Source organism: Neorhizobium phenanthreniclasticum, from assembly GCF_040066075.1.
GTDB lineage: Bacteria > Pseudomonadota > Alphaproteobacteria > Rhizobiales > Rhizobiaceae > Neorhizobium > Neorhizobium petrolearium.
The window spans coordinates 1-115,343 of record NZ_JBEAAL010000015.1 but is presented as its reverse complement, the minus strand read 5'-3'; the positions used below and the strand labels follow the sequence as shown (position 1 = coordinate 115,343).

The window sequence follows — 115,343 nt, the reverse complement described above, 5'->3', positions numbered from 1 at the left end:
CCCAGACCGGCAATGATCGCCCGCGCGTCGGGGTCAGCATGTGGCGACCGGTTACCCATGAACTCGGGCACGACGTGTATCGAGCCAGCAAGTTCCACGGAATGCGAAAGGTCCGGGCACAACCTCGTGACTTCTCGATCGAGCCAGGCAACCAGTGAAAGGCCGGCGGCCTCCGCCTTCACCCGCGCCTCCCCGGAGGCTGGATGCATTGTGGCAAGATGATCGAGGGCCGCGCCCGCTGCCGATTGGCCGCCTTCGGTCAGCCACAGCCCGGGGACCATTGACGAATGATAGGGACCCCAGACACCGTCGACGAATACCGGATCGTTGCTGGATACCATCGAGCATGCGGAGGTTCCGAAAATATAGGCCAGCCTGTTGCGAACATCTGTGCTGCCGCGCGCGTCCCTGCCGCCCAGCGTCCCGACGCCACCCGCATGTGCGTCGATGAGGCCTGCCCCGACAGGTATTCCTGCAGGCAGGCCAAGATCGACCGCTGCCTTTTCCGTCAGACCGTTTGCCAGGGGCGTTCCGGGATCGACGATATCTGTACCGATCCGCTTAAAGCCTTCATCTGTAAGCTCCTTAAGGCCGATGGCTTGAAAATACTGCGCATCCCATCGCTTCTCGTGCGCCAGATAAGTCCATTTGCAGGTGACCGTGCAGGCCGAGCGTGCAAGCGATCCCGTCGCGCGCCAGCTCAGATAGTCGGCGAGATCGAAAAAATGCCCTGCACCAGTGAACGAGCCGGGCAGGTTACGCTTCAGCCAGAGAAGCTTCGGTGTTTCCATTTCCGGCGAGATACGCCCGCCGACATACCGCAAAACCTCGTGTGCCCCGCTATTGATTTCCGAGGCTTCGCCAGCGGCGCGGTGATCCATCCAGACGATGACATTGCGTTGAGCATCACCCGACGGGCCGACCGCGACCGGTGCACCGTCAGGGGCTACGACAACCAGCGAGCAGGTTGCGTCGAAGCCGATTCCAGCAACGGCCGAGGGCGGGATTCCGGCCGCACTGACGGCTTCCCGAGCACTCTCACAGACCGCTTTCCATATCTGTTCGCTCGATTGTTCAACGATATTGCCGGCCTCATGCCAGATGGTGATCGGGCGCTTTGCCGACGCCTTCAGATTGCCATTCTCATCGAACAGGCCGGCGCGGGCGCTGCCTGTTCCCACATCGATGCCGACGAAAAACCGGGTCATGGTCAGAGATCCGTGCTGAGTGGGAGGATTACCAGATCGCGAATGGTGATGTTGCGGGGCCGGGTCAGCATGAACATGACTGCTTCGGCCACTTCGGTCGCCTCCATCAATCCGCCCGCGGCAATTGCCTCATCGAGCTTCGCCTGAGGCCAATCGCTGATCAACGCCGTGATGACCGGTCCAGGCGCCACGGCTCCAACGCGAATACCGTGCCTGGCCACCTGGCGTCGTACCGTGTGAACGAACGCCTGCACCGCGTGCTTGGATGCCGTATAAATCGGTTCCCAGACGACAGGCACCAGACCCGCGATCGAGCTGGTCATGATGATATCGCCGGTCTTCCGCTCCACCATATGGGGCAACACCGCCTGTACGGACCGGAAAGCGGCGTTGATGTTGAGATTGAGCATACGATCCCAGGCATCGGGATCGCCATTGACGACCTCACCGCCGATATAGGCGCCGGCATTGGCATGAAAGATATCGAGCTTTCCGAACCGTTCCAGGATTTGAGGCATCATCGTGGATACGCTGGACGGGTCGGTCAGATCGATCGTCAGAGGAAAGGCGTTCGGCCCCAATTCGGAGCTCAACTTTTCCAGCGTCTCCGCGGCCCTGTCGACGAGAACGACGCTTACGCCTTCGCGCAACAGGGAACGGGCGCATTCGAGGCCGATGCCCGAGGCAGCGCCGGTAACCGCTGCAACCTTTCCAGAAAGTTCCTGTCTCATGCTATTCCTTGCTTCGATTTACGTCAGGCAATGCCGGTCACAGATTGGATCGATCTTCGGGGCTGACGATGGTTGGCTTGATCAGTCCATCCGACGATCATGCAAACAGATGCGCGGCAGAGGGATTGAAGAGAAACTCGGCGTTGTCGTCGAACGCCAGTTCCATATCGATAGGGATCGAGGCGACCACCCGCTCGTTCGCGCGGGTCTCGATCGCAACGATCGTCTCTGTACCCAGACGCTCGATCAGCACGATCTTTCCACAGATGCCTCCCTCACCGTCAGCCGCCCTGCCGGGTTTCAGATACTGCGGCCTGATCCCGAGCCAGGCGCTGTCGCCGCTGTCGAATCCTTTGCCACGCACCGGAATGGGCGAGATCGCCTCGGACGCTACGGTTGCGGTGCCTCCGTGGGCAGCCTGCACCTTTACCGCAAGGAAATTCATCTTCGGCGCGCCGATGAAGCCTGCGACGAATTTGTTTGCGGGATTCTTGTAAATTTCCATCGGCGAACCGACCTGCTGGACCAGACCACCGTCGAGAACCACGATCTTGTCCGCGAGCGTCATCGCCTCGACCTGATCATGGGTGACGTAGATCATCGTGGCACCGAGATCGCGATGCAGCTTGGCAAGCTCCATGCGCATGTCCACCCGAAGCGCTGCGTCGAGATTCGAAAGCGGTTCATCGAAGAGAAAGACTGCGGGCTTGCGTACGATTGCCCGGCCGATTGCCACGCGCTGCCTCTGGCCGCCGGACAACTGGCTGGGTTTGCGGTCGAGGAGGTGCTCCATTTTCAGAATTCGGGCAGCTTCCTGCACTCGGGCATCCAGCTCGGCTTTCGGTGTCTTGTTCAATGAAAGGCCGAAACCCATGTTCTCGTGCACAGTCATATGCGGATAGAGTGCATATGACTGGAAGACCATGGCGATCCCGCGTTCACGCGGCGGAATGTCGTTGCAAAGCCGACCACCTATATAAAGATCACCGCCCGATATGTCCTCGAGTCCCGCTATCATCCGCAGAAGAGTGGATTTGCCGCAACCGGACGGTCCGACAAAAACCACGAATTCACCGTCCTCGATCTCAAGATCGACACCCTTGATGATGTTGACGGAACCAAAATTTTTCCTGAGCCCGGCCAGGCGCAAACTTGCCATGCTTCCTCACTTCCTTCGCATTCTGCGTCGAGCCACGACCTTAAGCGTCTTCCAGCTCGCGCGCCCGTTCGGCGCTGTCCTTGGTGCGCAGATAGGCACCTTTGGCGATCAACTGACGGCGGAGTTCCTTCACATCGATATCCGCCGGTGCGCGATTGCCGCGGACGGAAATCTTTGCCGCGCGGCCGGCCGCCTCGCCCATTGCCATGCAGGTGGCCATGACGCGGATCGCGCCCATTGCCTCGTGGGTGGTGGAGATTGCCCGGCCGGCAACGATCAGGTTGTTCACCTTCGTCGGGATCAATGAACGATAGGGGATGTCGTAGCAGTCACCGCACCAGATGAGCGTGCAGCCGTCATCGGCAGGGCGGTGAATGTCGATGGGGTAGCTTGCCACCGCAATCGCATCATCGAAGTGGCGGCAGGCGAGCACGTCTTCCTGCGTCATAACATATTCGCCGATGATGCGGCGTGTCTCGCGAATGCCGAGGAATGGTGCCGTCTTCGTGAAATAGGCATTCTCGAAGCCTGGTACGTAATTGATGAGGTAGGTGACGATGTCGTCGATCTGCCCGCGGGCCTCGATCTCCCCCATCGTCAGGCTCGCCGCCTCGGTTCCGTCGACGCCCTTGACACGGGTCATGTTGATCCAGACCTCGCCAGCTTTGAGGCCCGTGATGATGATCGTGCGTTCATTGGGGATCTTGAGTCCCATTTCCGTCTGCGCCCTGGCAATCAGCTCGCGCAGGCCGACGATGATGAACTGGTTGTTCTGGCCGAAATATTCTGCCGGGATGAAATCGGTCAGATAAGTGCGCGCCTGTGGCGGCTGGTTGGCAATGCTGAGGCGCAGCTTCTCGGTATCGACGCCGGCGAGGCAGAACATCAATGTAGGGGGTTGCATGCCGCCATGGGCATTGCCCTTTTCACAAGGCACGCCTGCGCGGTAGGCGACATCGGCGTCCCCCGTGCAATCGATGACCACCTTGCCGAGGATCGCGCCACGGCCGCTCTTGCTCTCGGTGATGACACCGCGGATCGTATCGCCGTCCATGATCACGCCAGCGCAGAAGGTGTAAAACAGCACTTCGACGCCGGCTTCCGTCAGCATTTCGAGCGCGACGGTCTTGACTGCCTCCGGCTCGACGAGGGTGATGCCCATATGCAACGGGCAGGGCCGGTGCTCGCTTGCGGCGTTACGAAGCTTCAGCCGGTCGATGAATTTCTGCGGCAGGCCTTCGATGATCTGGTTACCCTTTTGACCGAGGAAGCCGAGTACCGGCAGACCGATCGTCATGTTGCCGCCGACGAAGCTGCGGCTTTCGATCAATCCGACCCTCAGTCCGTCTTCGGCAGCAGCAAGCGCAGACGTCAGGCCGGACGGCCCGCCGCCCACGACGAGCACGTCATATTCGGCCATGACGGGTGTTGCCCGGGCCGGCTCCTGGATTGATCGAATGGTAGTGTTCGGCATTGTCCTGGTCTCTTTCGTGGGAGTGGACCCGAAGGTCCGTGTCATTCGTGCGGTTCCGGCGATATTGCCCGTCCGGGCGTAGAACGCCCGGACGGTGTTTAGAAACTTCAGGCCTGCATGAGCGGTTTCACGCGCGTGGCGATGGAGGCGACCGCTTCCTTGATCTCCTTGCGGCCGAGGACGGCGAGTTGCACCTCTTCGAGAAAGATCGACTGGGCGCGCGCCGCTTCCGGGAAAGGCGGGAAGGCGCCGCGGGCATTCTTCAGGACCTCGGCCTCGACGGCGGCAACCGGATTATTCACGAAGGACTGGTCCGCATAAGTCGAGACGCGTACCGGGCCGTTGCCGTTCCTGGCCATGCCGAGCGTCACGCGCTTGCTGGAGACTTCCTTGATGAACTTCCAGGATAGTTCTTTGTCCTTGGAGTTCGCCGGGATGACCATGCCCCAGGCCTCGACGATAGAAGACATCGGCACCTTGCCCTTGAGATCGCTCGAAATCGGGAACTCGATCGCCTTGATCTTGCCTGGGAACTTGCTCTGTTCCTTGTTGTTCAATTGCGCATTTCGGGCGAAGGGCAGCACCGTAAAGGCGGCCCGCCCCTGCTGCAGCCAGGTTACCTGGTCGTCGTTCTTGGTAGTCGCATAGCTGCGTGGCAGGGCACCACTCTCGAACATCTTTCGCAGAACCGTCAGGCCCTTTTCCATCGCTTCCGGGTTCGGCAGCAACTCGAATTTCGCGTTGATGAAATCACCGCCGAAAGCACGTGCGAACATGACCGGGAAGACGGCGAGATCGCTCGCGAGCACCATACCCGCAACCGGTGTGCCGGCCTTGGAGGTAAAGGTGAGCCTCTGGGCCTGTTCAACCAGTTCCTCCAGCGTGGTCGGCGGCGCGCTGATGCCCTGCTCTTCCAGAAGCGCCTCGTTGTAGAATAAGCCCTGGGTCGCGTGGCGGACCGGAATGCCGATCAGCTTGCCATCAACAGTCATGCCTTGGACGAGACCTGGAGCGATGTCGCCGAAGTCCTCGATCGCATCCTTCTCCAGGTAGCTGTCGAGAGGCTCGAACATGGCCGCGATCTGCTTGGTCGGCCGGTTGTCGACGATATAGCCGACATTGAAGTCGGTAGTATTGAGGCTCGCCTCGCGGAAGAGGCGATCCTGCAACGGGTTGGAGTCGAATGTCGTCCAGACGATGTCCGCATCATTGCCGGAACGCCAATCCTTAAGGAGATCGCCGTCGCCGGAGCCGAGCACGGTCTGGTGCACCTTGTGGCTCAGGACGTTGAGCGTCTTGCCGGCGGCAAAGGATGGCCCGGCGGCTAACATGGCCGCTCCGCCCAGCGCGGTTCCGAGAAACCCGCGACGTGTAATGTTCGTGAATACCTTGTCTGACATGATTTTCCTCCCTTTCAGACAGTGATCAGCCTTTGGTCGCGCCGGCAGTCAGGCCGGCCACCAGATAGCGGTTCATGAAGATGACGAAGAGCAGAACGGGGATGAGCTGAACGGTGGATGCGGCAAACAGCACGCCCCAGTCGACCCCGTCGATCGATCCGATCATTTCGGAGATTACCAGCGGTGCGGTCTTGGCTCGCGTCGCGGTGAAGATGAAGGCGAACAGGAATTCGTTCCAGGCGAACACGACGACGAAGACAGCCACCGCCAGGATGCCCGGTGCAGCAAGCGGCACAATGACCCGCCGAAGGATCGTGAGACGCCCCGCGCCATCGATCTGCGCCGCCTCGTCCAGTTCGCGCGGGATCTGGTCGATGAACGTGCGCATCAGCACCGTGCCGAGCGACACGAAGAAGGTCGCGTAGAGCACCATCAGGACGATATGCGTATCGTTCAAGCCGATTGCGTTGATGATCGGGAAGAGCGGCAATGTCACGACGATCGGTGGGATGAGGCGCACGATGATCAGGAACATCACGCTCGCATTCAGCATCCGGCTGCTGTAGCGCGAATAGACATACCCGGCCGCCGTGCTGGTGGTGATTGCGAGAACGGTAGCACCTGCCGTGATGATGGTGCTGTTTAGAAGTCCGCCGAAGAACACGCCCCAGCCGTTCCAGAGTTGGACATAGTGCTGGATGGTCGGAGAGAAGACAAATTTCGGCGGCACCGCGAAAATGTCCTGTCCCGGCTTGAAGGACGACATGAGGATGAAGGCGATCGGGAAGAGCGACCAAACGAGAATCACCGCGACTGCGACCGTTTTTCCGAGGCCGATGGCGAGCTTGTCAGTGCGCATTGCCGGCCACCTGCTTGCGAAGAAGGAACACATAACCGGTCGCAAGAAGCAGCGATGCGAGCACCATGATCCAGGCGGTGGCGGCTGCCGTACCGAAAGCGTTGAAGCTGAAAGCCTCCTGGTAGAGGTAGACCGCGACCACTTCGGTCGAACGGGCCGGTCCGCCCTGGGTCATCAGCCAGACTTCCGAAAAAATGCGGAAGGCGAAGATGTAGCGGAAGAGCAGCGCCACCACGATTGCCGGACCGAGAAGCGGCATCGTCACTCTGCGGAAGGCATCGAAGGCCGTGGCGCCATCGATGCGCGCAGCCTCGTAAAGATCCTTCGGGATCGCTAGACGCGCCGCATAAAGGATGATGAAGGTAAAGGGCAGGTGCAGCCAGATCGTCAGGAGACCGATCATAATGAGCGCATGCGACGGCTCGAAGGACCAGTCGAGCATCGGCAGACCGAGCCAGGTCAGCATGGCCGTGACCGGACCGACGTCGGGCTCGAAGAGGAAGCGCCACATGGCAACCGCGATGACTTCGCTCACGGCATAAGGCGCCAGCACAGCGACAAGCAGGACGCGCCGGAAGGGCAGGCCGCTTGCAAAAAGCAGTGCCATTCCAAGCCCGAGCGCCAGTTCCAGATGCACGGCGAAGATGACGATCAAGACCGTATTGCCAAGCGCCAGCAGAAAGGCCGGATCGGTGAGCACCCTGATGTAGTTATCGAGCCCTACGAAGGTCGCCGACTGCCCGAAGCTGGACGCGTTCAGGCTCAGCCACACGACATAGAGCGACGGAATGACGATGACGCTGAGGATCAGTATCTGTACCGGCGCGAGGAATGGCAGCGCTTCGGTAATCTTGTTCAGACGCAAAAAAGTCCCTCCCATGCGGACATTTCAGTGCGGCGCGCACTCTCCTCACGCGCCTAATGGATGCTGTTCGGCCGCTCCTTCGCGGCATTTCCGGCCGGCGGCTCGCCGGTCCCCTGAGCCGTTTCACCATCTGCCGGCTGCATCAGTCGGCGGGTCGAATCCCGAACCTGCAGGCTGGTGTGCAGAATACTCGGCGTCGGTTCGGAGACGTCTCCCTCCATGCGCAGCAGCAGCCGCTCCCATGCAACGCGGGCAATGTCGTCCACCGGCTGGCGGATCGCGGTCAGTGCCGTCTTGCGGGCGCTCATCCAGGTGTAGTCGTCGAAGCCGATGATCGAGACCTGATCGGGAATATCGATCTTCTGCCGGGCAAGTGCGGTCAGAACAGCAAGCGTCGTGACGTTCGTGAGCGCAAAGACCGCTGACGGCAGCGGATGTCGCTCGAGCCAATGGGCGAAGAGTTCGGCGCCGCGCTCGGCATTCGAACCCAGCGCGACCGCCTCCGGCTCCCTGCCGATCAGCTTCTGCACGATGGAAACGGCGCCACGGACGCGTTCGCGGATCGGCGCGACATCCAGATCTGATGCCGCCAGCACGATGTCGGAATGACCCATCTCGACCAGATAGCGACCGGCGATCTCGCCCGCCTCGAAATTGTCGATCGTCACCGTGTCGGCGACGGCTTCCTGCGCGATTACGCGGTCGACCAGCACGATCGGCAAATGCACTACTTCGCGGACGAGAATATCCGGCACCGTATCCGAGCACGGCACAGCAATAATGCCCGAAGGCCGCCAGCCGAGCAGTGTGTGCAGCCGTGACTCCTCCAGCTGTCGGTCGTCACGCGAGCTTGCAACAATGACATCGTAACCGTCCTTCAGCGCCATCACCTCGATGCGCGAGATGAGCGAGGTGAAGAACGTATCATCGAGATCCGGCACCAGCACGCCGACAACCCTGGCCTTTCCGGATTTCAGCTGCGAGGCCGCCCTGTCGATTTGGAAGGAAAGCTCCTTTGCTGCCTTTTCGACCCTCTCGCGCAAATCATCATTCACCGGCTTGCGGCCGCTGAAGACGTTCGAGACGGTGGCAATCGAGACCCCCGCCCGTTCCGCGACTTCCTTCAATGTTGCTCGTCTGCGTGTCACCGCATCCTCAATGTTAAACGTTTAACTGTGAAACGTTTAACAGGTTTTCAGTATTACGCAAGAGGGCATTGGCATTGCCTGAGCGGCGTTGGCCTATGGAGATGCATGGGCGTCGGCCGCACCCGCTTCATTCATCCGGGTGGAGAGGTTCGCTGACGTTGGCGGTGAGACAGGCTGATAATTTATTGACCAGCTTTCCGCAGCACATCTTCAAGGATTCGATGAACGCGCGGATCCAGTGTATGGGCGACGTTGAAGCGCATGAAACGGCCGGCACTTTGCGATACGCTGAACACGTTGCCGGGGGCCAGGATAACGTTCTCGGCAAGTGCGATTTGTGCGATCTGCGTAGAATCCAGGCCATCTGGAAGTTGACACCAAAGATAGAAACCGCCCCGCGGTGAAAGCCAGGGCTTGATGCCGAGCCGGTGCAGTTTATCCACGGCCTCACGGCGCGCCCGGACGAGCTTCTGCCGCAGCTCTTCCATATGCTTGCGATAGCTGCCGCCTCCCAGAACTTGGGTGATCAGTTCAGTGCAGATCGGACTGGGCCCCCCGAAGTTGGTGGCGACCTGCAGATCCAGGAGTCCCTCGATCCAATCGGGGCGAGATGCAATGTATCCGCAGCGTATCGAAGCCGACAACGTCTTGGAGAAACTGCCGATGCGGATGACGCGGTTCAATCCGTCCAGCGCCGCCAACCGTGATGACGGTTCCGGCTCGAAATCGGCGAAGATGTCGTCCTCTATGATCGTCGTTTCATGGCGCGCCGCAGCGTTCAGCAGACGATGGGCGATCTGGGGCGAAAGCGTCGCGCCCGTCGGGTTGTGAAGCGCGGAATTGGTGATATAGACCCGCGGCCGTTCGGCGCTTAGCAGAGTTTCGAATGCCGTAACGTCGGGACCCGATGGCGTGTAAGGCACGCCGATGATCTTCACCTGATGGGCTTTCAGCAGTGCCTGGAAATTGAAGTAGCAGGGATCGTCGATCATGACGGTGTCGCCTGGACGAAGCAGGAAGCGAGAGATCAGGTCAAGCGCCTGCGTTCCCGTACTTGTCAGCATCAATTGATCCGGCGTGGCTTGGATACCTTCCACTGCAAAACGGGCCAGCAGGAGATGCCGCAGCTGCAGGGAGCCACGTGTTCTGCCGTAATACGCAAGGAGATCGTCGTCGCTTCGCGCCAGGCTTCGGATGGCCCGTCTCAGCGCCTCATTCGGCATCCAGTCAGCAGGAAGCCAGCCGCAACCGGGTTTCAACACCGTGGCATCGGAATCAAGCGACTGCCGCGAAACCCAGAATGGATCGACAGTCCTTGTCTGCGGCGATTCCGTCTCGGCCAGCTTCAGGGGTGGCAGAGCATTGTTGGAGACATAAAAACCGGAGCCTCGTTGGGCCCGGATCAGTCCTACCGCAGCAAGACGATCATAGGCTTCGACCACAGTGGAAGGTGACACGCCCATGGCGGCTGCAAAACCTCGGATCGAAGGAAGGCGGTCCCCCGGCGCAAGAGTGCGGGCGGCAATCTTGGTTCGTATGGCTGTCATGACATGCGATGTCCGGTTTCCCGCGTGATTGCGCGGCATGGTCTGCCTCCAACAATTGTATTGTCTTACATGCTGATACAGTTATTCGAAATTGTACTGATCTGTATCTGTTTCCGCCAGTGTTTCGCGCGTATCAGACGGGGCCAAGGTGAGGTGCCATGAAAACGTCCATGGAAGGCTGGGGCAGCGGGCTCCTCGGTGTCATCATATTCAGCGGGTCACTCCCGGCGACGCGCGTCGCGGTGTCGGATTTTTCTCCGATGTTCCTGACATCGGCTCGAGCGGTAATTGCCGCAATGTTTGGAGCAGCGCTCCTTTTTTTACTTCGTCAGTCCCGGCCGGCCGTTGGCGATCTCCTGTCGCTCGCGGTGGTTGCGATTGGCGTCGTCATCGGTTTTCCGCTGCTGACGGCACTGGCGTTGCAATACATCACGTCAGCCCATTCGATCGTATTCATTGGCCTTCTGCCTCTTGCGACCGCCATCTTCGGAGTCCTGCGAGGCGGGGAGCATCCCAATCCGCTCTTCTGGCTGTTCTCAGGACTGGGCAGCGCCATAGTGACCGGTTTCGCCCTGACATTTGACGGAGAGGCATCGATCACAGGTGACCTGTTGATGTTCGCTGCGATTGTCGTCTGCGGGCTCGGCTATGCCGAGGGTGCGAAACTTTCGCGGACTTTGGGGGGATGGCAGGTAATTTCCTGGGCCTTGATCCTCGCGCTGCCGCTTATGGCGGCATTTGCCCTGACGACTCTTCCGAATACCTGGCAAGGCATCGGGATCGCTTCGTGGATTGGGCTTGCCTATGTGTCCATCTTCAGCATGCTCGTCGGCTTTGTGTTCTGGTATCGCGGTCTCGCACTGGGAGGCATTGCGGCTGTGGGGCAGTTGCAACTGCTTCAACCGTTCTTCGGCCTGCTGTTGGCCTTCGGTCTTCTGCATGAAGAGGTGAGCGCCATGATGGTCGTCGCCACGCTTGCCACTGTTTTATGCGTTGCCGGCGCTCGCAAATTCTCTCGCTGAGATCAACAGCTCCTCTCCCGTTCATGCGGAATGCACCAGAGCCGGACATCGTCCAAGATCGCACACACTTTCAGTATGTCTCACGGGCTGCTGTCCGGCCGAAGATTTCTCGTCAAACACGTCCTCCTGAGCCCCATTTCACATCACAATCCAGTGTTTCATCTTGCTTTTTGAAGGGGCTTGCTCAAATAAATTGCGACGATGGAGCAGGGTGGGGTTTCATGGCCGAGCATCTTCGAGGAATGTTGATCGCAGCATTGATGCTGATCACCTGCCTGGGTTTCCCGGCAGCCCAGGCTAAGGACTCGGCTTCGCGGATATTGCACGACGGGTTCGACTCCTCCGATTTTGCGGAGGAAGGCGGCCTCTACTATCGGGAAAACAGCGAACAGGCCGCTGGTACGGCTGAATTTCAAACCAAGGTCAGGCGCAGCGGCTCTGGCGCACTGAAGTTGAGCGTCCGTTCCCTGTGCCCGGCCAGCGATCCAGGCTGTAGCGAGCGGGCAGAGATTTGGGAAAGGACGCCGTTGCGCGTCCCTTATGAGATTCCCGTTTGGTATGGGTTTGCGGTCAAATTTGCAGACCCTATTCCAACAGATGACCACCGCTATCTTATCGCCCAATGGAAGAGGGAAATCGGACCGAAGGCACAGGGCGATTTCAGCCCGTATCTGGCGTTCCGCTTCAGTGGCGGCAAGATTTTCGTAACTGTTGAAACGAATTACCACCCGGACCTCGTGAGCTCACCGCAGAACGGGGTATGTCCCGATGGCGCGACGCCCGTGTGGCTTCGGCCCGAAACAAATCAAATGCGCGCACTTGTAGTACGGCCGCCGGATTGGCAGGCGGTCGATGCGGATCGGTTTACAAGTTGCACGGAGAAAATCTCAGTTACCGAGCGAGGCAACGTCATACCGGAGCCCGCTTCAGGCTGGATTTATTTCGCGGTGCTCTCCAAACCGGGACCCAAAGGCACCGGTCATCTTGAGGTTTTTGCAAACGGCAAATGGATCGTTTCGGTAAAAGGTGCGATTGGCCATTCCGATGGAGGCCTCGGAAATAACCAATATTTCAAATTCGGCCCGTATCGCGATGGCGCTCCTGACGTCTGGTCGCTTTACTATGACGATTTCATTCGCTCACCGAATTGCGAAGATGTTTTGAAGCAAGCGGAATACTGCCGGATAGTCAATCGTTAGCCGATTTCGGACCATGTTCATCGGGGCGGTGGGTGCGACCTGCCTATGGCCGTCGCCGCCTGACTTCAGGCAGAAGTGTGGTGCCTTTCTGATAAATCGGACAGTTCCTAGCCATATGGGGCTGGTGCTGATCCTTTCACCCGGCTGTGCCTGTCAATTGAATCTCCGATCCAGTCTTCGGATGCCGGGCCACGTCGATCGATGATCGCAGCAAGGTAGGCAGGGGGCCGAAGCGTTGAGGAAATCCAAAAAATGTCGCGTCTGTGAATCCAATTGATGGAACCCTGAGGCTCGCATACTATATTAGATTCGAGGAATTGACTGGGGGAGCCGCCACAAACACGTGAATGGGGTTTTCTTACGCAATTTGAACTTCATCTCTGCACCCCATCATTCGGCCTGCAGCGCGCATCCGCAAAGTTAGCCAGGGGATATACAACCCGGACCCGGTTTTAGCGTACCTGTGAAGAAATAATGGAAAAGAATCTGCTTCGCTACATTTGGAACCACACCCGGCCTCAGCAGATCTGGGTCCTGATTGTCGTATTGGTTTCAATGATACCCTATTTTTTGTCGCTCGATCTGCCAAAGCAGATCATCAATGGACCTATCCAGGGTGCTGGGTTCGAGACTCCGAACGCGACTCAGCCTTTTATGGAATTTGATATAGGTCTGCCGCTGCTCGGATCGATCTATACGTTCGAAGGCTTCCAGCTCGGGCGTATGCAGACACTGATTGCTTTGAGTGGCGGATTTCTGTCGCTCGTCATCATCAATAACTTCTTCAAATATTATATCAATACCTACAAGGGACGGCTTGGTGAGCGCTTGCTCCGCCGCATCCGCTTTGAACTCTTTGATCGGGTGCTGCGCTTTCCGCCGCGCCGCATCAAGAATATCCACGGCGCTGAAATCGCCAGCATGATCAAGGATGAAGTGGAACCCTTTGGCGGCTTCACCGGCGATGCCTTCGTTCAGCCAGCTATGCTGGGTGGACAGGCCGTGGCAGCCATGCTTTTCATTTTGCTCCAGAGTTTCTGGCTCGGACTGGTCGCTGCGGTCATGGTGCTTGTGCAGGTGATCATTATTCCACGGATGCGCCGGCGCTTGATCGAACTTGGCCGTCAGCGGCAGATTACCGCCAGGCATCTGGCCGGCAAGGTGGGCGAAGTCGTGGAAGGCATCGGTACGATCCATGCCTACGATACTTCGAACTATGAGCGTGCGGATGTCGCCAATCGACTTGGTCAGATCTTCAAGATCCGCTATGACATCTACCAGTGGAAGTTCCTCGTCAAATTTCTGAACAACTTCCTTGCGCAGCTGACGCCTTTCTTTTTCTATCTCATCGGCGGCTACTTCGCGTTGCGAGGATCGCTGGACGTCGGTCAGCTTGTCGCCGTTATCAATGCTTACAAGGATCTTCCAAGCCCGCTCAAGGAACTGATCGACTGGGATCAGGCGCGCCAGGATGTGCAGGTGAAGTACGAGCAGGTCCGAGACTATTTCGAGTTTGATGATCTGATCGACCCGGCGACCCATGCAATTGCCTCCGTAGGTCAACCATATAGCGGCGAACAACTGGCCGCGATAAATTTGGTCATAGAGGACGAAGGCGGCGTCAGGGTATTAAATGGTGCGTCGATCCGGCTGGCGCGAGGGGAGTCCGTGGCCATGGCCGATAATATCGGGCGTGGTGCGGAGGCATTGGCGGAAGCTTTTGGACGACAGGTCTGGCCGACGTCCGGCAAGATTTTCCTGGGTGACCATGATATTCTGGAACTTCCGGAATCGATCGCGGGAAGGCGCGTCTCCTACGTATCGGCGGACACCTACTTCTTCCACGGTAGCCTCAAGGACAATCTTCTCTACGGCTTGAAACATGCCCCCGTGGAGCCCGCCCAATATGAGGGAGATGCCGCGAACCAACGGCGCTGGGAAATTCGCGAAGCCCAAATGGCTTCCAATCCGGATTTCGACGTTCGAGCCAGTTGGGTTGATCACCGTACAACATCGATCAGCGATAATGGCGATAAGAGCGACATAAAGAATTCGCTCCTCGCCGCGCTCGACAAGGTGCAACTGACTGATGATATCTTACAGTTCGCACTTCATTCCACGCTGGATGCGCAATCAAATCCTCAGCTTGTGGCTGACGTTGTTGCGATGCGTCATGCGCTTCACAACGAGATCCGCAGCACGGGTCGCTCTGGCCTGATCGTGCCGTTCGAGCCTCAAGTCTACAATAAAGAGGCGACGGTGGGAGAGAATCTGCTGTTCGGCAAGACCTTGCAGCCGCTCGACAAGACGAGCGCCCTGCTCGACAGTGACCACTTCTATACTGCGCTGGCCAAGGTTGGTCTTCTCAGAGCTTTCGTCGACACCGGCCTCACCATTGCCGGCAACATGGTGGAAATCTTTTCCGGCCTGCCCCCCGATCACCCCTTCTTCAACCAGGTGCCGTTCCTGACCGCTGACGATATCGTCTATTATCAACAGGTCTTGCAGAAGCTGGGAACGCGCCGCTCCCACGCCCTATCGGCGGAGGAGGAGCGCGCCGTGGTGCGTTTGACGCTCGAGTATATCGAACCGCGATACCGCCTTGGCGTGCTGCATGATGATCTCAGAGAAAAGATCGTCGGCGCACGCGAGATTTTCTTCGCCGAACTGCCGGCCCATCTCAGAGGATTGATCGAGCACTACGATCCAGATGGGTATATGTCCTATGCGACCCTTCAGGAAAACATCCTGTTCGGCAAGATCGCCAACCGAAATGCCGATGCTCCGAGTGAAATCCGAAATATAGCAGCGCGAGTTTCACGGGAGCGTGGCTTTTATCATCAGCTCCTGCGCGTCGGCTTGGAGTTCGACATCGGTGCTGGTGGCCGGCGGTTGACGCTGGTTCAGCGGCAGAAGCTCAATTTGGCACGTGCCCTTATCCGTCGCTCGGATTTCTATATCTTCAACAAGCCCCTGCCTGGCCAGGAAAGGCGTCTGCAGGAGGAGATCGTGAACGATGTCCTGACCTATCTGCGCCAGCAGGAGAACAATCCGACAATCGTATGGGTCTTGTCGAACATTTCTCTTTCCAAATTGTTTGAAAGAGTGGTTATGTTTGACAACGGCGAAATTGTGGAGGATGGTTTGTACGAGACACTTCGGGAAGAAAGTGGTATATTCAAGGCACTGGTGGCCTAACGATCATCTGATAGCATCCGATTGGTGGCGGCGATGTTGCTATGTGAGGAAGTGCAGTTACTGAAGAAATTGCCCTATTTTGCAGACCTTGATGGTTGCAAACTGAAACTCTTGGCCTTTGCGTCCGAACGCGTGAGCTACGAGCCGGGGCAGAAACTTTTCAAGCAGGGCGATGGCGGCGATTCTGCTTATGTCATTCTCAGCGGTACGGTGGAAACCGTGCTCGAGACCCCCGCGGGCCAGACGAAAATTCGCGAGAATGGCGTTAATTCAGTGGTCGGCGAAATATGCCTCCTTTGCGAGGGCGAGCGCACCAATACCGCCAAGGCACTCACGCATGTAGAGGCTCTCAAGATCAACAAGGATTGTTTCTCGCGGATCATCCACGACAGCCCGAACATGACGATGCGGGTGACCCGCACGCTTGCGGAACGGCTTCGGCACACGGCCGACGAACTTGATACCGTCAAAGCTCACCAGTTTGTTTGAACACGTTACATCCAACGCCAACTGATGCGTTGGGGCGCCTTTAGGCGCGTTGATAGAAGAAATACCGCCCCTTTTCCACTGAAGGTAGCCGTGGAAGCGGACGGAGATGCGGATGATCGAGCGGAAGCCCACTGACCGCAATGCCGCCGGAAATCAGCATTCCGGCCATCAGTTCCGGCAGCCACGTGATGATGATCGCGTCCTTTTCCGGATATCCGGTGCCGATATCCGCATGCGCGAGTGCCGCATCGAAGCCGATAAAACCGGCCGCGGTTTCTCGAATTTCCCCCATGACGAAATCTTCCGGTTCCGGCAGAATTGTTCGATGTGCCCCGAGATGGCGGTCGAATGCGATGATCCGCCGGTTAGGAAACAGCTCTCGAAGATGGCTGTAGCTGCGGCCATTACCGAGACCGACCTCGAGCACTGCACCTGCCGCAGGCAATAGGCCGTTAGCCTGAATATAATTCAGGATATCGCGCTGCGCGATCATGCGGCTTATAAAAATATCCAAGCGGCTCATATTGTGATCTAGGCCTTTACAATTGCTTCTGACACAATTCCGCAGCGGGTGAAGATATTTCGGGTGTCGATGATCAGTGTCGACCATTCGGCAAGTGCCGCATAATCGACCGCATCGTGATCGGTCGCGACAACCACCGCATCGAAGGCGCGAACCGTCTGCTCATTCCACGTTACCGTTTTCCGACCACGAAGTGCTGCATGCTCCCGAGTCGAGGGAATCTCGGCTACGTGAGGATCGTAAAACGATGCTTTCCCGCCGCGTGCCTCAATCAGCTCAATCAGGCGAAGTGACGGGCTTTCCCGGATATCCGGGACGTTCTTCTTGTAGGCAAGCCCCATGATCAGCACATTTGACCGGCTGAGCGCCTTTCCTGACCGCATGTCGAGCGCTTCGGCAAGCCTGCTGACAACATGGCGGGGCATTGCGGTATTGATTTCGCCTGCGAGTTCGATGAAGCGCGTCGGCTGTTCGAACTGACGGGATCTCCAGGTCAGGTAAAAGGGGTCGATGGGAATGCAATGTCCTCCCAGACCGGGACCGGGATAGAAAGGCATAAAGCCGAAGGGCTTTGTTTTTGCTGCTTCGATCACCTCCCATATGTCGATTCCCATTGCTTCGTAAACGAGCTTCAATTCGTTCACGAGCGCGATGTTGACAGCCCGGAAGATATTCTCCGTGAGTTTGACGGCCTCGGCTGTGGCATTGCTGGAGACGGGCACGACGGAACTGACAATGCAGCCGTAGAAGGCCGACATCAATGCGCTGGCAATGTCGCCGTCGCCTGAAACCACTTTTGGGATGGTGGAAGTCTGGAAATTCCGGTTGCCCGGGTCTTCCCGCTCCGGCGAATAGCCGAGGTAGAAATCGATGCCGCTCGTCAGGCCCTTCGATTCCAGAATAGGTTTGACGATTTCGTCGGTCGTGCCCGGATAGGTGGTGGATTCCAAAACGATGAGCTGACCGGGGCGCAACGTAGCAGCGATGGAGCGTGCAGTCTTCTCCACGAAGGAGAGATCCGGATCGCGATTGGCAGTCAACGGCGTCGGCACGCAAATCGCAATGATGTCGTAGTCGCCGAGGAGGTCGAAATCGCATGTCGCGGCGAAGCGACCGGCCTCGCGCTCCACGGCGAGGACTTCACTTGGTACAGCCTCGATATAGCTGCGATTCTCCTCGATGGCGGTAATTTTGCCGGGATCGATATCGAAGCCCATGACCTTGAAGCCGGCACGGGAAAACGCCATGGCAAGCGGCAATCCCACGTAACCGAGCCCGATCACCCCCGCCTTTGCGGTCTTCGCGCGAATAGCGGCCATGAGCTTGGAAGAATGTGTGGTATCAAGCATTCAGGATTGGCTCCGCAGCATATGGGAAGTGCCGACAGTTGAGAGAGAAGTCCCAATGTGTCAAGTGTGATCGAAAGGTCGGACGGTGACTTAAGTTTGGCTATGCCTTGATACAAGTCTTTGCCTGATCCCTCACGCATTCGTCATTGTCCGCTTATGAAAATTGCCTTCTATTCACCCTTGAAGCCCCCCGGTCATCCTGTCCCTTCAGGTGATCGACTGATGGCGCGCCTGCTCATCCAAGCGCTCACTCTTGCCGGCTACGATATCGAGATCGCTTCAGAATTTCGTTCCTTCATGCCGACCGCAAGCAACTCCAGTTTTGCAGAGCGACGGCAGGCCGCTCAAGCCGAGATTGCGCGGCTGGAAGAAGGATGGACTTCCGGCGGACAGCCCGATCTGTGGTTCTGTTATCACCCCTATTACAAGGCCCCCGATCTGCTCGGTCCGGCGCTCTGTCAGCATTTTGGACTGCCTTATGTGACCGCAGAAGCCTCCTACTCGTTGCGGCGCAATGAAGGCGCTTGGGTGCTCAGCCAGGAGGCTGTATTGAGCGCGGTCCAAATGGCGGCCGTGAATCTTTGTTTCACCGGTCGGGATGAGCGAGGCCTTCGTGCCGTCGCTCCGCAAGGTCGGTTCGAACGCCTGCCGGCATTCATCGATCCAGCCCCATTTCTGGTTCATGAACCAAGGCCCGAGCCTTTTCGCCTGATCACTGTCGCCATGATGCGGCCGGGCGACAAGCTCGACAGTTACCGCACGCTCGCCGAAAGCCTTCGTCTTCTCCAGCATCTCCCGTGGACGCTGGATGTAATCGGCGACGGGCCAGCGCGAGCCGAGGTCGAAGTAGCTTTCGGATTCCTCACGCCGGAGCGAATCCGCTGGCATGGTGTCAAGACCGCCGACGAAATCGCCGAACTGCTGTCGGCTGCCTCGCTTTATGTCTGGCCCGGACACGGCGAGGCCTACGGCTTGGCCTATCTGGAGGCGCAGGCTGCCGGCCTGCCTGTGATTGCGGAAGAAACCGCCGGCGTCCCCGAAGTTGTCGTCAGCGGGCGCACGGGTCTGCTGATGAGCGCCGGTGATGTGAGCGCTTACGCGGCTGCGATCGAGCGCCTTTTAACTTCCGGAGCGGAGAGGCAGGCTATGGCGGTCGAGGCGCGCCGGTTCGCCAGCAACGAGCGTTCGGTTGATCGTGCAGCCATCAGGCTGCAGGACATTCTGGCAAGATATATCGGAGCCTCTTCATGACCAGGGATCTCCTAGTGCGGGCTCTCGACCGCGCCGCCGAAAACAACCGGCCTATTACGTTCTGGTTGCGGGACGACGATGCGACCGAGCCGACAAATCCGCTTGAGCAGTTGCTCGAGCTCACCGCCGAGAACGACGTTCCAGTCACGCTCGCCGTGATTCCGGCAGGTGCCGGACAATCCCTCTCTGCGAGGCTCGAGGATGAGCCTTTGGTGACCGTGGCCGTACACGGCTGGAGCCATCAAAATCATGCCCCGGAAGGGGAGAAGAAGCAGGAACTCGGATCGCACCGGGACCCTGCTGTCGTGCTGGCCGAAATCGACCAAGGTCGGAAGCGCTTGGAGGGTCTGTTCGGGGAGCGTGCGTTTCCCATGCTCGTGCCGCCATGGAACCGTATCGATCGGGGTTTGCTGCCAGCGCTGCCGCCTCTCGGCATTCAGGCGCTTTCGACATTCGGCAGGGAAAATGGAAACGGCCGCATTCCCCTTTTGAATACTCATATCGACATTATCGACTGGCACGGCACCAGAGGAGGGCGGTCGGAGGACTTGCTGTTTGGGGAGGTTCTGCGAAGGATCGGGGAGTTAAGCGGGCATCCGCTCGATACGATCGGCATCCTGAGCCATCACCTAGTGCATGATGCATCCGCCTGGCGCTTTCTTGAAACGCTGTTTGAGCTTACGCGCGGACACCCGGGGTGCCGCTGGATGCGTAGCGAGGCGATCGTCCGGACAGCACAGCACTGATCGGCCGCAAAAGTTCAGTCACCACGGTTTCCAGGCAATCAGCAGTCCGGACGTTGTGTTTTCGGCTCTAGCTGCCAATTGCCGAACCTCCTCCAAGGTCGCGGCGGCAGGGGCGCTGGCGGCAACAAAATCGGCGGGGGCGAGATTTATTGCGGTTGAGCGGGCTGCGACCGTGAAGAGCAGCGGTCCCGTCGTCCACCAGGCCGGTGCGCCAGGCAATTCGGCGCGGATACCCGTCAGAGCTTCGATCATCTTGGAGAAGACGGGATGGCTGGGCGGTGCTGCAATGAAGGAATTGGCCAGCAGCGCGACGCCTGCGCCAGTATTGCGCGGGATATCCTCGGCAAAAGCGCCGAGTCCGGTCAACTGCAGGTGATCGTGAAAAGTTGCGCCGCGCTGCGCCGGGTACCAGTCGCAGTCGAGATAAATTCCGCCGATTTGGTCGAGGATCAGGTAACGCGCGACATCGACGGCGCCTGGATAATCGCCAGCCTCCAGCATTCCCTTGAAGATCGCATTTTCATATGCGCCGACAGCGCGCAAGTCCTCCTCGCGCCAGAGGCGATGGCGGTAGCCGTGAAGGTCGGCATGTTCTCTCCAAGCCTCGACCGTCACCGGTACCGGCTTCTTTCCGATCCAGATCTGGTGGATGACGCGCGGCACCGGCAAAGTCATGGCCGCAGCCATTATGCGGCGCTCGTCCGCATCGTATTTCACATGTTTTGCGATGATTTCCGGCGGTGGCACCAAATGATATTGATAACTGATCTTCCGGATGGGATCTGCTTCGGATTTGGCGAGCTTTAGCAGGACGGATTGCAATTGCCTTGGCAGACCTAGCGAAGTTCTTGCTCCGAGGGCTTCTGCCATCGCGTCAGCCTCGCTAAGCAGTGTATCGAGGATTGATCGTGCTTCTTGGAAAAGTCCTTTCCTGATGAGATCCTGGGCGTCTCGCAGAAGGTCTTTATAATATTGTCTGGTTTTCATGAACGAGCCTGAAAAACACGAATTTGCAGCATAGACGATGCTAGCGCTTATGCGCTACGATGCTTGTTATAACCCAGTCAACCAATGCGCGACCCGTGCTTTCGTGAGACAATGTCCTTAGTCCAGTTTTCGTTCGATGAGCCACTCAGCCGAGGCGAGCGCACAGCATCAATGAAAGTGCTAGGCAATGGGCGAGCATCCCTGAAGCAACAGTCTCAGGTTTCAGATCACGCGGCAAGCGGGCGATCGGCATGACATATACGCCCGACCTCCTGAGAATAGAAAACCTGTCAGTCAGTTTTCCGATTTTTGGCGGTAGGATCAACGCAGTCAAGAATTTCAGCATGCGTATCCGCCCTGGCAAGGTGACCGCGCTCGTTGGCGAGTCCGGGTCTGGAAAGTCGGTCATCGGGCGCACTATCCTCGGGATAGAAAGCCCTATCGCCTCCATCGATGGACGTATTCTTTACAATGATCCCGCACTCGGCCAGTCGGTCGATCTCCTAAGCCTGCCGCGCGACGGACGACAGATCCGCCATATCCGAGGCAATCGCATCGGCATGATCTTCCAGGAGCCGATGACATCTTTCTCACCGCTCCATACCATCGGCAACCAGATCGAGGAAGCGCTACGCATCCATGATGCTTCCTCCGCCAAGGATCAGCTCGAGCGAATAGACGAGATGCTTTCCCTTGTAGGCTTTGGGGACCCGGCCAAGGTACGCCGGATGTACCCTTTCGAGCTCTCCGGCGGCATGCGCCAACGCGCCATGATAGCCGCCGCGCTGATCTGTCGGCCAGCTCTCCTGATTGCTGACGAGCCTACGACTGCTTTGGATGTAACGATCCAGGCGCAGATATTGAAACTGCTCCGCGATCTCCAGGATCGCTTCCAGATGGCGATGCTGCTGATCACCCACGATCTCGGTGTGGTCACCAATCTGGCCGACGAGGTCGTGGTCGCCTATCGCGGCGAAGTCATGGAGTCCGGTACCGTCGACGACATATTCCGCCGACCGGTTCATCCCTATCCGAAGGGATTGATGGCTGCCGTGCCGCATTTCGATATGCATCCCGGCGAGCGCTTGAAGCCGTTGCGGGAAATCGAAATCGACAGCTCGGAACTGCTTGGCAAGCGCAAGGGACTTAAGGGCCTCACGGATCAGAATGTCATCCTGTCGGTCCGTCACGTCAGCAAGTCCTTCAGCACGAAGAAGTCAGGCTTTTTCGGGGACGGCCAAGGGCGCACCTTAGCGGTGAACGACGTGAGCTTCGACATCCGCCGGGGCGAAAGTCTTGGCCTTGTGGGTGAGAGCGGCTGTGGCAAGACGACGCTGAGCAAAATCCTCATGCGCGGCCTCAGCGCCGATGGCGGTTCGGTGGCTTTCAATACGGAAGGTCGTTCCATCAACGTGCTGGAGGCAAGGGGCCGCGATCTCGAAATGCTGCGCCAGAAGATTCAGATGGTTTTTCAAGACCCGATCTCGTCACTCTCGCCGCGCATGACCGTTCGCAATATCGTCGGCGAAGGACTTGAGATTCACAACCGCGGCAACCGGAGCGATCGGCTGGCTTCGGTGCGTCGGCTCATCCGGACCATGGGGCTCGATGAGGGGGCGCTCACCCGCTATCCCCATAGCTTCTCCGGTGGGCAGCGCCAGCGCATCGGCATCGCGAGAGCTTTGGCGCTCGGCCCGGAACTGCTGATCTGCGACGAACCGGTATCGGCTTTGGACGTCTCGGTCCAGGCCCAGATTCTCAACCTGCTGAAGGATCTCAAGAAGGATCTTGGCCTCACTTATCTCTTCATCTCGCATAATCTTGCGGTGGTGAACTACATGGCCGATCGGGTGGCGGTCATGTATGCGGGTCGTATTGTCGAGATCGGCCCCTGCGAAGTCATTCTCAGAGATCCGGTTCATCCCTATACGCGCAAGCTCATTGCGGCCATTCCCGTGCCGGATCTCGATCGCCCGCTCGATTTCAATGCACTCGGCCAAAAGAAGACAAGCGGCTTTCATGGCTGGGGCAAACAGTTCGACGACGAGGCCGGCGGACAGGGGCTCGCCCATGCCGACCTCGGCAACGGCCATCTGGTCCTGGCGCGCCGCAATGTCGACGCACGCGAGCTGCGATCATGATAAACCGGCGGACTCTCCTTGGTCTATTGGCCTCCACTACCCTTTCCGTGCGGATTGCCGCGGCATCGAGTAAATCCTCGCCTGCTGCGGCCTCGGATACTCCGGGAGGTCTTCCGGACAAGCCGCGGCGCGTTGATCTGGCCGCCATGGGGCGCATGCCCGGCAAGCGCGGCGGCACCATTCGCATGCTCATCGGTGGGCAGCGCGATATCCGGCTGATGCCGATTTACGGCTATGCGCGGCTTATCGGCTATGACGAAGCGCTCAATCTGCAGCCGGATATTCTCGAAAGTTTTGAAACAACGGAAGATCGCATCTTCACCTTTCGCATTCGGCAGGGACATTGCTGGTCCGATGGCAGCGAATTCACCACGGAGGATTTCCGGTTCTGTTGGGAGGACATCTACAACAATCGCGAATTGCACCGTGGCGGCATTCCGACCGATTTACGGGTGGATGACCGGGCGCCGGTCTTCGAAATCCTCGACAAATGGACAGTGCGCTACAGCTGGCATGCTCCTAACCCGGATTTCCTTGCGCAGCTCGCCGCTCCGTCGCCGCTGAAGCTGGCGATGCCGGCGGCCTATCTTAAGCAGTTCCACGCCCGCTATCAGGATCCGGAGACCCTCGCCAAACTGTGCAAGAAATATCGCGTCGAAAACTGGAGCGATTTGCAGCTCAAGATGTCGCGCACCAATCGGCCTGAAAATCCGGACCTGCCGACCCACGACCCTTGGCGCAACACGACCGAGCCGCCTGCATCCCAGTTCGTATTCGTTCGCAACCCCTATTTCCATCGCCTCGACGAAAACGGCACTCAGCTTCCCTATATCGACCGTGTGCTGCTGAATGTCAGTTCGGCGGATATCATCGCCGCCAAGGCCGGCGCCGGTGAAAGCGACCTGCAGCTCATGAATATCGATTTTGCGGACTACACGTTCCTGAAAAGCGCCGAAGACCGCTTTCCCATCAAGGTAAACCTTTGGAAGCGTACCCAAGGTTCGCGCATCGCGCTACTGCCAAATCTAAACTGCAATGACGAGGTGTGGCGCTTGCTTCTGAGGGATGTCAGGGTACGGCGCGCTTTGTCCCTCGCGATCGACCGCACGGAAATCAACAAGGCGGTTTTTTACGGGTTGGCGCATGAAAGTGCCAATTCGATCCTCCCCGAAAGCCCGCTTTTCAAGCCCGAATATGCTCGGGCCTGGGCGGCTTACGATCCTGAAGAGGCAAACAGACTTCTCGATGAGGCGGGCTTGCCGAGGACGCATCCTCACGGAATACGATCCCTGCCGGATGGCCGACCCGCCACGATCATTGTGGAGAATGCCGGTGAAAACAATTTCGAGAGCGATGTGCTGGAACTCATCGCCGATCATTGGCGCGAAATCGGTATAAAGCTGTTCTCCCACAGTTCGCAGCGTGATCTCTTTCGCAAGCGGGTCATCGGCGGTGAAGCCATCATGTCGGTCTTCCAGGGCCTGGACAACGGCGTGCCGACGGCGGACATGCCGCCCAGGGAGCTGGCACCTACTGCCGATGATCAGTTGCAATGGCCGGTCTGGGGCCTTCATTATCTCTCCGGCGGCAGCGACGGCCACCCTCCCGACATGCCGGAGGCAATCGAACTCGTCGATCTCATGCGCGCCTGGCGTCGTGCATCGACCTTTGCAGAAAGGGAGGCGATCTGGCACAGGATGCTGCAACGCTTCACCGATCAGGTTTTCACGATCGGCATCGTCAATGCGGCCCTTCAACCTGTTATCCGCTCGTCCCGCCTGCGCAACATGCCCGATAAGGGGCTCTTCGGTTTCGATCCGACCTCCTATCTCGGGGTCTATCTGCCCGACACCTTCTGGCTGGAGGAGGAAGTCTGATGGTCCGCTACATTCTCTGGCGGATCGTGGTGATGATCCCAACATTGGTCCTCATCTCGATGTTCGTCTTTACGATCATCGAACTGCCGCCGGGTGACTATTTCGAAAGCTATGTCGCCGAAATGCGGGCGATCGGCGAGAAGGCCGACATGCAGGAGATCGAGGAATTGCGGGCGCGCTACGGCTTCGATAAGCCAGCGCCGATCCGCTACCTGCGCTGGGCAACCGGCATGCTGGTTGGCGATTTCGGCTATTCGTTCGAATACCGCATGCCGGTGAACGATGTGGTTGGGGATCGGCTATGGCTGACGATCCTGGTCTCGACGGTGACGATCGCTCTCACCTGGCTGATCGCTTTCCCGATCGGAATCTATTCGGCAACGCATCAATATAGCTGGGGCGACTACGGGCTTACTCTAGTGGGGCTTATCGGCCTCGCCATTCCGAATTTCGTGCTGGCGCTGGTCTTCATGTATTTCGCCAATATCTGGTTCGGCACGTCGATCGGCAACCTGATGGACCCGCAATATCTAGGGCAGTCGATGAGTTGGGATAAATTCAAGTCCATCCTCGAGCATCTTTGGATCCCGGTCATCATCATCGGCACGGCCGGCACGGCTGGCATGGTCCGGCGCCTGAGAGCCAACCTGCTGGACGAGTTGCAGAAGCAATATGTGATGACGGCCCGGGCGAGAGGCCTCCATCCGTTCCGCGTCCTCCTGAAATATCCGCTTCGCATGTCGCTTAACTTCTTCATCTCGGACATCGGCTCCATTCTGCCGACAATCATCTCCGGTGCCGAGATCACCGCCGTCGTCTTGTCGCTGGAGACGACCGGTCCGCTGCTGATCAGGGCGCTTCAGAGCCAGGACATGTATCTTGCCGGATCGTTTCTGATGTTCCTGGCCTTCCTGACGGTCATCGGCGTATTGATTTCCGATATCGCGCTCGCGCTCTTTGATCCGAGGATTCGACTCAAGGGCGGGAGCATGAAATGACCACCTCGCTGCCGCCGGATGGCGAGCCCCTTCCGCACTATGTTTCCGCAACACCGTTCGACCCATATGCAGACGAACAGGCAAAAGACGGGAAGAAGGTTTTCAAGCAGGCGTCGCAGTTCCAGTTGATGTTCTGGCGCTTTCGCCGCCATCGGCTGGCCGTCGCTTCGGCAGTCGTGCTGCTCATCGCCTACGTCTCCATCGTCTTTATCGAATTCCTGGCTCCCTACAATCTGCATACGCGTAACATGGACAACATCTATGCGCCGCCTCAGCGGGTACGATTGTTCCATGAAGGGAAATTCGTCGGGCCTTTCGTCTATGGGCACCATATGACACTCGATATTAAGACGCTGCGCCGGGTCTATACCGATGACCGGAACAACGTGCAGCCGCTGCGCTTCTTCTGCCGCGGCGATGCTTATCGTTTCTGGGGTGTCGTCGAAAGCGATCTCCATTTGGTCTGTCCGTCGCAGAAGGGGGATTTCTTCCTGCTTGGCACCGATCGGCTGGGGCGGGACGTCCTTTCGCGCATTCTCTACGGCGCGCGCATCTCACTGACGATCGGACTTCTGGGTATTATCACCAGTTTCCTGCTCGGGATCGTCATCGGCGGCCTCGCCGGCTATTACGGAGGTGTCGTCGATCTGTTTGTCCAGCGGGTGATCGAAGTCCTGCAGTCAATTCCGAGCATTCCGCTCTGGCTGGCGCTTGCAGCCATCATGCCGGCGGATTGGAGTCCGCTTGTCATCTATCTTGGCATCACTTTCATCCTCGGCCTGCTGGACTGGACGGGCCTTGCGCGCGCTGTTCGCTCGAAACTGCTGGCCCTGCGTGAAGAGGACTACGTTCTTGCGGCCCAACTGATGGGAGCGGGCCATTGGCGCATTATCGGCCGGCACCTGATTCCCGGGTTCATGTCGCACCTGATCGCTAGCGCGACCCTCACCATTCCCGGCATGATCCTTGGCGAAACCACGCTAAGCTTCCTCGGCCTCGGCTTGCGCCCGCCAATCACGAGCTGGGGTGTGCTTCTGACGGAAGCCCGCACCATCAACGTGCTCGCGCTCTACCCCTGGCTGCTGTTTCCGGTCGTTCCTGTGATCGTCGTTATCCTGGCGTTCAACTTCCTGGGAGATGGACTGCGCGATGCCGCAGACCCTTATCGGTAACTTGCAATGTGCCGTCTTGCGGACTACTGATCCTTGCACATGGCGTCGCTGCCACACGTCGTTCCATAGCCACATCGACATCGGAAAGTATCAACGTAGCAATGCAGCGAAAACTCGTCGTCCTGCTGAAGGGGTATCCCCGGCTTTCCGAAACATTCATCGCGCAGGAACTGCTTGGCCTCGAACGCGCCGGTTTCGAGCTTGTTCTCGTCTCCATGCGCCGCCCGACCGACAAGAAGCGTCATCCCATCCATGACGAAATCCGTGCACCGGTGCACTATCTGCCCGAGTATCTGCACGAGGAGCCGTTCCGCGTTCTGCGCTCTCTCATCCTCGCATGTGCGAAGCCGGGCTTCTTCGCCGCGTGCAAGGATTTCATACGTGATCTCGGTCGGGATTTCACGCGCAATCGCGTCCGCCGTTTCGGCCAGGCGGCCGTACTCGCCGTCGAATGGCCTGATGGAGCCGATTGGCTGCATGTCCATTTCATCCATACGCCGGCGGCAGTCGGGCGTTATGCGAGCCGTATGATCGGAATTCCCTGGAGCGTTTCGGCGCATGCCAAGGACATCTGGACGACCAAGGAATGGGAGTTGCGTGAGAAGCTCGCCGACGCGCGATGGACCGTCACCTGTACCCAGGCGGGTTTCGAGCGCCTTCGCGGTCTGTCTATGCGTGAAGAGATCGTGCATCTGAGTTATCACGGGCTCGATCTTGACCGTTTTCCGCCTTTCGAAGCGGAACGTCCATTGCGCGACGGTGCCGATGCGAGCCAGCCGATCACCATTCTCAGTGTCGGACGCGCTGTCGACAAGAAGGGCTTCGACATTCTGCTGAAAGCCCTTTCGTTGCTGCCTGACGATCTTCACTGGTGTTTCGAGCACATCGGAGGCGGCGAGGAACTGAGCAAGCTCAAGGCTTTGGCCGCCAGACTGGGCATCGATGATCGCATCCGTTGGCATGGCGCGATGGCCCAGCAGGAAATCCTCGCCTATTACCGCAGCTCCGACATCTTCGCGCTTGCCTGCCGGGTGACCGGCAATGGCGATCGCGACGGGCTTCCGAATGTTCTTGTCGAAGCTTCCAGCCAGAAGCTCGCCTGCGTCTCGACCTCGATCTCCGGTATTCCCGAGATGTTTTCAAACGGCGTGAACGGTTACCTTGTCGAACCAGAAGACCCGGTTGCTTTTGCGAAGATGCTCGAAAGTGCCATTCGGGACCCCGCGGGTCGTCGGGCGATAGGCATCGCCGCCGAAGTGAAGGTGCGCGCGGAATTCGACCATCGCGAAAGCATCCGGCAGCTCCAGGCTTTGTTTGCCGATCGGCCGATCGCTGTCCCGTTGAACCAGGTGCCGGCTCCATGACCTCTCCGAAGGTTTTTTTCTATGTCCAGCACCTTCTCGGCATCGGCCATCTTGCCCGTGCAAGTCGCATTGCCGCCGCGCTGCGCGAGGGGGACTTCTCGGTCACCATGGTAACGGGAGGCCTTCCCTTGGAAGGCTTTCCCGCTGCGGGGATCGACCATGTGCAGCTTGAGCCGGCCGTCACGGCCGGCGACGGTTTTTCAAAACTGAAGGACGCTGCGGGAAACCCGATAGACGAGGCAGCGGAGACACGGCGTCGCGAACAGCTTCTTGCCGTGTTCCGGGCACGGCAGCCGGATATCGTGATCATCGAGGCGTTTCCTTTCGGCCGCCGGCAGGTCCGTTTCGAGCTCCTTCCGCTGCTGGCTGAAATTGAACGTTGTGAAACGCGTCCCCTCGTCATTAGTTCGATACGTGATATCCTGCAGGAGAACCGCAAGGCCGGCCGCGACGAGGAAACGATAGCACTCGTCAGGGACCATTTTGACCGGGTGCTCGTCCATGGTGACCCCAATTTCGTACGGCTGGAGAAGACCTTCCCGCTTGCCGCGGAGATAGCCGACAAGGTCTCTTATACCGGTCTTGTCGCACCGCCTGTGCCGGAACCGCGTGAGGCCGAATTCGACGTTATCGTCTCCGCTGGTGGAGGTGCCGTTGGCGCAAAACTGATCGAAGCGGCGATGGAGGCCTATCCGAAACTACCGTCGCTTGGGCGCTGGTGCGTCATTGCCGGTCCCAACCTCGATCAAGCAGAAATGGACCGCCTGATAGCGATGGCATCGCCGGAACTCGAGATCGTGCGGTTTCGTAAGGATTTTCCAGGTCTGCTCGGGCAGGCGCGGCTTTCTATCTCACAGGCTGGATACAACACAGTCTGCGATATTCTACAGGCTCGCTGCCGGGCTGTGCTGATCCCGTTCGCTGCGGGCGGAGAAACCGAGCAAACGACCCGTGCCGAAAAACTCCAGGAACTTGGACTGGCGGTTTCGGTGGACGAGGCGACGCTTTCAGCGCAAGCGCTGATCGAAGCCATCCCTGCTGCCCTGACGCTCGACCTCGCAGCTGCGGTTCCATTGCGGCTTGATGGAGCCCAGCGGACTGCAGCTATCCTCCGGGAACTTCTTGCGGAGTGCGTCGGAAAGACACGACGATAACGCCTGGTCGACCAGGCCGTTCAAGACGGCAATCCTCCTTGGACCACTGAAAGGTGGTCGGAACTATCGCGGCCGAGCCAAGTGTTGACCATTTGGCAGATATTGGACAACCCATCCAGCTGCATATGCGGTGCGGTGACAGACGGCGGTGGGCGCTTCAGGAGATCTTTGAGCGCCTGAGACAGACGGGGCCCGTCTACCGATTCGTCGGGATGGAGCATGTCCACCAAGCCGAGTTCATGGGCTCGGAGTGCACGTATCAACTGCTCCTCTCGAGGCTGGATACGTGGGATGATCAGTGCCGGCTTGTCGAAGGAGAGGATTTCGCAATAGGTGTTGTAGCCGCCCATGGCGACGACAGCTTTGGCGCCGGCGATCAGGTCTTCCATCCGGTTGTCGAATTCGATGATTTCGAGCGCCGGGTTTCGAGCACCGGCCTGGGTCAGCTGTTGGCGTTGCTCGGCGGGCATATAAGGCCCAAGCACCAGGAGAGCCCGCTGTGTCAGCGTGGGATCACTGTCATAGGCGTTGATCACATCGCGAATGAGGTCGCTGCCGTCGCCGCCGCCGCCGGTCGTCACAAGGATATAGTCGTCTCGCTCTCGCGTTCCGTTGCGCGGTTTGGAAGAAGCTTGACGCTGCAGAAAGCCGACGAAGTTCATCTTCGCTCGCAGCGACTGTGGCACCTCAAGGCCGAGGAGGGGATCGTAGAAATCAGGAGGCCCATAGACCCATATATCGTCATAGAGCTGATCGACCTTGCGGAGAACGTCGTTTCGTTCCCACTCGGACTTCAAAAGATGTGGCGCGTCCATGACTTCACGCAGGCCGAGCACCAAGGCCGTGCCCCTGGTTTTCAGATAGACCAGGGTCTCCTCCACCTCGCGACGCAAGCCCATTGGCTCCTTGTCGACAATGAAGATGTCCGGCTCAAATGTCTCCGCTGTATGACGGATGATCGACTGCCGCATCTTCAGTGTATCGTGAAGATCTATGTGACGGTTCATCGACGTGTATTCGCCATTGCGCAGCTTGATGACACTGGGAATTTTGACGAAGTCCACGCGGGCCCGATAGTCAAATGCGCCGGCAATGGTGGCTCCTGAAATGATGAGCACACGAAGCCCGCTGAAGGCATCGACGAGTGAATGCGCGATCGTCCTGCATCGCCGAAGATGGCCGAGGCCGAACGTGTCGTGGCTGTACATCAAAATTCGCGCGTTTTGGGGAAAAGGCGACATTGGTAGGTTCCGATCAGCAACTTCAGCGCAGTGGAGTGTTCCATTCTCCACGGATTCGAGCAGGTTCTTATCTTGAGATGAATGTCGTCATCACTTTCCACCATGACCTAATATCGGGAAGTCCGGCATTCCAAGGTGTTCCGGTTCGAGCTAAACGCCGGCGGCTCAACTCTCCCCGTAGAGGTTCTTAAAATGCATTGCAGTCAATCAAATCGATCACAGGTTCCGGGCACATAAGCTTTTCGTTGGCTTATGCTGGCCAGCACACCGCTCGTAACGGCTTTTTCAGCGGTCGACGATATGGTGTCAACCGGAATCGTTTCCGTCAACTCCCGCATCACGAAGCTGTTTTCGATCAGTGATGGCTGAGCCGCCATGAATACTACCGCCAGATTTTCGCCAAGGTCGGCCGGTTCGATTCAATTTCCATCGCGACGCTGGATCGGTCAAGTCTGATGCCTTTGCCTGGTAGAGGCCGACGGGTAGAAAGGTTCCATGGTTTTGCTTTACTTGGCCGCAGCCTCTTTGCCTTCACGCCCACTCTGCGTTCGGCATGCTCCTGGTCCGGTAGCGACCCGCGAAACCAGTCGCCGCCGCCTGGGGATGTACGACTAACGGAGGATATACCAGCGGCAGAGGTTTGGTTACTTCTAAACACTGGTCTATTCCCCCGTAGGAGTTGAGTCGGAGAAATAGACTTGGAGGGTTAGGCGCCGACTGGCGCCTTTTGAAAAAGGGAGGAGCATTCATGGCGGACAAGTCTTCGTCCAATGCCTACTGGACCGCGAATGTGCGTGTCATCTGCATATGTCTGGCGATCTGGGCAGTCGTTTCCTACGGCTTCGGCATCCTGCTGCGTCCGGCGCTGTCCGGCATCAAGGTTGGCGGTACGGATATCGGTTTCTGGTTTGCGCAGCAGGGGTCGATCGTCATCTTCATCGCGTTGATCTTCTACTATGCAATATACATGAACAAGATCGATCGCGAATTCGGCGTCGACGAGCAGTAAGGCGGGCCCATATTATGGATCAATATACGCTTAATCTGCTGATCGTGGGGGCATCCTTCGCTATCTACATCGGCATAGCAATCTGGAGCCGGGCCGGCTCCACGGCTGAATTCTACGCCGCAAACCGCGGCGTTCACCCCGTCATGAACGGCATGGCGACTGCCGCAGACTGGATGTCGGCCGCTTCTTTCATCTCGATGGCTGGCCTCATCGCCGGCGTCGGCTACGCCAATTCCACCTATCTTATGGGCTGGACCGGCGGCTATGTACTGCTCGCGCTTCTGCTTGCGCCCTATCTGCGCAAGTTTGGCAAGTACACGGTGCCGCAGTTCATCGGTGACCGCTTCTACAGCCAGAGCGCACGTCTTGTGGCGGTCATCTGCCTCATTATCATCTCGGTGACCTATGTTATCGGTCAGATGACCGGTGCCGGTGTTGCCTTCTCGCGCTTCCTTGAAGTGGAATCCTCCACCGGCCTCTGGATCGCTGCCGCAGTTGTTTTCGTCTACGCGGTTCTAGGTGGCATGAAGGGCATTACCTATACCCAGGTTGCCCAGTATGTTGTCCTGATCATCGCCTACACGATTCCGGCGATCTTCATATCGATCCAGCTCACGGGCAATCCGGTTCCGCCGCTTGGCCTGTTCTCGACTCACATGGAATCGAGCCTGCCGCTGCTCCAGAAGCTCGACCAGGTCGTTACCGACCTCGGCTTCACGGCCTACACCGCGCAGGGGTCCATGCTGAACATGACCCTGTTCACCTTGTCGCTGATGATTGGCACCGCCGGTCTGCCGCATGTCATCATCCGCTTCTTCACCGTTCCGAAGGTGGCTGATGCGCGCTGGTCGGCAGGCTGGGCGCTGGTGTTTATCGCGCTTCTCTACCTGACTGCTCCGGCGGTCGGCGCTATGGCGCGCCTGAACATCATCAACACGATCTTCCCGAACGGTGCATCGCAACAAGCGGTTCTCTATGACGAGCGTCCCGACTGGATGCGTAACTGGGAAGTGACCGGGCTCCTGAAATTCCAGGACAAGAACGGCGACGGCCGCATGCAGTATTATAACGACAAGTCCGAGGGCTTCAAAGCTCAGGCAACAGAGCGCGGCTGGGCTGGCAATGAACTGGAAATCAACAATGATATTCTCGTTCTCGCCAATCCGGAAATTGCGCAGCTTCCGGGCTGGGTCATCGGCCTTATCGCGGCTGGCGGTCTTGCTGCAGCCTTGTCGACGGCCGCTGGTCTGCTGCTTGCCATCTCATCCGCGATCAGTCACGATCTGATCAAGGATTGGATGAAACCGGATATTTCCGAAAAGGGTGAGCTCATGGCTGCCCGCGTGGCCATGGGCGGTGCTATTGTGGTGGCGACTCTGCTGGGTCTCAACCCACCCGGATTTGCCGCTCAGACGGTGGCACTCGCCTTCGGTCTTGCCGCAGCAAGTATCTTCCCGGTTCTGATGATGGGCATTTTCTCGAAGCGCATCAACTCGGTCGGCGCGACGGTCGGCATGCTTGTCGGTCTTATCGTGACGTGCCTCTACCTGTTCACCTACCTCGGATGGTTCTTCATCAAGGGGACCAACATGCTGGCGGATGTTCCGGCCAACTACCTGTTCGGCATCCCGCCGACGGCGTTCGGCCCGATCGGCGCCCTGTTGAACTTCGCGACGGCCTATATCGTCTCGATGATGAGCCAGTCCCCGCCGCAGCATGTACAGGATCTCGTGGAATCCATACGGGTTCCGCGGGGTGCCGGGGCGGCTACAGGCCACTGATATCCATTTATGCGGCAGGAAGCGGGCGGTGATAGCCGCCCGCTTTCTTCTCTCAACCGGCCTCGCGCGCTTGCATGAGGGCTCTTATGGGATCTACCTCGCCTAATATCGCCAAGTTTCTCGAGACTGTTCATCCCTATGACAGCCTGCCAAGGCGTGAGTTTGATCATGTCGCGCAACGATTTATCCGCCAAAGCCTGTCGGCTGGCAGCGAAATCTACAGCCGTGGCGATCCCCTGCCCGGCCTCTATCTCGTCATGGAAGGCAGCGTCGAGATCCGTGATTCTTCCGGCACTGTCATCTCCCAGCTTTCTCCGCGGAATTCTTTCGGCGAACGCGGCCTGATGGCCGATGGCCGAGCCGTCACCAATGCCCGGGCCTTGACCGACGTCATCCTGCTTGTCCTGCCGACGGCCGAGTTCAAGCGGCTTTTAGCTGAGCATCCGGTCTACACCCGCTTTTTCTCACGTGGTCGTGGCAACGATATCCGTCGCGCCGACATGACCTTGCGGAAGGTCGGGGACTTGATGTCGAAGCCGCCGCTGGTCTGTTCATCGAAGGACAGTGTCAGGCATGCTGCGGAACTCATGCGCGATCGCAAGGTGTCGAGTCTCGGCGTCGTGGACAACGGAACCTTCGTCGGCATTGTCACCACGCGTGATCTTGCTGCGAGGGTGCTGGCTGAGGGCCTCGACCCTGTCAACACGTCCGTATCAACGGTGATGACGCGGGACCCCATCGGGCTTACAGAGCAGGATTTGGGTTCCGACGTCCTCAATCTGATGCTGGAGCGCGGCGTCGGGCATCTGCCGGTCGTCGAAGGTGATCGGATCGTGGGCATGATTACACAGACGGATCTGACACGATTTCAGGCCGTCTCCTCGGCGTTGCTAATCCACGAAGCTTCAACCGCCGAAAAGGTGGAGGATCTACGAAGCATCACGGCGCGCATCCCGCAGCTTCTCGCGCAACTGGTCGGCGGCAACAATCCTCACGAGGTCGCAACCAGGCTGATTACCGATATTGCCGATGCGGTAACACGGCGGCTTATCGTCCTTGCCGAGCGGGATCTGGGCCCTCCGCCCGTTCCCTATCTCTGGCTCGCATGCGGCAGCCAAGGCAGGCAGGAACAGGCCGGGGTGAGCGACCAGGATAACTGTATCTTCATCGATGACAGTTTCGTCGAAAGCCAACGTCCATGGTTCGAGAAACTCGCCCGTTTCGTTAGCCACAACCTCGATGCCTGCGGATATGTCTTCTGCCCAGGAGACATGATGGCGACCAATCCCCGTTGGTGTCAGCCGGTAAGTGTCTGGCGAGGATACTTCCACGGGTGGATAACCGCGCCGGAACCGATGGCGCAGATGCTTGCAAGCGTCATGTTCGATCTGCGCCCCATAGCCGGCACGGTATCGCTTTTCGGAAGTTTGCAGGCTCAGACCTTGGAGCAGGCGAGCAGGAATTCGATCTTCGTGGCCCATATGATCAGCAATTCGTTGAAACATGCGCCGCCGCTCGGTCTCTTGCGAGGCTTTGTCACCGTTCGCAATGGGGAACACCGCAACCAGATCGACATGAAGCACAATGGTGTCGTGCCTGTCGTCGATCTCGGGCGGGTCTACGCCTTGATGGCACGGCTGACACCGGTGAACACCCGGGCGCGGTTGCTCGCGGCGGAGGACGCGGGTGTCATTTCAGGGGCCGGCGCGCGCGATCTCATCGCAGCCTATGACCTTATCGCCGAGTTCAGACTGCGCAATCAGGCGACCCAGGTGAGGGCGGGATTGCGGCCGGACAATTATCTCGGCCCCTATGAATTCGGTGACTTCGAACGCTCCCATCTGCGTGACGCGTTCGTAGTCGTGCGTACGATGCAATCGGCGCTGGCCAATAGCGGCAGGGCGCCCATATAGAGGAATATTGAATGCTATTCGAGTTGATCGCAGCCGTTGTGGCAGGCGTGGCGCTGGCAGGCATCGCCATGGGCCTCCGGTGGATAAGCCGCGGTCACTTGCCGAAGTGGATTGTGCCGGCCGCGGCGGGGCTGGGCATGCTGTCTTATGCCGTGTGGAGCGAGTACACCTGGTTCTCGCGGGTTACCAACGCTATGCCGCCCACGATCGCGGTGACATGGCAGCATGAGGATCGCTCTTTCTGGCGGCCCTGGTCCTATTATCGGCCGGTGATTGACCGGTTCAGCGCAGTGGACACCGGCAGTGCCAAGCGTCATCCGGAACAGCCGGGCCAGGTCATGGTGGATTTGGTTCTGGCTGCACGCTGGCAACAGCCGGCGCGTGTGACAGTGGTATTCGACTGCAATGGCAAGCGACAGGCGAACCTTGTCGATCAGGATGTCACCGTTGCCCAGGACGGCGCCATCATCGGGGCGAAATGGTCGGATATTCCCGCGGATGATCCGACGCTCGCCGCCGCATGCAAGCAAGATTGAGGACGTCGTTAACGTGCGAATAGGATTGCGCGGCCGAATTCTTCTTTTCTTCATAGCCATCGCTGTCGGCTCGATGGTTGCGCTGGCACTCGGCCTCTGGTTCGGTTACCACCGCCAGGGAAATCCGGAGATGTTCAACGCCTTCATGCATGGCGCAGTTGCTGCCGGTTTCGGGATATTGGCGATCGTCACCTGGATCTGGTTTCTATTCGATACCTATGTGGCGCGCCCGATCGGGAATGTTGCTTCGGCGATGCGTGCGCATGCCCATGCCCATATCGACGAGGAAATGGAGACTGCCGATGCGCGCTACCTTGGCGACCTCGCCGCAGCGGCATCGGCCGCAGCAGCGACGCTTGCGCATACTCGCAATTCGCTGGCGCAGTCGGTGGCTCGGGAAACGGCTCGGCTGTCGTCGGACAAGAGCAAGCTTGAGCAATTGCTCGCTGATGTGCCGCCGGCGGTCTTGCTCTGCACCGGGCGCCATCATCTCGTCTTCTATAACGGCGTGGCGCAGCGATTTCTCGCGGGCGCGCAGCGACCGGTCTGCCTCGACCGGAACCTTTTCGATTATCTAAGTGACGGTGCCATCCGAGATGCACATCACCGGCTGATGGAGGCGGATGCTCCGGACGCAGTGGTGGAATTCATTTGCATGAGCCCGTGTGGATCGCGCCGCTTGGCAGGCCGCATGCGCCTCATCGGCGATAATGGCGGCGACAGCGGCGCCTATGTCATGACGCTGCGCGATGTGACAAGCGAGGTGGCGGCCTATGCGCGTCGCGATGTGTTGTTGAGCGATGTCTTCGAGAGATTTCGCCCGGTCGTGGCGACGCTCAGACAGTTTCTCGGTGAGCCCGATAAATCGAAAGCACGCGACACGTTGTTTGCGGTAGAGCGTGAGGTCGCGGCCCTGGACGCGTCCTTGGGTGATCTCGAGCAGCGCTTCGAAGCTTGCCGCTCCGATGGCTGGCCCATGGCCCCGGCCGATGCCCGCGAACTGGCGCACCAGCTGCAGAGGGAACTTGCGGATGAGGGGGTCAACCTTGCCGTCAACGTCGATCCGGTGGCAGCGCGATGCAACGCTTTCGATATCGTCTCGTTGTTCGCGTATCTGGCGCGGCTTGTGGCGGATCGCAACGGCGTCAAGGCTTTCCGGCTGGCGATCCGGGAAGAGAGGGAGGCCGCCACGCTTGCGCTTAGCTGGACGGGTTCCTCTGTCTCGGGCGGTGAACTCAAGGAATGGCTGGCCATGCCTGTGCTGGAGGGCGGGCCCGCGGCGGACGCTATCCTCGCGGCACATGCTACACAGATCACGCAATTGCGCACGGAAACCGAAAGTGGTTTCGGCGCAACATTGAAGCCGATCGAGCGTCTGCAACCGGTCTCGACCGATCTCTCGCGGACGGTCGTCTACGATTTCGACCTGCTTTCGCGTGTTCAGTACGAAAAGATTGCCGAAGCGCAGCTGGATGATCTTACCTATGTCGTTTTTGATACGGAGACGACGGGACTTCTGCCCGAGCAGGGCGACGAAATCGTGCAGATCGCGGCCGTACGCATCGTGAATGGCAAGCGCGTTAAAGGAGAGATGTTCGAGGCGCTGGTCAATCCCGGTCGAGCGATCCCCGCCAGCGCTTCGGCCGTCCACGGCGTCACGGATTCCATGGTGGCCAATGCGCCAGATGTGCGTGAAGTGGTCGAGCGATTCCATAAATTTGCGGAGGGGGCGGTGCTTGTGGCGCACAATGCGCCTTTCGATATGGAATTCCTCTATCGCAGGGAGAGGGAGCTAGGAATTCGTTTCGTCAATCCTGTCCTCGATACGGTTCTCCTATCCACCGTCGTCTTCGGACAGAGCGAGACGCATACACTCGATGCGCTGGCCCGCAGGCTCGCCATTCCCCTGACCGGAGCAGAGCGGCATACGGCGATGGGAGATGCCGTCGCGACGGCGGAAGCATTCATCAAACTGAAGGCGATGCTGATGGGGCGCGGGCTGCAGCGTTTTGGAGAAGTTCTTACGGAAATCCGGCGACGTCGGAGACTTGTGGCGGACCTCAATGAAAAGGTCGGCGGCATCTGAGGGAAGAGCTATGGAGGCGAATTTTCATATCCTCTCATCGCCGCCGAGTGTCACTTCGCACAAAATAAGAGTGCAGCCGCCGGAGCAGCATCTCCCCAAACCTGAGAACTCGCCGGACAGTTGCGGTGAACTTCAGTCCGTGATCGGCACGATCTGCGTCGGATCGATTTGCAGCCACGCGGGCGTGCCGACCGGGAAGACGTCCGCCGGCGGCGCCGCGACGCGAAACTGCAAGCCTCCCTCGCGCGACTGGAAGACGTAGTCCCAGGTTTCGCCCAGGAACGAAGACTGCTTCACCGAGCCTGGCAGGTTGATCGTCTTGTCCTTCGCCATTTCGGTCGCGGACAACTTCATCGCTTGCGGCCGGATCGATACGGTGATCGGCCCGCCTCCCGTCATCTCCTCACCGATCGCCGCAAACGGCACGCTGAAGCCGGCAAAATCGATCATGCTATTGCCACGGATGCCGGAGAGAAAATTGGTGCGCCCAATGAAGCTTGCGACGAAGCGTGTCTTGGGACGGCTATAGAGTGCGTAGGGTGTGTCGATCTGTTCGAGCCGGCCGTTGTTCATCACGGCGATACGATCGGAGGTCACCATCGCTTCGCCCTGATCATGCGTGACATAGACCGAGGTGATGCGGAATTCGTCGTGCATGCGCTTGATCTCGAAACGCATCTCTTCGCGTAAGTTGGCGTCGAGATTGGAGAGCGGTTCATCGAGCAGAAGCACGGCGGGGCGAATGACGACAGCGCGAGCGAGTGCGACACGCTGCTGCTGCCCACCGGAGAGCTCCGCAGGATAACGGTCGGCGAGATGGCTCATCCTAACCGTTTCCAGCACGGCACCCACGCGTGCCTTGACCTCCTCGGCCGGCAGCTTGCGCAGATTGAGGCCGAAGGCGACGTTTTCCGAAACCGTCATGTTCGGCCAGATCGCATAGGACTGGAAGATCATCGACATGCCGCGCTTTTCCGGTGGCACCGAGCCGGACGGTGCCGAAAGCACCTTGCCGTCCAGCTCGATCGAGCCGGAGGTCGGATCGATGAAGCCGGCGATCATCCGGAGCGTCGTCGTCTTGCCGCAGCCGGACGGCCCCAGCAGTGAGACGAATTCACCCGGCTTTATATGCAGGTCGAAAGCCAGAACGGCATCTACCGCACCGAAACGGCGGCCCAGTTTCCTGAGGACAAGTCCGTCCATATCAGCTCCTCCTCAACATGAAGTCGCGGCCGAGATATTTCATCCCGACGGCAACGACCGCTACGATGATGATCAACAGAAGTGAGCCCAGCGCCGCGAGTTTTTCGAGCTCGCCTTCCTCGCTGAGATCGAGCAGCACGACGGAAACGACGCGCGTGGTGGGACCGACCAGGAAGATGGCGGTCGAAAGTTCCTGTGCGGCAGGCACGAAGATCAGGAGCCAGCCGCCGGCAAGAGTGCGCTTGAGCAGTGGCCCGACCACATGACGAAGTGCCGTCATTCGCCCGCCGCCGAGGATACGCACCGCCTCCTCCATTTCCGGATGGATACTGCGCACGCCGGCCGAACTGGTGGTAAACGCGATCGGCAGGAAGCGGGTGATGAAGGCGAGCGCCATGATCATGTAGGTGCCGTAAAGCGCCACCGGCGGCAGGGCATAGGCTGCATAAAAGCCGATCGCCAGCACGATGCCCGGCACGACATAGGGCGAGAGCGCGAGGAAGGCGAGCACGCCGGAAAATGGTAACAGCCGGCGCTGGACGATGTAAGCGATGAAGAGCGCCAGGATGATTGCGACCGTGGCGGCGGCGATGCCGAGACCGATGCTGCCTAGCAACGCCCGTTGCGAGCTTGAATGCTCGAAGAGCACGTAGTGGAAATTGCCGAGTGTGAAGTTGTCGAATGAGAAACCGGTCGTCCAGGATTGCGAGAAGGCTGCGAGCAGAAGCACGAAGAGCGGCATCACGACGGCGAGCGATACGACCATGAGGCAATAGGTGAACAGCACCCAACGCCATTTACCGAGCTTGACGATGCGCCGTTCGCCGCCCTTGCCGTTGACCGACACATAGCCTTTGCGCCGTAGGATCAGCTTCTGCAAGCCGAGCAAGGCGGCCGTGATCAGCAAGAGCGGCATTGAATAGGCGGCCGCCACTTCCAGCCTGAGCGGAAAGGAGAAGAACTCGGTGAGCTGGATGACCACGACCGGGTAACGCGCGGGAATCGAGATCAGCGCCGGTACGCCGTAAAGTGCGATCGCCCCGAGGAAGGAAAGAAGTGCCGACCCGATGATTGCCGGCATGACAAGCGGGAAGGTCACCTTCATTGCCGTCTTGAATGGCCCTGCGCCAAGTATATTGGCGGCGTCCTCCATTTCCGACGAGATCATCTCGAAGGCACTGCTGACCAGCACGAAGACGAGGAAGAAGCCGCCGATCGCCGTGACCAGAACGAGCCCGCTGAAGGAGAAGATGTTCACCAGTGGTTCTGCCGACCCCGTCAGAGCATGCCAGATCTTGTTGATCCAGCCGGTATTCGGACCGGCGAGCAGGATCCAGCCGACACCGGCAAGATAGGGTGGCATGATGAAGGCACCGAATACGGAGTAACGTACGAAATTGCGGCCCGGCATGTCGGTGCGGGTGCAGGCCCAGGCGAGCGGCACTCCAAACAGCAGCTTCAGCACGACGACAGCGGCGCCCATCTTCAGCGTGTTGGTAAGCGCCGTGATATGCCGTTCCTTGCCGTAGGCTTCCGCATAGTTATGAAGCGTCCAGCCGCCGGTTTTGGCGTCGGTGAAGCTGGAGATCACGAGTGTCCACATGGGTGCGATAATCAACACCACCAGAATACCGGCGAGAAAAAGCCAGAGCAGGTTGGCCGGCTGCAGCCGCTGATGCCAGGGCACGTGGACTTTTGCCGGCTCGTCCTTTGTCCAGCTCATAGCATCAGTATCGGAAACACTCGTCATGATCGGCGCTCACTTCATCGTTGGAGGCGTCGGATTTTTCCGCTTCATCCGCGCCTGCGCGCGAGAACATGGCGAAGGCCGGATGGGACCGGCCTTCGGGGAAAGGCTCAGATACCGAACGTATCGCGGAACTTTTCCTGAATGTCCGGCAGCTTGCTTATGCCTTCGGTCGTCTCGATCGACCTTGTCTTGTAGCTGTCCAAGGGACGCATGCCTTCGGCCAATGGCACGCCGGCGCGCAGCGGATAACGATAATCCTTGGAGAAATACTCTGCGATCTCCGGACCGAGCAGGAAGTTCTCGAAGAGCCGCGCGGCATTCGGATGCGGCGCGTCCTTCAGGATACCGGTTGCGGACGGCGGAAGCAGCGCACCGTCAGTTGGATAGACAACGGCGATGGGCGCTTTCTTGGCAGCCGCATCCGAGAGGATCAGCGGCAGGGGTGCAAGCGCCACTTTTCGTTCGCCGGAGACGACGAGGTTATGTCCATCCGCAACGGAACGGCCGATCTGCGGTGCATTCTTCTCGAGCTTCTCGAAAAAGTCCCAGCCATAAAGATCGTTTATCATGATGGTCCAGAGACCCACGCTACCGGAAAAACTCGGATGGCCGACTGCAACCTGGCCCTTCCATTTGGGATCGGTGAGGTCGGTCCAGTTCTTCGGCGCTTCCGCCTCGGTAACCAGCTTGGTGTTATAGGCTATCACCAATGGCGAGACGCCGGACGTGATCCAGTAATTTTCCTTGTCGGCCATGTCGCGCAGTACCGGCACCATGTCCTTGAGGTTTTCCGGCGCGAACTGGGCGAGCGCGCCCTGTTCCTTGAGCTGCAGCATCTGGCCGTCGTCGTTGGTCGACATCAGGTCGCCCTGCACGGCCTTGGCCTGGAGCTCCTGCACAAGGCGCTGGAAAATCACCTGGCCGGAAGCCCGTACGACATTGCATTCGACGCCGGCATATTTCTTCTCGAACAGATTGCACATGCCATCGGCAAATTCAGTCGTCGTCTGCGAGACATACCAGGTGACCGAGCCTTCCTTTTTTGCAGCCTCATAGAGCTGCTTTTCTCCGTCGGTCATTTCGGCCGCACCGGCAATGCCGGCCGCCAACACAAGTGCCGGAACAAAGCCGGCTACATAACTGAAGACATGCTTCATGATCTCTCCTCCCGTTTGAACCGGCGGCTGCCGGCAAAAGGCTCAACCCTCCCGAGCCTAAAGGTTCATGCGTTCCTTCCTTGCCATCCCCGACCCGGAGATTTCGCTCCCGTCATTCTCCAGGTATGAGCTGGCGTTCCACCGGGCGCATGAGCGCCAGGAAATCGCTGAAATATTCGCCTTGGATGACCACATGAGCACGCATCGCATCACGGGCACGGGCGTCATCGCGGGCACAGATCGCCGCAAGCACCTCCTCGTGCTCGGCAAGCGAACTGTTGACGCGTCCTGGCACCCGCAATTGCAGGCGCCGGTAAGGTTTCAGCCGCCGCTGCAGTGCATGGGCGCTTTCCGCGAGGAACCCGTTGCCGCTTGCTTCGTAGATCAGCCGGTGGAATTCCGCATTGGCGTAATAATAGTCGTCTGAATTGCCCGCCTGCTGGGCACTGGCGCAGGCCTGTTGCGCCTCTTCCAGCAGCTTCAGTTGCTCCGGCCGGATGCGCCGCGCCGCAAGTCGCGCGCACATGGCTTCAAGCTCGCCCATCACCTCGAACATTTCGACCAGCTCGGTGACGGTAAGTTGGGTAACGAAAGCCCCGCGATTGGGCACCATCTTCACGAGTCCCATAGTGCTGAGCTGGATCAGCGCCTCGCGAACGGGTGTGCGGGAGACCTGATGACGGGCCGCAAGGCCCGCTTCATCGAGCCTGTCGCCGGGCGAATAGAAGCCGGTGACGATATCCTGCTCGATCGCATCGCGAACGCTCGGTTTGCCCTGTTTGCCTTTGAGCTGCACGTTCATGGATATCCTATCCCGCCGACGCGTAATGTTTCGCCGGTTGCTCGATGCCGTCCGCTGCAAGATGGCGCACTGCAGAAATTGCCGCCGTTACCCCGTCGCCCGCTGAAGCTGCCAGATGTGCGACCGAGCGGGCGCGGATGTCACCCGCCGCGAAGATGCCCGGCACCGATGTCTGCATATCGAGATCGACGACGATCCGGCCATCCGCCGCAAGCGTGACGATATCGCCGAGGAAGGCCGTATGGGGCTCCAGCCCGACATAGATGAAGACGCCGTGGCATGGGATTTCACTTTCCGCTCCCGTTGAAAAATCGCGGGCGGAAAGCGCGGTGACGCCACCCTCGCCACGGATCGCCTGTACGACCGTATTGAGCCTGATATCGATATTCGCCGCCTCATGGACTTTCGTCTGCAACGCGGCAATGGCCTTCAGCCGTGGGCCGCGATGGATGACGGTTACACGCGAGGCATGAGCCGAAAGCGCCAGGGCCTCATCGAGCGCCGAATCCCCGCCGCCGACGATGCAGACCTCCTTGCCACGCATCAGGGGGCCATCGCAGGAGGCGCAATGGGAAACGCCGCGCCCTTCGAATTCCGCTTCACCCGGAATGCCAAGCGTGCGTTTGGCGGAACCCGCGGCGACGATTACCGCGCTCGCGGTGAGATTCAGGTCAGCACCAGCGACGCGAAAACCGCTGTCTGTCTTCGAGACGCTTCTGATCGTGTCGAGTGCGAATTCGACGCCGGCTTCGTCGGCCTGCATCTGCAGCATCGGGCCGAGCTCGAAACCGGACATGCCTTCCGACGGACCCGGAAAATTGTCGATGCGATCGACATTGATTACCTGGCCACCGGCGCCGAGCCTGTCGATGACGATCGCGCGCGCGCCGTGCCGTGCAGCCGTGATTGCCGCATTGAGCCCCGCCACGCCGGCGCCGATGATCGCAATGTCGTAATCGTTCGCATCCATGGTCATCGCCAGTCGTCCACGGAAACGGTGGTGCGGTAATGCGCGCCGTAAATCTGCCAGTAGCCGTTGGACTCGCCGCCCACGACCACGACGTTGATATCCTGCTCGCGGAAGATATGGATGAGTTCGTCCCTGTCCGCCTTCAGCTTGCCTGCCATTGGCTCTTCGCCGAAAGTGGCGCGCGGATAGATGTAGTTCTGTACCAGTTGCAGGTCCCAGTATCGGCCGGCAGGCATCTGCGCCGTTTCCCAGATGAAGTTCAGCAGATCTTGCTTCTTCACGAACCCGCCGCGATCGATGAACTGCCGGGCGCAGATCGGATCGAGCACGAGGGTCGGCGCGGTGATCGCGTCCGTGCCAAGCAGCATGTCTCGTACATGTTCGCGCCAGTATTCCTTGCGCAGTCCCAGGCTGAAGGTCGTCGAGCGGCAACCGTGGAAGAGGCTGACCGTGCTCGTCTTCGCATCGAAACCCTTCTGGACATGGAGCGGCTCCCAGGGGCTTCGCTCCTCGTTCTCTGCGAATGTCAGGTTGTTGTAGGTATAGTTGTTGCCGAGCGATCCCATGAAGGTCTCGCCCGGAACCGAGCCGCCCTGAAGGTTCTGCGACAGGAGCCCAAAGGCGCGGCCGATCGTGGCGTTCGCATGATTATAGGGACCGAGCGCACCGACGCCGCAGTTCATGCCGATTTCACCGCGGATCGGCCCGTTGACGACCGCCATCGCGGCTGCCGAGCTGGAGGTCGATCCACGGGCAGTGACCTGCGCTGCCGCCAGTGCCAGGATGACCGGGAAATATTCCGGCGACGCGCCGGCCATGACGGCGTTCACCGCCACTTTCTCGACCGTGTATTCCCACAGGCCGCGATTGGTCGTCGGCTGCATGTGCCCGACCACCTCATCGGGCTTGCGGGAGGTGCCGGCGAGCATATCTGCGACGCGGGCATCCGTCGGCAGTATGATCGGCAGCTTGTCCGTCCAGTTGTTGCGCAGGAAGGAGGCGTGGAGATTGTCCTCGGTGTCGGACTCCACATATCGCGGCGTGCTGCGCTCGAAATGCCCGTCCTCTGCGCCGGCGGCGAGGCCAATCGTCAGCGCCTCGATGATTTCCTGCATGACCGGCTTGCCGTTGACCGGGTCAATGCCTTCCACATAGGCGCGCAGCTCTTCCGGCGTCTTGCCCATGACCGGCTGCGGCACGAAAACCAGCGGCTGTTGCGACAGCCCGCCCATCTTGGCGACCGAGCGCACGACCTTGTCGAACTTGTCCGTATGGATTGCCGCGGTCGGAACCCCGTATTTGGTTTCCAGTGTTATCGCATGGGTGGTGACGGCGGGCGCGCAGGTGCTGCAATGGCCGACGCCGATGATCGCTGCATGGCCGTTCGCCTTTATCTCTTCCCAGAGGGCCGGATCATCTTTGGCGTAGGTGCTGGCGAGCTGTCGGATGCGCAATTCCACGGAGGGCATGTTCCGGGCAAACCAGGCCTTGACCTGTTTCAATAGCTCGACGGAATCGTCGAAACGGCTGTCGATGAGATAGACGACTTTCCCGTCGAGACTGGCGGGCCGGGCGGCCGGCTGCTTGCGGCTCACCTTCGGCGGATAACCCATCGGATTGTGGACGGTGATAAGCGGTTGGCCGCTCTCCGGCTTGCCCTGCTGCAGCATTCCACTTCCTCCCCGAAATGACACTGCTCGTATGCAATCTATAGTCTACGCGTATACATTATCCGTCAAGCCCTAAAATCAGGCAGGCTTATTTTGCGGCTGTCGCGGGCTCGAAAGTACCGGCGAACTGGTCGCGAAGTATATTCTTCTGGACCTTGCCCATGGTGTTGCGCGGTAGCTCGGGCACGAAAGCTACTTTTTTCGGGCGTTTGTAGGCTGCCAGCCGGCTGTTGAGCGCTTTGATGACTTGCTGCTCCGTGAGTTCGGTGCCCGGTTTCAGCACCACAGCGGCGATGATTCCTTCGCCGAAATCGGGATGTCTGACGCCGAAAACAGCGCTTTCGTTGACACCCGGCATGGCGTCGATCTCCATTTCGACCTCTTTCGGGTATACATTGTAGCCGCCGGTGATGATGAGGTCCTTGCCGCGGCCGACGATGTGCACGTAGCCGTCCTCATCCATCTTGCCGAGGTCGCCAGTGATGAAGAACCCGTCCTCGCGGAATTCGGCAGCCGTCTTTTCCGGCATGCGCCAATAGCCCTGGAACACGTTCGGGCCGCGCACCTCGATCATGCCAATTTCCTCGGTGCGCAGCAGTGCGCCGGTCTCCGGATCAGTGACGCGGACTTCGACCCCTGGCAGCGGAAGGCCCACAGTGCCGGCAATGCGTCGGCCGTCATAGGGGTTCGACGTATTCATGTTGGTCTCGGTCATGCCATAGCGTTCCAGGATCGCGTGGCCGGTGCGTTCCTGCCATTCCCTGTGGGTCTCGGCCAGCAGCGGCGCAGAACCGGAAACGAAAAGGCGCATATGCGCGGTGTTTTGCCGGTCAAGGCCGGGATGCTGCAGGAGACGGGTGTAGAATGTCGGCACGCCCATCAGGCAAGTCGCCTGCGGCATTGCTTCCATGATCTTGTTCGGATCGAATTTCGCCTGGAAGATCATCGAAGCCCGCGAAGCGAGCACCACGTTGGTCGCAACGAAAAGCCCGTGGGTGTGGAAGATCGGCAGCGCGTGGATCAGCACGTCCTTGTCTGTAAAACGCCAGCTTTCCACCAGCGAGTGCGCGTTCGAAAGCAGGTTGTCGTGCGAAAGCATTGCCCCTTTGGAGCGTCCCGTCGTGCCCGACGTGTAAAGGATCGCGGCGATGTCGCTGCCGCCGCGCGATGAGGTTTCGGTTATCGGCCTGGCAACGGCTGCCGCATCGGCAAGCGTTCCCTTGCCCGCGGCGTCAAGCGTCAGCACCTTGGCGCCGGCAGCGCTAGCGATCGGCGCCAGCGCCGGAAGTTTCGCCGGATCGCAGACGAAGATCGCCGGTTCGGCATCGTTCAGGAAATATTCGATTTCCGCCGGGGTATAGGCGATGTTGAGCGGCAGATAGATGCCGCCGGCCCTGACAGTCGCGAGATAAAGCGCGAGCGCCGCGACGGATTTTTCGGCCTGTACGGCAACGCGGTCGCCCGGCTGGAGACCGGCTTCCAGCAGCGCGCCAGCCATTCGGGCGCATTCCTCGGTGAAGGCACCATAGCTCATGGTGCCGACTGTCTCGTCCCTGAGAAGCAGCCGATCCTCCCCCTCGGTCCCACCAAGCAGCGCGTCGTAGAGATTGCCAGCCATCAATATACCTCCTGCGATACCGGTTGGGCCAGTTTCCGCAGCGCCGGCATCGCCGCGATATGGCCGTTCTCGGCATAAGCTTCATGATTCTTCTCGATTTCGCCGAGCCGGTAGCGGTAGTTGACCATCAGGCCATAGGACTGGCGCATGCCTTTGGGTGAACGGTCGCCGAGGAAATTGAGCCTGTCGACCTGCGCACCGTTGCCGAGATGAAAGCGTGCCACCGGGTCCACCGGCCGCCCGTTCTTCCGCCGGACGTTCAGCAGATAATGCGCTCCGAGTGGCAGCATGCCTCGGCGAATAGCGTCGAGCTCACGCTCGTCGAGCAAAGGCCAATCGCCTTCCAATCGGGCGACGAGTAGCTTTTTCTCTGCGGCGACCTCCTCGCTGTCCTCGGCACGAGTTTCGTCGCGCAGCCATGCACCAAAGCCCGGAATGGGCGAAAGCGTTACGAAATTCTCGAGCTTCGGCAGGTCGCGCTTCAGGTCGTTCACCACCTGTTTGATGAGGAAGTTGCCGAGCGAAATGCCGGTCAGGCCGCGTTGGCAGTTGGAGATCGAATAGAAGACCGCCGTCGTCGCATCCTTCGGGTCCATCGGCTCGCGATCCCGCGCCAGCAGCGCGTCGACGGACGATGCGAGGTGGTCGGTCAGCGCCACTTCCACGAAGATCAGCGGCTCGTCCTCCAATTGCGGGTGGAAGAAGCCGAAGCAGCGGCGATCGGGCGGTGCCAGCCGCCGCCGCAGGTCGTCCCAGCCGTCGATATCGTGCACGGCCTCGTAACGGATCAGCGCCTCCAGGATATTGGCGGGCGTGCTCCAGTCGATCGATCGCAGCATCAGGAAACCCCGATTGAACCATGAGGAGAAAAGGTGGCAAAAGTCGACGTCGACCGGCTGCAGCGCTGGCTCCTTGCCGAGCATGTCCATCAGGTGTTCGCGCATCTCGACGAGCGTCGTCGTGCCGCGCCTGGCGAAATTGATGCGACGAAAGAGCTCCTGCCGGCGCGGTTCGGCAGCCTCATGCAGCCGAGCGATTGTCTTTGCGCTCGGCTCGGCCTGGTAGGCGGCGACCGCCGCGTCCAGAATACCTTGGTCGGGGCCGAACCGCTCCAGCAAGGTGCGCATGAAAGTCTCCCGCTCCACGACGCTCGCCTGCCGATAGGCTTCAAGAAAGGCTTCCGCCAGTATCGCGCCGGATACCTCGCCGCGCCGCGACAGGATCATCTCGGCAAGGCCCGTCAGGTCGCGGCTCTGCACCGGCTGCGAGGAAAACCCGAATAGGGCCTTGCCGCGGCCGGACAATGACTGGATCAGCTCGCCGATGAACGGAGGAGCGTCCCACCACCCAAAAACTGGTTCTCTGCGGCTCATCTTTTTATCTCCTGCCCGCTTATTGCATACAGCAGAAGAGCGATCGTATGCAAGCAGTCCAGGCGTTCTTGGGACGCGGAGCTATTCCATGGCGAGGATCATGTTGCGGACGACCGGATAGATTTCCGCTTCCCAGCGGCGCCCGCTGAACACACCATAATGGCCCACATTGGCCTGGAGATGATGGCGTCTCAGATGCGGCCGCAAGGAACGGCAGAGATCATGTGCCGCGGAGGTCTGGCCAAGCCCGCAGATATCGTCGCGGCCTCCCTCGACCGTGAGCAATGCGGTATTGCGGATCTGCCCCGGATCGACCTTTCGGCCGTGATGGGTAAAGCTACCCGTCGCCAGTTCGGCTTTCTGGAAGACGCGATCGATCGTCTCTATGTAGAATTCGGCGGCGAGGTCGAGCACTGCGAAATATTCGTCATAGAATGTCTTGATCTTGTCAGCCTCCGCCGTTTCCCCCTTGGCGAGATGACGGTAAAGCTTGCGATGGGATTCCCGATGGCGCTCCATGTTCATGCTCATGAACGCCACGAGTTGAAGAAATCCGGGATAGACTCTTCGTCCCTGACCCGGAAAACCCGGGGGAACGCCGCTGAGCAGCGATGTCTCGAACCATGAGAGAGGTTTCCCGAGCGCGAGTTCGTTGACCTTTGTCGGGCTCTCGCGCGGATCGATCGGCCCGGCCATCAAGGTCATGGTGCGCGGCGTTGCCGGATGGCGGTCCTCCGACATGACCGCCACGGCAGCCAGCGCCTGAACACAGGGCTGGCAGACGGCAAGGATGTGCCCGCCCGGCCCGATCTCTTCGAGGAAACGGATGAGATAATCCGTATAATCGTCGATGCCGAAGCGGCCGGCCGACAGCGATACCTCGCGGGCATTGACCCAGTCGGTTATGTAGACATCGTGGTCGCGAAGCAACGTCTGCACCGTGCCACGCAGAAGCGTCGAAAAATGGCCGGACAACGGTGCGACCACCAGCACGCGCGGCCGCGGCGCATCCACATCCGCTAAAAAATGCAGAAGCTTGCCGAAAGGCATATCCAGCGCGGTCTCGATTGTGACCGGGACCTGCCGATTGCCGATCAAGACCGAAGAAATCTCGAAATCCGGCCGTTCATGCGTGAGCCTGAAGCGGGAGATCATCTCGAGCGTGGCAGACCATTGCCGCCCCATCTCGCTTTCAATACCCCAGAACAGGGTCGAAGACATCGCTTGCAGGCGGTGCGCCAAATCGCGCATTGGGGCGATGAGGTCATCCTGGAACTGGTAGGCCTGATAGAACATGGGCATGGTTCCGCCCGTCGCGAAATTGCGGCGGTGCAAAAATGCTAGTGCAATATGTCTTGCGATGCGAGAAGATTGTCATCGGAACGCAATATGGTTCGACAGGGACAAGGCCGATGGCGCAGGCGACACTGACGATCTCCTCGAAGAACTATTCCTCGTGGTCCCTGCGCGGCTGGCTCCTGTGCCGCATGGCAGGGCTCGACTTCAAGGAAGTTCTGGTGGAGTTGGATGAAGATGCCCGGCAGGAACTCCTGCTGCTTTCGCCGTCCGTTCTCGTGCCGCGGCTCACCCGTGGCGATGTGACGGTGTGGGACACATTGGCGATTGCCGAATATCTCAACGAGATCGCCCCGGATGCAGGGCTCTGGCCTGCAGACATCGCGGTGCGGGCCCGCTGTCGCGCCGTATCGGGCGAGATGCATTCGGGCTTTTACAATCTCCGCTCGGCCCTGCCCATGAATCTCAAGGCCCGGCACGAGCGCTTCAAGATATTCTCCGGCGCCCGGCCGGATGTCGAGCGCGTGAAGGCAATCTGGACCGAATGCATGGAGGCAAGTGGCGGCCCCTGGCTGTTCGGCGCCGCCCCAACGGTTGCCGACGCGATGTACGCGCCGGTCTGCACTCGCTTTCGCACCTATGCGGTGGAACTGGAGCCGGAACTTGCGGCTTATTCGGAAACCGTTCTGTCCTGGCCGCTGATGGTCGAATGGACCGAAGGCGCTTTGGCTGAGCCCGAAGAGATCATCGAACTGGAAGTGGAGTTCTGACCCGCTGGGCTGCCCGGAACGGATCGCCTCCTCTCAAGCCGCCTGTTGGGCGGCATCCAGTGGGATTTCGACGTCGATCTCCAGGATCGAGACATTTTCGTCGCGATCCATCTTCACCTGTACCTTGTCATTGTCGACCTGTACGTGCTTGGCAATGACGGCGAGGATTTCCTCGCGAAGCACCGACACCAGATCCGAGCCGGACGAAGCGCGTTCGTGGGCGAGAAGCACCTGCAGGCGTTCGCGCGCCATCGGCGCCGACCTCTGCTTGCGGAAGAGACTGAAAATGCTCATGCAGCTTTCCTTCCGAAAATTTTACCGAAGATGCCCCGTTTTTCGCCGGGGATCGTGATCGGCAGCACCTCGCCGGAAAGGCGGCGAGCGGCGTCGAAATAGGCCATGGCCGGCGCGCTGCGCGCATCCGCGAGAGTGACCGGTGCGCCGATGTTGGACGCGCGCAGAACGTCCATGCTTTCCGGAATGATGCCGATGAGCGGGATCGACAGGATTTCCAGGACGTCATCGACCTTGAGCATGTCACCGCGTTCCGCGCGATTGGCATCGTAGCGGGTGAGCAGCAGGTGCTTTTCCATGCGCTCGCCGCGTTCCGCCTTAAGCGTCTTTGCGTCGAGCAGGCCGATGATGCGATCGGAATCGCGTACCGACGAGACTTCCGGATTGGTCACGACAACCGCCATGTCCGCATGGCGCATGGCCAGCGTCGCTCCGCGCTCGATTCCAGCCGGGCTGTCGCAGATGATCCAGTCGAAATAGCGCTTCAGCTCACCCATGACGCGCTCGACGCCTTCGGGTGTGAGGGCGTCCTTGTCGCGCGTCTGCGAGGCAGGCAGCAGAAACAGCGTCTCGAGTCTTTTGTCGCGGATCAATGCCTGCGGCAGCTTGGCCTCGCCCTGGATCACGTTGACCAGATCGTAGACGACCCGCCGCTCAGCACCCATGACCAGGTCGAGGTTGCGCAGGCCGACGTCAAAGTCGACGACAGCGACTTTCTCGCCTCTCTGGGCCAAGGCGGCTCCGAGCGCGGCGCTGGAGGTCGTCTTGCCAACCCCGCCCTTGCCTGACGTGACTACGATGACTTTCCCCATCTTTCTCTCCTGTTTCCCGGCCGGGTTCCGGCTCAGATAAGTGTCTCTGCCATTATAGTGTCGCCTTCGAGCCAAAGCTGGACAGGCTTCCCGCGAAGGCCGGGGGGCATGTCTTCCGCCATCTTGTAGACGCCGTCGATCGCGAGCAGTTCGGCTTCGAGCTTGCGGCAGAAAATGCGCGCGGATGCGTTACCGACAGAACCCGCCATCGCCCGGCCGCGCAGGGTGCCATAGATATGCACCGATCCGCCTGCGATGATCTCCGCCCCCGAAGCGACTGATCCGATGACCGTGACGTCACCTTCCGGAAAGATGACCGACTGGCCCGAACGCACCGGCTCCCGAATGATGATGGACTGCGATGCCGGCCGAACTTCCGCCGCGCCAGGTTTGCTCTGGCTATTGCGCAATTCGATGATCGGTTCCTTGGCTACGGCCTCGTCGGAAACCGGTTTGCCGCCTTTCAATGCAGGAGGCATACCCTGCGCAAGAATCGACGGGCGGGCGCCCTCTATGCCCATGATACTGACATTCCGCTGGCCGAATTCTCCAAGAAGTTCCTTCAGTTGTGTCCTGTCGATCGGCAGATCGGTGACATCGAGCACAACTGGCCGTCCCAGGAAGAAGCCTGCCGAACGCGCGGCCAGATCATCGAGCCGGACCAGCCAATCATCGAAAGGAAGGTCCGGAGAAAGTACGACAGCCAGGAAAGAGCGGCCCTTGATGCGGATCGAGCGAGCGTCTGTTAGCACTTTGGTCATCTACGTAAAGAAATCGTTGACCATGTCTATCGCCGCTATGGTTAACGGATGGTTAATGTCATCCATCCGTGCCGCGATCTGATCGCAATTTTTTAAGAAACTGTCGCTGAAGTTCCGCCCTAATTCCGCTCTCGGTCCCTTTAATGCCATGACCGCCGTTGCTTCGGGCTATGCTGCAAGCCTGCTCTTGCTGCTTCGTCAAGGTGAACTGGGCACGGTGGGTTTCGTGGCTCACAATCGGGTCCCGAGCCAACGCCTTCTCGAAAGCAGCTTTCTCACACCTCTCGTGAGCGGATAAATCTTCGGGGGCTTTCGGCTCCGGATTTGACGACATCGCACAGGTGAATCAAGCGCTACTGCAAGCCATGATGCGAAACTTCGAAGCGCGCATTTCCGTAATCGGCCTGTCTGCACTTTTATTCAGATGGTTGCCAAGGACGGAGCTGAAGCAGTGATTGGATTCAACCCCTGGGCGGCACTGCGGCCATTCTTTCCTGTGTCGATAGGCTGCCCAACAGGTCTGGCGGGATTTCATTGAAAACGTGATCGGAAGCAAGACCCGAGCCTGAAAGACGCATCGTAGATTGTGCAAGCAATGCTGCTTGCGTTCGGTTCGTCGCCCCAAGTTTTCGCATGATTTGCCGGACATGAACCTTCACCGTAGCCTCTTGCATGTTCAGTTCCCGAGCGATGTGCTTGTTCGATTTTCCGAACCGTAAACGTTCAAGCACTTCACGCTGGCGTTGTGTAAGGGTCGCCGGGGCTTCAGATGAACGATGATGCAGACTGGCGCTGGGGGTCACCGATGCCGAGAGGCTTGCAAGGAACGCTTCAGGAGGGAAATAAATCCCGCCATGGATGATAAAGCTTAAGGCCCGCTTTACTATATCAAGAGGCAAAGCTGCAGGCAGAAATGCCTGAAAACCTAAGCCTGCAACTACGACAGCGTCATTTGGATCATGCCTATCCGAGATAACGGCATAAGGACCTTTGAACGCCGTTTTTACTGCCATGAGCAGTTCTTGTTGCTTGTGATCGCTTAGTGATGCTCCTCCCATATTGATAATCACCAGGCGAATGAGATCCCCATAGTCATCATTGAGTCTATGAATATCGTCGGGTGCATAAGATATAAGATCAAAAGCTGCGTTACGCGCCCAAGGCTCGAGTGCGGATAGAAGGCAAGCGCGCCGCATCTCAAGAATGTCAATCAGAACTATTGAGCCCGTCCTTTTTTCTTGCTCCATGTCCATAGTTGGATTCCCCCTGATTTCATTTGTTATCAAAGCTTCCTATTCTGTCAGCCATAAGGAGTAGATTTCTGATTTTCTGGTTAAATTAGATTTTTTAAATTATCTAATATCTAATACACCCTCAAGTGAGCATATGTCAAAGTCACTAGATGGAAATCAGATTGGTATAATTTTAGCTCCTAAACATACATTTCATTGGTCGGAAATATTTCTATTTTTAGTTTAGTATTCGAGAGGCGGGGAAAGGAAATTCCTGATATCCATCAAGGATGGTGGGGTATTTCGTCTATCTCTGGACGAGCGGGCCTGCCATGCCTTCTGGACGCGAACACGCATGGGATAGCTATTCGCTCTCTTCTTGAGCTTGCATCCCGTGATCAAATTTTCGTGCAAACGTCAGCATTGTGTCTGAGGGCAGTTGGGACATGACCCATCTTTTCGGCTGCAGTACGCGGTAGCCATACCGAAGGGTGCACCGCCTCGACTTTCACCACCGTTCCGGACGAGCCTCGCTCTACTTCACCGCGCCTGCTGTCATGCCGTTGATGAACTGGCGCGACATGATGATGTAGACGATGATGACCGGCGCAGAGGACAGCAACAGGCCGGCAAATAGCACGCCCCAGTCAGTCGTGTACTCGCCCATGAAAGTCGTAAGCCCCTGAGGAAGCGTTTTGAGGTTGTCCTTCTGGATGAAGATCAAGGGAAAGAAGAAATCGTTCCAGATAGGAACGACGTTCTGAATGCACGAAATGACAAGCGCCGGCCGCACCAGCGGCAGCATGATCGACCACATGATCCTCGGCTCGCTCGCGCCATCCATGCGCGCGGCATCTTCGAGCTCGTTCGGCAACGTGCGGATGAAGCCGGTCATGATGAAGACCGTTGTTGGCAGGCCCATCGCGACGTAGATCAGGATCAATGAGAGCTGCGTGTTCAGGATGCCGAGATCACGCATGAGAATGAACAGCGGGATGATGGCAAGCTTCAACGGCAGCGTCAGTCCGGCCAGGAAGAACATCAGCACGAAGCTTGCGCCCCAGAACCGGTATCTTGCGATCCCATAAGCCGCCATCGTGCCGAGAGCCAGGATGATGACGATCGCCGAGGCCGTCACAATCACCGAATTGAGGAGATATCTCAAGAAGTTGGTTTCGGCCCAGATTTTCGCGATATTGGTGACGTTGGAAAAATCGGGGATCGAAAAGGGCGACTGGAAGATCTGTGCGTTCGTCTTGAACGCTGCAAAGACCATGATGACGATGGGGGCAAGCATGACCACTGTGTTCAGGATCAGGATGATCTGAATGAGACCGTCCCGGCCGAGCGCGGACAGAACGCCCCGCCGGTCGTAATAGCTTTCGGAAGCAGCGCTCATATCTGAATCTCTCTGGCGCGCAGCCTGAACGTGATGAAACCCGCCACAATGGCAATGAAGAGAAAAATGAGGACGGCGAGCGCGCTGCCCGCGCCGAAATCCTGCGCTGCGCCTGACTGGTTGCCGAATGCCGTCCGATAGAAATAGAGCCCGAGCACGTCGGTGGCGCCATGCGGGGAACCGTCTAGGCCTGCCATCACATAGGGCAGTTCGAACCAGTTGAAGCTGCCGACGAAGAGCAGCGTGAAGACGACGGTCGCGCTCGGCGCAACCAGCGGCCAGACGATCTTGCTGATCTTGACCCACTCGCTCTCGGTCTCCATCCGGACCGCATCTAGAATTTCACCTGGAATGCGCTGCATGCCGGCGAGAAAAACCAAGGTCGGAAAGCCCACCATGTGCCAGGCATTGGCAGCGATCAGCGCCCAGAGCGCGGTGGAGTCCTGCCCGAGCCACGGCTGGGCAAGGCTGCCAAGCCCGACACCGCGAAGCGAGATATTCACCACTCCGAAAAGCGGATGGAGGAAAAGCTTCCACAGGAAGCCGACGATAATGGTCGAGAGCACTACGGGAAGAAAGACGGAGATGCGGTGGAACGCTGCACCCGGCAACTCACGCCAGAGGCAATAGGCAAGCAGGAAGCCGACGCCGTTCTGCAGCACCATCAGCGCGAAGAAGACCAGGACGTTGTGCAGGAAGGCGTTGACCGTCCATTCCATATAAGGCTGCGTGAACAGGACCTTGTAGAAGTTTGCGAAGCCGACGAATTCGCCTCTCGCCAATCCATGCCATTGGAAAAAGGCATAGGCGAAGGCCGAAGCGATAGGATAGACGACAAACAGTGCAACGAAGGCAAGCGGCGGCACGATGAGCGCCGAAATCCATAGCCTGCGCGCCATAAGAGGCGATCCGGGCATCACAACTCTCTTCATGTTAGGAGAGGGGCAGCGGTTGCTGCCCCTGCATCTGGATCACTTCTTGAAGGGAGCGTACCAGTTGGCAAGCCCGGTCGTCAGGTTCTTGCCGACCTCTTCCGGGGTCGCCTTGTCGCTCAGCAGTTTCTGGATCTCGCTCTGCAACAGGACGGAACCCGATGGCTCACCGTAACGGAAATGCACCAGCATGATATAGGCAATGGAGTGCTTGTTGAGCTCCGCCACTTCGCCCAGGAGCTCATTCTTGAACGTAACACCCGGCACGGCCGAGATGTTGTTCAAGCCGTCTGCAAACATCTGCCCGAACTCCTGGCTAGCAAGGAAATTCACGAACTTGAGCGCCGCTTCCTTGTTTGCCGTCTTGGCGTTGACGGCATAGCCGCCGTCGAAATACTGCGCGACGAGCTTTTCGTCTTCCGCCTTCAGGCCGGGAGTGGCGAAGATGCCGAGCTTGATATCGGGATTTTGTTTCTTGAAATTCGACAGTTCGTAGGAGCCACCGACGAACATGCCCGCCATGCCCGAAGAAAAGAGCTGCTGCGCGGAGGCATAATCCAGGCCGATGAAGCCGTCGGGGAAATATTTGCTGATTTCCTTGAGCTTGGTGAGCGCCTCGACATAGCGCTTGTCGGTGAAGTCGGCCTTGCCGCTCATCAGATCGTCATAGAAGGCGCGGCCCATGATCGTGGAGGCGATGCCGCCAACGACCACTTCATTCTGCCAGGCAGTCGCTGTTCCGTTTGCGAACGGCATGACGCCCGCCGCTTTCAGCTTTTCCGATGCCTGGACAAGTTCGTCCCAGGTCTGCGGCTCGCTGATGCCGTTCTTTTCGAAGACATCCTTGTTGTAGATGACCAGCATGGTCTGGCTCGCGAAGGGCACGGCATAGGTCGTCTTGTCTGAACGCATGCTCTCGGCAGCGAGTGCAGCCGGTGCGAAATTCGCTAAAGCAGGCACGTTGTCCTTGTCGAGGGGTAGCAGGTAACCACCACTGGCGACCGTCTCAAGGCCGCCATACGCGCGGGCGAACATCACGTCTGGACCCGACCCGCCGGCGAGCGCCGTCGACAGGATGGTGTTGTAATTGGTCGCCTCGAAAGCCTCGAATTTGACGGTGATGCCCGGGTTCTTCGCTTCGAATGCGTCGATGAACTTTTCGTATTGCGCCTTGTCTTCCTGGCGCCAGCTCCAGAACGTCAATTCCTGCGCGACCGCCGGCAGAGCCGTCGCCAAAGCTCCCAGCGCGGCTATCGTGCTCAAAACTAGCTTTTTCATCTGGTTCCTTCCTCTTTGATATTTATAGGAGACGAACATGGTTTCAGGCCGCCAACCTCTCCCCCGTTGTCCGGCTGAAATAGTGCACCGCTTCCGGAGCGACGCTCACCACGACAGGCGCGTCGGGCTTGAGAGCTGTCCCGTCGGAGGACCGGACGCTGACAAGCGTGCCGTCGCCGAGCCTCACATACACATAGGTATTGTCGCCCAGGTATTCGGTGTAGACGACGTTGCCCCGGAAACCGCTGGTCGCCTCGCCGGTAGAAACCGTGAGCGCGTCAGGCCGAACGCCGATGACCAGGTCCCGCTCATCCGAGGGCGGAAGCCTGTCGAGCGTAACGGAGCCCGATCCGGCAAGTCCGAGGTTGTTACCGCTCCGCTCGACGTTGAGGAGCGCCATGCGCGGTGAGCCGATAAAAGTTGCAACGAATGTGTTCGCAGGTCTTTCGTAGAGTTCCCGCGGGCTGCCGAACTGTTCCACCTTGCCGTTGTTCATGACGACGATACGGTCGGCCAGCGTCATGGCTTCGACTTGATCATGGGTGACGTAGATCGTCGTGCCGCCGATCTCCCGGTGAAGCCTGGCGATTTCAAGCCGCACATCGGAGCGGAGCGCTGCGTCCAGGTTGGATAGCGGCTCGTCCAGCAGCAAGACCTTTGGCTTTCTGACCAGAGCACGCCCAATCGCGACGCGCTGGCGCTGCCCGCCGGAGAGTTCCCGCGGCTTGCGCTTGAGTAGTGGGTCGAGCCGTAGCATTTTGGACGCTTCATCGATGCGACGATCGATCTCGATCTTGTTCAGCCCCATCAGGCGCGCGCCGAAAGCCATGTTCTCATAGACATCCATATGCGGATAGAGCGCGTAGGACTGGAAGACCATGGCAATGCCGCGCCTGGACGGCGCCACCTCGTTCATGCGCCTGTCATCGACGCGGAACTCGCCTGCGCTGATCGAGTCGAGACCGGCAATCAGCCTGAGCAGCGTCGACTTTCCACACCCCGACGGCCCGACGAAAACGATGAATTCCTTGTCGGCGATTTCGAGATCGATGCCGTGCAGCACATTGATAGCGTTGAAATTTTTTCTGATGCCATTGAGGGTCATCCGTGCCATGGCGGGACTCCGTCCTTTTCAGTTCAGGGGCTTATCGGCGGCAAGCGCCTCAAGCATTCTCGCCGTTTCAACCGGATCACGATGCACGATGCAATGTTGCCATCCGATCTTCCGTGCTGCGATGATATTTTCTTCAATGTCATCGACATAGATGACTTCCTTGTCGGAGCATCGCTCGGTTCGTGACACTTCCTGAAAAATCATGTGGTCAGGCTTCTCCAGGCACATTTCATGTGAAAGGTATTCATGGTCGAAATAGCCGCGGCCCAGAAGATTCTCGCTGATGTAGCGCCAGTGAATGGCCTGATTGTTGCTCAGGCACACGACCCGATGGTGCCGTCGCAGCCGCCGGACAAAGTCTATGAATTCCCCGTATCCCTCGGCAACGTATGCATGTTCGGCTTCGTAAATCCGATCTGAGGACACTGCGAACATGTCGGCGAGCTTGCGCACGTAATCGGGTTCCGTTGATCGCCCCAATCGGAAATCCCGGAAGATTGCCTCCGGAGCATCGCTATAGCGGAATGAGAGATCGGTGTCCCCGGCCTGCAATATGGCCCGGTCACGTGAAGCCGGATCAAGCTTCACGAAAACGCCGCCGATATCAAAGATAAAGAGCTTATCTCGTTTCTCCATGATCCGGTTCCGGCGCTTGTCCCTCATATTGGCAGGCACAACCTATTAGATAATTCCGTTCTGTCAATTAAGATTGGAATTTTTTATTCGTCCCAAATATTTTCAACAGCCTAGCGAAATGAGTTTGCCGGATTGCAGCGGATACCCAGCCGATAAAACACCGAAGCCGGAAGCAAGGCGTGGTCATGAAGCGTGTCTTCGCCATAGCCGGCCATTTGTTTGCATTCGCAAATGCAAAAACAGGCTTGGAAAGACAATTCTCGGCGATTGTTTCGGAAACGCAGCCTCGAAGATGTCGCATGGAATATATAATTCCAAATTATAAACGAATTAGGAATTTTATATCGGCCACGTTCCGTGGATGCGAGGCAATGGGATGGTGGTTCGGTTCGGAGTATCGAAAAAGGGCATCGCGCATGCGCAGATTGGTCCTTTTGCCGTCCCGCTATGGCGATCGTCAGCAATCGATTTCCAACTGTCATCATTGACTAGCTGACGGAAAAATGGAATAAATCATCTGCATTTCTAAAGTAACGGTTCATTTATTCCGTTTTGCTGCCGCGTCGGGAGCGTGGCATGCGGATATGCAACCGGCCGGGAGGGCCGGTTTCCGGATGGACGGGTGCCCGGACACCCCAGAGGAGGACATCACATGAAAAAGCTTTTCCTGAGCGCTGCTCTGTCGGTTTTGCTGAACACGGCGGCTCATGCTGAAACCATTGGTGTTTCGATGGCGCTGTTCGACGATAACTTCCTGACTGTTCTGCGCAGTGGCATGCAGGACTATGCGAAGACGCTCGACGGTGTGACACTTCAGGTCGAAGATGCGCAGAACGATGTCGCCAAGCAGCAGAGCCAGATCCAGAACTTCATCGCCGCCGGAGTTGATGCGATTATCGTCAACCCGGTTGATACCGATGCCACCACGGCCATGTCCAAGATTGCTTCGGATGCGGGCATTCCGCTGGTCTACGTGAACCGCGAACCGGTGAATGTGGATAGTCTGCCTGACAAGCAGGCTTTCGTTGCATCCGAGGAAATTGTCGCTGGCACGCTTGAAACCAAGGAAGTATGTCGGCTGCTGGGCGGCAAGGGTAATGTCGTCATCATGATGGGCGAGCTTTCCAACCAGGGCGCCCGTATGCGCACCAAGGCGGTGCATGACGTCGTCGCTGCTGATGAATGCAAAGGCATGAAAGTCGTTGAGGAGCAGACCGCCAACTGGCAACGCACGCAAGGTGCTGATCTTGTCACCAATTGGCTCTCCAGTGGGATCGAATTTGACGCCGTGATCTCCAACAATGACGAGATGGCGATCGGTGCCATCCAGGCGTTGAAGGCCGCTGGCAAGGACATGAAGGACGTCGTCGTCGCAGGTGTCGATGCCACCCAGGACGCGCTTGCCGCCATGCAGGCGGGTGACCTGGATGCGACTGTGTTTCAGGATGCCGCGGGCCAGGGCAAGGGTGCGCTGGATGCTGCGCTGAAACTTGCCAAAGGGGAGGAGGTGGACAAGAAGGTCTACATCCCCTTCCAGCTCGTCACGCCCGCAAACGTCAAGGATTTCGTCGCCAAGAACTGATCCGTTCTGCATGGGCTGCGCTTCGACGTGGCCCATGCTTCGCTTTTTGCGAGAGGAGGAGACGAAAATGGCCGTCAGCCCTGCAACCATGGCCGCCATACGCAAAAGCGGTGCGATCCCGAACGCGGAGTTCCTGCTGATGGCAGAGGGTATCCGCAAGGAATTCCCGGGTGTCGTCGCGCTCGACGACGTCTCCTTTCGCCTCAAACGTGGCAGTGTCCATGCGCTGATGGGCGAGAACGGCGCGGGTAAATCGACGCTGATGAAAATACTTGCAGGGATCTACAAGCCAGACCAGGGGCGCGTGCAGCTCAAGGGGGTCGATATCCGCCTGGATTCCCCTCTCGACGCGTTGGAAAACGGAATTGCCATGATCCATCAGGAGCTGAATCTGATGGCTTATATGACGGTGGCGGAAAACATCTGGATCCGTCGGGAGCCGTTGAACCGGTTCGGTCTGATCGATCATGGCGAGATGAGCCGCAGGACGGAGGAGCTGTTCCACCGTCTCAACATAGCAATCGATCCCGAGACCCCGGTCAAGGAACTCTCCGTCGCCAACCGTCAGATGGTCGAGATCGCCAAGGCGGTTTCCTATGAATCCGACGTCCTGATAATGGACGAGCCGACCTCGGCGCTGACCGAGCGAGAGGTCAGCCACCTCTTTCAGATCATCCGCAGTCTTCGCGACCAAGGTATCGGCATTGTCTACATCACTCACAAGATGAACGAACTCTTTGAGATCGCGGACGAGTTTTCGGTTTTCCGGGACGGAAAATATATCGGCACCCACTCCTCCAAGGACGTCACTCGCGACGACATCATCCGGATGATGGTCGGCCGCAAGATCACGCAGATGTTTCCGAAGGAGGACGTACCGCTCGGCGAGATCATCCTTTCGGTCAAAGGCCTGACGCTCGGAAGCACGTTCCGCGATGTGTCATTTGACGTGCGCGCCGGCGAAATCCTGGGCGTTGCGGGTCTGGTCGGTTCGGGGCGTTCCAACGTCGCGGAGACTTTATTCGGTGTCACGCCCGCGACATCGGGCACGATCTCGATCGACGGCAAGGAAGTCGCAATCGACAATCCGACCATGGCCATCCGTCATCGCATGGCTTTCCTGACAGAAGACCGGAAGGACACCGGCTGTTTGCTGATTCTCGATGTTCTCGAGAACATGCAGATCGCCGTCCTGCAGGACAAGTTCGTGAGTAATGGCTTCGTTCATGAAACGGATGTTGCGGCGGCATGTGAGGATATGTGTCGCAAGCTGAGGGTGAAGACGCCGAGCCTGCAGGAGAGGATCGAGAATCTCTCCGGCGGCAATCAGCAGAAGGTCCTGATCGGGCGCTGGCTGCTGACCAATCCACGCATACTGATCCTTGACGAACCAACGCGCGGCATTGATGTCGGCGCCAAAGCCGAGATTCACCGTCTCGTCACGGAAATGGCGAAACAAGGCGTCGCCGTCATCATGATCTCCTCGGAGATGCCGGAAATCCTCGGAATGAGCGACCGGATCATGGTCATGCACGAAGGTCGCGTTACCGGATTTCTGACCCGGGAGGAAGCAACACAGGTCAAAGTCATGGAACTCGCCTCACACTAGAGGCGGCTTCAGGGAGGAAGAAATGAGCAGCGAAAGCCTTGTCAAACCTGACCTGAAGGTCAAGATCGGCCAACGCCGTAGGCGGATGCCGCCGGAGGCGAACATCTTCCTCGTGTTGATCGGCATAGCCTTGGTCTACGAACTGCTCGGCTGGATCTTCGTCGGGCAGAGCTTCCTGCTCAACCAGCAGCGCCTGACAATCATGATCCTGCAGGTATCGGTGATCGGGATCATTGCGGTGGGGGTGACCCAGGTCATCATCACCGGTGGGATCGATCTCTCGTCCGGATCGGTCGTCGGCTTGACGGCCATGTTGTCAGCCAGCTTCGCCCAGTCCTCTACCTGGCCGCGCGCACTCTACCCGAGCTTGACGGACCTGCCGTTCTTCATTCCGATCGGGGTCGGCATTCTGGCGGGACTTCTGGCCGGCTACATCAATGGACAGCTGATCGCCAAGACAAAAATTCCGCCCTTCATCGCCACGCTTGGCATGATGGTGACCGCCCGCGGCATTTCGAAGTGGTACACCAAAGGCCAGCCGGTCTCTGGTCTCACCGAGCAGTTCACTTTCGTCGGAACAAGCATATGGCCGGTCGTGGTCTTCCTCCTGGTCGCGACCATCTTCCACGTGGCGCTGCGATATACTCGCTACGGCAAGTTTACTTACGCTATCGGTGCGAATGTCCAGGCGGCGCGGGTATCGGGCATCGATGTGGAACGGCATCTCGTCAAGGTCTATGCAATTGCCGGCATGCTTGCCGGACTTGCCGGTGTGGTGACTGCTGCCCGTGCGCAAACGGCGCAGGCCGGCATGGGTGTAATGTATGAGCTCGATGCCATCGCTGCGGCGGTCATCGGCGGCACTTCGCTCGCCGGCGGTGCAGGACGGATCACCGGCACGGTCATCGGCACCATCATCCTTGGCGTCATGACCTCCGGCTTCACCTTCCTGAGAGTCGATGCGTATTATCAGGAGATCGTCAAAGGCATGATCATCGTGGCCGCGGTCGTAACGGACGTCTATCGCCAGAAGAAACGCGCACAGCGCTGAACAAGGAACATCTGTCATGGCGATCGCCTTCGGCCTCAATCATATGGCGGCTCCCCGCCTGCCGCTCGGCTCGTTTTTCGATCTTGCAAAGAGGCTGGGCATTAGCGCCGTCGAAATCCGCAACGACCTTCCCGGTCGGGCAATCCTCGATGGCACGCCTCCTGCAGACGTCAAAGCGACCGCCGAGGAGCGGAACCTCTCCATTCTTTCGATCAATGCATTGCAGCGCTTCAACAAGTGGAATGGCGAGCGCGAGGCTGAAACGCGCGCCCTTGCTTGCTATGCCGAGGCTTGCGGTGCGAAGGCGCTTGTCCTCGTTCCCGTCAATGATGGCCATAGCCATGCCGGCAAGGACAGGCTCGGCGACCTGAGAATCGCGCTGAGGCAATTGCGGCCGCTGCTCGACGATGCGGGCCTCATTGGGCTTGTCGAGCCCCTGGGTTTTGTCGGTTGTTCGCTGCGTTCGAAGAGGGAAGCGGCTGACACAATCGGAGAACTTGGTTTCGAAAAGACCTTCCGGCTGGTTCACGATACCTTTCACCATATGCTCGCGGGAGAAGCGGATTTCTTTCCGCAGCTGACCGGCTTGGTGCATATTTCAGGCGTGACCGATAGGAAGACGCCGGTCGGCGGTTTGCGCGACTCCCACCGAGTGCTGGTGGATGCAGGCGATCGTCTCGATAACCTTGGCCAGATTCGCACGCTGCTCCATGGTGGCTATGAAGGATCATTCTCCTTTGAGCCCTTTGCCGAAGAGGTGCATCAACTCGACGATCCGGCTGCAGCATTGAGGGCCAGCATGGATTTCATGTCCTTGCATCTCCAATCCCCCAGGGAGCGCCTAGCTTTCCAGGAGGCTGACCCAGCGGCGCTCCGCGAAGGAACGGGCCATGGCGTGGATGCTGCGCTCGATCCTCAAGCCGTCGTCAAAATGGATCAGATGCGCTCTTTCACCCCGGATCGCCGATAACAATTCCCGGCATTCGATGATCTTCAGGTCGTTGAAGCCAAGGCCGTGGCCGGGTGCGGGGATGAAGCGATCATAAGGCGCATGGATCGGAGCAGCCAAAATCCTGCGGAACCCTTGTTCCGCCTTTTCGCCGGCATTCTGGTAGAGTTCGATCTCGTTCAGCCGCTCCTGATCGAAGAGGATCGAACCTGTAGAACCGAAGATCTGCAAGGCGATGCGGCCTTTTCGGCCCCAGGCGGAGCGGTTGGCCATGAGCACGCTGGAGATGCCACATTCGAGCCGCAGCAGCACGCTCGCGATATCGTGGTTCTCGACCGCGCGAGATCCGCCACTAGCAAGCGGCCGTTCGGCATAGGGTTTTACCATGTCGGCGATGACCGTCTCCACGTGACCGAACAGGATGAAGAGCAATGACAAGGGGTGCACGGCGAAATCGTCGAGCGCGCCGTAACCGGAGCTTGCCTCACTCTTCCAATAGAAGAGGGACTGTGGATCGGCCATGAAATCCTCATCCATCTCGACGCGGACGTGATTGACGGCGCCGATCGAGCCTCCGTCGATCAGTGCCTTGATTTGGCGGATCATCGGGTTCTGGATATAGTTGTAGCCCATCGCGGCGACCTTGCCGGATCGCGCGGCCGCCGCCTGCATGCGTTCCGCATCGGCAAGCAGTGGCGCCATCGGCTTCTCGCACCAGACATGCTTCCCGGCTTCGAGCGCGGCGATCGCCATTTCCGCGTGAAAGGCGTTCGGCGTGGTGACGGAGATGACGTCGACATCCGCATTGTCGATAAGGTCACGCCAGTTACCCGTCGAAGTGGCGAAGCCCAGTTCGGCGGCCTTGCGGGCGGCGAGGTCGGCATTCACTTCAGCGAGCGCCACCGGCCTCGGCCGCTCCACGTCGCCGAATACGCCGGCAACCGAATTCCACGCCAGAGCATGGCACTTGCCCATATAGCCGGTGCCGATCAGGCCGACGCCCAAATCTGTCATTTCATCCTCCCGAACGGCATGCGGATGTCGAGACGGCGCGTCACGGATTGTCGCGCTGGAAAATCCAGTCGTGGTCCGGATGATTCTTGAACCGCCATTTGCGGATCGGACCGGCCATGACGTTGAGGTAATACATCTCGTAACCATAGGGTGCGCCGCAGGGATGGTGACCCTTCGGCACCAGAACCAGGTCGCCGTCCGAGACGGCCATGGTCTCGTCGAGCGAGCCATCCTCCGTAAAGACGCGCTGGAAGCCAAAACCCTTCGACGGATTGAGCCGATGATAATAGGTCTCTTCCAGATAGGTCATGTCGGGGAGCTTGTTCTCGTCATGCCGATGCGGAGGATAGGAGGACCAGTTTCCGGAAGGCGTAAAGACCTCCGTCACGAGCAGGCTATCGGCCACGTCGCGCTCCTCCATCGCGATCGGATAGATGTAGCGCGTATTGGCATCCTTGCCGCGTGTGTTGAGCGCCAGGCCTTCGGGACCGATCGCCATTGCCTCGCGGCCGGGTTTTCCCGGTGCGGTACAGACAGCCAGTTCGCAGTCGGTGGTGGCGCAGGCGCTCCACTCGGAATCCGCGGGAATGTAGACGCAATGCGGCGGCTTGCGTTCGAACACGTTCATCCGGTCGCCGAGTTCTCCGAAATTCTTGCCCCCGCCGCTGATCTCAGCCTTGCCTTCGACAAGCACAAGGATGGCTTCCTTGTCTTCGGTCTTCTCCGCGGCGGTCTCGCCGGGTTTCAGTTTATAAAGCCCGAAACCGACATATCCCCAGCCCGCATCCTTGGGCGTCACGTCATGGACTTTGCCGGATATGCCTTTCGGCTTTCGAAGCAGGTTTGTCATGCAGCCGCCTCCGCCTTGTCCAGCCCGGCAGCCTTCGCCATCGCCTTCAGCGAGGAGAGCCCCAAGCTCTGGTATTCAAACGGATTGCGCACATCCGGGTCCTGTTCGGCTTCGATGACGAGCCAGCCTTGATAATTGTGTTCGGCGGCAATCTCCAGCACGGGCGGGAAATCCACGCCGCCTTGCCTGTCGCCGGGAACCGTGAAGACACCACGCCGCACGCCTTCAAGGAAGGAGAGGTTCCCCTCCCGAACCTGGCGGGCGATTTCCGGCCGCACGTTCTTCGCATGGATATGACCGACGCGCCCCATGTACTTCTTTGCGACGCGCTCCGGATCACCGCCGCCGAACAGGCAATGGCCGGTGTCGAGCAGGAGCTTGGTATGCGGGCCGGTATTCTCCATCAGCTTGTCGATTTCGTCTTCGCTTTCAACGATCGTTCCCATGTGATGGTGGTAAACCAGCGTAATTGCCTGGCTTGCCGCATATTCGGCCAGCGTCTCGACACACGCACCAAAGAATTTCCACTGATCCTCGGCGAGTTTCGGCCGGTTGTTCAACGCTTTGCTGTCGTCGCCGTGGATAGCGTTCGAGGTTTCGCAAACGATGATCACCTTCGAGCCCATCGCTTTGAGGAGATCGAGCGCCGGTTGCATGGCAGCCTTTTCTTCGTCGACCGAATTCGTGAGCAGGTTCAGCGAATGCCAGCCGGATATGTATCGCAGCCCGTGCGGTTCCAGTGCGGCTTTCAAAGCTTGCGGCTCCTGCGGGAACTTGTGTCCCTTCTCGATGCCGTCGAAGCCGATTTCAGACGCTTCGTCCAGGCATTGGTCGAGGCTGATATGGGCGCCGAGCGAACGGTCGTCGTCGTTCGACCATGCGATGGGATTGGTGCCGTAGAGAATCATGCTAACGTCTTTCCTTCAGCGCCGTTTCGTAGCGGAGGCGGGCCTCGTTGACTTGGGTGCGGGGCGAAACCTCGGGGACTGCGACATCCCACCAGAAGCCACCGACATCCGGTGTGGGATAGGGATCGGTGCCGATAACGATCACGGTCACTTTTTCGGCATCGCGCGCCGTCTCCAGCTCGATCTCCAGCTCCGCAATGGATGCAACCTTGAGCGCACGCGCTCCCATGGAGGCGGCGTGCGCGGCGAAATCGATCTGCATTGCGTTGGTCTGGCTGGTGTGTTCGTAGAGATTGTTGAACTCGGCGCCGCCTGTTGCCGTCTGCAGCCGGTTGATGCAGCCGTAACCGCGATTGTCGGTGATAACGACGGTTATCTTGACGCCCATGGCGACGGCGGTCGCGAGCTCCGAGTTCATCATCATGTACGAGCCGTCGCCGACCATGACGATCACGTCGCGATCCGGTTCGGCCATCTTGATGCCAAGCCCGCCGGCAATCTCGTATCCCATGCAGGAAAAGCCGTATTCCATGTGATACGAGAGGGGCCGCCCGGCCTTCCAGAGCTGATGCAATTCTCCCGGCATCGTGCCGGCGGCGCACATGACGACGGTATTGTCGACCGCCGCACGCTGGACTGCGCCGATCACCTGCATGTCCGTCGGCAAGGTGTTCGCATCCTCAGGCGCGGCAGTGATCCGATCGGCGCCGGCAAACCAGTCTTGCTTCAGAGTGACGGGGAGTTCGTTGAAGCGCTGATTGCCCAAGGCCTCGCTCAGAAGCGAGAGCCCCACCTTTGCATCGCAGACAACCGGGATGGCATCGTGCTTGGTGCTGTCATAGGGCTGAACGTTGAGCGCCAGGATGCGGCGTTCGGGATTGCGGAAGAGGGCCCACGAACCCGTCGTGAAATCCTGGAAACGCGTGCCGACGCCGATGATGAGGTCTGCGTCCGTGCAGACGGCGTTGGCGCTCGATGCGCCGGTCACGCCCACCGGGCCGAAATTGGCGTCATGATCCCAGGGCAAAGCCGATTTGCCGGCCTGGGTCTCGACCACGGGAACGCGATGGCGCTCGGCAAACGCCTTCAATTCTTCTGTCGCATCCGAGAAGTGCACGCCGCCACCTGCGACAATGACCGGTTTCTGAGCAGCCTTCATGGCATCCACGGCGCGCCGCAACTCGTGCTCGTCGGGGCGGGGCCGCCGGCGATGCCAGGTCTTCTTCTCGAAGAAGCTTTCCGGATAATCATAGGCCTCGGCCTGGGCGTCCTGGCAGAATGCAAGCGTCACGGGGCCGCACTCGGCCGGATCGGTCATGATCCGCATGGCGCGTGGCAATGCCGTCAACAGGTGCTCCGGGCGCATGATGCGGTCGAAATAACGGCTCACCGGACGGAAGCAGTCATTCACCGTGACGATGCCGTCACCGAAATCCTCGATCTGCTGCAGGACGGGATCGGGACCCCGGTTGGCAAAGACGTCACCCGGGATGAAAAGAACCGGGAGACGGTTGACGTGAGCAAGCGCGGCCGCAGTCACCATATTGGTGGCTCCAGGGCCGATGGATGACGTCACCGCCATGGCGCGCCTGCGCCGCAACTGCTTGGAATAGGCGATGGCGGCATGAGCCATCGACTGCTCGTTCTGGCCGCGATAGGTCGTCAATTTGTCCTTGACTCCCGCAAGCGCCTCTCCCATCCCGGCGACATTGCCATGACCGAAGATCGCCCATATCCCGGCGATGAAAGATTCACCCTCCTCGGTCATTTGACTGGCGAGATAACGCACCATCGCTTGCGCGGCCGTGAGCCTTACCGTTTTCATGCCACTTTCTCCTCGCGGCTGTCCTCGCGCGCACGGTCCCAGATCGCGCATAACTCGCGATATCTGGTTGCCATGTCGGCGATAGCCGTTTCGTCTGTGATCTCCCGGGCAAGCCACTTCCGCGCACAATCGCCGAAGATTGTGCGCCCGACTGCGAACCCCTTGACGAGATCGAAACGGGCGGCGGTGCGAAAGCTCTCACTCAGCTCCTCAATGGGTGCATCCAATCCGAGCACCACGATGCCTCGGGTATAAGGATCGTGTTTGACGATCGCGTCGCAGGCTTTCGACCAGGATGCTGCTGTTTTCATCGGCTCCAGTTTCCACCAGTCCGGATAGATCCCGATCTCGTAGAAGCGCTCGATCACCGCGGCGACGGTGCCGTCATCCATTGGCCCGACTTTTGAAGGGATCACCTCCAGCAGGAACTCCAGCCGGTTCCTTCGGGTGGCCGCAAACAGACGTGAGACCACTTCCTCCTGCTGCCGCTTCATCTGCGCGTCGTCGTCGGGATGATAGAAACACAGCACCTTGGCAACGTTGTTGATAGGCCATTCCGACAGGCCGCCAAGATCCGGTCCGAGCTCCGGCTCCAGAACGAGGGGACGGGAGCCCGGCAACTCCACCGGACGTCCGATCCATAGGCCGGTTCCAGTCGCCTTGTAGAGCGTCTCGCGCCCCAGACGGCTGTCGCAGAGGATACCGTAGCCGGGGCGTCCCGCCGCGACATCGAGCGCGGCTCTCAGGCAAAGACTCTTAAAGGCATCGATCTTCGCTGGATCGGCTCCGGCCTCTTTCGCGATCGCTTCGATCTGCATGCGATGATCGAACGCAAAGACCCGCATTTCCGGCCAGTCACCGTCGCGGTTCGTGGACCAGTGGACCTGTTCAAGTGCCTCATCCTTACGGAGCGCCTTGTTGCGAATGCCGGTGCGGAAGAAATATTGGAGCTCCTCCCAGCTCGGATAGGCGGGAGTGCAGCCGTGCCGCGAAACGGCGAAGGCGCCGCAGGCGTTTGCATATTTCAGGCTGGTCAGCCAGTCTTCTCCGCTCAGCCAGCCTTTGAGGAGGCCGGACATGAAGCCGTCACCGGCTCCGAGCACATTGAAGACCTCGATCGGAAAACCCTGGCCGGTCTGGCCGTTGTCGAGAGAATCCGGAATCTCGCCGTCAAAGACCGCTGCTCCCATGGGGCCGCGCTTGCAGACCAGTGTCGCCTTCGAAACTTTCCTGACGGTTCGAAGCGCTTCCAGCGTGTCAGTTGAGCCGCCGGCGATATGGAACTCTTCTTCGGTGCCGACAATGAGATCGAACAAGGAGAGGGTAGACTGCAGCTTTGCAGTCACGCGCCGGGACTCGATGAAGCGGCTTTCGCCCGCGTCATGGCCGGCGAGTCCCCACAGATTCGGCCGGTAATCAATGTCAAGCGCAGTGCGGGCGCCGTTCTCCCGGGCCAGTTTCAGTGCCTTGAAAACGGCCGCCTCCGTGCGAGGGTGTGACAGATGCGTGCCCGTGGCGCAGACACAGCGAGCTTCCGCGATGAAGGCCGGGTCGATATCGTCCTCGCAAATGGCCATATCGGCACAGTTCTCGCGATAGAAGATCAGCGGGAACTGTTCCTGATCGCGAATGCCGAGCAGGACCAGCGCCGTCAGCCGCTCGGGATCGGTTCTGACGCCACGGACGTCGACGCCTTCGCGTTCGAGCTGCTCGCGGATGAAGCGGCCCATATGCTCGTCGCCGACGCGGGTGATAAGCGCCGATTTCAGGCCGAGGCGGGCAGTCCCGGCGGCGATGTTGGTCGGTGATCCGCCGATATATTTGTTGAAGGAGGCCATATCCTCCAGCCGCCCGCCGACCTGTACTCCGTACAAATCGACGGATGATCGGCCGATCGTGATCAGATCGAGTGACACAAGCCGGATCCTCCCTGCAGCTTGGAGCTAGCCTACGGCCCGCTACTGACGGAAGCTGCCAATTTCCATCATTTTTCCCGGATTTGGATTTTAAATTCCATTTTCTTTATTTACAATACAAAAATTCATTTCTCGGGACGTTCCGTCCCGACGGCTACCGCCAATGTGATGGCGAGGCAGAGCGTGGCGGAAAGCGAACGGAAAGCACCGAAATCCACCTCGGATACGGAGAGAATAGTTGCTGGAAACTTGCGCAGCGGGCTGACGATCGTGTCTGTGATGGCAACGACCGGCAAGCCGTGGGCGGAGACTGCCTCGACCATGTCGATCGTGTCTGCGGTGTAGGGGGAAAACGTGATCGCCAGCAGGGCGTCTCCGTCTCGAACTGCATTTCGATTCTCCAGCCGACCGACCGCGCTGTGCAGCATGGCTGGCACATTCATCTTCTCGAATGCATACGCCATGTAGCTCGCGACCGGGAAAGATCGGCGCATGCCGATGATGTGAATCATCTGCGCTTTGGCCAGAATTTTCACCGCCTGCTCCAGGGTGTGCGGCTCTATCGTCTTCAGCAGGTTTTCGAGTGAAGTCCGTCCCGCTTCGACGAATTCCGCGAGCAAGGCGGAAGGGCTGCCTTCCGCCTTCTCCCGCAGATGGCCCAACCGGGTCGAATAATCCGGCCACCCCCCGACATAGGAGTCGCGAAACAGCCGCTGCATTTCGGAGAAACCGGAAAAGCCCAGGATCTGACAGAAGCGCATGAAAGCGGAGGGTTGAACGCCCGCGCCCTCGGCCATCTCGGCAACCGTGGACACGGCTATGCGATCCTTGTTGGCGGCAACGTAGTCGGCGCATTGCCGCAGCCGTTTGGGAAGGCTTTCGGATACTTCCAGCAACCGCTCCTCGAATGCCTTTATGGTGGCCGGCACGCCGATGTCTCCCATGGTCACCCTTCCTGCTTCTGCGCTTGACACAAACGAAATCCCAATCTAGCAAAATGGAACATATATTCCAAATTAGCGCTTGGACAGTCTGACAAGAACATCATCCCCGATAATCGAACAAGCAGTCCTGCGATGCCGTGAGGCTTGGGTATTCGCAAAGCCTGCGGAGGAGAAATCATGGTGACGAAACTGGCACTCTTGGGAGCGGGCCGAATCGGCAGGGTGCATGCACGCGCGATCGCGCAGGACAAGCGGGCGAAGCTCGTCTGCGTCGTGGATGCCGTGGCGGATGCGGCGAAATCGATCGCCGACAGCACCGGCTGTGCGGTCAGCACCATCGATGCCGTCGAAGCCGATGGCAATATCGACGCGGTGATCATCTGCACGCCGACCAATACGCATGCCGATCTGATCGAGCGGTTCTCCATGGCCGGCAAGGCGATCTTCTGTGAAAAACCGATCGATCTCGATGTGGCGCGCGCCAGAGCCTGCGCGGAGACCGTCAGCAAGACCGGGGCGAAGGTGATGCTTGGCTTCAACCGCCGCTTTGATCCGCATTTCCGGGCCGTTCGCAAGGCGATCGATGACGGCAGGATTGGCAACGTGGAGATGGTGACCATCATCAGCCGCGACCCAGGCCTGCCGCCGGCGGACTATATCAAGGTTTCCGGCGGTATCTTTCGCGACATGACCATCCATGATTTCGACATGGCTCGTTTCCTGCTCGGGGAGGAGATCGCGAGCGTGATGGCGTCCGGGTCGGTCCTGGTCGATCCGAAGATCCGCGAGTTGGGTGATTACGACAGTGCGAGCGTCATCCTGACCACGGCCAGCGGCCGGCAATGCGTGATCTCGAACTCCCGTCGCGCCAGTTACGGCTACGATCAGCGGATCGAGGTGCACGGCTCCCTTGGTTCCATTGCGGCGGAAAACCAGCGGCCCGTCTCCATCGAGCTTGCCACGAAGGACGGTTTTACACGCCCTCCGCTGCATGACTTCTTCATGACCCGCTATACGGCGGCTTATGCTGCGGAAATTTCCGCCTTCATTGACAGCCTTGAGACCGGCTCGGCACCATCGCCTTCCGTCGAGGACGGGCTGGCCGCACTTGCCCTGGCGGATGCAGCCCTTCGGTCAGTCAGAGAGCAAAAGATCATTCCGGTCTAGACATGACTGAATGCCGACCGGAATTGACAGCTTGGAAGGGACCGCCGGCGCCGACCCCTTCGGGCTCGTCAACAAGACGCGGTTTCTGGTCGGCCGGGTCGGAAACTCTGCAGCCTTTCCGGCCGATCCGGTTTAGAAATTCAGCGGCCGCTCGCCGTCCTCATCGCGGATCCAGGTCGGCAGGCCGATCCTGTTCAGGATGCTGAGGAAGGGCTTCGGAGGAAGTTCCTCCACGTTTGCCATCTTCCTCACATCCCATTCGCCGGTGGCGATCAGCATGGCGGCGGCAACCGGCGGGACGCCGGCGGTGTAGGAGATACCCTGCGAGCCCACTTCGTTATAGGCGTCCTTGTGGTCGGCGACATTGTAGATAAATACCGTCCGTTCTTTACCGTCTTTAATGCCCTTCACGAAATCGCCGATACAGGTCTTGCCTTCGTATTCCGGGGCGAGCGATGCCGGGTCTGGCAGGCAGGCCTTGACGACCTTGAGCGGCACGACTTCCGAGCCGTCCGCGAGCTTGACCGGCTGCTCGGACAACAGGCCGATGTTCTTCAGCACTGTGAAAACATTGATGTAGTGGTCACCGAAGCCCATCCAGAAGCGCACGTCGGCGCCATCCATGTTCTTCGCCAGCGAGTGGACCTCGTCATGACCGCAGAGATAGGCGCGACGTGTGCCGACGACCGGCAGGTCGTAGTCCTTGCCGATCTCGAACATCTTGTTGACCTTCCATTCGCCGCCCTGCCAGGAATAGACGACGCCGGTGAATTCGCGGAAGTTGATTTCCGGGTCGAAATTGGTGGCGAAATACTTGCCATGGCTGCCGGCATTGATGTCGACGATGTCGACATCCGTCACCTTGTCGAGATACTCGTCCTTGGCAAGGCGCGCATAGGCGTTGACGACGCCCGGGTCGAAGCCGGCGCCTAGGATGGCGGTGATGCCCTTTTCCTCGCATTCGGCGGCGCGCTTCCACTCGTAATTGCCGTACCACGGCGGGGTTTCGCAGATCTTGTTCGGCTCTTCATGGATCGCGGTGTCGATATAGGCGACGCCGGTGTCCAAGCAGGCGCGCAGAACCGACATGTTGAGGAATGCGGTGCCGACGTTGATGACGATCTGCGAATTGGTCTTTTTGATCAGTTCTTTGGTCGCCTCGATGTCCAGCGCATTCAGCGCGTGAGCTTCGAGCACGCCCGGCTGTTTCATCGCGTTCTTCTCGCGAACCGAAGCGATGATCTTGTCGCATTTCGCTTTCGTGCGTGAAGCGATGTGGATGTCTCCGAGGATATCATTGTTCTGGGTGCATTTGTGCGCCACGACCTGGGCGACGCCGCCGGCGCCGATGATGAGAACGTTCTTTTTCATTTTTGAGGATATCTCCTTCTATCCGGTTTAGCGCCTCAGGAGAGGCTCCGCTCATAGTCCGCGTAGGTGAATTCGCGGACCGTTCGAATGCTGCCATCGAGCTCCCTGATGGCGATCGCCGGCATCTTCACACCATTGAACCAGTTCTTCTTGACCATCGTGTAACCGGCGGCATCCTGGATGGAGATCCGGTCGCCGACGTTCAGTTCGTTCGGAAAATCGAACTCGCCGAAAATATCGCCAGCAAGGCAGGACTTGCCGCAAACCATGTAGCGATACGGCCCGGCGTTCGGAGCCACTTTGGCACTTTCGCGATAGATCAGAAGATCCAGCATATGGGCTTCGATCGAACTGTCGACGATGGCGAGATGTTTGCCATTGTGGAGCGTGTCGAGAACGGTGGTCTCCAGGGTGGTGGACTTGGTGATGGAAGCTTCGCCCGGCTCCAGATAGACCTGCACGCCGTATTTATCCGAGAAGTCCTTCAGCCGGTCACAGAAAGCATCGAGGGGATAATTCTCGCCGGTGAAATGGATGCCGCCCCCGAGGCTCACCCACTCCGCTTGTCTCAGAAGTGGACCGAACTTTTCCTCGACCTGACCAAGCATGCGGTCGAAGAGCGAGAAATCGTTGTTCTCGCAATTGTTGTGGATCATGAAGCCGCTGACGCGGTCCATCACCTTCTCGACCTTTCCGACATCCCATTCGCCAAGGCGCGAGAAGGGACGGGCAGGATCGGCAAGATCGAAACTCGACGAACTCACCTGCGGATTGAGGCGAAGGCCGCGGACGATGCCGGCAGCCTTGTCCGCGAAGCGCTCAAGCTGGCCGATCGAGTTGAAGATGATCTTGTCGGCGTGGGAGACGACCTCATCGATCTCGTAATCGGCATAGGCGACCGAATAGGCATGCGTTTCCTTGCCGAACCGTTCATGGCCAAGGCGGACCTCGTTGAGGGACGAGGAAGTCGTGCCATCCATATAGTCGCGCATGAAATCGAAGACCGACCAGGTGGCGAAGCATTTGAGCGCCAGCAGTGCTTTGGCGCCCGAGCTTTCCCGGACATAGGCGATCTTCTCCATGTTGCGGAGAAGTTTCGCCTTGTCGATCAGGTAATAGGGGGTCGTGAGCTGCATCTTGAAAACCCGTTGGCGTTCGGTGTGTCGGCCTTTTGCCGCGATAATGTAACGTCGGCGTGAAACGGTCGTCAGGACCGCGCAAGACGGTTCGGGGGATCGTTTCTGCCGGAGATGACGGAGGGATCAGGAGGGGATGGTGACGGCGATCCGGGGCCGGACCAGGGCTTTCGCGCTCATGCCGCGCTGGCGCATCGCCGTGCGGACCAGCGCAACGGCATCCCGTCTCGTTCTCGTGAAGACGAGGCTAAATACTCCTGGGCACGCTCCGATGACGAGCGTCTTGAAGAATTCTTCCGTTCGGGGGGCATCAAATTCGACTGAGCCCATCCCCGATTGGAAGAGGGCGTCGTGAGACATGGCGTCCTCTCCAACCAGCAGATGAAACCTGCAACAAGCTAGGCCAGCCTTATAGCATCGTCCGATAGGAATTCAACTTGCAAGGCCGGCTAACTTGCCTGGTCGTGCTCTCTGCATCGCCAGGGTCTTCAGGAGTGGAAGTCCAGACCGATATCGAGTGTCGGTGCGCTATGGGTGATCCAGCCGACGGACAGGAGGTCGACGCCCGAAGCCGCGATGGCGGCGGCCGTTTCCGGCGTGATGCCGCCGGAGGCCTCCGTGATCGCCCGGCCTCCGACGATCGTTACGGCCTCGCGGAGCTGTTCTGGCGTCATGTTGTCGAGTAGCACGGCATCGACGCCGATCTCCATGGCTTCGCGAAGCTGGTCGAACGTATCGACTTCTACCTCGATCTTTACCATGTGCCCGACATTCGCTCTGGCTCGCCGGATGGCCTCCGAGACACCGCCGGCGATCGCAACGTGATTGTCCTTGATCAGCACTGCGTCATAAAGCGCGAAGCGATGGTTCAGGCCGCCGCCGGCCCGGACGGCATATTTCTCGAGTGCTCGAAGCCCCGGGGTCGTCTTGCGTGTGCAGACCACCGCCGCCCTGGTGTTGCTTACCGCATTCACGATACGTGCCGTAACGGTTGCGATGCCCGACAGGTGGCCGAGGAAATTGAGTGCCGTGCGTTCTGCCGTCAGCAGGCCGCGAGACGGCCCTTCGATCGTCGCGATGGTATCACCTGGACCCACCGTCGTCCCGTCCTGAACATGGCGAGTCATTGTGATCGCGGGATCGACGAGTTCGAAGGCGAGTGCGGCGGCATCAAGGCCGGCGATCACGCCGGCTTTACGCGCAGCCATGACGACTGTCGAGCGATGCTCGGAGGGAATGACGGCCGCCGAAGTCACATCGCCGGCAAGGCCAAGGTCCTCGATGAGTGTGGCACGTACCAGCGGTTCGACAATCAGCCGGGAAGGAGAAACGAAGGGCATCAGGCACTCCTGGCAAGAGGATGGGAAGCGGTCGTGCGGGCAATTTCGAGCGCTTCGTCAAGGCGCATTTTCCGGCGCTCGGCGTAGGCGAGCTTGAGCGGGAAATCCGTGCGGGCATGTGCCCCGCGCGATTCCCGCCGCATCGACGCAAAGACTGCGATCAACAGTGCGACCATTGCGGGATCGGACGCAGGCCCCTCACTTTCGGCAAGCTGCAGCAGGCTTGCGATTGCGCCGTGAATGGCGCCGGCATTGCGCAGCACGCCAAGATGCCGCGAGACGATCTGCCGGACGGCGGAGACATCGGCCGGTCCGGGAAGGGCGATCCCCCGCACCCGCCGCGGCGCGACAGTCGCCATGCCGGCGATATCCTGCGCGGCGCGCATGCCCATAACGCCGGCTTCGAGAAGCGAATTGCTGGCAAGCCGATTGGCTCCGTGAAGGCCGGTCGATGCGGTCTCCCCGACCGCCCAGAGACCTCTGACCGTGCTTCGTGCATTCTCATCCGTAGCAATGCCGCCCATGTGATAATGCGCCGCCGGCCTGATCGGGATGAGTTCACAGGAGGGATCAATGCCCGCCTTCCGGCACAAGGCGTCGATCTGCGGGAAGCGGCTGGCGAAACGGCTACCAAGCGCCGTCCGGCCATCGAGGAAAACGCGGCCGCCGCGGGCGAGCTCGGCACTGACTGCGCGCGCCACGACATCACGGGGCGCAAGCTCTGCGCGGACCTCTCCGGCGAGGAACCTCTCACCCCGTTCATTCACCAGCGTTGCACCTTCGCCACGGACTGCCTCGCTCACCAGAACCAGGGGGCGTTTCGGAGAATCAAGCGCCGTGGGATGGAACTGCACGAATTCCATGTCTGCAAGCTCCGCTCCGGCCCGGGCCGCCAGCATGATGCCCTGGCCGAAATTTCCGATGGGGTTGGTGGTTGCGTCATAAAGTCCGCCAATGCCGCCGGTGGCGAGCACGACGCGCGAGGTCGGAAGGATTGCCGTTCCGTTGCGCGTCGCGCCGAGCAGGCCGCAGACTATTCCTTCCTCGACCAAAAGCCGCCGCACCTCGAAGCCGGTCAACACCGTGATCGACGACGTCCGCAGGACGGCCTCTACCAGGGCACAGACGATTGCTGCGCCGGAGCCGTCGCCTCCGACATGCAGGATACGGCGGCGGGAATGAGCAGCTTCAAGCCCAAGCGAGAATGCGCCGTTGGCCGCCCTGTCGAAAGTGACGCCGAACCGTTCCAGCATGGCGATTGCAGTAGGCGCCTGCCACAGGATCGAAGCCGCCGCAGCCGCATCGCACAGTCCGTCACCCGCCGCGAGTGTATCAGTCAGATGCAGGTCGGCGCTGTCGTCCTCGCCGAGGCTTGCGGCGACGCCGCCCTGCGCCCAGGCGCTGGACGTTTCCGCGCCAAGTTCCGCCCGCGTGATGAGCACGACCGGCTGCGGCGCCAGCTTCAGCGCTGTTACAAGGCCTGCCAGCCCGCTTCCGACAATCGCGACGCGGCCGGCAAGATGGTTCAAGACCTCGGTCATATCGCCAGCATCCTTTCCACCGCGCGCCGCGCAGCCGTGGCGACCGCCCGATCGACGGTCACCTCATGGAGGTTCTCCTCCAGCGCCTTGCGGATGTTGGAGAGCGTGATCCGCTTCATGTGCGGGCAAAGATTGCAGGGCCGCACGAATTCGACATCCGGATGATGAACGGCGACATTGTCGCTCATCGAACATTCCGTCAGCAGCACGACGCGCGCCGGCTTCTTTTGGCCGACATAATCCGACATGACCGCAGTTGAGCCGGCGAAATCGGCTTCCGCCACGACATCCGGTGGACATTCCGGATGGGCGAGAACCATGACGCCCGGATGGGCTTCGCGCAGGTCACGGACGTCCTGGGCATTGAAGAGTTCGTGCACTTCGCAATGGCCGTGCCAGGCGATGATCTCGACATCGGTCTCGCGTGCCACATTCTGCGCCAGATACTCGTCGGGGATCATCAGCACTTTCGGAACGCCGAGAGATTCCACCACCTGTTTGGCATTACCCGAGGTGCAGCAGATATCGGAGGCGGCCTTCACGGCGGCGGACGTATTGACATAGGTGATGACCGGCACGCCCGGATGCACTTGTCTAAGCAATGCCACGTCTTCGGGCGTGATCGACTCCGCCAATGAACAGCCCGCGCCCATGTCCGGGATCAGCACCGTCTTTTCCGGGTTCAGCAGCTTGGCTGTCTCGGCCATGAAATGAACGCCTGCGAGCACGATGACGTCGGCATCCACTTCCACGGCCTTGCGGGCGAGCGCCAAGCTGTCGCCGACAATGTCCGCCACGCCATGGAAGATCTCGGGCGTCTGATAATTGTGCGCGAGGATGACCGCATTGCGCCGGCGCTTCAGATCGAGGATCGCCTCGACATCCGCCTCATGAGCCATCCATTCGGCCTTGGGCATGACGCGGCTGACACGGTCGTAGAGAGAGGATACCGAGAGCGGGGAATTCATGAGCAGCTCCTTTTATACTCAAAGTGAGTATTATGGCTGCAAATGGATATTCTCGTTTTGAGTTTATGTCAATTGCGCGAAAGAGGAAATTTCGAACCGGACAGTGCCCGTTCTTCAAGGATCGCGTGGCGATAACGGAAGAGCTTGGCCGGGCGGCCGCCGGTCTCGGCGGTCGTCTCTCCGGTCTCCTCGATCAGCTCCTGCTGGTCGATCAGCCTGCGGAAATTCGGCTTGTGCAGTGTCAGTCCGGCTAACGCTTCCACAGTGCGCTGCAATTGCAGGAGCGTGAATTTTTCGGGCATCAGTTCGAAGACGACCGGCCGATACTTGATCTTGGCACGCAGCCGGGCAATGCCTGTTGCAAGAATGCGGCGGTGATCGGCAAACATCGAGCGGCCAAAACCACGATCCGATGAGAAGCCGGCTTCAGCCACCAGCCCAGCTTCAAACATCAACTCATATCGCTGCAGCGCAAGATCCTCGTTCCAGGCGGCGCCATGAAGGCCGAAAGCGAAATCGATGCGGCGCTGGCGATATTCATGGCGCGCCGGTTCGGTATCCGCCCAGTCCTGCAGGCGATTGGCAATATCGGCCAGGATATCCGGCTTTCCCTTGCGGTGGTCCTCCCAGGGAAAATATTCGTACCAACCATGCCATTCCGGTCTCCCTGCCCCCGGCGCCGGCTGCTCTCGGACAAGACCGAGATAGCTGATGGAGATGGTTCGGCCGTCGATATTCTCCCCGGTACGGCCGCGATCGGCAAAGGTGTAGAGCTGTTCCAGATAGCCGACCGGGTGACCCGTCTGATCCCGAACCCATTCTCTCAAGCCCGCTTGGAGACTTCTGTGCCCCAGTTCGAAGGGACCGGATGGCAGTGCATCACCGGACCTTATCGTCATGACGCGCGGCTCCTCTCCGGTAACGGCCGCAAGAACCGCAATCAGTTCGGCGTGGGCAAGTCCGATGGTCAAGAAAACTCCCTATGCGATGGCATTCGACGCATGATGTGACACGAAGCGCAGTTTACGCCAACTGCGAATGCTTTTGCCACTGGTGGCAGGTACAGAAGAAACTCACGAAAGCGGAACCTCTTCGCCGACAATGACCCGGTAGCGCGGAAGGACGATGACAATCGGCGGAAGGCTGTTATTTTCAACGGTAACCAAGATAACGAGCAAGGCGATGGACCAGTTCTTTTCTCTCTACAGCCACGAATTCTTGCGAATCGCCGCCTGTGTGCCGCGTGCCCAGGTTGCCGATCCCGATTTCGCCGCTGCCGAAACCCTTCGCCTGGCCCGGCAGGGCAATGCCGAGGGGGTGGCTGTCATGCTCTTTCCCGAACTCGGCTTGTCCTCTTATGCCATCGACGATCTCCTCTTCCAGGATGTGCTTCTCGACGCGGTCGAAGGGGTGATCGTCAGGATCGTCGAAGCCTCCGAGAGCCTCTACCCGGTCCTCGTCGTTGGAGCGCCGCTGCGGCGCGATGGGCGCCTTTTCAATACCGCCGTGGTTATTCATCGCGGTGCCGTATTGGGCGCGGTTCCGAAGAGCTATCTGCCGAACTATCGCGAATTTTACGAGCGCCGCCACTTTTCGCCCGGGGCAGGGGTGACCAATGCCGAAATTCAGGTGGCCGGGCGCGACGTGCCGTTCGGTGTCGACCTCCTGTTCAGGTCGAACGGTTCGGTTCCCTTCACTTTCGGAGTGGAGGTCTGCGAGGATATATGGGTGCCTCTGCCGCCGTCCACGCGGGTGGCGATGGCCGGCGCGGAAGTGCTGCTCAATCTGTCCGCCAGCAATATCACGATCGGCAAGGCGGAGACGCGCCGGCTGTTATGCGCCAGCCATTCCTCGCGCGCGATCGCGGCCTATGCCTATTCGGCGGCCGGACCGGGGGAATCGACCACGGATCTGGCCTGGGACGGCCATGCGGCGATTTTCGAATATGGCAACCTCCTTGGCGAAACGCAGCGCTTCCCGCATGACAGTACATTCGTTGCAGCCGACATCGATCTCGGCCGGCTGCGGCAGGAGCGCATGCGAGTCAACAGCTTTGGGGATTGTGTTCGGGAGGAGCTCGATGGCAGCCGCCCGTTCCGCACGGTGTCCTTCTCACTCGATCGCCCCACCGGACCCGTGCCGCTGCGCCGCCGCGTCGAGCGATATCCTTATGTGCCCGCCGATCCTTCTCGCCTGCGCGAGGACTGCTATGAAGCCTACAACATCCAGGTTCAGGGCCTTGCGAAGCGACTAGCCGCAACAGGCCTCAAGCGCGCTGTGATCGGCGTTTCAGGCGGGCTCGATTCCACGCAGGCACTGATGGTGACGACGCGTGCCATGGATCTGGCCGGTCTGGACCGGAAGAACGTACTCGCCTACACCCTGCCCGGCTTTGCGACGTCCGACAGCACGAAATCCAACGCCTGGGCGCTCATGAATGCATTGGGCGTGACAGGGACGGAGATAGATATCCGGCCCGCCGCCCGCCAGATGCTTGCGGATCTCGGCCATCCGTTCAGCAAGGGTGAGCCGGTCTACGACGTGACCTTTGAAAATGTCCAGGCGGGGTTGCGGACGGATTACCTGTTCCGGCTTGCCAACCAGAACGGTGGCCTTGTCGTGGGCACGGGCGACCTGTCGGAACTGGCGCTTGGATGGTGCACCTACGGTGTCGGCGATCACATGTCGCACTACAACGTGAACGCCTCGGTCTCCAAGACGCTGATCCAGCATCTCATTCGCTTTGTCGCCGGATCGGGTGACGTGAGCAGCGAGACGGCGCAAATCCTGCTCGCTATTCTGGCAACCGAAATCTCCCCGGAGCTGGTGCCGCCCGGCGCAACGGGAACACTTCAATCGACGCAGGATATTGTCGGCCCTTACGCATTGCAGGATTTCAACCTGTTTTATCTGACCCGCTACGGCTTCCGTCCTTCAAAGATTGCCTTCCTGGCCCATCACGCCTGGAGTGATGTGGAAAGCGGAGTCTGGCCTGTTGACCTGCCGGCTGCCGACCGGCGCGCCTATTCCCTTGCCGAAATCCGCCATTGGCTTGAAGTATTCCTGAAGCGGTTTTTCTCCAGCCAGTTCAAGAGGTCGACATTGCCCAACGGGCCGAAAATTTCGTCCGGCGGTTCGCTTTCGCCGCGAGGCGACTGGCGCGCTCCGTCCGACGGCGATGCAAAGATTTGGCTGAGAGAGCTCGCCGAGAACGTTCCGGCAGAATGACGGCGCGGTACCGCCGCCCGCCATCCGCCTTCGACGGCCGCTATAGGTGTTCTCTCTCGTAGTCCGTACAGGAGAGGCCGATAGCGTCCAGTCCGGCGGCCAGATGGTCGGAAAGTAACGGATTGCCGCGGAGATATGCTGCCGTACGCTCGTTGTGCGCATCCGCCGCCTGTTGGCGCACGTCGGCCCAGTCGCTTGCCGTATAGCCGTCACGGCCAAGCCACATGAGAGCGACGAGATCGACCTGCGCGTCATAGGAAAGGTCCGAAATAACGGACGTCAGTTCTTCTTGCACAGGATCATCCGGATGATCCTGCAGGACGGCCACCTCGTTGTCGTCGGTCGGGTTCGACCCGGGGTCGGGCTCGCTAACCCCTTCCTTCACATCGAACTCGCGCGCCTTGATGATGATGAAGCAGACCGTTTCGAGCGGAATCACCAGCTCCGGCGCTACAACCTCCTCACTACCAATACCTTGCTTCATGTTTGGGATTCCTTTTCTTCCTGCTCGGCTTCCCGACCTCTTACGATGCGCCGTCCGGCCATGGGGCCGTGCGTTTCCGTCACGACTGTGCATCGACCTTCGGGTTCGCTATCACGCTGATAATGGATCACGACCCAGTCATGCGTCCTGTTCAATTCATGGGCCAGCCGACTGTTCGAGTAGAGAGCGGTAAAATACCAGCCGTTCTGGCGGATATGCATGATCGGCAGCCATGTTTCAGCTTTCGGATTGAATCGTCTAGGGGCGATTTTGGGCAATTGATCGACCGCTGCCTTCTCCCGATACATTTGATCGACATTGAGAAGCAGTGAAACGGAAGGTACCGTCCTTCGGCCGCTCACAATAACGGTGGGTCGCCCAAGCCGCTCGGCAAGCGCGGAGGCGATCATGCGTTTTCGCCGCTCGCCAATTCCCTTCACAGCCAGATCGCCGAAATGCAGGGCGTATTCGAGGTCTTCAAGGCTCTCGACATGCCCCTCGTCTGCCAGGCGGTCGGCCAGTTTGGGACCGATGCCGGGGATTGTCCGGAACAGGGTCTCGGATGCCAGATCGCCACGCAGCCTTGCCAATTGATTCCAATGGCCGCTCGTCAAAATCTCTGTGATGGCTGCCGCAATTCCATATCCGATGCCAGGGAGAGCAACCAGACCCATGCGGCCTTCCTCGGTGAGTATCTCGTTAAGGGGGCGCTTCAAGGCCGTAATCACATCCGCTGCCGTGTAATAGGCGCGGGAGCGAAATCCTCCCTCGCCCTGTTGAACAAGGAGATCCGCATATTCGCGCAGCTTGGTTGCTACCCCGAGATTTAGGTCAGGCACAGTTGGTACGGATGCCTGCAGCTTCTTAGTCGTATCTTCGTCAACGGCAGCAGCCATCGCTTTCATTTTGGACCTCGGTTTCGACGGTCGGCGTCGTCCTACACGAATTCAGTTTTTGAGAAGCTAATCGACTGGCGGCAAAAGACCTTGATGCTTGTCAAGGTGGAGCCGTTCTTATCGTGGTGTCATGAACAATAAAGGCGAAGTGCAATCTGCAGAATGCCACGACGTCATTTTTGCTGCTGCATGGATAGGTGCTGAATGTTTCATGATCGCAGGCAGGCAGGGCGACAACTTGCGCAGGCGCTTGAGAGCTATCAAGGGCAGCCATGCATCGTTCTTGCACTTCCCAGGGGAGGTGTTCCCGTAGCGGCGGAAGTTGCCGTGGCGCTGAAAGCACCGCTTAAACTGCTTCTCGTGCGGAAGGTCGGCCTGCCTCGGAATCCCGAGCTTGCCATGGGCGCTATTATCGATGGCAAAAAACCCTTCGTCGTACGCAACGACGAAGTTATCGCGCTCGCGGGCATCTCCGGCCAGGTCTTCGAGGCGCGTTGCAGAGAGGAGCTTCAAGAGATTCATCGCCGGCAGCAAACCTATGCGGGGCATTTGGCCGGTGATGATCTTGAGGGAAGAATTGCGATCGTCGTCGATGACGGGTTGGCTACGGGCTCGACCGCAAGAGCTGCGCTCAAGGCCTTGAGAATGCGTCATCCTACCAGGATCGTTTTGGCGGTTCCGGTCGCTCCTGCCGACCTCGTCGCCGAACTTCAAGGAGAGGCGGACGAGGTGATCTGCCTTGAAACTCCGTCCGGCTTCGGCGCGGTCGGGGCCTATTACCAGGATTTCTCGCAGCTTTCCGATCAGGACGTGCTCGACGAGCTCGCAATTAAATGACGGCAGCCGATGCCTGGTTGCCGTCGGGAAGGACCGCAACGCGCGTTGCCGCTCTTCGAAAACCATCAAGAACGCCTCGGCTGTCGGTGAGGAAGACGCCTTGAATGATAGCGGGCCAATTGTTTGATTCATTGACCTTGATCACAAAGGAGCTGCTTACAGAATCCTCGAACATGGCAATGGGGAATATCCTGGCTACGAGCGAAAAACGTTCAATCGGGCTTCTTGCGCGGTGAGCCGGCCGGCCGTTCCTGCGGATGACCGGGCGCTATGGGGTCGCTTGCTGGAAATGTCTCCTCCAGCGCCTCTTCGAGATAATCGTCTTGCTCTTTCGCACGATCTGCTTCCGCAGCTGCTTTTTTGCCTGTTTTTTGTTCTTTTCCCACGTCAGTCTCCATATCAGATTGCGCTTCACTGCAATAATGGTCGCATGTATCCAACGAGAGGCAAGCTTGAAGTGCCCGGTGTCGATGAAAGTCTTCCTCTCATGCTATCGATCATAAGGCTCATCTTCGGTTGAAGCGATAGGAGCAGCTCGCGATTTTGGAGCGACTTCAACCATCGATGCCTTCGAGCATGGGTCAACATCGTTACCGCTCATTGAGATGCATCAAATGATGCCTGCAATGTTTCGCTAGACTGCAAACATAAGCACCTCGATCGATCCGAAGATGTTATGGCGGGGCAAGAGACATGCATATCGAGGACTTCGGGATGCAACTTCGCCGCTTCATCATGAGCCGACTGGTGTTCTGGCTTCTCGTTGCGATGGTTCTGATGGTCCTGGCAATTCTCCTGTTGCTGCCTTCGCAGCAATATGGTCTCCGGAATCAAGAAAGCGACTCGATCATATGGCCCGATAAGCGAGGCGAACTGCAGCGCTGAGGTCCGGGGCGACCAGGACGAGGTTACGTCATGAAGGCGATGATATTGCATGAGATCGGCAAGCCGCTGGAGCTGGCGGAACGGCCGGATCCTGAACCGCAATCCGGCGAACTGCTCGTCCGGGTGGAGGCGTGCGCGGTATGTCGGACCGACCTGCACGTTGTCGAGGGAGATCTCGCAAACCCGAAACTCCCCCTTGTGCCCGGCCATGAGATCGTCGGTATCGTTGAAACAGTCGGGCAAGGGGTTTCCCCGCATCGCATCGGTTCGCGGGTCGGCATTCCCTGGCTCGGCCATACCTGCGGTCATTGCCCGTACTGCCGGTCGAACGCGGAAAACCTCTGCGACGAGCCGCTCTTCACCGGTTATACCCGGGACGGCGGCTTTGCCACCCATGTAGTCGCTGATTCAGCCTATGCCTTCGATCTGCCCCAAGAAGCCGATCCCGTTTCCCTTGCACCGCTTCTCTGTGCGGGCCTGATCGGCTGGCGTTCCCTGAAGAAGGCGGGAGAAGGCAAGAGAATAGGGCTTTATGGGTTTGGAGCTGCCGCCCACATCATTGCGCAAGTCTGCGTATGGCAAGGCAGGCAGGTCTATGCCTTCACACGGCCTGAAGATCGGCAGGCACAGACCTTTGCCCTGAGTTTGGGCGCGACCTGGGCGGGTGGTTCAGATGAATCGCCGCCGGCTGTCCTCGATACGGCGATCATCTTCGCGCCGGTCGGTGATCTGGTGCCGTTGGCTTTGAAGGCAATACGCAAGGGCGGACGGGTCATTTGTGGTGGCATCCATATGAGTGATATTCCGCAGATGCCCTATGCTCTTCTCTGGGGCGAGCGGAAGGTGGCCTCCGTGGCGAACCTGACGAGAGACGATGCGATGGAGTTCTTTCCGATCGCCTCCGCCGCGAATGTGAAAACGCATACAGTCGTCTATCCTCTTGCCGATGCGAACAGGGCACTTGACGATCTTCGAAAGGGGCGTCTGAGCGGTGCCGCCGTGCTGGTGCCGTAACCTGAAGCAAAGAACCTATTGATCGGTTGCATCGAGCGCGCGTCTGACTTTGCGGAGGATGATGCCGCGCGCCTTTTCATCCGCCGCTTCGTCCAATCTTTCCTGTAAATCCAGGACCAGCGATTGAAAGTCGTTGTGCCAGTCTTTGCGGCCGACCTGGAGCGCACCAAGCCGGGGCGGGACCTTGATATCCGAAACACTTACGGCTCCCTTGGACGTGAGATCGTAGGTTGCATCGAGGCTAGGCGCCACTACAGTTAATTCGGGCTGCAGCAGCGAGATGCGCTCTCTCATTCCCGCAATTGCCGGCAGTTCGCCATGCACCAGGAAGACGGCCTTCCTTACCGGCAGGCGCGCCGCAATCCACTCGGCCAGTTCCAGCCCGTCGGCGTGGCCGCTGTAGACGTCGAGCCTGCGGATGTTTGCTCGAACAGCGATGTCGTCGCCCTGAATCCGAACGGTCGAGGCGCCGTCCTCCAGGAAACGCCCAAGTGTTCCGGTGGCCTGATAGCCGACCAGAAGAACGGTACCTTCCTCCCGCCACAACCAGTTCTTCAGGCGATGTCGAATCCGACCGGCTTCGCACATGCCACTCGCGGCGATAACGATGTGGAAGCCTCGCATGTTGTCGATTGCCTTGGACTGTTCGGCGGTTTGGGTGAACCGGACGTTACTGGCTTCGAGAGCGCGCAGCAGAAGATGCCCATGCTCGAGTTCGCGGGAATGTTTCCTGAAGACTTCAGTGGCTCGAAGAGCTAGAGGCGAATCGATGACAATCGGGCAACGCGCGATCTCACCCTTGTCCATGAGATCGACGAGATCGGCCAGAAGTTCCTGGGTCCGTTCGACTGCAAATGAAGGAATGAGAAGAGCTCCGTCACTATGGCGGGCAGCCAGTTTTACCTCCTCTTGCAGCATCTTTCGCCGCTCTTCATCAGAGGGGTCGTGGCGATCGACATCGCCATAGGTGCTCTCACAGATCACGTAATCCCAACCTGCAGGAGCATCCGGATCGAATTGGAGCAGCTTGTGGTGGGGGCCTATGTCGCCGGAGAAGAGAAGCCGTCGGCGCTCGGATCCGGTGACAATCTCGACTTCGACCGACGCGGAACCGAGAAGATGTCCGGCATTCCAGAAACGGAAGCGGATTGCCGGTGAGAGCTCCTCCCATCGTTCAAAAGGATGAGGCCTCATCTGCACCAGTGCTACCGCGGCGTCCGCCGCGTTATAGATCGGATCTACGGGCTTGCGGCCCCGCCGTTCGTTTCTCCGGTTGAGCTGTTCGACTTCCATTTCCTGAATATGGGCGGAATCCGGCAGCATGACTGCGCAGAGATCCAGCGTCGCCGGAGTACAATAGATTGGGCCGGTGAAGCCGTCTTTCACAAGCTTGGGCAGCAGCCCGCTGTGATCAATGTGCGCATGCGTGAGAATGACGGCATCCAACGACGCCGGCGAAAACGGAAAAGGGCGGTAATTCAGCTCCTTCTCGGTCTTCGAGCCCTGGAACATTCCGCAATCCAGGAGGACGCGGCTCTCGCCGGTCTCAAGAAGGAAGCAGGAACCTGTAACGGTGCCGGCTGCTCCGTGAAACGTAATCTTCGGGTCGCGTTTCAATGCTAACCTCCATAACAATCGGCCGCTTCGGCGCGGCGTGGATCTCTATGGACAATCAATTAGTTGATTCCCCAGAAGCTGGGTTGACGGAAATCAAGGTGCCGGGGTGCCGATGGTATCAGGATTTCTTTCAACTGATGAGAGGAGGAAGGATGATGTCGTTCACAACCATCTTGAGCGTGATCCGGTGCGATCACGCGGACAGTGATCTTCGTGCGGCAGTCGAACTCTCCCGGTCGTCCGGTGCGCATCTCTCCGTCGTGCTGCTCGCAATCGCAGCACCGCCGCCGCTCGGCGAATATGCCGAACATGTTTCAGTGGCATGGCTGGAAGAAAGAGACGCCGATAGATCAAAGCTGGCTGAGCGGAGCACGAAAATAAAGGACCTTCTGCAGGAAGCGGAAGTTCCTCATGACATCGTCGATATCTATACCGAATGGACCTATGTCGACAATGTCGTTGCGCGTCAGGCGCGTTATGCCGACCTGCTGGTTATCGGTCCTGAACTGGCGGCCGACAGCCCATTGAAAAGTGCGGTCGTCGACGGCGCCCTTTTTCATTCGAGCGTACCCGTCCTGATCATCCCCCGGAATGCGATCCCCACCTTAAAACCCCACTCCGTGGTGCTGGCATGGAATGACACGCCGGAAGCGGCGAAGGCCGCCAAACAGGGACTTGAGTTTTTGAAAGCCGCCAGCAAAGTTCACGGGGGCATGGTCGATCCCGAACCCGGGATTGAACAGCCGGGGGCGGAAATCGGCATCTATCTCGCCAGGCATGGCGTCAACTTCAGTGCCGATGTGTTGAGGAGCGACGGCCGGACTGTTGCAGAGACGCTGAAGCAATATGCCGATGACGTTGCGGCGGATATGATCGTCATGGGTGCCTACGGTCATTCGCGTATGCGCGAACGCATTTTCGGCGGTGTAACCCGGTCGATGCTGGAACATCCGAGCCGACCTGTCTTTCTTGCGCGGTAGGTTCTCGATCAGCTGCAGGTACCGGTCTGGTCAGAGCCATTTGGACGACGAGGTCGAAGCAGTAACGAAAGGTGTGTGTTGTCTCGGATCCTTTGTATCGCGCTCAATCCCACTGTCGACATTGCCAGCGATGTGGACAAGCTTGTCCCGACCCGCAAGATGCGGACACGCAACCAGCGGCAGGATGCCGGCGGCGGCGGTATCAACGTGGCCCGGGTCCTGGCTGAGCTTGGTGAGCATCCGGATCTGATCTATTTCTCCGGGGGAGCGACGGGCAATGTTCTTGAGGATGCCCTGAAGGGAATGAGCGTTACTCTTCGGCCTGTGCCGATGAGCGGCGCCGTTCGCGTTGCTTTCATGGTGCAGGAAATATCGACCGGTCTTGAATATCGCTTTGTTCCCGAAGGCCCCGTCATTTCCGAACGGGAAGTGGAAGTCATGTTCGAGACGCTTGAGGCTTCGACCGCAGACTATGTGGTGGCGAGCGGCAGTCTTCCACGCGGTGCACCGACGAACACCTATGCCAGAATGGCGCAGCTGTTCCTGAGGAAGGGGAGCCGGTTTGTTCTTGATGCTTCGGGAGAGGCGCTGAAGGAGACACTTTCCGAGACTCAAGTTTATCTCGTGAAACCGAGCCTCGACGAGCTGGAATATGTCGTCGGTCATTCCCTGGACGAAGTGCAGGCGGCAGAGGCCGCACAGATGATCGTAAGACGCGGCGCGGCGAAGTATATGGTCGTTACCATGGGACAGGCGGGAGCGCTTGTCGCAAGCGCTGACAAAGTCATCAAAGAACCCGCGCTCGCCGTCCCGGTTCGATCTTCTGTCGGCGCGGGGGATAGTTTCACGGGCGCAATGGTCTGGGCCCTGGCGCAGAATTATCCGCTCGATGAAGCATTCCGACTAGGAATCGCAGCAGGCGCAGCGGCGGTCACGACGCAGGGCAGCGAGTTCAGCCGCCAGCAGGTATTCGATCTATACCACAGCATGTCGACTCCAATGTGAGCGCGCGCCAACTCTCTTTGAACTACGGCGCTCGTGCTCGCGGGCCTTGATATGCGTCAACGACATGCAGCGGCACTCCACGATACGCAAACCCGGTCATCAGTGAGAGTAATAGCCATGCGGAATATAAGACTCGCCTTCTGGGGTGCTCTCGTGTTGTTGAGCGGGTTATGGCTGTCGGCGGAGCCCTCTGTCTTTCAGTCGGCTAACGTCTTTGCGCTTCGTGCTGCGATGATGCAATACAGCGGCATCGTCGCGATAGGCTGCATGAGCGTCGCAATGGTTCTTGCGCTGCGTCCGCGCTTGCCGGAGCCCTGGCTGGGCGGACTGGACAAGATGTATCGCCTGCATAAGTGGTTTGGCATCGCGGCCTTGGCCACATCTATAGTCCATTGGTTATGGAGCGAGACTCCGAAATGGGCGACGAGCCTGGGATGGCTTGAACGGCCGGCCCGCGGCGCAAGGGCAGAGATCGAAAATCCCATCGAGCAATTCTTCATGACGCTGCGCGGCTCGGCGGAAGGAGTGGGCGAGTGGGCGTTCTATGCCGCGGTACTGTTGATCGCCTTGGCGCTCATCAGGCAGTTTCCTTATAAACTATTCTACAAAACACACCGCCTGCTGGCCCTCGTGTATCTGGTACTGGTGTTTCACTCGGTGGTATTGACCACGTTCAACTATTGGGCGTCCCCTGTCGGGGTGGTCACAGGCCTGCTTCTGGCGGCAGGCACCTACAGCGCTGTGATTGTGCTGTTGGGGCGCGTCGGTGCGGGACGGCAGGTTCGGGGAAGGATTACCTCATTTCACTACTACCCGGGCGTTCGAGCGCTCGAGACGGAGGTCGAGGTGCCGGAGGGCTGGCCCGGCCACAAGGCCGGCCAGTTTGCATTCGTGACTTCAGACACATCCGAAGGCGCGCATCCTTATACAATCGCCTCAGGCTGGAATGATAGGGAGCGGCGCATCACCTTCGTCACCAAGGAATTGGGCGATCATACCAGCCGCCTGCGTGAAACACTGCACATAGGGCAGGAGATGAAGGTCGAAGGGCCGTATGGCTGCTTCGATTTCGACAATGGCCAGCCGAGGCAAATCTGGGTCGGTGGGGGCATCGGCATAACGCCGTTCATCGCAGCCATGAAGCATCGTGCGCTGGAGCGACGAACGAACCCGGATCACTGTCGGCGGCCGGTTGTCGATCTGTTTCACACGACCGCCGACTATGACGAGAAAGCCATTGCCAAACTGGCGGGAGATGCCGAAGCGGCAGATATCCGCCTGCATGTTCTGGTCGATTCACGCGACGGCCTTCTGACTGGCGAGCGCATCCGTGCCGCAGTGCCGGATTGGCGCGAGGCAAGCATCTGGTTCTGCGGTCCGGTAGGCTTTGGCGAAGTCCTGCGTCGCGACTTCGCTGCACAGGGAATGCCCGTCTCACAACGGTTCCATCAGGAACTCTTCGCCATGAGATAGGCAATTCCGGCCTTACAACGAAAACCTAAAGCCTGCGATCAAGCCGCCGCTGGTTGAGCGGCCGCCTTGGCGCCTGTCATGAACGCAACCGCATCGGACATGGTATATTCCTTCGGATTGATCACTGTAAGCCGCTTCCCCAGGCGATGGATGTGGATGCGATCGGCAACCTCGAAGACATGCGGCATGTTGTGCGAAATCAGCACGATCGGAATGCCGCGCGACCGGACGTCAAGGATGAGTTCGAGGACTCTGCGGCTTTCCTTCACGCCGAGCGCTGCCGTCGGCTCGTCTAGAATGATGACCTTCGAACCGAAGGCGGCGGCACGCGCCACCGCAACGCCTTGACGTTGGCCGCCGGACAAGGTCTCGACGGCCTGGTTGATGTTCTGAATCGTCATCAGACCGAGTTCGGAAAGTTTAGCCCGGGCGAATTTCTCCATGGCTGCGTGGTCGAGTTTGCGAAGGATCTTGCCCATGAGGCCCGGTTTACGGATTTCCCGGCCGAGAAACATGTTGTCGGCGATGGAGAGCGCCGGCGAAAGCGCAAGGTTCTGGTACACGGTCTCGATGCCGGCTTTGCGCGCTTCGTTGGGCGAGGAGAAGTGGACAACCTCGCCCTCCATGCGGATTTCGCCTTCATCCGGGTGGATCGCGCCGGAGATTGCCTTGATCAGCGAGGACTTGCCTGCACCGTTGTCGCCGATGACCGCCAGGATTTCGCCGGGATAGAGGTCGAAATCGGCATGGTCGAGAGCCGTGACCCTCCCATAGCGCTTGACGAGACCGCGTGCGGTGAGAATGGGTTGCGTATTGGATTCCTGGGCCATCAGCTTGCTGCCTTTCTGATCCATTGATCGGCCGCCACGGCGAGGATGATCAGGACGCCGATCAGGAGGTAGGTCCATTGAACATCGGTGCCGAGCATACGAAGCCCGAACGAAAACACGCCGACGATCAGTGCACCGAACACCATGCCGAGGATGGAGCCGCGGCCACCGAACAGCGATATGCCCCCGATGACGACGGCAGTAATGGATTCGATGTTGGCGAACTGTCCAATCGTTGGAGAGACCGAACCGTTGCGGCCGATCGATGTCCAGCCTGCCAGTGCGCAGATGATGCCGGCCAGCACGTAAACCGAAATCAGCATGCGCTTGACGTTCACGCCGGAAAGCTCTGCCGCTTCGGGATCGTCCCCGACCGCGTAGAGATGGCGGCCCCAGGCCGTGTGGTTCAGCACATACCAGAGGAGCGCGACGAGCAGGACCATCGCGATGACGCCATAGGTGAAAACGGCGCCGCCTAAGCGAAAATTATTGCCCAGCAATTGCAGGAGCGGCGCCGTCGTCTCGATCTCCTGAGCGCGGATCGTCTCATTGGCCGAGTAGAGAAAATTGCTTGCGAGCACGATCTGCCACATACCGAGCGTCACGATGAACGGCGGCAGCTTCATTCGTGCGATTAGGAAACCGTTTATGAAGCCGCACAAGGCGCCGACTGCGAAACCGCAGGGAATGGCGATTTCGACGGGAAGTCCGTATCGGAACACCAATTGGCCCATAACCACGGAGGACAATACCATGATCGCACCGACGGAAAGATCTATGCCGGCCGTTATGATCACGAGCGTCTGGGCCGCGCCGACGATGCCGGTGATCGCCACCTGCTGCAGGATCAGCGTCAACGAAAAGGCGTTGAAAAACTTTCCACCGAGAAGAATTCCGAAGACCAGCAGCGATACGACGAGCACGATCAGCGATACCGCCGACGGGCTTGTATGCAGGAAATGCCGGAACCTCTGGACGACCGTCTTCTCATGCGTGTCGAAGGATGCGACCTCCGCAGCACTGTCCTTGAGAACTTTTTCGTATTCATGATGCGGCGTGGCGGCCGTTGGCTCGCTCATCGAAACTCCTCCGCTTGAAGACCCGCTCCCATGGGCCCCCTCAGCCGGACACGTGGTCCGCAGCCGGGGATATTCAGGCTGCGCTTTCTTCGGTCTTCTGTCAAAGATTGGGTGAGGATGGCAGCGCATCCCCACCCTGGTCATAGAAGGATCAGCCCCAGCACTTGGAGAGGCCATCCTTCGTATCGATGGACTCGATTCCGGATACGGGCTTGTCGGTGACGAGCGTCACACCCGTATCGAAGAAATCCTTGCCTTCGGTGGGCTTCGGCTTCTCACCGGTGTCGGCGAACTTCTTGATCGCCTCGATGCCAAGGGCCGCCATCTGCAGCGGATATTGCTGCGAGGTCGCGCCGATGATGCCGTCCGCGACGTTCTTGACGCCCGGGCAGCCGCCATCGACGGAGACGATCAGCACATCCTTCTCGCGGCCGACCGCCTTCAGAGCTTCATAAGCACCAGCGGCGGCAGGTTCGTTGATCGTGTGTACGACATTGATGGTCGGATCCTTCTGCAGAAGGTTTTCCATCGCCGTACGGCCGCCTTCCTCGTTGCCGTTGGTGATGTCGTGGCCGACGATGCGCGGATCGTCCTCGTCGCCGATCTTGTTTGGGTCTTTGGTGTCGATTCCGAAGCCCATCATGAAGCCTTGGTCGCGCAGGACGTCGACCGAGGGCTGTGAGGGCGTGAGATCGAGGAAGGCAACCTTGGCATCCTTGGCCTGATCGCCCAGCGTTTCCTTCGCCCATTGACCAATGAGCTTGCCGGCCAACAGGTTGTCCGTCGCAAAGGTCATGTCTGCAGCATCGATGGGTTCAAGCGGCGTATCGAGCGCAATCACCAGAATTCCGGCATCGCGCGCTTTCTTGATATTCGGAACGATGCCCTTGGTGTCGGATGCGGTGATGAGGATGCCCTTGGCGCCGTCCGCTATGCAAGTTTCGATCGCCGCAACCTGACTTTCGCTGTCGCCGTCGATCTTGCCGGCGTAGGATTTCAAGGTCACGCCGAGTTCCTGGGCCTTGGCGGACGCGCCTTCCTTCATTTTGACGAAAAACGGATTGGTATCGGTCTTGGTGATCAGGCAGGCGGATACATCCGCGGCCTTTGCAGGCGCGGAAAATGCGACGCCCAGGGCCAAAGCGCCGAATGCGACGGAAAATATGGGTTTCTTCATGGTCTCCTCCCAGAGCTAAATTGTCCGCCATGCGGACCGACAACGACACCGGTGCCCGAAATCGGCAAGTGCTTCCTCCAAACCATCCTGTGCCTTAACTCCGGCAATTAAGAACGAGTTGAAATAGCCTGTCAATAATTAATTCCGATTGAATTATTTATTTTGCGTGCCATAGTCCATGAGAGGTGGAGGTTGAGAATGTGATTTTCGGGCACCATGCGCCTTTGGTATGCGGCGGAGCATCGGGCGGATATGCGTATCGCCCGTGATGGTGCGAAGTGACTGAGCATTCTGGGAGGAAAGAGCCAATGTCGGTTTCAGATGGTGTGGCACAAGGCCATACACTGTTGGGTAATTTTACCGGCGGTTCCAATCAGGTGCGCGTGCGGGCCTATAATGAACGGCTGGTCCTCTCGCTGGTGCGCCTCCATGGCTCTATGTCGAAGGCGGATATCACAAGGCGCAGCGGGCTTTCTGCCCAAACGGTCTCCGTCATTATGCGCGCACTTGAGAAAGATGGGCTGCTCTTGCGCGGAGAACCCGTGCGCGGACGGGTCGGCCAGCCTTCGGTGCCGATGCGCCTCAATCCGGATGCGGTTTATTCGTTCGGGGTGAAGATCGGTCGGCGCAGCGCTGACCTCGTGTTGATGGATTTCGTAGGCAAGATTCGTCTTCAGCATCATGAGACTTACGCCTATCCGCTGCCTTGGAAAATACTTGAGATCATTACGGCAGGCATCGCACGGCTCGAAGGGCAGCTTGACGATGTTCAGCGAAGCCGCATAGCAGGGATCGGTATCGCTGCACCATTCGAACTCTGGAACTGGGCAGATGAAGTGGGCGCTCCGGAAGGAGCGATGGATGCCTGGCGGGGGTTCGATCTGCAGGCGGAGATCGCAAGCCGTGTCCGGCACGCTGTCTATCTGCAAAATGATGCAACCAGCGCCTGCGGCGCAGAACTCGTATTCGGTGTCGGATCCGCCTATCCCGATTTTGTATATTTTTTCATCGGTTCGTTTATTGGCGGCGGAATTGTATTGAACTCGGCGATCTTTTCCGGCCGCACTGGAACGGCTGGCGCAGTCGGCCCGCTGCCAGTTCGTGGCAAAGCCGGTGAAACGAGACAGCTGCTGGACATAGCGTCGATCTTCGTTCTGGAGAACCTCTTGCGGGAACGGAATATCGATCCGCAGCCGCTGTGGTATTCCGCCGACGACTGGATCGATTTCGGGGAATCGCTGGACATCTGGATCCAGCAGACTGCGGATGCACTTGCCCAGGCAATCATTGCCGCGGCTTCGATCATCGATTTCGGCGCGGCCGTGATCGATGGAGGTTTTCCTCCCTGGGTGCGAAAGCGTATCGTGACGTCCACCATCGAAGCAGCTGCGAAGCTGGACCTTCAGGGTGTGATCATTCCGGATATCATCGAAGGCCAGGTTGGTTCCCAGGCGCGAGCGATCGGCGGTGCGAGCCTGCCGATATTCGCAAAATACCTCACAGACCAAAGCGTGCTCTTCAAGGAGGTACGGGAGGTGGCTCTCTCCTGATCGTGGCTGGGTCCGGTTGCCGCCGGTCTGTCATGCGCTCCGGCGAAGCGATCGGAAGTGCGGGACAAGCCCTGACATGATCGAAAGGTTTTCAAACCGGCCGGTCGTCTCGATTTCTTGAACCGGCTCTGTTCTGAGACACTGACCGAGACTTATGTAGACATTGCAATATTCGCCCATTAGCCGAGTTCGAGTGTCGTGATACCGAAGACACCTTGCATCTGCACAACGGGAGCCTTTCCGCGATACATGCGCGCCGTCGTAAAGCCTTTGGAAAAACCGTAGGCCGCCAGGTGGTCGGAAAACTCGGCCTGTGAGGCTGGGACGTCGATATGCAAAAGGGCACCTCCCGCTTCGGCCGCGCAAGCCCTAAGAAGCCGTTCGGCGTCAGCCATGCTTTCGGCAAACAGAGGGCCGATTTTATAGCCGTCGTGACATTTCCGGCCGACTGCGTAGCCACGGATCTCACTATCCTTGAGGACTGCTTTGGCAAGCCTCGGCGGCTTCAGCCATTCGGCGAGAAAAGCATCGCGTTCCGACGGGAAGAATTTTCGGTCAAAAGCAGTCACGGTGGTAGTAAGAGCGGCAGTGATGCCGACCACTTCGTTCGCCGCATCGCCAACGAGGCTGCCGCTCCATCGAAGCGTCTGATAGGCTGTTTCGAAACCCATGCTGCGATAATTCGACTGCTGCTCGGGAACGCCGTCAAGGCCGACGGTTCTTCCTTCGAGATGCGCCATGCCTGCGTCCCAAACCTTGCGGCCATAGCCTTTACCGCGAAAATCGGGGTGGGCGATGTAAAGCCCGATGAAGCCGAAATCGGCGCCGTACCGCACGGCGGAGATGCCGGCGGCCATTTCATCATCGACGAAGCAGCCGATGAACCCTTGCGGGTCAGCGGCATAAAAGGCCGGTGCATCGGCAAGTCCCGGATTCCAGCCTTCGCTGCGCGCCCAATCCACGAGCGTCGTGGTCTCGGCAAGCGTCAGCGGGCGGATGATCGGATCGGTGGTCATGAGGCGGCGATCTTGCGCGGCTCGAATGCCTCGAGCAAGCCCTTGTAGGGTTTCGACAGCGGCGAAGCATAGGCGCCGCGCTTGGCCGTGGAAAGCCCGAGTGCGACGAGTGCCTCGGCCTGCTTGACCGCTGCTGCGACGCCGTCGACCACGGGTACGCCGAACTCCGCCCGCAGCTCGGCCGTCAGATCTGCCATGCCGGCGCATCCGAGCACGATCGCTTCCGCCTTGTCGTCGTCGCGCAACGCGGTGGCGATCTCGCTGCGCAATCGGTCACGTGCGTTGGAGTTCGGATCTTCCAGGGAGAGAACCGGGATGTCGGCGGCGCGCACCTTGCAACGGCCCGCCATGCCGTAGCGATGGACAAGATGTTCGAGCGGCAGACGCGAGCGCTCCATGGTCGTGACGATGGTGAAACGCTGTGCAATGAAGGCAGTCGCGGCAAGCGCCGCTTCGCAGATGCCGATGACCGGAATATGGGCGAGCGCGCGGGCGGCATCGAGGCCGGTGTCGTCGAAGCAGGCGATGATGGCGGCATCCGCTCCTGCCGTCTCGCCCTTGGCAATTTCCATCAGAAGGCCGGGCACGGCGAAGGCTTCGTCGTAATATCCTTCGATGGAGACCGGCCCCATGGAGGAGGTGACTGCGACTATCTCGGTGTCGGTATTGGCTACACGGGCGGCAGAGTCTTCGATGGTCGCCGTCATGCTAGCGGTGGTGTTGGGATTGACAACAAGGATGCGCATGGTTCTGCTTCACGACCGCTGGCGGCGCCGGTTGAGATGGACGATGAAGCCCAGCGTGCCGGCAATAACGAGGAAGGAAAACACTGTCGTCACCGTGCCGAGGGCGTAAAGCACCGGCGTCGTGACATTGGTCGTCATGCCGTAGATTTCGAGCGGCAGCGTGTTGAAGGTGCCGGCTGTCATCAGGGTGCGCGCGAACTCGTCATAGGAGAGGGTGAAACCGAACAGGCCGACGCCGACGAGGCTCGGCGCGATCATCGGTAGCACGACATGGCGGAACGTTTGCCATGAGGTCGCACCGAGATCGCGCGCGGCTTCCTCGTAGGCCGGCGAAAAGCGGTTGAAGACGGCGAACATGATCAGCACGCCGAAGGGGAGCGTCCAGGTCAGATGCGCCCCGAAGGCTGAGGAATACCAGGCGGGCTGAAAGCCGAGCTGCTGGAAAAGCACGCCAATGCCGAGCGAGATGATGATCGACGGCACGACGAGACTGGCAACCGAAAGATAGAAGAGCGGAGTTGCGCCATTGAAACGGCGGCGGAAGGCGAGACCGGCCAGCAACGATACGACCACCGTTACGATCATCACCATCAGCCCCAGCATCAGCGAACGACGGAAGGAGCCGCCGAAATCACCGACCGCCTGGGTCTCGAACAGGTTGAAGAACCAGTACAGCGACAGGCCGTTCAGCGGGAAGGTGAGGCCGCCGTTCGGCCCCTGGAAGGACAGGATCAGGATCGCCGAGAGCGGGCCGTAGAGGAACAGCACGAAGACTGCGAAGAAGATCGTCAGGATATAGAACTCGCGGGAGCGCTTTTCGGAATGCATGTCAGAGCTCCTTGCGGATATCGACGATGCGCAGGATCCCCGCGACCATCAGGAGGACGAGGACGAGCAGCACGACGGCATTTGCCGCTGCGGCCGGATATTGAAGCAGCGACATCTGGTTCTTCATCATCAAAGCAACGGAGGCGCTCTGTCCGCCGGACATGACCTGGACGGTGGAGAAATCCGCCATGACCAGCGTTACGACGAAGATCGTGCCGATCGCCATACCGGGCTTGGCGAGCGGGATGATGACGTTGGTGAGGACCTGCCAACCGGATGCGCCGGCGTCGCGGGCGGCCTCGACCAGCGTCTTGTCGATGCGCATCAGCGTATTGAAGATCGGCGTCACCATAAAGAGCGTGTAGAGATGCACCATGGCGAGCACGACGGCGAAATCCGAGTAGAGCAGCCATTCGACCGGTTCGGAAACGATGCCGGCATTGATCAGTGCCGAGTTGACGAGGCCGTTGCGTCCGAGGACCGGTATCCAGGAGATCATGCGGATGATGTTCGAGGTCAGGAAGGGTACCGTGCAGACGAGGAACAGCACCATCTGCATGGCGGTGGTGCGGATGTGGAAGGCCAGGAAATAGGCGACCCAGAACCCGATGAAGAGCGTGATCACCCAGACCAGGAAGGCGAATTTCAAGGTGTTGAGATAGGTTTTCCAGGTTACCCAGGAGCCGAGCGTCTCGGTGTAGTTGAAGGTGACGAAATCCGGATACATCTGGGCGAAATCGTAGTCCCAGAAGCTGACGATGCCGATCATCAGGATCGGGATGAGCAGGAAGCCGCCGAGGATCAGCGTCAGTGGCGCTGCCTGGAGATAGGAGATCAGGACGGGCGACAGGCGGAAACCCCTCGCCCGTGCGCCTTTGGCTTTTCCCGTTTCCGAGGATGTCATCGTCGCCATGATGGCTGCTCCTGTGGGTCTTGCCCCTCATCCGCCCTGCCGGGCACCTTCTCCCCGTTCGTGCGGGGAGAAGGAGACTCGTGGCCGCCGCAACTGCTGACGGATCAGGCTGCGATGAACTCGTTCCAGCGACGGACCATGTAGCGGTCCTCGTCCATGACGGAGTTCCAGCATGCGACCTTGCCCATGCGTTCGTCGAACGATCCGCCGTCGCGAACTGCGCCGGCCTTCTCCATCACCTTGCCGTCCGGCGCGACGATATCGCCCTTGGCCGGTTTGCCTTCGACCCAGAAACCCCACTCGTCTTCACTCATGAATTGCTTGGCGGTTTCCATCGCCGCCGAGTAGTAGCCCTGGCGGTTGAGATAGGCGCCGACCCAGCCGGACGTGTACCAGTTGATGTATTCGTATGCCGCATCGAGCTTGGCGCCGGAGAGGTGTGAGGCCAGACCAAGACCGCCGCCCCACGAACGATAGCCTTCCTTGAGCGGCTGGTATTTGCAGGCGATGCCCTTGGAGCGGACGGCGGCGACGGCAGGCGACCACATGGACTGGATGACGACTTCGCCGGATGCCATGAGATTGACGCTCTCGTCGAAGGATTTCCAGAAGGCACGGAACTGACCGTCCTGCTTGGCCTTGATCAGGAAATCGATCGTCTTGTCGATCTCTTCCTTGGTCATGTTGCCCTTGTCGGCATATTTGATGTTGCCCATGGCCTCCATGATCATCGCCGCGTCCATGATGCCGATTGACGGGATGTTGAGGATGGAGGTTTTGCCCTTGAACTTCGGGTCCATGATATCGGCCCAGGTGGTGATCTCACGGCCGACGAGATCCGGACGGATGCCGAGCGTGTCGGCGTTGTAGATCGTCGGCATCATGGTGAACCACTGGGTCTCGGCCTTTGCGAAGGTCTTGGTGCCGGGCTTCTCCACGAAACCGACGGTGTGCGGCGCAGTGCCCTGCGCGATGACGCTGTCGGGCTTCAGCTTGCCGGTTTTGAAGAGCGGCACGACCTTGTCGTAATATTTGAGCTTCTTCACATCCATCGGCTGGATGACGCCCGCCGGATAGACCTTCTTCAAGATCCAGTATTCTATGTCGGCGATGTCGTAGGAGTTCGGCTGGGTGACGGCGCGCTGCGCCGCGGCGTCGGAGTCGGTTGCCGTCATTTCCAGCGTGATGCCGAGGTCGGCCTTGCACTTTTCGGCGATCGCGTTGAGGTTTGAAACACCGGTGCCGAACTGGCGCAGCGTGATCGGATTCTGCGCCCAGATGGTCGGAAAGCCGGTGATGGCGCCGGAACCGGCGGCTAGACCGGCTGCAGCGGAAGCGGTCTTCAGCAGCGAGCGACGCGAAATGCCCCTGCTGGTCTTGGTTGTGTCAGTCATTGCCTTGGTTCTCCTCTGGTTGGGTTTTTTTAGGCGGCGTCAGTGCTTGAGGCGGCCGAGAACGACCACGTCCTCACGGTTCCAGCACAACGGGATGGCTTCGCCGACCCTGACCGGATTAGCGAAGAATGCGGTGTCGGAAAGGATGGCCGTAAAGTCCTCGACGCCTGCTCCGTTGACCGATAGTTTCACGGATGATCCGCGATATTCGACGTTGGTGACCGAACCGGTGAAGCCCAGGCCCTTTTCCGACGGTTCGCCGATCCGGACACGATCGGTCCGAACAGCGATATCGGCGGAATCCGTCAGGCCGGCTGCGCCGGTATTGGCGGCGAGAAATTCGCCGCCGGCCGACACCGACAGCTTTAACATGCTGTCCGAATTCTCGATCACGCGTCCGGAAATGACGTTGTGGTCACCCATGAATTTGGCGACGAAAGCCGTCGCTGGCCACTCGAAGACGGTGCGCGGATGGGCGGCCTGCTCGATGCGACCGTCGTTCATGACGACGATCAGGTCGGCGAGCGCCATCGCCTCTTCCTGGCTGTGCGTCACATGTACGAAAGTGATGCCGAGCGAAGTTTGAAGCTTCTTGAGTTCCGCGCGCATGCGGATCTTCAGGAACGGGTCGAGTGCGGAAAGCGGCTCGTCGAGAAGCAGCGCTTCCGGATCGGTGATCAATGCGCGGGCAAGCGCCACGCGCTGCTGCTGGCCGCCGGAAAGCTGGGCAGGGCGTCGCGTCGCATAGGCTTCGAGCTGCATCAGCTTCAGCATATCGAGCGCCTTGGCGTGCCGCTCATCCTTGCTGACGCCCTTCATCTTCAGGCTGAAGGCGACATTGTCGACGAGGTCGAGATGCGGGAAGAGCGCATAGGACTGGAACATCATCGCCGTACCGCGTCTCGCGGGCGGCAGGTCTGTGACGACCGCATTGCCGAGGCGGATATCGCCGGAGGAAATGCTTTCGTGCCCTGCGATCATCCGAAGCGTCGAGGTCTTGCCGCAGCCGGAAGGTCCGAGCAGGCAACAATAGGTACCGGCCGGAATTTTCAGGCTGATGGCATGCACGGCGGTGGTAGTGCCGTAGATCTTCGAGACTGAGGCGATGTCGATTTCGGCTGCTTTGCTCATCCGGCGCTCCACTTGCGTCGCATATTGCAAAGCATCAACCGTGCCAGTTCATTTAAGCTTTTGGGAAGACTTGCATTTATCTCCGGAAACGAGCGCTCGTTCCAGGTATTGCGCAAAAATCGTGCGATCGGTTTCGATTCCGTGGGCAAATCGTATGCAATCTTATGATTCGATCAAAAACAATCCTCTTGGCATTTTGCGACCGCTCGCGTTACAAAGGGGCCGCATCGGATCACGACATGAATATCAACGAGAAGATCACCTTCACCGAGACATCGCCCGAGGACCGCTCGCTGGCGATCCGCGAAGCATTGCGCAATGCGATCATCGATCGGCGGCTCACGCCGGGAACCAAGCTTTCCGAAAGCGAAGTGGGTTCGCTCTTCGATGTCAGCCGCACCGTGGCGCGTGCAGCGCTTCAGATGCTCGCGTTCGAGGGGCTGGTGAAAACCGAGCGCAATCGCGGCGCGTTCGTTTCCAATCCCTCCCCGGAAGAGGCCAAACAGATCTTCGCCTCCCGCCGGTTGATCGAGCCGGGAATCGTAGCGGCGGCTGTTGAGCGCATCACGCCTGCCGATATCGAACAGTTCCGCCGTCAGCTTGAGGAAGAAGAGCGCTATATGAACGAGCGCGGCCCTGCCGCCCGCCGTGCCGAGATCAAGGCGTCGGGCGACTTCCACCTCATGCTGGCCTCCGTCGCGGGCAATCTCATCCTGCAGAAATTCATGGATGAGCTCGTCGCGCGCTCCTCGCTTGTGATCGCGCTATACGGGCGTTCCGGTGTGTCGAGCTGTGGGCATGCGGAACATTCCGCCATTCTCGACGCGCTTGAAAAAGGCGATGGCCGAGGGGCCACCCAGCTCATGATCCATCACATCGATCACATCGAGGCCGATCTCGATCTCCAGCTCAAGCAGGGCCTGGGCCTCAAGGATGCGCTTGCACTGACCTGATGACCGGTCTGAGATATTCAAGGCGCCGTTTCGGTTGCATTTGTCTTGATGATGTTGATGAAGGCCTCGGCGGTCCATGACAGCGGCGCCCCTGGCATGGTGATGATCCCGTAATCGGAGACCTTGTCGGGCAGGAAAGGCCGCATGGCGATCGCGTCGCTGCGGAAGAACTCGGCGATGAGGGAGGGCACGATCGCGATTCCGAGCCCTTGTGCGGCACAGGCGCATGCGGTTTCGACCGAATGGACCTCCAGGCTGCAGCGATAGGTCGGCACCATCCGGCGCAGCTCATGCTCCAGCTCATTGCGGTTGACGCGCTGCCGGCCGAGCAGGATCAGGTCGTTGCGGGCGAGGTCGTTGACGTCGATCGTCTGCTTTGCTGCGAGCGGATGGCCGGCCGGCATGACACAGGTCGTGCCGCTCACAAAGAGCGGCCGGGCATCGAACGAATGTTCCTCCGGCGGCAAGCGGACGAAGCCAAGGTCGGCGACCCGGTTGCGGACCATCCGTTCGATTGCGTCATAAGGCCCGCTCAGGATCTCTACGGTTACACGTGGATGGTCTGATTTGAAGCGGGCGACGATGGGTGGCAGCATGGTGGTCGACAGGCTGTGCGGGAAGGCGACGCGCACGAGCGCCTCGCCGAAGGCGCCGGTCCGGACGTCGCCGATCTTGATCCTGAGCCGCGCGACGCTCTGGGCCACGTCATCCACTTCACCGACAAGGAGATGCGCCTCGGGCCGCGGAACGAGCCGACCTTTGTCGCGCAGGAAAAGTTCCCGCCCGATCTGCTCTTCAAGCGAAGCGAGCTGGCGGCTGATTGCCGACTGCGACAGGCCAAGCTGAGCGGCTGCCGCCATGGTCGAGCCGGTATCCATGATTGTCTTGAAGATTTCGAGCTGCTTGAAGTTCATGGCGCGATCTTAGAGGTAACGCTGCAACGAAGACAAGCGAAGACCGAAACAGGTTTCCGCGCACAAAACGCATAGGTTCATGCATTCCAATCATAATATTGCGCATCTTTCGCGCGCCGTTATCGTCATTTTCAACAAATAGAACAGGGGAACACTCTCCATGAAAATTCTCTGTCCCACCGGGATGGATCAGCGGGAGCGCACGTCATGACAGTCTTCGTCATCCGTCGCTTCCTGCAGAGTATCGCTGTCCTGCTCGTAACGGCTATTATCGTCTTCATCGGCATTTATGCGATCGGCGATCCGATCGAGATGCTGATTTCGCCGGATGCAAGCCCCGCCGAACGCGCGCAGGTCATCACATCGCTCGGCCTCGACAAGCCGCTCTGGCAGCAATTCCTGACCTTTGCCTGGAATGCGTTGCACGGCGACCTGGGCCGTTCCTTCGTCTTCAACCGTCCCTCGATCAGCCTGATCTTCGAACGCCTGCCGGCAACACTGGAGCTGACGCTGACCGGCCTCGTTTTCGCGCTGGTCCTTGGCATTCCGCTCGGCCTTCTCTCCGGCCTGAAGCCGAATAGCGCCACCGATGAAGCGATCATGACCGGCTCGATCTTCGGCTTTTCGCTGCCAAGTTTCTGGCAGGGCATGATGCTGATCATGATCTTTTCCGTTTGGCTCGGCTGGCTGCCGTCCACCGGACGCGGCCAGATGGGAGAATTCCTCGGCATCCGGTCCGGCCTCTTCACGCTGGATGGTCTCGCTCATCTTGTATTGCCGGCGATCAACCTGTCGCTCTTCAAGCTCTCGCTGGTGATCCGCCTCACCCGCACCGGCGTTCGTGAAACCATGCCGCTTGATTTCGTCAAATTCGCCCGGGCCAAGGGCCTGTCCGAAAAGCGCATCGTCTTCGTCCACGTCTTCAAGAACATCCTGATTCCGCTGATCACGGTGGTCGGCCTCGAACTCGGCAGCATGCTGGCCTTTGCGGTCGTGACCGAAACGATCTTCGCCTGGCCTGGCATCGGAAAGCTGCTGATCGACTCGATCATGCGGCTCGACCGCCCGGTCGTGGTTGCCTATCTGCTGGTCATCGTCAGCCTGTTCATTTTCATCAACTTCGTGGTCGACATCCTCTATTCGCTGGTCGATCCGCGCGTCCGGCTGGGAGATGCCCAATGAATGCGCGCGTTTCTTCATTCCGTGACGATACTCTATTCGGCCGTCTCGTCATGGGCATTGCAGAGAGCCCCAAAGTCGTTATTGCCGCGATTGTCTGCATCATCCTTCTCTTCGCCGCGATCGTCGGCCCCTATCTGACTCCCCAGGACCCCTACGATCTCGCGGTCCTCGACATTCTCGATTCCAAGCTGCCGCCGGGCTCGGAAAGCATGGACGGTCTTATTTATTGGCTCGGCACCGACGGCCAGGGTCGCGACATGTTCTCGGCGATGATCTATGGCCTGCGGACCAGCCTCGGCGTCGGGGTGTTCTCCGGCGTCGTCGCGTTGGTGGTGGGCACAGTGCTCGGCCTGATCGCCGCCTATTTCGGCGGCCGCATTGATGCGCTGATCATGCGCATCGTCGACCTGATGCTCGGTTTCCCGACCATCCTCGTCGCTCTGATGCTTCTTGCTCTGCTGGGGCAGGGACTCTGGAAGGTCATCTTCGCACTGATCCTGGTGCAATGGGCGACCTTCGCCCGCGCCGTCAGGAGTGCGGCGCTGGTCGAGAAGAACAAGGACTATGTCGAGGCGGCGGTAACGCTTGGAATTTCGACGCCGCGCATCCTGATCGGCCATCTCCTGCCGAACTGTCTTCCACCGCTGATCGTCATCGGCACGCTGCAGGTCGCGCATGCCATCTCGGCGGAGGCGACGCTCTCCTTCCTCGGCATCGGCCTGCCGATCACTGAACCCTCGCTCGGCCTGCTGATCGCCAACGGCTACCAGCTTCTGATGTCCGGCGAATACTGGATCAGCGTCTACCCCGGCTTGTTGCTGCTCGTGCTCGTTTTCTCGATCAACATGGTCGGCGACCGCCTCCGCGAGGTGCTGAACCCGAGACTGGGCGAAAGGTGAGCACGATGACACCAATTCTTGAAGTCAAGAACCTTTCCACCCATTTCATGACCCGTCGCGGCGTGCTGAAGGCTGTCGATGACGTGAGCTTCGCGGTTGGCCAGAGGGAAATTGTCGGTTTGGTCGGCGAATCCGGCTCCGGCAAGTCGATCACCGGCTTTTCGGTCCTCGGCCTCGTTGATCCGCCCGGCCGCGTCGTTTCCGGGCAGATCCTGTTCAAAGGCGAGGATTTGTTGAAGCTGTCGCCCGCCGCCATGCGGACGATCCGGGGTAAACGCATCGCGATGATCTTCCAGGATCCGATGATGACGCTGAACCCGGTTCTCTCGGTCGCCACCCAGATGATCGAGACCGTGCAGGCGCATGACCGGGTCTCGCGCGCAGAAGCCCGCGCCCGGTCGCGCGATGCGCTCGGCCTTGTGGGCATTCCCTCTCCGGAGGAGCGGCTCGATGCCTATCCGCACCAGTTCTCTGGCGGCATGCGCCAGCGCGTGGCGATTGCCATTGCGCTCCTGCACCGGCCGGACCTGATCATTGCGGATGAACCCACGACGGCGCTCGACGTGACGATCCAGTCGCAGATCCTCTTCGAAATCAAGCGACTCGCCGCCGAGTTCGGTATGGCGCTGATCTGGATCAGCCACGATCTCGGCGTGGTTGCTGCTTTGGCGGACCGGGTCATGGTCATGTATGCGGGCAAGATCGTCGAGGCTGGCCAGGTGGACGGCGTGCTGACCGAGCCGCGTCATCCATATACGTCCGGGCTGCTCAGCGCTGTTCCGGCTGCCGTTCCGCGCGGCGAGCCTCTTCGTCCGATCCCCGGTTTCGCGCCGTCGCCTTTGTCGCGCCCTTCCGGCTGCGCCTTCCGCGACCGCTGCGCTCGCGCCACCGAAATCTGCGCTACCGAGCCTATGCTGGAGGTCGCTGCCGGCCGCGAATTCCGTTGCTTCCATCCCCATTTCCGGAGCGCCGCATGATGACCCCGCTTGTGGAAGCCATCGACGTCACCCGACGCTTTTCGCGAAAACTCGACTATGCGGAGAAGATCGCCAATCTCTTCGGTGCGGGCCTGGAAGAAAAGACCGTACATGCGGTCGATAGCGTCAATCTCGCCGTTCATCCGGGCGAGGTGGTCGGTCTCGTCGGCGAATCAGGTTGCGGAAAGTCGACGCTCGGTCGGGTCATGGCCGGCATCATGCCCGCAAGCGGCGGCGAGGTGCGATGGAATGGCAAGCCGCTGACTTCGCTGGAAGGCGAGGAAAAGCGCTTGATGCGGCTTTCCGCGCAGATGATCTTCCAGGACCCGATGTCGACGCTCAATCCGAGGAAGCGAGTGATCGACCTGATCGGTGAGGCGCCACGGGTACACGGCATCGTCAAGGTTCTCGAGGTTCGCGATTATGTCGCCTCGCTCGCCGAACGCGTCGGCCTCGACGCTTCCTATCTCGATCGTTATCCGCATCAGTTCTCCGGTGGCCAGCGGCAGCGCATCGGCATCGCCCGGGCGCTTGCGGTGAAACCCAAACTGCTGGTCTGCGACGAATCCGTCTCAGCCCTCGATGTCTCCATCCAGGCGCAGATCCTCAACCTCTTCATGGACCTGAAGCGGGAGTTCGGTCTGACCTACCTCTTTATCAGCCACGATCTCGGCGTAGTGAAGCATATCTGCGACCGGGTGGTCGTCATGTATCTCGGCCGCGTCGTGGAAAGCGCCACGCCCGACGAACTCTTTGATGATCCGAAACATCCCTACACCCAGGCCCTCATTCGCGAGCTGCCGACGGTTGCCGACCGCCACCGCATTTTCACGCCGATCAAGGGGGAAATCCCGTCACCGCTTCATCCGCCGCCGGGATGCCATTTCCATCCCCGCTGTCCGAAGGCGTTCGACCGCTGCCGTGTGGAGCGGCCGGTCCTGAAACAGAATGCGGTCGGTCATGTCAGCGCCTGCCACCTGAACGACCTGACTGCGAGCGAAACGAAAAATGTAACGGCCGAACCGGCCATCTAAAAAGGAAGGGAACAGACTTATGAAACCGATGAAATTCCTGCTGGCGGGGGTTGCTGCCACCGTCATCGCACTGAACTCGGCGCAGGCCGCCGACCTGGTACTCGGCAGCGCCACCGAACCGTCGGCGATCGACCCGCAGTTCTCACGCACCGGCAACAATCAGAACATTGCCATGCAGATCTTTGACCGTCTGGTACAAACGGACGCGGCGATCAACGTTGAGCCGGCGCTGGCGGTCTCCTGGACAAACATCGATCCTCTCACCTGGCATGTGAAGCTGCGCGAAGGCGTCAAGTTCCATGACGGCAACCCGCTGACGGCCGAGGACGTAATCTTCTCGCTGACCCGCGCCAAGGACATTCCGAACAGCCCGGCGCCGTTTTCCGGCAACGTGGCCTCGATCGACAGCATGAAGGCACTGGACAATCTGACGATCGAGTTCAAGACCAAGAAGCCGACACCGGACTTCATGGAACAGATCGGTTTCGTCTACATCGTCGAGAAGAAGGTCGCGGAGGGGGCTTCCATCGAGGACTTCAACAGCGGCAAGGCGGCGATCGGCACGGGCGCCTACAGGTTCAAGTCTTGGACGCCGGGCGACAACCTGGTTCTGACCCGCAATGACGATTTCTGGGGCAAGAAACAAGATTTCGACAATGTCACGATCAAGTTCATCTCGAACGACGCGTCGCGCGTCGCGGCACTTCGCTCCGGCGCTGTCGACCTGATCGACGCCGTGCCGCCGGGCGATGTGAAGACAATTGAAGGCATTTCCGGCCTCAAGGTCTTTTCGATTGCCTCTGCCCGCATGATCTACCTTGCGCTTGACAGCGCCCGCGACAAAAGTCCCTTCATCACCGACAAGGATGGCAAACCGCTCGACAAGAACCCGCTGAAGGACGTGAAGGTCCGCACCGCACTCTCTGAGCTGATCAACCGTCGGCTCATCATCGACCGCATCCTGGACGGCTCTGCCGAGCCGGCAGGCCAGCTCGTGCCCACCGGCGTCGCGGGCAATGATCCCTCGATTGCCGCACCGGCATTCAATGCCGACAATGCGAAGAAGCTGCTGGCGGAAGCGGGCTACAAGGACGGTTTCGGCATCACCATCCACACCTCGAATGACCGCTTCCCCGGCGATGCGGAGGTCGCTCAGGCGCTCGGCCAGATGTTCGCCCGTGGCGGGCTCAAAGTGAATGGTGTCGTGGCGCAGCCCTACAATGTCTATACCAAGGGTGCCTCCGCAGGCGAATTTTCGGCCTTCATCTTCTCGCTCGGCAACTCGACGCCGACATCCGCAACGGGACTGCGCAACCTGCTGATGACGGCGAACAAGGAAGCCGGCACCGGCTCGTTCAATCGCGTCAAATACAGCAATTCGGCCTTCGATGAGATGATGCGCACGGCAACTGCCGAGTTCGATGCGAAGAAACGCGTGGAATTGCTGCAGAAGGCGACCAAGGCCGTCTTTGCCGATGTCCCAGTCATTCCGCTCTACTGGCAAAAGGTCCACTGGGCCGGCAAGGCGAATCTCTCCTACATTGCCAACATGACGGAAGACACGAGCGCGACGCTCGCGGGGCTCGCCGAGTAGGCCGCAATGCAAGCGATAGGCCGTCGTGCTGGTTCTCCCGGCGCGCGGCATTCCCGGGCCGGCGTCGGGATGTAGCGAGCCGGTTCGGGTCTTTCCTGCCAATTTTTGAGGATACGGACATGGATACCCTGACGGCATCGCGCCGCGAGGTGATAGCCGACGACGTGGTCGTCGAACGCGATGTGATGGTGACGATGCGAGACGGTATCAGGCTTGCAACCGACATCTACCAGCCGGCCAAGGACGGCAAAGTGATCGAGGCCCGGCTGCCGGCGATCCTGGAACGCACCCCTTACGGCAAGACGGAACGCTCCCGATCCGAAATCGAAGTGGGCATGTCCACGCCGATGAAGCGCCACGAGGTTGCCTCCTATTTCGTCCGCGCCGGTTACACCGTCGTTTATCAGGATTGCCGCGGCCGCTATAATTCCGAAGGCGAATTCAGCAAATACATCTCCGAAGCCGCCGATGGTTACGATACCGCCCGCTGGTTGGTTGAGCAGCCTTGGTCGAACGGCCGGTTCGGCACGATGGGGCTTTCCTATGCGGCGCATACGCAGGCCGCGCTCGCCTGCCTCAACCCGCCTGGCCTTGCCTGTATGGTGATGGACTCAGGCGGCTTTTCGAATGCTTATCAGTGCGGCATCCGCCAGGGCGGCGCCTTCGAACTCAAGCAGGCGACATGGGCCTATAATCAGGCGATCGGCGAGGGCGATGAGTTGGCTCGTGCCGCCATCGAAGCAGAAGATATCAAGGCCTGGTTCAGCGTCATGCCCTGGAGCGAAGGCGTTTCTCCGGTCCGCTGGATGCCGGAATATGAAAGCTATCTGCTTGACCAGTGGCGCAGCGGCACGTTCGATGAGAGCTGGCGCCGCGTCGGCCTCTATATGGAAGGCTTCTACGATACCTTCCCCGAGGTGCCGATCGTCCTGATGTCGAGCTGGTACGACGCTTATGTCAGATCGACGCTCGACAATTTTCGCGGCCTTTCCGGCAAGAAGAGCAGGCCGCTTCAGCTCATCATGGGGCCGTGGCTGCACGGCAACCGCAACACGACCTTCGCTGGTGACACCTCCTTCGGTGCGGCCGCGCCGCTTGGAGGAAATGTTGTCGAAAGCTGGCTCGCCTTCCGCCGCAATTGGTTCGACCGATGGCTGAAGGGCGTGGAAAACGGCGTGTCGCAAGAACCGGCAGTGCGCACCTTCGTCATGGGCGGCGGCTCGGGTATCCGCAACGAGGACGGTCATCTGGATCACGGCGGACGCTGGATCGAAGCGGCCGACTGGCCCCTGCCGGGAACGGAATATCGCAATTTCTACATTCACCAGAATAGCTCGCTTTCTACCGACGAGCCGAAAGCCGATACCGGGCCTTTCGTCTATGACTACGATCCGAAGAATCCCGTGCCGACCATCGGGGGCTCTCTGACCAGCGGCCAGCCGATCTTCGAGGGTGGCGGCTTCGACCAGCGCGAAGGCGAGAAGTTCTACGGCTCGAAGCACCCAGGACTGCCTCTTTCTGCCCGGGCCGACGTGCTCTCCTTCGAGACCGAGGTCTTGGCAGAGGACGTCGCCGTCGTCGGCCCGATCATCGTCGAGCTATACGTCTCCTCGGATGCGCCGGATACGGATTTCACCGCGAAACTTGTCGACGTCTATCCACCGAGCGTGGACTATCCGACCGGTTATGCGCTCAACATCACCGACGGGATTATCCGCTGCCGCTACCGAAAATCCTGGGAAAAACCGGAGGCGATCGTCGCGGGCGAGGTTTTCAAGGTGACGATAGAGCCTTTCGCGACGGCTAATCTTTTCGCCCAGGGCCATCGCATCCGGCTCGACATTTCCTCGTCCAATTTCCCGAAATACGATGTCAACCCGAATACCTACGCGCCGGAAGGCCGGGGGCGCACAACGCAGATCGCTCGCAATTCCGTGTTTTGTGACGCCGCGCGGCCATCGGCGATCCGCTTGCCGATCGTCCGCGGTGAAGCGATGATGGCGCTGAAACCCTTCGCGAAGTAGCCATGTCGATTACCATTGCCGTCACCGGCCAAATCCTCATCCACGGCCGGCTCGATCTCACGGGCGAGGGGCAGCGCAAGGTCAGGGACTTCCTGAAGGCGGACGCCACCTTTGCCAATCTGGAGGCGACGGTCGAGACGTCAGGCGCCTGGCCGACCAAGACGAAGACATTGCATCTCGCGTCGCCGGACGCGCTCACCTCCGTGCGAGAACTTGGCTTTCATGCGTTGACGCATGCCAACAACCACGCCTTCGATCTCGGCCCGCCGGGCATCGCCGCGACGCGGGCTATGGCGGGGCAGGCTGGGCTGGAACTCGCCGGCAGCGGAGCGAATATCGACGAGGCCGCTGCACCGGCCATCGTGCCGAAGCAAGGGAAGTCGCTGGCGATCTTCTCCGTCGATCTCGGCCCGCAGCCGGATATCAATTATGCAGCGGCCGATCGCGCCGGCATCGCGCCGCTTCGGATGAAACGCACCGTCAGCGTGTCACCGACGGAGTTTGAAACGCTCCGGCAGATCGTCGGGGCACTTGGGGACGACAAGCGCGCCGCCGCCCGCGCCGCTGTCGGTTATGAAACCTGGAGAGGTACGGACCTCGAAGTTTTCGGCACGTCTGTGGTTTCGGGCCAGGCGATTGCCGCTCTCTGGTCGGCCAACGAAGACGATATGCAGCGGCTTGTTTCAGGCATGAACACCGCCAAGGCTGCCGGGCATCTCGTGGCGGTGGCGATCCACGGCCATCACTGGGATTCGGATTGGAAGAAACCGCCGGACTGGTTCACCGATCTCTGCCGGGGCCTGATCGAAGACGGCGCCGACGTGATCCTCGGCACGGGAGCGCCTGTCATGCAGCCGGTCACTTTCCACCGCGGCAAGGCGATTATCCCCGGCCTCGGCAATTTCGTCTTTCACACCCGACGCTCCGCAACCTATGACGAAAGGGGCGTCGACGTCTGGCGCAGCGCCGCGATCCGGCTGACCTTGGCGGATGACGGCACCTGCGAAGAACTCGCCCTGCTTCCCGTTGCCATCGGCAGGCCAGCGGCACGGGGATTGCCGGCAGGTCCTGTCCCGTTGCAGGGAAGGGATGCAGATGAAATCCGCGATCTCGCCCTTGCGGGCCTTTCGACGGCAGATCGCCAATGTCTGCTGATCCCCGATTAGCCACGGCATTGCGTCAGGAAAGAGTGCTCCGTTTCACGAAGGTTCCACCCTTCTGGGCTGCAATGCGCTGTGCGTCGAATTGCGGGCCGCTGCCCGGCAGGATTATCTGCGGAAGCTCATTACCGGCCACGTCTGATCCGCTGGCGCGTTTCGTAGACCCGTTTGTTACAGACTGTTACCAAATCGAACCATTTTTCACACGCCTCGCATCCGCGTGTTACTTGAAAAGGTCAAATCCTCCGTAGAAAGAACGGAGGCGAAAACAGTGTTTCTCAGCAGCTATGCGAATGCTCACCAGGTGGCGAAGGCAGCTCTCTTCAAGGAGGCCGAAAGCCTGCATGGGCTCTTTTCCAGGCAGCCGATCGAACATCTGGCGGTAGGCCAGTCGCTTTTCTTCGAAGGTGATGAAGCGAAACACGTTTTCGAAGTTGTCGAAGGTACGCTCCGGATCTTTCGGATTCTGTCGGACGGCCGACGGGTCATCACAGGCTTCCTCTACGCGGGTGACATTGTCGGTGTTTCCCTGAAAGAACGGTATCTCTACAGCGCCGAAGCGATCACTCCGACCAAAATCCGTCGGATCGCCCGCAAAACTTTTGATGAGGCAGTCTCGGATTCGGATGACTTGCGCCCCGAGATTTTCTCTCGTGTCTGTGACGAGATGGCTGCGGTACAGGATCAATTGGTGCTTCTGTCGAGCAAGACGGCAGAAGAGCGGCTTTGCACTTTTCTCCTCAAGCTCCTGCAGCGCACAATAGCCGCGGGCAATCGCGACACTACTCTCGAACTGCCGATGACGCGCCAGGACATGGCCGACTATCTGGGTCTCACGATCGAGACGGTGTCCCGCACCATCACCAAGCTCATCGGCAAGGGGGTCGTCAATGTCGTGAATCCCGCTGCCCGCCATTTCATCAAGATCGAAAAGCCCGGAATGCTTGCCCAACTCGCCGGCGATGACAGCGAATGTCCGGAAATGCATCGTGACCTGATGGTTCAAGGGGATCGCCGGCACCACTGACGAGCATCAATCACGGATCCACCATGAGCGGGAATACGGCCATCGTCGCGACCAGTGAGAATCTTTTTGACTCAGTCGCGAATGTGCTCAATGACGCAAATCTGATCGTCCATGGGTTGGATGGTGTCATCAGCCGATGGACAGGTGGCTGCGAGCAGCTTTATGGCTGGCAGAGGAGCGAAGCCATCGGCAAGGTAGTCTACGACTTGCTTGCAGCGCAATTTCCACTTCCGCTCGATGAAATCCGCCGGCATATCCAAACCCACCATGTATGGGAGGGAGAGGTCGTTCATCACCATAAGGACGGTCATCCAATATTCGTGGCAACCCGGTGGGTGGCCGTCAATTCGGCGCGCGATGGAGCAGCGATCATCATCCAGACGAACAACGACATCACGGATATGAAAAGGGTCCAGAACGATCTTGCCGGACGGGAGGCGCATCTGCGGTCGATCCTGGATACGGTTCCCGAGGCGATGGTCGTCATTGACGAAACCGGCATCATCACGTCTTTCAGCGCCGCAGCGGAGCGGCTGTTCGGATATTCCTCTGAGGAGGTTGTCGGGCGCTCCGTTAACCTGCTGATGCCAGCGTCAGCCAAAGAGGTGCACGACAACTATCTTGCCCGGTATATTCGGACAGGCGAGCGCCGCATCATCGGTTATGGCCGCGTCGTCATAGGACAGCGGAAAGACGGTTCCGTCTTTCCCATGGAGCTTGCGGTGGGCGAGGCGATCACCAATGGCAAGCGCATCTTCACCGGCTTCATCCGCGACCTCACCAGCCGCCACAAGATCGAGGAAGAGCTGAGGCAGTCGCAGAAGATGGAGG

General features: G+C 59.3%; 101 protein-coding genes and 1 pseudogene (1 of these 102 running past the window's edge). 42 read left to right on the top strand and 60 right to left on the bottom strand.

The window, feature by feature from the left end; translation table 11 throughout:
- The 9 genes from ABK249_RS19030 to ABK249_RS18990 all read right to left on the bottom strand — a co-directional run.
- A protein-coding gene (locus ABK249_RS19030; protein ID WP_348863657.1) for an FGGY-family carbohydrate kinase crosses the window boundary here: on the bottom strand, positions 1-1,208 show its 5' portion. 424 nt of this gene lie to the left of the window's left edge; only the first 1,208 of its 1,632 coding nucleotides appear in the window; the start codon lies at positions 1,206-1,208; its stop codon lies off the left edge, out of view.
- 2 nt (positions 1,209-1,210) lie between these two features.
- Entirely contained in the window at positions 1,211-1,939 is a 729-nt protein-coding gene (locus ABK249_RS19025; protein WP_348863656.1) for an SDR family oxidoreductase, read from the bottom strand.
- Between the two features lie 97 nt (positions 1,940-2,036).
- Positions 2,037-3,098 carry an ABC transporter ATP-binding protein gene (locus tag ABK249_RS19020; protein WP_348863655.1) on the bottom strand — a complete coding sequence of 354 codons (1,062 nt, stop codon included), beginning with the start codon at positions 3,096-3,098 and terminating at the stop codon, positions 2,037-2,039.
- 40 nt (positions 3,099-3,138) lie between these two features.
- Positions 3,139-4,572 carry an FAD-dependent oxidoreductase gene (locus ABK249_RS19015; protein WP_348863654.1) on the bottom strand — a complete coding sequence of 478 codons (1,434 nt, stop codon included), beginning with the start codon at positions 4,570-4,572 and terminating at the stop codon, positions 3,139-3,141.
- Between the two features lie 107 nt (positions 4,573-4,679).
- Positions 4,680-5,972, bottom strand: a complete 1,293-nt coding sequence (locus tag ABK249_RS19010; protein WP_037152051.1) for an ABC transporter substrate-binding protein — start codon at positions 5,970-5,972, stop codon at positions 4,680-4,682.
- A 25-nt stretch (positions 5,973-5,997) separates the two neighbouring features.
- Positions 5,998-6,831 carry a carbohydrate ABC transporter permease gene (locus tag ABK249_RS19005; RefSeq protein ID WP_037152053.1) on the bottom strand — a complete coding sequence of 278 codons (834 nt, stop codon included), beginning with the start codon at positions 6,829-6,831 and terminating at the stop codon, positions 5,998-6,000.
- Positions 6,821-7,696 (bottom strand): carbohydrate ABC transporter permease, encoded by an 876-nt coding sequence (locus ABK249_RS19000; protein WP_348863653.1) that lies wholly within the window; start codon positions 7,694-7,696, stop codon positions 6,821-6,823. The genes ABK249_RS19005 and ABK249_RS19000 overlap by 11 nt, the downstream gene beginning before the upstream one ends.
- A 53-nt stretch (positions 7,697-7,749) precedes the next feature.
- Positions 7,750-8,844, bottom strand: a complete 1,095-nt coding sequence (locus tag ABK249_RS18995) for a LacI family DNA-binding transcriptional regulator (RefSeq protein ID WP_348863652.1) — start codon at positions 8,842-8,844, stop codon at positions 7,750-7,752.
- Positions 8,845-9,026: 182 nt separating this feature from the next.
- Complete coding sequence (locus tag ABK249_RS18990; protein WP_348863651.1) at positions 9,027-10,391, bottom strand: aminotransferase-like domain-containing protein; 1,365 nt, start codon at positions 10,389-10,391, stop codon at positions 9,027-9,029.
- 158 nt (positions 10,392-10,549) lie between these two features.
- Here ABK249_RS18990 and ABK249_RS18985 point away from each other — a divergent pair, with 158 nt between their 5' ends.
- The 4 genes from ABK249_RS18985 to ABK249_RS18970 all read left to right on the top strand — a co-directional run bounded on the left by ABK249_RS18985 (position 10,550) and on the right by ABK249_RS18970 (position 16,299).
- Positions 10,550-11,413, top strand: a complete 864-nt coding sequence (locus ABK249_RS18985) for a DMT family transporter (RefSeq protein WP_037152059.1) — start codon at positions 10,550-10,552, stop codon at positions 11,411-11,413.
- Between the two features lie 221 nt (positions 11,414-11,634).
- Positions 11,635-12,612, top strand: a complete 978-nt coding sequence (locus tag ABK249_RS18980) for a polysaccharide lyase (protein ID WP_415926452.1) — start codon at positions 11,635-11,637, stop codon at positions 12,610-12,612.
- 474 nt (positions 12,613-13,086) lie between these two features.
- Positions 13,087-15,810: an ABC transporter transmembrane domain-containing protein gene (locus ABK249_RS18975; protein WP_037152061.1), complete on the top strand. Its 2,724-nt coding sequence runs from the start codon at positions 13,087-13,089 to the stop codon at positions 15,808-15,810.
- Positions 15,811-15,843: 33 nt separating this feature from the next.
- Entirely contained in the window at positions 15,844-16,299 is a 456-nt protein-coding gene (locus ABK249_RS18970; RefSeq protein ID WP_037152063.1) for a cyclic nucleotide-binding domain-containing protein, read from the top strand.
- A 40-nt stretch (positions 16,300-16,339) separates the two neighbouring features.
- Here ABK249_RS18970 and ABK249_RS18965 read toward each other — a convergent pair whose 3' ends face one another.
- Complete coding sequence (locus ABK249_RS18965) at positions 16,340-16,822, bottom strand: class I SAM-dependent methyltransferase (protein WP_037152065.1); 483 nt, start codon at positions 16,820-16,822, stop codon at positions 16,340-16,342.
- 8 nt (positions 16,823-16,830) lie between these two features.
- Entirely contained in the window at positions 16,831-18,171 is a 1,341-nt protein-coding gene (locus tag ABK249_RS18960) for a nucleotide sugar dehydrogenase (RefSeq protein ID WP_037152067.1), read from the bottom strand.
- A gap of 156 nt (positions 18,172-18,327) precedes the next feature.
- Between ABK249_RS18960 and ABK249_RS18955 the strand changes: the two genes are divergently transcribed.
- Positions 18,328-19,422 (top strand): glycosyltransferase family 4 protein, encoded by a 1,095-nt coding sequence (locus ABK249_RS18955; RefSeq protein ID WP_037152068.1) that lies wholly within the window; start codon positions 18,328-18,330, stop codon positions 19,420-19,422.
- Positions 19,419-20,168: a polysaccharide deacetylase family protein gene (locus ABK249_RS18950; protein ID WP_415926451.1), complete on the top strand. Its 750-nt coding sequence runs from the start codon at positions 19,419-19,421 to the stop codon at positions 20,166-20,168. Before ABK249_RS18955 ends, ABK249_RS18950 begins: the two co-directional genes overlap by 4 nt.
- Before the next feature lie 18 nt (positions 20,169-20,186).
- Here the strand turns inward: ABK249_RS18950 and ABK249_RS18945 are convergent, their stop codons facing one another.
- Positions 20,187-20,855, bottom strand: coding sequence for a glycosyltransferase family 32 protein (locus ABK249_RS18945; protein WP_161784765.1), 669 nt, complete (start codon positions 20,853-20,855; stop codon positions 20,187-20,189).
- A 551-nt stretch (positions 20,856-21,406) separates the two neighbouring features.
- On the opposite strand from ABK249_RS18945, the gene ABK249_RS18940 reads away from it, so the two are divergent.
- From ABK249_RS18940 to ABK249_RS18915, 6 genes are all read left to right on the top strand, one after another.
- Positions 21,407-23,296, top strand: a complete 1,890-nt coding sequence (locus ABK249_RS18940; RefSeq protein WP_348863648.1) for an ABC transporter ATP-binding protein — start codon at positions 21,407-21,409, stop codon at positions 23,294-23,296.
- Positions 23,293-25,173 carry an ABC transporter substrate-binding protein gene (locus tag ABK249_RS18935; RefSeq protein WP_037152077.1) on the top strand — a complete coding sequence of 627 codons (1,881 nt, stop codon included), beginning with the start codon at positions 23,293-23,295 and terminating at the stop codon, positions 25,171-25,173. Before ABK249_RS18940 ends, ABK249_RS18935 begins: the two co-directional genes overlap by 4 nt.
- Complete coding sequence (locus tag ABK249_RS18930; protein WP_037152080.1) at positions 25,173-26,171, top strand: ABC transporter permease; 999 nt, start codon at positions 25,173-25,175, stop codon at positions 26,169-26,171. The genes ABK249_RS18935 and ABK249_RS18930 overlap by 1 nt, the downstream gene beginning before the upstream one ends.
- Positions 26,168-27,343, top strand: coding sequence for an ABC transporter permease (locus tag ABK249_RS18925; protein WP_348863646.1), 1,176 nt, complete (start codon positions 26,168-26,170; stop codon positions 27,341-27,343). Before ABK249_RS18930 ends, ABK249_RS18925 begins: the two co-directional genes overlap by 4 nt.
- 101 nt (positions 27,344-27,444) lie before the next feature.
- The gene (locus ABK249_RS18920; RefSeq protein WP_348863645.1) at positions 27,445-28,707 is read left to right on the top strand and encodes a glycosyltransferase family 4 protein; all 1,263 of its coding nucleotides are present in this window, start codon (positions 27,445-27,447) and stop codon (positions 28,705-28,707) included.
- Positions 28,704-29,861, top strand: coding sequence for a glycosyltransferase family protein (locus tag ABK249_RS18915; RefSeq protein WP_348863643.1), 1,158 nt, complete (start codon positions 28,704-28,706; stop codon positions 29,859-29,861). The genes ABK249_RS18920 and ABK249_RS18915 overlap by 4 nt, the downstream gene beginning before the upstream one ends.
- A 20-nt stretch (positions 29,862-29,881) precedes the next feature.
- Here the strand turns inward: ABK249_RS18915 and ABK249_RS18910 are convergent, their stop codons facing one another.
- Both ABK249_RS18910 and ABK249_RS18905 read right to left on the bottom strand, forming a co-directional pair.
- Positions 29,882-31,102 (bottom strand): glycosyltransferase family protein, encoded by a 1,221-nt coding sequence (locus tag ABK249_RS18910; protein WP_227705254.1) that lies wholly within the window; start codon positions 31,100-31,102, stop codon positions 29,882-29,884.
- Between the two features lie 203 nt (positions 31,103-31,305).
- A complete protein-coding gene (locus ABK249_RS18905) occupies positions 31,306-31,479 on the bottom strand; it encodes a hypothetical protein (protein ID WP_227704711.1) in 174 nt (57 codons plus the stop codon).
- Between the two features lie 371 nt (positions 31,480-31,850).
- Between ABK249_RS18905 and ABK249_RS18900 the strand changes: the two genes are divergently transcribed.
- The 5 genes from ABK249_RS18900 to ABK249_RS18880 all read left to right on the top strand — a co-directional run bounded on the left by ABK249_RS18900 (position 31,851) and on the right by ABK249_RS18880 (position 38,427).
- On the top strand, positions 31,851-32,111 hold the full coding sequence (locus tag ABK249_RS18900; RefSeq protein WP_037152093.1) for a DUF4212 domain-containing protein: 261 nt from the start codon (positions 31,851-31,853) through the stop codon (positions 32,109-32,111).
- A 14-nt stretch (positions 32,112-32,125) separates the two neighbouring features.
- Positions 32,126-33,892, top strand: a complete 1,767-nt coding sequence (locus tag ABK249_RS18895) for a sodium:solute symporter family protein (RefSeq protein ID WP_227704712.1) — start codon at positions 32,126-32,128, stop codon at positions 33,890-33,892.
- 86 nt (positions 33,893-33,978) lie between these two features.
- Positions 33,979-35,805 carry a DUF294 nucleotidyltransferase-like domain-containing protein gene (locus tag ABK249_RS18890; protein WP_037152096.1) on the top strand — a complete coding sequence of 609 codons (1,827 nt, stop codon included), beginning with the start codon at positions 33,979-33,981 and terminating at the stop codon, positions 35,803-35,805.
- An 11-nt stretch (positions 35,806-35,816) separates the two neighbouring features.
- Positions 35,817-36,341 carry a hypothetical protein gene (locus tag ABK249_RS18885; protein WP_037152099.1) on the top strand — a complete coding sequence of 175 codons (525 nt, stop codon included), beginning with the start codon at positions 35,817-35,819 and terminating at the stop codon, positions 36,339-36,341.
- A 13-nt stretch (positions 36,342-36,354) separates the two neighbouring features.
- Positions 36,355-38,427: a 3'-5' exonuclease gene (locus tag ABK249_RS18880; RefSeq protein WP_348863642.1), complete on the top strand. Its 2,073-nt coding sequence runs from the start codon at positions 36,355-36,357 to the stop codon at positions 38,425-38,427.
- 132 nt (positions 38,428-38,559) lie between these two features.
- On the opposite strand, the gene ABK249_RS18875 is transcribed toward ABK249_RS18880, so the two are convergent.
- The 9 genes from ABK249_RS18875 to ABK249_RS18835 form a co-directional block, all read right to left on the bottom strand.
- On the bottom strand, positions 38,560-39,630 hold the full coding sequence (locus ABK249_RS18875) for an ABC transporter ATP-binding protein (protein ID WP_348863641.1): 1,071 nt from the start codon (positions 39,628-39,630) through the stop codon (positions 38,560-38,562).
- 1 nt (position 39,631) lies between these two features.
- Positions 39,632-41,353 carry an ABC transporter permease gene (locus ABK249_RS18870; protein ID WP_348863640.1) on the bottom strand — a complete coding sequence of 574 codons (1,722 nt, stop codon included), beginning with the start codon at positions 41,351-41,353 and terminating at the stop codon, positions 39,632-39,634.
- 134 nt (positions 41,354-41,487) lie between these two features.
- Positions 41,488-42,537 (bottom strand): ABC transporter substrate-binding protein, encoded by a 1,050-nt coding sequence (locus ABK249_RS18865; protein WP_348863639.1) that lies wholly within the window; start codon positions 42,535-42,537, stop codon positions 41,488-41,490.
- A 112-nt stretch (positions 42,538-42,649) separates the two neighbouring features.
- On the bottom strand, positions 42,650-43,339 hold the full coding sequence (locus ABK249_RS18860) for a GntR family transcriptional regulator (RefSeq protein WP_037152104.1): 690 nt from the start codon (positions 43,337-43,339) through the stop codon (positions 42,650-42,652).
- 7 nt (positions 43,340-43,346) lie between these two features.
- Positions 43,347-44,309 carry an NAD(P)/FAD-dependent oxidoreductase gene (locus tag ABK249_RS18855; protein ID WP_227704717.1) on the bottom strand — a complete coding sequence of 321 codons (963 nt, stop codon included), beginning with the start codon at positions 44,307-44,309 and terminating at the stop codon, positions 43,347-43,349.
- 2 nt (positions 44,310-44,311) lie between these two features.
- Positions 44,312-45,979: a UGSC family (seleno)protein gene (locus ABK249_RS18850; RefSeq protein WP_052182891.1), complete on the bottom strand. Its 1,668-nt coding sequence runs from the start codon at positions 45,977-45,979 to the stop codon at positions 44,312-44,314.
- A gap of 88 nt (positions 45,980-46,067) precedes the next feature.
- Positions 46,068-47,597 (bottom strand): malonate--CoA ligase, encoded by a 1,530-nt coding sequence (locus ABK249_RS18845; RefSeq protein ID WP_037152110.1) that lies wholly within the window; start codon positions 47,595-47,597, stop codon positions 46,068-46,070.
- Complete coding sequence (locus ABK249_RS18840) at positions 47,597-48,970, bottom strand: malonyl-CoA decarboxylase (protein WP_227704721.1); 1,374 nt, start codon at positions 48,968-48,970, stop codon at positions 47,597-47,599. The genes ABK249_RS18845 and ABK249_RS18840 overlap by 1 nt, the downstream gene beginning before the upstream one ends.
- Before the next feature lie 81 nt (positions 48,971-49,051).
- A complete protein-coding gene (locus tag ABK249_RS18835) occupies positions 49,052-50,266 on the bottom strand; it encodes a polyhydroxyalkanoate depolymerase (RefSeq protein ID WP_227705255.1) in 1,215 nt (404 codons plus the stop codon).
- A 116-nt stretch (positions 50,267-50,382) separates the two neighbouring features.
- On the opposite strand from ABK249_RS18835, the gene ABK249_RS18830 reads away from it, so the two are divergent.
- Complete coding sequence (locus ABK249_RS18830) at positions 50,383-51,036, top strand: glutathione S-transferase (protein ID WP_348863638.1); 654 nt, start codon at positions 50,383-50,385, stop codon at positions 51,034-51,036.
- Positions 51,037-51,069: 33 nt separating this feature from the next.
- Here the strand turns inward: ABK249_RS18830 and minE are convergent, their stop codons facing one another.
- From minE to ABK249_RS18785, 9 genes are all read right to left on the bottom strand, one after another.
- The gene (minE, locus tag ABK249_RS18825) at positions 51,070-51,330 is read right to left on the bottom strand and encodes a cell division topological specificity factor MinE (RefSeq protein ID WP_037152119.1); all 261 of its coding nucleotides are present in this window, start codon (positions 51,328-51,330) and stop codon (positions 51,070-51,072) included.
- Positions 51,327-52,142: a septum site-determining protein MinD gene (gene minD, locus ABK249_RS18820; RefSeq protein ID WP_037152121.1), complete on the bottom strand. Its 816-nt coding sequence runs from the start codon at positions 52,140-52,142 to the stop codon at positions 51,327-51,329. The genes minE and minD overlap by 4 nt, the downstream gene beginning before the upstream one ends.
- A gap of 32 nt (positions 52,143-52,174) precedes the next feature.
- Entirely contained in the window at positions 52,175-52,903 is a 729-nt protein-coding gene (gene minC, locus ABK249_RS18815; protein WP_348863637.1) for a septum site-determining protein MinC, read from the bottom strand.
- 461 nt (positions 52,904-53,364) lie between these two features.
- Positions 53,365-54,156, bottom strand: a complete 792-nt coding sequence (locus ABK249_RS18810) for a helix-turn-helix transcriptional regulator (RefSeq protein WP_348863636.1) — start codon at positions 54,154-54,156, stop codon at positions 53,365-53,367.
- A 514-nt stretch (positions 54,157-54,670) separates the two neighbouring features.
- Positions 54,671-55,534, bottom strand: a complete 864-nt coding sequence (locus tag ABK249_RS18805) for a carbohydrate ABC transporter permease (protein WP_037152130.1) — start codon at positions 55,532-55,534, stop codon at positions 54,671-54,673.
- Positions 55,531-56,451, bottom strand: coding sequence for a carbohydrate ABC transporter permease (locus ABK249_RS18800; protein WP_037152132.1), 921 nt, complete (start codon positions 56,449-56,451; stop codon positions 55,531-55,533). Before ABK249_RS18800 ends, ABK249_RS18805 begins: the two co-directional genes overlap by 4 nt.
- Positions 56,452-56,505: 54 nt before the next feature.
- Positions 56,506-57,744, bottom strand: coding sequence for an extracellular solute-binding protein (locus tag ABK249_RS18795; RefSeq protein WP_348863635.1), 1,239 nt, complete (start codon positions 57,742-57,744; stop codon positions 56,506-56,508).
- A 43-nt stretch (positions 57,745-57,787) separates the two neighbouring features.
- On the bottom strand, positions 57,788-58,858 hold the full coding sequence (locus tag ABK249_RS18790) for an ABC transporter ATP-binding protein (protein ID WP_037152135.1): 1,071 nt from the start codon (positions 58,856-58,858) through the stop codon (positions 57,788-57,790).
- Positions 58,859-58,876: 18 nt separating this feature from the next.
- The gene (locus ABK249_RS18785; RefSeq protein WP_348863634.1) at positions 58,877-59,521 is read right to left on the bottom strand and encodes an HAD-IA family hydrolase; all 645 of its coding nucleotides are present in this window, start codon (positions 59,519-59,521) and stop codon (positions 58,877-58,879) included.
- A 625-nt stretch (positions 59,522-60,146) separates the two neighbouring features.
- Here ABK249_RS18785 and ABK249_RS18780 point away from each other — a divergent pair.
- The 4 genes and pseudogenes from ABK249_RS18780 to ABK249_RS18765 form a co-directional block, all read left to right on the top strand.
- Positions 60,147-61,076: a sugar ABC transporter substrate-binding protein gene (locus ABK249_RS18780; protein WP_227704727.1), complete on the top strand. Its 930-nt coding sequence runs from the start codon at positions 60,147-60,149 to the stop codon at positions 61,074-61,076.
- A gap of 67 nt (positions 61,077-61,143) precedes the next feature.
- Complete coding sequence (locus ABK249_RS18775) at positions 61,144-62,685, top strand: sugar ABC transporter ATP-binding protein (protein ID WP_348863633.1); 1,542 nt, start codon at positions 61,144-61,146, stop codon at positions 62,683-62,685.
- Between the two features lie 22 nt (positions 62,686-62,707).
- Complete coding sequence (locus tag ABK249_RS18770; RefSeq protein ID WP_037152145.1) at positions 62,708-63,736, top strand: ABC transporter permease; 1,029 nt, start codon at positions 62,708-62,710, stop codon at positions 63,734-63,736.
- A gap of 16 nt (positions 63,737-63,752) precedes the next feature.
- Positions 63,753-64,550 (top strand): annotated as a pseudogene (locus ABK249_RS18765) (TIM barrel protein); the annotation flags it as partial.
- A gap of 27 nt (positions 64,551-64,577) precedes the next feature.
- On the opposite strand, the gene ABK249_RS18760 reads toward ABK249_RS18765, so the two are convergent.
- The 6 genes from ABK249_RS18760 to ABK249_RS18735 all read right to left on the bottom strand — a co-directional run bounded on the left by ABK249_RS18760 (position 64,578) and on the right by ABK249_RS18735 (position 72,142).
- Positions 64,578-65,699, bottom strand: a complete 1,122-nt coding sequence (locus tag ABK249_RS18760) for a Gfo/Idh/MocA family protein (protein WP_348863632.1) — start codon at positions 65,697-65,699, stop codon at positions 64,578-64,580.
- 40 nt (positions 65,700-65,739) lie between these two features.
- A complete protein-coding gene (gene iolB / locus ABK249_RS18755; protein ID WP_348863631.1) occupies positions 65,740-66,549 on the bottom strand; it encodes a 5-deoxy-glucuronate isomerase in 810 nt (269 codons plus the stop codon).
- Complete coding sequence (iolE, locus tag ABK249_RS18750; RefSeq protein WP_348863630.1) at positions 66,546-67,457, bottom strand: myo-inosose-2 dehydratase; 912 nt, start codon at positions 67,455-67,457, stop codon at positions 66,546-66,548. The genes iolB and iolE overlap by 4 nt, the downstream gene beginning before the upstream one ends.
- A 1-nt stretch (position 67,458) precedes the next feature.
- Entirely contained in the window at positions 67,459-69,282 is a 1,824-nt protein-coding gene (gene iolD / locus ABK249_RS18745) for a 3D-(3,5/4)-trihydroxycyclohexane-1,2-dione acylhydrolase (decyclizing) (RefSeq protein WP_348863629.1), read from the bottom strand.
- Positions 69,279-71,198 (bottom strand): bifunctional 5-dehydro-2-deoxygluconokinase/5-dehydro-2-deoxyphosphogluconate aldolase, encoded by a 1,920-nt coding sequence (locus tag ABK249_RS18740; RefSeq protein WP_415926450.1) that lies wholly within the window; start codon positions 71,196-71,198, stop codon positions 69,279-69,281. The genes iolD and ABK249_RS18740 overlap by 4 nt, the downstream gene beginning before the upstream one ends.
- Positions 71,199-71,323: 125 nt before the next feature.
- Positions 71,324-72,142, bottom strand: coding sequence for a MurR/RpiR family transcriptional regulator (locus ABK249_RS18735; RefSeq protein ID WP_348863628.1), 819 nt, complete (start codon positions 72,140-72,142; stop codon positions 71,324-71,326).
- A gap of 177 nt (positions 72,143-72,319) precedes the next feature.
- Between ABK249_RS18735 and iolG the strand changes: the two genes are divergently transcribed.
- Both iolG and ABK249_RS18725 read left to right on the top strand, forming a co-directional pair.
- Positions 72,320-73,309, top strand: a complete 990-nt coding sequence (gene iolG / locus ABK249_RS18730; RefSeq protein ID WP_348863627.1) for an inositol 2-dehydrogenase — start codon at positions 72,320-72,322, stop codon at positions 73,307-73,309.
- A gap of 10 nt (positions 73,310-73,319) precedes the next feature.
- Positions 73,320-73,445 carry a hypothetical protein gene (locus ABK249_RS18725; protein WP_348863626.1) on the top strand — a complete coding sequence of 42 codons (126 nt, stop codon included), beginning with the start codon at positions 73,320-73,322 and terminating at the stop codon, positions 73,443-73,445.
- On the opposite strand, the gene ABK249_RS18720 is transcribed toward ABK249_RS18725, so the two are convergent.
- The 7 genes from ABK249_RS18720 to ABK249_RS18690 all read right to left on the bottom strand — a co-directional run bounded on the left by ABK249_RS18720 (position 73,442) and on the right by ABK249_RS18690 (position 80,636).
- Entirely contained in the window at positions 73,442-74,680 is a 1,239-nt protein-coding gene (locus ABK249_RS18720; protein ID WP_037152168.1) for a saccharopine dehydrogenase family protein, read from the bottom strand. The two genes, ABK249_RS18725 and ABK249_RS18720, sit on opposite strands and share 4 nt — an antisense overlap.
- 35 nt (positions 74,681-74,715) lie before the next feature.
- Positions 74,716-75,816 carry a carboxynorspermidine decarboxylase gene (gene nspC, locus ABK249_RS18715; protein WP_037152171.1) on the bottom strand — a complete coding sequence of 367 codons (1,101 nt, stop codon included), beginning with the start codon at positions 75,814-75,816 and terminating at the stop codon, positions 74,716-74,718.
- A gap of 126 nt (positions 75,817-75,942) precedes the next feature.
- Positions 75,943-76,176 carry a hypothetical protein gene (locus ABK249_RS18710; protein ID WP_227704740.1) on the bottom strand — a complete coding sequence of 78 codons (234 nt, stop codon included), beginning with the start codon at positions 76,174-76,176 and terminating at the stop codon, positions 75,943-75,945.
- 128 nt (positions 76,177-76,304) lie between these two features.
- Positions 76,305-77,156, bottom strand: coding sequence for a carboxylating nicotinate-nucleotide diphosphorylase (gene nadC / locus ABK249_RS18705; protein ID WP_348863625.1), 852 nt, complete (start codon positions 77,154-77,156; stop codon positions 76,305-76,307).
- Positions 77,156-78,697, bottom strand: a complete 1,542-nt coding sequence (locus ABK249_RS18700) for an L-aspartate oxidase (protein ID WP_348863624.1) — start codon at positions 78,695-78,697, stop codon at positions 77,156-77,158. The genes nadC and ABK249_RS18700 overlap by 1 nt, the downstream gene beginning before the upstream one ends.
- Positions 78,694-79,665 carry a quinolinate synthase NadA gene (nadA, locus tag ABK249_RS18695; protein ID WP_348863623.1) on the bottom strand — a complete coding sequence of 324 codons (972 nt, stop codon included), beginning with the start codon at positions 79,663-79,665 and terminating at the stop codon, positions 78,694-78,696. Before nadA ends, ABK249_RS18700 begins: the two co-directional genes overlap by 4 nt.
- Before the next feature lie 68 nt (positions 79,666-79,733).
- Positions 79,734-80,636 carry an NUDIX hydrolase gene (locus tag ABK249_RS18690; RefSeq protein WP_348863622.1) on the bottom strand — a complete coding sequence of 301 codons (903 nt, stop codon included), beginning with the start codon at positions 80,634-80,636 and terminating at the stop codon, positions 79,734-79,736.
- Positions 80,637-80,847: 211 nt separating this feature from the next.
- Between ABK249_RS18690 and ABK249_RS18685 the strand changes: the two genes are divergently transcribed.
- Positions 80,848-82,893, top strand: coding sequence for an NAD(+) synthase (locus tag ABK249_RS18685; protein WP_348863621.1), 2,046 nt, complete (start codon positions 80,848-80,850; stop codon positions 82,891-82,893).
- Between the two features lie 40 nt (positions 82,894-82,933).
- Here the strand turns inward: ABK249_RS18685 and ABK249_RS18680 are convergent, their stop codons facing one another.
- Entirely contained in the window at positions 82,934-83,377 is a 444-nt protein-coding gene (locus tag ABK249_RS18680) for a DUF3775 domain-containing protein (RefSeq protein ID WP_348863620.1), read from the bottom strand.
- Positions 83,374-84,282 carry a helix-hairpin-helix domain-containing protein gene (locus ABK249_RS18675; protein ID WP_348863619.1) on the bottom strand — a complete coding sequence of 303 codons (909 nt, stop codon included), beginning with the start codon at positions 84,280-84,282 and terminating at the stop codon, positions 83,374-83,376. The genes ABK249_RS18680 and ABK249_RS18675 overlap by 4 nt, the downstream gene beginning before the upstream one ends.
- A 195-nt stretch (positions 84,283-84,477) precedes the next feature.
- Between ABK249_RS18675 and ABK249_RS18670 the strand changes: the two genes are divergently transcribed.
- Positions 84,478-85,110, top strand: a complete 633-nt coding sequence (locus ABK249_RS18670) for a phosphoribosyltransferase (protein ID WP_348863617.1) — start codon at positions 84,478-84,480, stop codon at positions 85,108-85,110.
- Here the strand turns inward: ABK249_RS18670 and ABK249_RS18665 are convergent.
- A complete protein-coding gene (locus tag ABK249_RS18665) occupies positions 85,103-85,285 on the bottom strand; it encodes a hypothetical protein (protein WP_348863616.1) in 183 nt (60 codons plus the stop codon). The two genes, ABK249_RS18670 and ABK249_RS18665, sit on opposite strands and share 8 nt — an antisense overlap.
- A 37-nt stretch (positions 85,286-85,322) precedes the next feature.
- The gene (locus ABK249_RS18660; protein ID WP_348863615.1) at positions 85,323-85,496 is read right to left on the bottom strand and encodes a hypothetical protein; all 174 of its coding nucleotides are present in this window, start codon (positions 85,494-85,496) and stop codon (positions 85,323-85,325) included.
- A 307-nt stretch (positions 85,497-85,803) separates the two neighbouring features.
- On the opposite strand from ABK249_RS18660, the gene ABK249_RS18655 reads away from it, so the two are divergent.
- Together ABK249_RS18655 and ABK249_RS18650 are read left to right on the top strand one after the other, a co-directional pair.
- The gene (locus tag ABK249_RS18655) at positions 85,804-85,995 is read left to right on the top strand and encodes a hypothetical protein (RefSeq protein WP_037152202.1); all 192 of its coding nucleotides are present in this window, start codon (positions 85,804-85,806) and stop codon (positions 85,993-85,995) included.
- Between the two features lie 30 nt (positions 85,996-86,025).
- The gene (locus ABK249_RS18650) at positions 86,026-87,009 is read left to right on the top strand and encodes a zinc-dependent alcohol dehydrogenase family protein (protein WP_037152204.1); all 984 of its coding nucleotides are present in this window, start codon (positions 86,026-86,028) and stop codon (positions 87,007-87,009) included.
- Positions 87,010-87,024: 15 nt separating this feature from the next.
- Here the strand turns inward: ABK249_RS18650 and ABK249_RS18645 are convergent, their stop codons facing one another.
- The gene (locus tag ABK249_RS18645) at positions 87,025-88,626 is read right to left on the bottom strand and encodes an MBL fold metallo-hydrolase (RefSeq protein WP_348863614.1); all 1,602 of its coding nucleotides are present in this window, start codon (positions 88,624-88,626) and stop codon (positions 87,025-87,027) included.
- A gap of 152 nt (positions 88,627-88,778) precedes the next feature.
- On the opposite strand from ABK249_RS18645, the gene ABK249_RS18640 reads away from it, so the two are divergent.
- The 3 genes from ABK249_RS18640 to ABK249_RS18630 all read left to right on the top strand — a co-directional run bounded on the left by ABK249_RS18640 (position 88,779) and on the right by ABK249_RS18630 (position 92,084).
- Positions 88,779-89,606: a universal stress protein gene (locus ABK249_RS18640; RefSeq protein ID WP_348863613.1), complete on the top strand. Its 828-nt coding sequence runs from the start codon at positions 88,779-88,781 to the stop codon at positions 89,604-89,606.
- A 78-nt stretch (positions 89,607-89,684) separates the two neighbouring features.
- Positions 89,685-90,611, top strand: coding sequence for a 1-phosphofructokinase family hexose kinase (locus ABK249_RS18635; protein ID WP_348863612.1), 927 nt, complete (start codon positions 89,685-89,687; stop codon positions 90,609-90,611).
- Between the two features lie 117 nt (positions 90,612-90,728).
- Positions 90,729-92,084 (top strand): ferredoxin reductase family protein, encoded by a 1,356-nt coding sequence (locus ABK249_RS18630; RefSeq protein WP_348863611.1) that lies wholly within the window; start codon positions 90,729-90,731, stop codon positions 92,082-92,084.
- A gap of 38 nt (positions 92,085-92,122) precedes the next feature.
- Here the strand turns inward: ABK249_RS18630 and ABK249_RS18625 are convergent, their stop codons facing one another.
- The 3 genes from ABK249_RS18625 to ABK249_RS18615 form a co-directional block, all read right to left on the bottom strand.
- Complete coding sequence (locus ABK249_RS18625) at positions 92,123-92,938, bottom strand: ATP-binding cassette domain-containing protein (RefSeq protein WP_407721888.1); 816 nt, start codon at positions 92,936-92,938, stop codon at positions 92,123-92,125.
- Entirely contained in the window at positions 92,914-93,993 is a 1,080-nt protein-coding gene (locus ABK249_RS18620) for an ABC transporter permease (RefSeq protein ID WP_037152217.1), read from the bottom strand. Before ABK249_RS18620 ends, ABK249_RS18625 begins: the two co-directional genes overlap by 25 nt.
- Positions 93,994-94,144: 151 nt before the next feature.
- Positions 94,145-95,170, bottom strand: coding sequence for a sugar ABC transporter substrate-binding protein (locus ABK249_RS18615; protein ID WP_348863610.1), 1,026 nt, complete (start codon positions 95,168-95,170; stop codon positions 94,145-94,147).
- Between the two features lie 308 nt (positions 95,171-95,478).
- Here ABK249_RS18615 and ABK249_RS18610 point away from each other — a divergent pair, with 308 nt between their 5' ends.
- The gene (locus tag ABK249_RS18610) at positions 95,479-96,720 is read left to right on the top strand and encodes an ROK family transcriptional regulator (protein WP_227704753.1); all 1,242 of its coding nucleotides are present in this window, start codon (positions 95,479-95,481) and stop codon (positions 96,718-96,720) included.
- Between the two features lie 179 nt (positions 96,721-96,899).
- Here ABK249_RS18610 and ABK249_RS18605 read toward each other — a convergent pair whose 3' ends face one another.
- The 6 genes from ABK249_RS18605 to ABK249_RS18580 form a co-directional block, all read right to left on the bottom strand.
- Positions 96,900-97,736 (bottom strand): GNAT family N-acetyltransferase, encoded by an 837-nt coding sequence (locus ABK249_RS18605; RefSeq protein ID WP_227704754.1) that lies wholly within the window; start codon positions 97,734-97,736, stop codon positions 96,900-96,902.
- Positions 97,733-98,482, bottom strand: a complete 750-nt coding sequence (locus ABK249_RS18600; protein WP_227704755.1) for an aspartate/glutamate racemase family protein — start codon at positions 98,480-98,482, stop codon at positions 97,733-97,735. Before ABK249_RS18600 ends, ABK249_RS18605 begins: the two co-directional genes overlap by 4 nt.
- Before the next feature lie 9 nt (positions 98,483-98,491).
- Positions 98,492-99,310, bottom strand: coding sequence for an ABC transporter permease (locus ABK249_RS18595; protein ID WP_227704756.1), 819 nt, complete (start codon positions 99,308-99,310; stop codon positions 98,492-98,494).
- 1 nt (position 99,311) lies between these two features.
- Positions 99,312-100,223 carry an ABC transporter permease gene (locus ABK249_RS18590; RefSeq protein ID WP_348863609.1) on the bottom strand — a complete coding sequence of 304 codons (912 nt, stop codon included), beginning with the start codon at positions 100,221-100,223 and terminating at the stop codon, positions 99,312-99,314.
- A gap of 104 nt (positions 100,224-100,327) precedes the next feature.
- Complete coding sequence (locus ABK249_RS18585) at positions 100,328-101,617, bottom strand: ABC transporter substrate-binding protein (protein ID WP_348863608.1); 1,290 nt, start codon at positions 101,615-101,617, stop codon at positions 100,328-100,330.
- Between the two features lie 39 nt (positions 101,618-101,656).
- Complete coding sequence (locus ABK249_RS18580; protein ID WP_037152239.1) at positions 101,657-102,748, bottom strand: ABC transporter ATP-binding protein; 1,092 nt, start codon at positions 102,746-102,748, stop codon at positions 101,657-101,659.
- Positions 102,749-102,987: 239 nt separating this feature from the next.
- Between ABK249_RS18580 and ABK249_RS18575 the strand changes: the two genes are divergently transcribed.
- The gene (locus ABK249_RS18575) at positions 102,988-103,701 is read left to right on the top strand and encodes a GntR family transcriptional regulator (RefSeq protein ID WP_348863607.1); all 714 of its coding nucleotides are present in this window, start codon (positions 102,988-102,990) and stop codon (positions 103,699-103,701) included.
- Between the two features lie 17 nt (positions 103,702-103,718).
- On the opposite strand, the gene ABK249_RS18570 is transcribed toward ABK249_RS18575, so the two are convergent.
- Complete coding sequence (locus ABK249_RS18570) at positions 103,719-104,615, bottom strand: LysR family transcriptional regulator (RefSeq protein WP_348863606.1); 897 nt, start codon at positions 104,613-104,615, stop codon at positions 103,719-103,721.
- Between the two features lie 207 nt (positions 104,616-104,822).
- On the opposite strand from ABK249_RS18570, the gene ABK249_RS18565 reads away from it, so the two are divergent.
- From ABK249_RS18565 to ABK249_RS18525, 9 genes are all read left to right on the top strand, one after another.
- Positions 104,823-105,797, top strand: coding sequence for an ABC transporter permease (locus tag ABK249_RS18565; protein WP_348863605.1), 975 nt, complete (start codon positions 104,823-104,825; stop codon positions 105,795-105,797).
- On the top strand, positions 105,794-106,696 hold the full coding sequence (locus ABK249_RS18560; RefSeq protein WP_348863604.1) for an ABC transporter permease: 903 nt from the start codon (positions 105,794-105,796) through the stop codon (positions 106,694-106,696). The genes ABK249_RS18565 and ABK249_RS18560 overlap by 4 nt, the downstream gene beginning before the upstream one ends.
- Before the next feature lie 5 nt (positions 106,697-106,701).
- A complete protein-coding gene (locus ABK249_RS18555) occupies positions 106,702-107,673 on the top strand; it encodes an ABC transporter ATP-binding protein (protein ID WP_037152254.1) in 972 nt (323 codons plus the stop codon).
- Complete coding sequence (locus ABK249_RS18550; protein ID WP_348863702.1) at positions 107,673-108,707, top strand: ABC transporter ATP-binding protein; 1,035 nt, start codon at positions 107,673-107,675, stop codon at positions 108,705-108,707. Before ABK249_RS18555 ends, ABK249_RS18550 begins: the two co-directional genes overlap by 1 nt.
- A 19-nt stretch (positions 108,708-108,726) precedes the next feature.
- Entirely contained in the window at positions 108,727-110,301 is a 1,575-nt protein-coding gene (locus tag ABK249_RS18545) for an ABC transporter substrate-binding protein (protein WP_348863603.1), read from the top strand.
- Positions 110,302-110,420: 119 nt separating this feature from the next.
- A complete protein-coding gene (locus ABK249_RS18540; protein WP_052182896.1) occupies positions 110,421-112,325 on the top strand; it encodes a CocE/NonD family hydrolase in 1,905 nt (634 codons plus the stop codon).
- Between the two features lie 2 nt (positions 112,326-112,327).
- Positions 112,328-113,491 carry a CapA family protein gene (locus tag ABK249_RS18535; protein WP_348863602.1) on the top strand — a complete coding sequence of 388 codons (1,164 nt, stop codon included), beginning with the start codon at positions 112,328-112,330 and terminating at the stop codon, positions 113,489-113,491.
- 265 nt (positions 113,492-113,756) lie between these two features.
- A complete protein-coding gene (locus ABK249_RS18530; protein ID WP_348863601.1) occupies positions 113,757-114,512 on the top strand; it encodes a helix-turn-helix domain-containing protein in 756 nt (251 codons plus the stop codon).
- Positions 114,513-114,535: 23 nt separating this feature from the next.
- On the top strand, positions 114,536-115,343 hold an 808-nt coding region (locus tag ABK249_RS18525; protein ID WP_348863600.1), incomplete at its 3' end, for a PAS domain-containing protein.

Bases quoted from the DNA above. Each gene is read 5' to 3' on its own strand.
- ABK249_RS18840 (WP_227704721.1), bottom strand. From the start codon at position 48,970: ATGAGCCGCAGAGAACCAGTTTTTGGGTGGTGGGACGCTCCTCCGTTC.
- ABK249_RS18610 (WP_227704753.1), top strand. From the start codon at position 95,479: ATGTCGGTTTCAGATGGTGTGGCACAAGGCCATACACTGTTGGGTAAT.
- ABK249_RS18885 (WP_037152099.1), top strand. From the start codon at position 35,817: ATGCTATTCGAGTTGATCGCAGCCGTTGTGGCAGGCGTGGCGCTGGCA.
- ABK249_RS18895 (WP_227704712.1), top strand. From the start codon at position 32,126: ATGGATCAATATACGCTTAATCTGCTGATCGTGGGGGCATCCTTCGCT.
- ABK249_RS18720 (WP_037152168.1), bottom strand. From the start codon at position 74,680: ATGAAAAAGAACGTTCTCATCATCGGCGCCGGCGGCGTCGCCCAGGTC.
- ABK249_RS18835 (WP_227705255.1), bottom strand. From the start codon at position 50,266: ATGTTCTATCAGGCCTACCAGTTCCAGGATGACCTCATCGCCCCAATG.
- ABK249_RS18970 (WP_037152063.1), top strand. From the start codon at position 15,844: ATGTTGCTATGTGAGGAAGTGCAGTTACTGAAGAAATTGCCCTATTTT.
- ABK249_RS18575 (WP_348863607.1), top strand. From the start codon at position 102,988: ATGAATATCAACGAGAAGATCACCTTCACCGAGACATCGCCCGAGGAC.
- ABK249_RS18735 (WP_348863628.1), bottom strand. From the start codon at position 72,142: ATGGGAGACATCGGCGTGCCGGCCACCATAAAGGCATTCGAGGAGCGG.
- ABK249_RS18865 (WP_348863639.1), bottom strand. From the start codon at position 42,537: ATGAAGCATGTCTTCAGTTATGTAGCCGGCTTTGTTCCGGCACTTGTG.
- ABK249_RS18805 (WP_037152130.1), bottom strand. From the start codon at position 55,534: ATGAGCGCTGCTTCCGAAAGCTATTACGACCGGCGGGGCGTTCTGTCC.
- ABK249_RS18780 (WP_227704727.1), top strand. From the start codon at position 60,147: ATGAAAAAGCTTTTCCTGAGCGCTGCTCTGTCGGTTTTGCTGAACACG.
- ABK249_RS18980 (WP_415926452.1), top strand. From the start codon at position 11,635: ATGGCCGAGCATCTTCGAGGAATGTTGATCGCAGCATTGATGCTGATC.
- ABK249_RS18920 (WP_348863645.1), top strand. From the start codon at position 27,445: ATGCAGCGAAAACTCGTCGTCCTGCTGAAGGGGTATCCCCGGCTTTCC.
- ABK249_RS18670 (WP_348863617.1), top strand. From the start codon at position 84,478: ATGTTTCATGATCGCAGGCAGGCAGGGCGACAACTTGCGCAGGCGCTT.
- iolB (WP_348863631.1), bottom strand. From the start codon at position 66,549: ATGACAAACCTGCTTCGAAAGCCGAAAGGCATATCCGGCAAAGTCCAT.
- ABK249_RS18955 (WP_037152068.1), top strand. From the start codon at position 18,328: ATGAAAATTGCCTTCTATTCACCCTTGAAGCCCCCCGGTCATCCTGTC.
- ABK249_RS18775 (WP_348863633.1), top strand. From the start codon at position 61,144: ATGGCCGTCAGCCCTGCAACCATGGCCGCCATACGCAAAAGCGGTGCG.
- ABK249_RS18710 (WP_227704740.1), bottom strand. From the start codon at position 76,176: ATGTCTCACGACGCCCTCTTCCAATCGGGGATGGGCTCAGTCGAATTT.
- ABK249_RS18855 (WP_227704717.1), bottom strand. From the start codon at position 44,309: ATGGATGCGAACGATTACGACATTGCGATCATCGGCGCCGGCGTGGCG.
- ABK249_RS18680 (WP_348863620.1), bottom strand. From the start codon at position 83,377: ATGAAGCAAGGTATTGGTAGTGAGGAGGTTGTAGCGCCGGAGCTGGTG.
- ABK249_RS18595 (WP_227704756.1), bottom strand. From the start codon at position 99,310: ATGCATTCCGAAAAGCGCTCCCGCGAGTTCTATATCCTGACGATCTTC.
- ABK249_RS18845 (WP_037152110.1), bottom strand. From the start codon at position 47,597: ATGGCTGGCAATCTCTACGACGCGCTGCTTGGTGGGACCGAGGGGGAG.
- ABK249_RS18915 (WP_348863643.1), top strand. From the start codon at position 28,704: ATGACCTCTCCGAAGGTTTTTTTCTATGTCCAGCACCTTCTCGGCATC.
- minD (WP_037152121.1), bottom strand. From the start codon at position 52,142: ATGGGGAAAGTCATCGTAGTCACGTCAGGCAAGGGCGGGGTTGGCAAG.
- ABK249_RS19005 (WP_037152053.1), bottom strand. From the start codon at position 6,831: ATGCGCACTGACAAGCTCGCCATCGGCCTCGGAAAAACGGTCGCAGTC.
- ABK249_RS18935 (WP_037152077.1), top strand. From the start codon at position 23,293: ATGATAAACCGGCGGACTCTCCTTGGTCTATTGGCCTCCACTACCCTT.
- ABK249_RS18540 (WP_052182896.1), top strand. From the start codon at position 110,421: ATGGATACCCTGACGGCATCGCGCCGCGAGGTGATAGCCGACGACGTG.
- ABK249_RS18630 (WP_348863611.1), top strand. From the start codon at position 90,729: ATGCGGAATATAAGACTCGCCTTCTGGGGTGCTCTCGTGTTGTTGAGC.
- ABK249_RS18675 (WP_348863619.1), bottom strand. From the start codon at position 84,282: ATGAAAGCGATGGCTGCTGCCGTTGACGAAGATACGACTAAGAAGCTG.
- ABK249_RS18640 (WP_348863613.1), top strand. From the start codon at position 88,779: ATGATGTCGTTCACAACCATCTTGAGCGTGATCCGGTGCGATCACGCG.
- ABK249_RS18590 (WP_348863609.1), bottom strand. From the start codon at position 100,223: ATGGCGACGATGACATCCTCGGAAACGGGAAAAGCCAAAGGCGCACGG.
- iolD (WP_348863629.1), bottom strand. From the start codon at position 69,282: ATGAAAACGGTAAGGCTCACGGCCGCGCAAGCGATGGTGCGTTATCTC.
- ABK249_RS18850 (WP_052182891.1), bottom strand. From the start codon at position 45,979: ATGCTGCAGCAGGGCAAGCCGGAGAGCGGCCAACCGCTTATCACCGTC.
- ABK249_RS18545 (WP_348863603.1), top strand. From the start codon at position 108,727: ATGAAACCGATGAAATTCCTGCTGGCGGGGGTTGCTGCCACCGTCATC.
- ABK249_RS18900 (WP_037152093.1), top strand. From the start codon at position 31,851: ATGGCGGACAAGTCTTCGTCCAATGCCTACTGGACCGCGAATGTGCGT.
- iolG (WP_348863627.1), top strand. From the start codon at position 72,320: ATGGTGACGAAACTGGCACTCTTGGGAGCGGGCCGAATCGGCAGGGTG.
- ABK249_RS18795 (WP_348863635.1), bottom strand. From the start codon at position 57,744: ATGAAAAAGCTAGTTTTGAGCACGATAGCCGCGCTGGGAGCTTTGGCG.
- ABK249_RS18810 (WP_348863636.1), bottom strand. From the start codon at position 54,156: ATGGACATGGAGCAAGAAAAAAGGACGGGCTCAATAGTTCTGATTGAC.
- ABK249_RS18950 (WP_415926451.1), top strand. From the start codon at position 19,419: ATGACCAGGGATCTCCTAGTGCGGGCTCTCGACCGCGCCGCCGAAAAC.
- ABK249_RS18930 (WP_037152080.1), top strand. From the start codon at position 25,173: ATGGTCCGCTACATTCTCTGGCGGATCGTGGTGATGATCCCAACATTG.
- ABK249_RS18790 (WP_037152135.1), bottom strand. From the start codon at position 58,858: ATGGCACGGATGACCCTCAATGGCATCAGAAAAAATTTCAACGCTATC.
- ABK249_RS18860 (WP_037152104.1), bottom strand. From the start codon at position 43,339: ATGAACGTGCAGCTCAAAGGCAAACAGGGCAAACCGAGCGTTCGCGAT.
- ABK249_RS18890 (WP_037152096.1), top strand. From the start codon at position 33,979: ATGGGATCTACCTCGCCTAATATCGCCAAGTTTCTCGAGACTGTTCAT.
- ABK249_RS19010 (WP_037152051.1), bottom strand. From the start codon at position 5,972: ATGTCAGACAAGGTATTCACGAACATTACACGTCGCGGGTTTCTCGGA.
- ABK249_RS18620 (WP_037152217.1), bottom strand. From the start codon at position 93,993: ATGAGCGAGCCAACGGCCGCCACGCCGCATCATGAATACGAAAAAGTT.
- ABK249_RS19015 (WP_348863654.1), bottom strand. From the start codon at position 4,572: ATGCCGAACACTACCATTCGATCAATCCAGGAGCCGGCCCGGGCAACA.
- ABK249_RS18985 (WP_037152059.1), top strand. From the start codon at position 10,550: ATGAAAACGTCCATGGAAGGCTGGGGCAGCGGGCTCCTCGGTGTCATC.
- ABK249_RS18685 (WP_348863621.1), top strand. From the start codon at position 80,848: ATGGACCAGTTCTTTTCTCTCTACAGCCACGAATTCTTGCGAATCGCC.
- iolE (WP_348863630.1), bottom strand. From the start codon at position 67,457: ATGATTCTCTACGGCACCAATCCCATCGCATGGTCGAACGACGACGAC.
- ABK249_RS18910 (WP_227705254.1), bottom strand. From the start codon at position 31,102: ATGTCGCCTTTTCCCCAAAACGCGCGAATTTTGATGTACAGCCACGAC.
- ABK249_RS18625 (WP_407721888.1), bottom strand. From the start codon at position 92,938: ATGGATCAGAAAGGCAGCAAGCTGATGGCCCAGGAATCCAATACGCAA.
- ABK249_RS18725 (WP_348863626.1), top strand. From the start codon at position 73,320: ATGCCGACCGGAATTGACAGCTTGGAAGGGACCGCCGGCGCCGACCCC.
- ABK249_RS18830 (WP_348863638.1), top strand. From the start codon at position 50,383: ATGGCGCAGGCGACACTGACGATCTCCTCGAAGAACTATTCCTCGTGG.
- ABK249_RS18570 (WP_348863606.1), bottom strand. From the start codon at position 104,615: ATGAACTTCAAGCAGCTCGAAATCTTCAAGACAATCATGGATACCGGC.
- ABK249_RS18615 (WP_348863610.1), bottom strand. From the start codon at position 95,170: ATGAAGAAACCCATATTTTCCGTCGCATTCGGCGCTTTGGCCCTGGGC.
- ABK249_RS18550 (WP_348863702.1), top strand. From the start codon at position 107,673: ATGACCCCGCTTGTGGAAGCCATCGACGTCACCCGACGCTTTTCGCGA.
- minE (WP_037152119.1), bottom strand. From the start codon at position 51,330: ATGAGCATTTTCAGTCTCTTCCGCAAGCAGAGGTCGGCGCCGATGGCG.
- ABK249_RS18965 (WP_037152065.1), bottom strand. From the start codon at position 16,822: ATGAGCCGCTTGGATATTTTTATAAGCCGCATGATCGCGCAGCGCGAT.
- minC (WP_348863637.1), bottom strand. From the start codon at position 52,903: ATGACCAAAGTGCTAACAGACGCTCGCTCGATCCGCATCAAGGGCCGC.
- nadC (WP_348863625.1), bottom strand. From the start codon at position 77,156: ATGCCCTTCGTTTCTCCTTCCCGGCTGATTGTCGAACCGCTGGTACGT.
- ABK249_RS18555 (WP_037152254.1), top strand. From the start codon at position 106,702: ATGACACCAATTCTTGAAGTCAAGAACCTTTCCACCCATTTCATGACC.
- ABK249_RS18875 (WP_348863641.1), bottom strand. From the start codon at position 39,630: ATGGACGGACTTGTCCTCAGGAAACTGGGCCGCCGTTTCGGTGCGGTA.
- ABK249_RS18565 (WP_348863605.1), top strand. From the start codon at position 104,823: ATGACAGTCTTCGTCATCCGTCGCTTCCTGCAGAGTATCGCTGTCCTG.
- ABK249_RS18990 (WP_348863651.1), bottom strand. From the start codon at position 10,391: ATGACAGCCATACGAACCAAGATTGCCGCCCGCACTCTTGCGCCGGGG.
- ABK249_RS18800 (WP_037152132.1), bottom strand. From the start codon at position 56,451: ATGCCCGGATCGCCTCTTATGGCGCGCAGGCTATGGATTTCGGCGCTC.
- nspC (WP_037152171.1), bottom strand. From the start codon at position 75,816: ATGCAGCTCACGACCCCCTATTACCTGATCGACAAGGCGAAACTTCTC.
- ABK249_RS18870 (WP_348863640.1), bottom strand. From the start codon at position 41,353: ATGAGCTGGACAAAGGACGAGCCGGCAAAAGTCCACGTGCCCTGGCAT.
- ABK249_RS18585 (WP_348863608.1), bottom strand. From the start codon at position 101,617: ATGACTGACACAACCAAGACCAGCAGGGGCATTTCGCGTCGCTCGCTG.
- ABK249_RS18945 (WP_161784765.1), bottom strand. From the start codon at position 20,855: ATGGCTGCGGCCATGACTTTGCCGGTGCCGCGCGTCATCCACCAGATC.
- ABK249_RS18785 (WP_348863634.1), bottom strand. From the start codon at position 59,521: ATGAGGGACAAGCGCCGGAACCGGATCATGGAGAAACGAGATAAGCTC.
- ABK249_RS18655 (WP_037152202.1), top strand. From the start codon at position 85,804: ATGCATATCGAGGACTTCGGGATGCAACTTCGCCGCTTCATCATGAGC.
- ABK249_RS18700 (WP_348863624.1), bottom strand. From the start codon at position 78,697: ATGACCGAGGTCTTGAACCATCTTGCCGGCCGCGTCGCGATTGTCGGA.
- ABK249_RS19020 (WP_348863655.1), bottom strand. From the start codon at position 3,098: ATGGCAAGTTTGCGCCTGGCCGGGCTCAGGAAAAATTTTGGTTCCGTC.
- ABK249_RS18940 (WP_348863648.1), top strand. From the start codon at position 21,407: ATGACATATACGCCCGACCTCCTGAGAATAGAAAACCTGTCAGTCAGT.
- ABK249_RS18770 (WP_037152145.1), top strand. From the start codon at position 62,708: ATGAGCAGCGAAAGCCTTGTCAAACCTGACCTGAAGGTCAAGATCGGC.
- ABK249_RS18580 (WP_037152239.1), bottom strand. From the start codon at position 102,748: ATGAGCAAAGCAGCCGAAATCGACATCGCCTCAGTCTCGAAGATCTAC.
- ABK249_RS18560 (WP_348863604.1), top strand. From the start codon at position 105,794: ATGAATGCGCGCGTTTCTTCATTCCGTGACGATACTCTATTCGGCCGT.
- ABK249_RS18905 (WP_227704711.1), bottom strand. From the start codon at position 31,479: ATGGCGGCTCAGCCATCACTGATCGAAAACAGCTTCGTGATGCGGGAG.
- ABK249_RS18650 (WP_037152204.1), top strand. From the start codon at position 86,026: ATGAAGGCGATGATATTGCATGAGATCGGCAAGCCGCTGGAGCTGGCG.
- ABK249_RS18665 (WP_348863616.1), bottom strand. From the start codon at position 85,285: ATGTTCGAGGATTCTGTAAGCAGCTCCTTTGTGATCAAGGTCAATGAA.
- ABK249_RS18600 (WP_227704755.1), bottom strand. From the start codon at position 98,482: ATGCGCATCCTTGTTGTCAATCCCAACACCACCGCTAGCATGACGGCG.
- ABK249_RS18975 (WP_037152061.1), top strand. From the start codon at position 13,087: ATGGAAAAGAATCTGCTTCGCTACATTTGGAACCACACCCGGCCTCAG.
- ABK249_RS18535 (WP_348863602.1), top strand. From the start codon at position 112,328: ATGTCGATTACCATTGCCGTCACCGGCCAAATCCTCATCCACGGCCGG.
- ABK249_RS18925 (WP_348863646.1), top strand. From the start codon at position 26,168: ATGACCACCTCGCTGCCGCCGGATGGCGAGCCCCTTCCGCACTATGTT.
- ABK249_RS18605 (WP_227704754.1), bottom strand. From the start codon at position 97,736: ATGACCACCGATCCGATCATCCGCCCGCTGACGCTTGCCGAGACCACG.
- nadA (WP_348863623.1), bottom strand. From the start codon at position 79,665: ATGAATTCCCCGCTCTCGGTATCCTCTCTCTACGACCGTGTCAGCCGC.
- ABK249_RS19025 (WP_348863656.1), bottom strand. From the start codon at position 1,939: ATGAGACAGGAACTTTCTGGAAAGGTTGCAGCGGTTACCGGCGCTGCC.
- ABK249_RS18760 (WP_348863632.1), bottom strand. From the start codon at position 65,699: ATGACAGATTTGGGCGTCGGCCTGATCGGCACCGGCTATATGGGCAAG.
- ABK249_RS18960 (WP_037152067.1), bottom strand. From the start codon at position 18,171: ATGCTTGATACCACACATTCTTCCAAGCTCATGGCCGCTATTCGCGCG.